This window comes from Photobacterium pectinilyticum (assembly GCF_024357955.1).
Lineage (GTDB): Bacteria > Pseudomonadota > Gammaproteobacteria > Enterobacterales > Vibrionaceae > Photobacterium > Photobacterium pectinilyticum.
In genome coordinates this window covers 1-81,134 of the sequence record NZ_JANEYT010000021.1, presented here as the reverse complement: position 1 = coordinate 81,134, position 81,134 = coordinate 1, and the positions used below count along the sequence as shown (strand labels likewise).

At 45.4% G+C, this 81,134-nt stretch carries 80 protein-coding genes, 3 tRNA genes and 5 pseudogenes; 31 read left to right on the top strand and 57 right to left on the bottom strand.

From position 1 onward, the window contains the following. Positions 1–78: 78 nt before the first annotated feature. A pseudogene (locus NHN17_RS11340) lies at positions 79–522 on the bottom strand (beta-eliminating lyase-related protein); the annotation flags it as partial. A gap of 540 nt (positions 523–1,062) precedes the next feature. Here NHN17_RS11340 and NHN17_RS11335 point away from each other — a divergent pair. Next, positions 1,063–1,482 (top strand): universal stress protein, encoded by a 420-nt coding sequence (locus NHN17_RS11335; protein ID WP_255042606.1) that lies wholly within the window; start codon positions 1,063–1,065, stop codon positions 1,480–1,482. A 73-nt stretch (positions 1,483–1,555) separates the two neighbouring features. Here the strand turns inward: NHN17_RS11335 and nifW are convergent, their stop codons facing one another. Beyond that, positions 1,556–1,831, bottom strand: coding sequence for a nitrogenase-stabilizing/protective NifW family protein (gene nifW, locus NHN17_RS11330; protein ID WP_255042605.1), 276 nt, complete (start codon positions 1,829–1,831; stop codon positions 1,556–1,558). 298 nt (positions 1,832–2,129) lie between these two features. Between nifW and NHN17_RS11325 the strand changes: the two genes are divergently transcribed. Next, the gene (locus tag NHN17_RS11325; protein WP_255042604.1) at positions 2,130–2,981 is read left to right on the top strand and encodes an enoyl-CoA hydratase/isomerase family protein; all 852 of its coding nucleotides are present in this window, start codon (positions 2,130–2,132) and stop codon (positions 2,979–2,981) included. 332 nt (positions 2,982–3,313) lie between these two features. Here the strand turns inward: NHN17_RS11325 and NHN17_RS11320 are convergent, their stop codons facing one another. Then, positions 3,314–4,576, bottom strand: a complete 1,263-nt coding sequence (locus NHN17_RS11320) for a RidA family protein (RefSeq protein WP_255042603.1) — start codon at positions 4,574–4,576, stop codon at positions 3,314–3,316. A 733-nt stretch (positions 4,577–5,309) separates the two neighbouring features. Between NHN17_RS11320 and NHN17_RS11315 the strand changes: the two genes are divergently transcribed. Beyond that, positions 5,310–5,882 carry a DUF2913 family protein gene (locus tag NHN17_RS11315; RefSeq protein ID WP_255042601.1) on the top strand — a complete coding sequence of 191 codons (573 nt, stop codon included), beginning with the start codon at positions 5,310–5,312 and terminating at the stop codon, positions 5,880–5,882. A gap of 93 nt (positions 5,883–5,975) precedes the next feature. Here the strand turns inward: NHN17_RS11315 and NHN17_RS11310 are convergent, their stop codons facing one another. After that, the gene (locus NHN17_RS11310) at positions 5,976–7,430 is read right to left on the bottom strand and encodes a glutathione synthase (RefSeq protein WP_255042600.1); all 1,455 of its coding nucleotides are present in this window, start codon (positions 7,428–7,430) and stop codon (positions 5,976–5,978) included. Positions 7,431–7,447: 17 nt separating this feature from the next. Continuing rightward, positions 7,448–7,573, bottom strand: a complete 126-nt coding sequence (locus NHN17_RS11305; protein ID WP_255042599.1) for a hypothetical protein — start codon at positions 7,571–7,573, stop codon at positions 7,448–7,450. Between the two features lie 271 nt (positions 7,574–7,844). Between NHN17_RS11305 and NHN17_RS11300 the strand changes: the two genes are divergently transcribed. Beyond that, positions 7,845–9,197, top strand: a complete 1,353-nt coding sequence (locus NHN17_RS11300; RefSeq protein ID WP_255042598.1) for a hypothetical protein — start codon at positions 7,845–7,847, stop codon at positions 9,195–9,197. A 55-nt stretch (positions 9,198–9,252) separates the two neighbouring features. Here NHN17_RS11300 and NHN17_RS11295 read toward each other — a convergent pair whose 3' ends face one another. Together NHN17_RS11295 and NHN17_RS11290 are read right to left on the bottom strand one after the other, a co-directional pair. Next, on the bottom strand, positions 9,253–9,666 hold the full coding sequence (locus NHN17_RS11295; protein ID WP_255042597.1) for a cupin domain-containing protein: 414 nt from the start codon (positions 9,664–9,666) through the stop codon (positions 9,253–9,255). A gap of 105 nt (positions 9,667–9,771) precedes the next feature. After that, positions 9,772–9,906, bottom strand: a complete 135-nt coding sequence (locus tag NHN17_RS11290) for a hypothetical protein (protein WP_255042596.1) — start codon at positions 9,904–9,906, stop codon at positions 9,772–9,774. A gap of 227 nt (positions 9,907–10,133) precedes the next feature. Here NHN17_RS11290 and NHN17_RS11285 point away from each other — a divergent pair, with 227 nt between their 5' ends. The 3 genes from NHN17_RS11285 (at position 10,134) to NHN17_RS11275 (ending at position 12,923) form a co-directional block, all read left to right on the top strand. Then, positions 10,134–10,499, top strand: a complete 366-nt coding sequence (locus NHN17_RS11285) for a GNAT family N-acetyltransferase (protein ID WP_309243484.1) — start codon at positions 10,134–10,136, stop codon at positions 10,497–10,499. A gap of 421 nt (positions 10,500–10,920) precedes the next feature. Next, on the top strand, positions 10,921–11,121 hold the full coding sequence (locus NHN17_RS11280; RefSeq protein WP_255042594.1) for a hypothetical protein: 201 nt from the start codon (positions 10,921–10,923) through the stop codon (positions 11,119–11,121). A gap of 488 nt (positions 11,122–11,609) precedes the next feature. Further along, entirely contained in the window at positions 11,610–12,923 is a 1,314-nt protein-coding gene (locus NHN17_RS11275; RefSeq protein WP_255042593.1) for a peptidoglycan DD-metalloendopeptidase family protein, read from the top strand. A 37-nt stretch (positions 12,924–12,960) separates the two neighbouring features. Here the strand turns inward: NHN17_RS11275 and NHN17_RS11270 are convergent, their stop codons facing one another. The 6 genes and pseudogenes from NHN17_RS11270 to NHN17_RS11245 all read right to left on the bottom strand — a co-directional run bounded on the left by NHN17_RS11270 (position 12,961) and on the right by NHN17_RS11245 (position 16,467). After that, positions 12,961–13,452 (bottom strand): GreA/GreB family elongation factor, encoded by a 492-nt coding sequence (locus NHN17_RS11270; protein ID WP_255042592.1) that lies wholly within the window; start codon positions 13,450–13,452, stop codon positions 12,961–12,963. 63 nt (positions 13,453–13,515) lie between these two features. Next, positions 13,516–13,656: pseudogene (locus NHN17_RS11265) on the bottom strand (AraC family transcriptional regulator); the annotation flags it as partial. Between the two features lie 205 nt (positions 13,657–13,861). Continuing rightward, positions 13,862–15,280 carry a DUF3943 domain-containing protein gene (locus NHN17_RS11260; RefSeq protein ID WP_255042591.1) on the bottom strand — a complete coding sequence of 473 codons (1,419 nt, stop codon included), beginning with the start codon at positions 15,278–15,280 and terminating at the stop codon, positions 13,862–13,864. Positions 15,281–15,702: 422 nt separating this feature from the next. Then, positions 15,703–15,921: a hypothetical protein gene (locus tag NHN17_RS11255; protein WP_255042589.1), complete on the bottom strand. Its 219-nt coding sequence runs from the start codon at positions 15,919–15,921 to the stop codon at positions 15,703–15,705. Between the two features lie 202 nt (positions 15,922–16,123). Further along, positions 16,124–16,237, bottom strand: a pseudogene (locus NHN17_RS11250) (2OG-Fe(II) oxygenase); the annotation flags it as partial. Positions 16,238–16,251: 14 nt separating this feature from the next. Further along, positions 16,252–16,467, bottom strand: a complete 216-nt coding sequence (locus NHN17_RS11245) for a TIGR02450 family Trp-rich protein (RefSeq protein ID WP_255042588.1) — start codon at positions 16,465–16,467, stop codon at positions 16,252–16,254. A gap of 197 nt (positions 16,468–16,664) precedes the next feature. Between NHN17_RS11245 and NHN17_RS11240 the strand changes: the two genes are divergently transcribed. From NHN17_RS11240 to NHN17_RS11225, 4 genes are all read left to right on the top strand, one after another. Beyond that, entirely contained in the window at positions 16,665–17,339 is a 675-nt protein-coding gene (locus NHN17_RS11240) for a spondin domain-containing protein (protein WP_255042587.1), read from the top strand. Between the two features lie 9 nt (positions 17,340–17,348). Continuing rightward, positions 17,349–18,053 (top strand): spondin domain-containing protein, encoded by a 705-nt coding sequence (locus tag NHN17_RS11235; RefSeq protein WP_255042586.1) that lies wholly within the window; start codon positions 17,349–17,351, stop codon positions 18,051–18,053. Positions 18,054–18,151: 98 nt separating this feature from the next. Next, positions 18,152–18,916: a response regulator transcription factor gene (locus NHN17_RS11230; protein ID WP_255042585.1), complete on the top strand. Its 765-nt coding sequence runs from the start codon at positions 18,152–18,154 to the stop codon at positions 18,914–18,916. 38 nt (positions 18,917–18,954) lie between these two features. Continuing rightward, on the top strand, positions 18,955–20,340 hold the full coding sequence (locus NHN17_RS11225; RefSeq protein WP_255042584.1) for a sensor histidine kinase: 1,386 nt from the start codon (positions 18,955–18,957) through the stop codon (positions 20,338–20,340). 69 nt (positions 20,341–20,409) lie between these two features. On the opposite strand, the gene NHN17_RS11220 is transcribed toward NHN17_RS11225, so the two are convergent. After that, positions 20,410–20,715 carry a DUF3303 domain-containing protein gene (locus NHN17_RS11220; RefSeq protein WP_255042583.1) on the bottom strand — a complete coding sequence of 102 codons (306 nt, stop codon included), beginning with the start codon at positions 20,713–20,715 and terminating at the stop codon, positions 20,410–20,412. Between the two features lie 134 nt (positions 20,716–20,849). Next, complete coding sequence (locus tag NHN17_RS11215; RefSeq protein WP_255042582.1) at positions 20,850–21,089, bottom strand: hypothetical protein; 240 nt, start codon at positions 21,087–21,089, stop codon at positions 20,850–20,852. Between the two features lie 177 nt (positions 21,090–21,266). On the opposite strand from NHN17_RS11215, the gene NHN17_RS11210 reads away from it, so the two are divergent. Continuing rightward, on the top strand, positions 21,267–22,421 hold the full coding sequence (locus NHN17_RS11210; protein ID WP_255042581.1) for a DUF4382 domain-containing protein: 1,155 nt from the start codon (positions 21,267–21,269) through the stop codon (positions 22,419–22,421). A gap of 89 nt (positions 22,422–22,510) precedes the next feature. Here NHN17_RS11210 and NHN17_RS11205 read toward each other — a convergent pair whose 3' ends face one another. The 10 genes and pseudogenes from NHN17_RS11205 to NHN17_RS11160 all read right to left on the bottom strand — a co-directional run bounded on the left by NHN17_RS11205 (position 22,511) and on the right by NHN17_RS11160 (position 29,987). After that, on the bottom strand, positions 22,511–22,762 hold the full coding sequence (locus NHN17_RS11205) for a hypothetical protein (protein WP_309243483.1): 252 nt from the start codon (positions 22,760–22,762) through the stop codon (positions 22,511–22,513). Positions 22,763–22,868: 106 nt separating this feature from the next. Further along, positions 22,869–23,081: pseudogene (locus NHN17_RS11200) on the bottom strand (nucleotidyltransferase family protein); the annotation flags it as partial. Between the two features lie 418 nt (positions 23,082–23,499). Then, positions 23,500–23,590, bottom strand: a tRNA-Ser gene (locus NHN17_RS11195). Between the two features lie 149 nt (positions 23,591–23,739). Continuing rightward, a complete protein-coding gene (locus tag NHN17_RS11190) occupies positions 23,740–24,258 on the bottom strand; it encodes a SixA phosphatase family protein (RefSeq protein WP_255042580.1) in 519 nt (172 codons plus the stop codon). Between the two features lie 197 nt (positions 24,259–24,455). Further along, positions 24,456–25,703 (bottom strand): ABC transporter substrate-binding protein, encoded by a 1,248-nt coding sequence (locus tag NHN17_RS11185; protein ID WP_255042579.1) that lies wholly within the window; start codon positions 25,701–25,703, stop codon positions 24,456–24,458. 3 nt (positions 25,704–25,706) lie between these two features. Then, positions 25,707–27,152, bottom strand: a complete 1,446-nt coding sequence (locus tag NHN17_RS11180; protein ID WP_255042578.1) for an ATP-binding protein — start codon at positions 27,150–27,152, stop codon at positions 25,707–25,709. A gap of 29 nt (positions 27,153–27,181) precedes the next feature. Continuing rightward, complete coding sequence (locus NHN17_RS11175) at positions 27,182–27,907, bottom strand: response regulator (RefSeq protein ID WP_255042577.1); 726 nt, start codon at positions 27,905–27,907, stop codon at positions 27,182–27,184. 225 nt (positions 27,908–28,132) lie between these two features. After that, entirely contained in the window at positions 28,133–28,339 is a 207-nt protein-coding gene (locus NHN17_RS11170) for a DUF3283 family protein (RefSeq protein WP_255042575.1), read from the bottom strand. Between the two features lie 159 nt (positions 28,340–28,498). Then, the gene (locus NHN17_RS11165) at positions 28,499–29,272 is read right to left on the bottom strand and encodes a hypothetical protein (protein ID WP_255042574.1); all 774 of its coding nucleotides are present in this window, start codon (positions 29,270–29,272) and stop codon (positions 28,499–28,501) included. A gap of 196 nt (positions 29,273–29,468) precedes the next feature. Further along, positions 29,469–29,987: a porin family protein gene (locus tag NHN17_RS11160; RefSeq protein WP_255042573.1), complete on the bottom strand. Its 519-nt coding sequence runs from the start codon at positions 29,985–29,987 to the stop codon at positions 29,469–29,471. A gap of 163 nt (positions 29,988–30,150) precedes the next feature. Between NHN17_RS11160 and NHN17_RS11155 the strand changes: the two genes are divergently transcribed. The 9 genes from NHN17_RS11155 (at position 30,151) to ahpF (ending at position 44,165) form a co-directional block, all read left to right on the top strand. After that, positions 30,151–31,461, top strand: a complete 1,311-nt coding sequence (locus NHN17_RS11155) for an amidohydrolase family protein (RefSeq protein WP_255042572.1) — start codon at positions 30,151–30,153, stop codon at positions 31,459–31,461. 437 nt (positions 31,462–31,898) lie between these two features. Further along, positions 31,899–32,069 carry a XapX domain-containing protein gene (locus NHN17_RS11150; protein ID WP_107351715.1) on the top strand — a complete coding sequence of 57 codons (171 nt, stop codon included), beginning with the start codon at positions 31,899–31,901 and terminating at the stop codon, positions 32,067–32,069. 64 nt (positions 32,070–32,133) lie between these two features. Beyond that, positions 32,134–32,844, top strand: a complete 711-nt coding sequence (deoD, locus tag NHN17_RS11145) for a purine-nucleoside phosphorylase (RefSeq protein ID WP_255042571.1) — start codon at positions 32,134–32,136, stop codon at positions 32,842–32,844. 363 nt (positions 32,845–33,207) lie between these two features. Then, positions 33,208–34,698 carry a lactate dehydrogenase gene (locus NHN17_RS11140; protein ID WP_255042570.1) on the top strand — a complete coding sequence of 497 codons (1,491 nt, stop codon included), beginning with the start codon at positions 33,208–33,210 and terminating at the stop codon, positions 34,696–34,698. Between the two features lie 141 nt (positions 34,699–34,839). Next, positions 34,840–37,701: an ATP-binding protein gene (locus NHN17_RS11135; RefSeq protein WP_255042569.1), complete on the top strand. Its 2,862-nt coding sequence runs from the start codon at positions 34,840–34,842 to the stop codon at positions 37,699–37,701. A 620-nt stretch (positions 37,702–38,321) separates the two neighbouring features. Continuing rightward, positions 38,322–39,272 carry a transaldolase gene (tal, locus tag NHN17_RS11130; protein WP_255042568.1) on the top strand — a complete coding sequence of 317 codons (951 nt, stop codon included), beginning with the start codon at positions 38,322–38,324 and terminating at the stop codon, positions 39,270–39,272. Positions 39,273–39,354: 82 nt separating this feature from the next. Next, entirely contained in the window at positions 39,355–41,346 is a 1,992-nt protein-coding gene (gene tkt, locus NHN17_RS11125; protein ID WP_255042567.1) for a transketolase, read from the top strand. A gap of 456 nt (positions 41,347–41,802) precedes the next feature. Further along, positions 41,803–42,360: an alkyl hydroperoxide reductase subunit C gene (ahpC, locus tag NHN17_RS11120; RefSeq protein ID WP_255042566.1), complete on the top strand. Its 558-nt coding sequence runs from the start codon at positions 41,803–41,805 to the stop codon at positions 42,358–42,360. 212 nt (positions 42,361–42,572) lie between these two features. Further along, the gene (ahpF, locus tag NHN17_RS11115; protein ID WP_255042565.1) at positions 42,573–44,165 is read left to right on the top strand and encodes an alkyl hydroperoxide reductase subunit F; all 1,593 of its coding nucleotides are present in this window, start codon (positions 42,573–42,575) and stop codon (positions 44,163–44,165) included. 216 nt (positions 44,166–44,381) lie between these two features. Here the strand turns inward: ahpF and NHN17_RS11110 are convergent. From NHN17_RS11110 to NHN17_RS11100, 3 genes are all read right to left on the bottom strand, one after another. Further along, a tRNA-Asp gene (locus NHN17_RS11110) sits at positions 44,382–44,458 on the bottom strand. A gap of 129 nt (positions 44,459–44,587) precedes the next feature. Further along, positions 44,588–44,678: transfer RNA gene (locus NHN17_RS11105), tRNA-Ser, on the bottom strand. A gap of 138 nt (positions 44,679–44,816) precedes the next feature. Beyond that, entirely contained in the window at positions 44,817–45,653 is an 837-nt protein-coding gene (locus NHN17_RS11100) for an enoyl-CoA hydratase/isomerase family protein (protein ID WP_255042608.1), read from the bottom strand. 390 nt (positions 45,654–46,043) lie between these two features. On the opposite strand from NHN17_RS11100, the gene NHN17_RS11095 reads away from it, so the two are divergent. The 5 genes from NHN17_RS11095 (at position 46,044) to NHN17_RS11075 (ending at position 50,072) form a co-directional block, all read left to right on the top strand. After that, complete coding sequence (locus NHN17_RS11095) at positions 46,044–46,235, top strand: hypothetical protein (RefSeq protein ID WP_255042564.1); 192 nt, start codon at positions 46,044–46,046, stop codon at positions 46,233–46,235. Between the two features lie 381 nt (positions 46,236–46,616). Then, positions 46,617–47,096, top strand: a complete 480-nt coding sequence (locus tag NHN17_RS11090) for a hypothetical protein (protein WP_255042563.1) — start codon at positions 46,617–46,619, stop codon at positions 47,094–47,096. Positions 47,097–47,113: 17 nt separating this feature from the next. Further along, positions 47,114–48,040, top strand: a complete 927-nt coding sequence (locus NHN17_RS11085) for a tripartite tricarboxylate transporter substrate binding protein (RefSeq protein ID WP_255042562.1) — start codon at positions 47,114–47,116, stop codon at positions 48,038–48,040. Between the two features lie 66 nt (positions 48,041–48,106). Continuing rightward, complete coding sequence (locus NHN17_RS11080) at positions 48,107–48,568, top strand: tripartite tricarboxylate transporter TctB family protein (protein WP_255042561.1); 462 nt, start codon at positions 48,107–48,109, stop codon at positions 48,566–48,568. 10 nt (positions 48,569–48,578) lie between these two features. Continuing rightward, entirely contained in the window at positions 48,579–50,072 is a 1,494-nt protein-coding gene (locus NHN17_RS11075; RefSeq protein WP_255042559.1) for a tripartite tricarboxylate transporter permease, read from the top strand. Positions 50,073–50,293: 221 nt separating this feature from the next. Here the strand turns inward: NHN17_RS11075 and NHN17_RS11070 are convergent, their stop codons facing one another. From NHN17_RS11070 to rsxA, 10 genes are all read right to left on the bottom strand, one after another. Then, positions 50,294–50,716 (bottom strand): MFS transporter, encoded by a 423-nt coding sequence (locus NHN17_RS11070; RefSeq protein ID WP_255042558.1) that lies wholly within the window; start codon positions 50,714–50,716, stop codon positions 50,294–50,296. After that, positions 50,707–51,093 carry an MFS transporter gene (locus NHN17_RS11065; RefSeq protein WP_255042557.1) on the bottom strand — a complete coding sequence of 129 codons (387 nt, stop codon included), beginning with the start codon at positions 51,091–51,093 and terminating at the stop codon, positions 50,707–50,709. The genes NHN17_RS11070 and NHN17_RS11065 overlap by 10 nt, the downstream gene beginning before the upstream one ends. A 337-nt stretch (positions 51,094–51,430) precedes the next feature. Beyond that, positions 51,431–51,958 (bottom strand): flavodoxin, encoded by a 528-nt coding sequence (locus tag NHN17_RS11060; protein WP_255042556.1) that lies wholly within the window; start codon positions 51,956–51,958, stop codon positions 51,431–51,433. Between the two features lie 137 nt (positions 51,959–52,095). Then, positions 52,096–52,350 carry an RnfH family protein gene (locus NHN17_RS11055; RefSeq protein WP_255042555.1) on the bottom strand — a complete coding sequence of 85 codons (255 nt, stop codon included), beginning with the start codon at positions 52,348–52,350 and terminating at the stop codon, positions 52,096–52,098. After that, on the bottom strand, positions 52,350–53,012 hold the full coding sequence (locus NHN17_RS11050) for an electron transport complex subunit E (RefSeq protein WP_255042554.1): 663 nt from the start codon (positions 53,010–53,012) through the stop codon (positions 52,350–52,352). The genes NHN17_RS11055 and NHN17_RS11050 overlap by 1 nt, the downstream gene beginning before the upstream one ends. Next, positions 52,999–53,601: an RnfABCDGE type electron transport complex subunit G gene (locus NHN17_RS11045; RefSeq protein WP_255042553.1), complete on the bottom strand. Its 603-nt coding sequence runs from the start codon at positions 53,599–53,601 to the stop codon at positions 52,999–53,001. The genes NHN17_RS11050 and NHN17_RS11045 overlap by 14 nt, the downstream gene beginning before the upstream one ends. Further along, on the bottom strand, positions 53,598–54,620 hold the full coding sequence (locus NHN17_RS11040) for an RnfABCDGE type electron transport complex subunit D (RefSeq protein ID WP_255042552.1): 1,023 nt from the start codon (positions 54,618–54,620) through the stop codon (positions 53,598–53,600). Before NHN17_RS11040 ends, NHN17_RS11045 begins: the two co-directional genes overlap by 4 nt. Beyond that, positions 54,617–56,080 (bottom strand): electron transport complex subunit RsxC, encoded by a 1,464-nt coding sequence (gene rsxC, locus NHN17_RS11035; protein ID WP_255042551.1) that lies wholly within the window; start codon positions 56,078–56,080, stop codon positions 54,617–54,619. Before rsxC ends, NHN17_RS11040 begins: the two co-directional genes overlap by 4 nt. Positions 56,081–56,089: 9 nt before the next feature. Then, on the bottom strand, positions 56,090–56,599 hold the full coding sequence (locus NHN17_RS11030) for an RnfABCDGE type electron transport complex subunit B (protein WP_255042550.1): 510 nt from the start codon (positions 56,597–56,599) through the stop codon (positions 56,090–56,092). A 13-nt stretch (positions 56,600–56,612) separates the two neighbouring features. Continuing rightward, complete coding sequence (gene rsxA, locus NHN17_RS11025; protein ID WP_255042549.1) at positions 56,613–57,188, bottom strand: electron transport complex subunit RsxA; 576 nt, start codon at positions 57,186–57,188, stop codon at positions 56,613–56,615. Between the two features lie 342 nt (positions 57,189–57,530). Here rsxA and nifL point away from each other — a divergent pair, with 342 nt between their 5' ends. The 5 genes from nifL (at position 57,531) to NHN17_RS11000 (ending at position 62,936) form a co-directional block, all read left to right on the top strand. Next, positions 57,531–59,042 (top strand): nitrogen fixation negative regulator NifL, encoded by a 1,512-nt coding sequence (gene nifL, locus NHN17_RS11020; RefSeq protein WP_255042548.1) that lies wholly within the window; start codon positions 57,531–57,533, stop codon positions 59,040–59,042. A gap of 1 nt (position 59,043) precedes the next feature. Continuing rightward, positions 59,044–60,615, top strand: coding sequence for a nif-specific transcriptional activator NifA (gene nifA / locus NHN17_RS11015; protein ID WP_255042547.1), 1,572 nt, complete (start codon positions 59,044–59,046; stop codon positions 60,613–60,615). Between the two features lie 165 nt (positions 60,616–60,780). Next, positions 60,781–62,031 (top strand): nitrogenase cofactor biosynthesis protein NifB, encoded by a 1,251-nt coding sequence (nifB, locus tag NHN17_RS11010; RefSeq protein WP_255042546.1) that lies wholly within the window; start codon positions 60,781–60,783, stop codon positions 62,029–62,031. Between the two features lies 1 nt (position 62,032). Further along, positions 62,033–62,296, top strand: a complete 264-nt coding sequence (locus tag NHN17_RS11005; protein ID WP_255042536.1) for a 4Fe-4S dicluster domain-containing protein — start codon at positions 62,033–62,035, stop codon at positions 62,294–62,296. A 79-nt stretch (positions 62,297–62,375) separates the two neighbouring features. Then, the gene (locus NHN17_RS11000) at positions 62,376–62,936 is read left to right on the top strand and encodes a nitrogen fixation protein NifQ (RefSeq protein ID WP_255042534.1); all 561 of its coding nucleotides are present in this window, start codon (positions 62,376–62,378) and stop codon (positions 62,934–62,936) included. 1 nt (position 62,937) lies between these two features. Here NHN17_RS11000 and modC read toward each other — a convergent pair whose 3' ends face one another. From modC to NHN17_RS10905, 19 genes and pseudogenes are all read right to left on the bottom strand, one after another. Then, complete coding sequence (gene modC / locus NHN17_RS10995; protein WP_255042531.1) at positions 62,938–64,182, bottom strand: molybdenum ABC transporter ATP-binding protein; 1,245 nt, start codon at positions 64,180–64,182, stop codon at positions 62,938–62,940. After that, positions 64,182–64,859, bottom strand: a complete 678-nt coding sequence (modB, locus tag NHN17_RS10990) for a molybdate ABC transporter permease subunit (RefSeq protein ID WP_255042529.1) — start codon at positions 64,857–64,859, stop codon at positions 64,182–64,184. The genes modC and modB overlap by 1 nt, the downstream gene beginning before the upstream one ends. A gap of 66 nt (positions 64,860–64,925) precedes the next feature. Beyond that, positions 64,926–65,669: a molybdate ABC transporter substrate-binding protein gene (gene modA, locus NHN17_RS10985; RefSeq protein WP_255042527.1), complete on the bottom strand. Its 744-nt coding sequence runs from the start codon at positions 65,667–65,669 to the stop codon at positions 64,926–64,928. A 97-nt stretch (positions 65,670–65,766) separates the two neighbouring features. After that, a complete protein-coding gene (locus NHN17_RS10980; RefSeq protein WP_255042526.1) occupies positions 65,767–66,612 on the bottom strand; it encodes a peptidylprolyl isomerase in 846 nt (281 codons plus the stop codon). A gap of 17 nt (positions 66,613–66,629) precedes the next feature. Then, on the bottom strand, positions 66,630–67,076 hold the full coding sequence (locus tag NHN17_RS10975) for a nitrogen fixation protein NifZ (protein WP_255042524.1): 447 nt from the start codon (positions 67,074–67,076) through the stop codon (positions 66,630–66,632). Continuing rightward, positions 67,069–67,389 carry a nitrogenase-stabilizing/protective protein NifW gene (locus tag NHN17_RS10970; RefSeq protein WP_255042523.1) on the bottom strand — a complete coding sequence of 107 codons (321 nt, stop codon included), beginning with the start codon at positions 67,387–67,389 and terminating at the stop codon, positions 67,069–67,071. Before NHN17_RS10970 ends, NHN17_RS10975 begins: the two co-directional genes overlap by 8 nt. 99 nt (positions 67,390–67,488) lie before the next feature. Further along, a pseudogene (gene nifV, locus NHN17_RS10965) lies at positions 67,489–68,652 on the bottom strand (homocitrate synthase); the annotation flags it as partial. A gap of 10 nt (positions 68,653–68,662) precedes the next feature. Next, the gene (gene nifS, locus NHN17_RS10960) at positions 68,663–69,871 is read right to left on the bottom strand and encodes a cysteine desulfurase NifS (protein ID WP_255042519.1); all 1,209 of its coding nucleotides are present in this window, start codon (positions 69,869–69,871) and stop codon (positions 68,663–68,665) included. Next, the gene (nifU, locus tag NHN17_RS10955) at positions 69,864–70,712 is read right to left on the bottom strand and encodes a Fe-S cluster assembly protein NifU (RefSeq protein WP_255042517.1); all 849 of its coding nucleotides are present in this window, start codon (positions 70,710–70,712) and stop codon (positions 69,864–69,866) included. The genes nifS and nifU overlap by 8 nt, the downstream gene beginning before the upstream one ends. A gap of 381 nt (positions 70,713–71,093) precedes the next feature. After that, a complete protein-coding gene (gene fdxB, locus NHN17_RS10950; RefSeq protein WP_255042516.1) occupies positions 71,094–71,354 on the bottom strand; it encodes a ferredoxin III, nif-specific in 261 nt (86 codons plus the stop codon). Between the two features lie 17 nt (positions 71,355–71,371). Then, a complete protein-coding gene (locus NHN17_RS10945; protein ID WP_255042515.1) occupies positions 71,372–71,833 on the bottom strand; it encodes a NifB/NifX family molybdenum-iron cluster-binding protein in 462 nt (153 codons plus the stop codon). Between the two features lie 73 nt (positions 71,834–71,906). Further along, positions 71,907–73,259 carry a nitrogenase iron-molybdenum cofactor biosynthesis protein NifN gene (nifN, locus tag NHN17_RS10940; RefSeq protein WP_255042513.1) on the bottom strand — a complete coding sequence of 451 codons (1,353 nt, stop codon included), beginning with the start codon at positions 73,257–73,259 and terminating at the stop codon, positions 71,907–71,909. Further along, positions 73,256–74,641, bottom strand: a complete 1,386-nt coding sequence (gene nifE / locus NHN17_RS10935) for a nitrogenase iron-molybdenum cofactor biosynthesis protein NifE (RefSeq protein ID WP_255042512.1) — start codon at positions 74,639–74,641, stop codon at positions 73,256–73,258. The genes nifN and nifE overlap by 4 nt, the downstream gene beginning before the upstream one ends. 93 nt (positions 74,642–74,734) lie before the next feature. Beyond that, complete coding sequence (locus tag NHN17_RS10930; RefSeq protein WP_255042510.1) at positions 74,735–75,394, bottom strand: NifB/NifX family molybdenum-iron cluster-binding protein; 660 nt, start codon at positions 75,392–75,394, stop codon at positions 74,735–74,737. Between the two features lie 52 nt (positions 75,395–75,446). Then, entirely contained in the window at positions 75,447–75,668 is a 222-nt protein-coding gene (gene nifT / locus NHN17_RS10925; RefSeq protein ID WP_255042509.1) for a putative nitrogen fixation protein NifT, read from the bottom strand. A 76-nt stretch (positions 75,669–75,744) separates the two neighbouring features. After that, positions 75,745–77,316, bottom strand: coding sequence for a nitrogenase molybdenum-iron protein subunit beta (gene nifK / locus NHN17_RS10920; protein WP_255042507.1), 1,572 nt, complete (start codon positions 77,314–77,316; stop codon positions 75,745–75,747). Between the two features lie 57 nt (positions 77,317–77,373). Then, positions 77,374–78,840 carry a nitrogenase molybdenum-iron protein alpha chain gene (nifD, locus tag NHN17_RS10915; protein ID WP_255042506.1) on the bottom strand — a complete coding sequence of 489 codons (1,467 nt, stop codon included), beginning with the start codon at positions 78,838–78,840 and terminating at the stop codon, positions 77,374–77,376. Between the two features lie 38 nt (positions 78,841–78,878). Next, positions 78,879–79,757, bottom strand: a complete 879-nt coding sequence (gene nifH / locus NHN17_RS10910; protein ID WP_255042505.1) for a nitrogenase iron protein — start codon at positions 79,755–79,757, stop codon at positions 78,879–78,881. A 378-nt stretch (positions 79,758–80,135) separates the two neighbouring features. Further along, a complete protein-coding gene (locus NHN17_RS10905; protein ID WP_255042501.1) occupies positions 80,136–80,477 on the bottom strand; it encodes a DUF4996 domain-containing protein in 342 nt (113 codons plus the stop codon). Positions 80,478–81,134 lie beyond the last annotated feature (657 nt).

The window sequence follows — 81,134 nt, the reverse complement described above, 5'->3', positions numbered from 1 at the left end:
ACCACTTATCTTGATAAGGTATTACTGGCTGGTTTTAAGGCGGCGAGTAAAAAATGAGCATTCATGCTCTCACCCTGGCAGGTTAACGGCTTTACCACCACTCATCTCAATATGACCGGCAGTGGTATCAAAATGGAAATTAGAAAGAAATACAGCCTCCGAGCCTCCCCTCACCTGTCGCATTCGTTCAACCAGGCAAGGGAACAGGATTTGCTCGGCACCACGCCCCTGATGAGCAGGCACGGTCAACTTGTACCGGAAGAAGTGTTCAACGGCCTGGCAGAGATTGTAATAGTTACGGCTACCGGCATAGGACTCATCCCCCAGCATTAACCCTGCCCACTGGTTGTCACTCATCGCCCCGGTTCCAGAGTCGGTTAGCAAATCGATATAGACATCCTCGCTGCGCAGCATAAACGGGTTATAGCCAGCCTCAACCAAAGCCTTGCGACGGTCCTCTTCATCCGTCATCCGAATACGTTCCACCATTTTGATGCGAAATGGTTCTGGGATCCTTTTCATCTCTTTTCTCCAATAGCCCCTCACAAGACACTTGCCCGTGACGGATAACAATTAACGCAACAGGAGCAAAAGCCACACTGCTGTATTTAGTTCAAATGGATTCAACATGGAGCGAGCCCAAGCAGAGACTAAACAAGGAAGTCGTTTGAAAGGCGGAAATCTTGGTTAAACCATGCCGACATCATTAAGGTGATGTCAGGTATCACCACAGCAAATTGGCAGGTCATATTTGCTTTCCTTCACATATATATCGGACAAAAGTATTGTTTATAACCATTATTGCCCATAACAACAGTGATTATAGACAATATAACAATCAGCGAAACGAAAGGCTTCAGTCCAAAATTATCTTTTGTATTCAGTCGAATAAACAGGCTTAAACTTCGGCATTATCATATTACATATCAATGAATTATATGACTTTTAGCTATTCTGAGACATCTTCGACACTATTTTTTTCTGTCTCGAACTATGCTGGGGATATAACCCAAAACACCTTACAGTTACTTGGGTAAATTTACTAAGCAGGAGGGCATAGTGATGAAATACAAACATATCCTAGTTGCACTTGAACTATCGGAAGAAACAAACGTGCTAATTGATAGGGCTGTTTTTCTAGCAAAGCTACTCAATGCAGACGTTTCTTTTGTCCACATTGACGGAACACATGGGGAAATCTATCCAGAGCTGATTGATATCAAGCTCTCTCCAGGTGAAAACCCTCTGGGTGAGCCCAAAATGGAGCAGCTCAGGGCCTTTGAAACCAATACCGACTACCCCATCAAGCACTTCATCATTGGCACCGGAGATCTAAGCAATAAGTTACAAAATATTATTCAGGACAACGGCGTAGAGCTGATCATTTGCGGCCATCACCATGACTTCTGGAGCAATATCATTTCTTACTCCAAGCACCTTATCAATAAATCCCCGGTTGATATTCTCGTTGTACCGATCTAAATCAGGCAACAAGAAAACAGCCGCCAAGTGCCGAATCAACCACGCTTTACCGATTCGGCACTTTTATACCAACCTATCGACGCTGGCAGGAGGTACATCCACGGCAAGCTGAGCGGCTATGCGGATCCAGCCTGCCCCGCTGTACCTTACAGTAGGCATTTTTCAGTGCCCGGCGGGCAGAAAACCAATCATCTGGCTTTGAAATCAATAAGTAACCATTAAAGCGTTTAACCAACGGAGTACGATATTCATTGATAAATTGGCTATCAAAGCCGATTTCAAAGTAATCGAGCGCCTGCTCAATCGAGGTGAAACTGGCTATTTTCTGAAGGATATCGTTCTGGCTCATCAAGGCTTCAACTGTCTAAACTATTCAAGGAACAAACTCACGCCAGTCTACGGTAACGCACGAACACAATCATTGATGTAACACGCCGTTTTCAGATTTGGCTCGATGTAGGCGCTGGTGATTATATAGAAAATCCATATTCTCTTTTCCGTTAACTCTAATTTACCTCCCGCCTCCTCTCTCCTAGTTTTTAATGTGTGCAACGCTTTTCTATCAGAAAAAACAGCAACGCATTGCTGATATTCATTCGATTCAGAGGCTTACTGCAAAAATAGATGCAGAGATGAGGAGTAACACGATGGAATATAAGAATTTCACGACGTTTTCGGTAAAGATCGATGATGGTGTCGCCTGGGTAACCATAGATTTTCCCCCTGTTAATGTTCAGGGCCAAGAGATGCTCGCCGATCTTAACAGTCTTGCATTACGGCTAGAGCGCGACCGTGAGGTCAAAGTGGTTGTTTTCCAGTCGGCCCATCCTGAAATTTGGGTCTGCCATTATGACACTAACCTGCTGCGCGATATGTCCAAAGACGCTGTCGCCCGTAACGAAGCCAAGCTCCTCGATTTACAAGCCGTACTAGAACGCATTAGTCGATTACCACAAGCGACTATCGCCAAACTTGAAGGATATGCCCGTGGTGGTGGCCATGAGTTTGCCTTGGCATGTGACATGCGCTTTGCCGCACGAGGCAAGTACAAGTTCATGCAGATGGAAGTGGCGATGGGGATTTTACCCTGTGGTGGTGGAGCATCCCGCATGGCGCGCCAAGCCGGATTAGGGCGAGCTTTGGAAATTATCTTAAGTGCCCGTGACTTTGATGCCGACGAAGCCGAAGCCTATGGCACCATCAATAAGGCGCTCGAGCCTGATGAAATAGGCGTGTACGTTGATACACTTGCCAGACGTATTGCCAAATTCCCTGCCGAATCGATTAATGCCTGTAAGCAAACTGTCTATGAGTCTATCGACAAACCAATTGATGACGCCCTAAAAGCGGAGGCTTATTGGTTGTACCAGGCCACCAGCAAGACTGCCGCCATCAAGCGCTTTACGTGGGCCGATGAGCAAGGTGCCCAGTTCGACCTTGAAAACCAGAGAAATTGGGAACAGTTGGTAATTAATATTCAGGATATCAACGAGGATTAAACCAATCTGGATAATTAGTTGATCAAGTATTTACACGGGAAAAATCGTTGTTATCAAGGCAGATATTGCTGTAACTAGTGGCTCTAATTACAAAATATCTAACGCAGAGAACAGCGATTTTAACCTGTAAGACGGATAAAATATTTATATAGGTTGGTATAAGCCCCTCAAAGCAATTACAGATGGCTGTGTTCATTCGCGATAAAAATAATGGGCAGGCCCTTATAATTTGAACGAAGTAAAAACGTTCAAAATATAAAAGCCTGCCCAGTCATTATCGTTCAATACCGCTCATAGCCATTTTATATAAACTAATCTGACTTCAATCGATATTATGCCTGTGGAAGCGTACCTTCACCGTTGGAAACAACCGCGTCGATTTGTACTAGCGCACCCATTTCAATTTGAGAGACACCCACAACAGTACGTGCTGGAAGATCGCCTTGGAAGAATGCTGTATACACTTCGTTTACCGCATCGATATCAGCAACATCTTTCAGTTGAATATTGATCTTAACGATATCGTCCATTACATGGTTAACACTTTCTACGATAGCTTTAATGTTATTCATGCACTGCTTAGCTTGCTCTTTAGCACCACCCGCTACGATTGCATTGGTTTTAACATCAACAGGTAGTTGAGCTGCAACATGGTTGTAGTGTGAGAAGGCCACGGTTTGTGTATGTAGTGCGCTACGTGGCGCAGCATCAGTATTGTTTGCACGAATCACGATGTTGTGACGATCTTCAACTTCTTGCGGAGGTGTACCGTCGCCGTGAGATACAGAAGCATCAATCTGTACCAATGCACCCATAGGTAGCGCATCAGCAGCAATAACTGAGCGTGCTGGTACATAAGCCACTGTACGAGCAATCGCTGAATCAGGGAAGAACGTTGAGTACACTTCGTTTACGGCATCAACATCAGCGAGATCGTTCAGGTACATGTTGATTTTAACGATGTCATCGAAAGGAACATCAATGCTTTCTAGAACGGCTTTCATGTTCTTTAGGCATTGAGCTGTTTGCTCTTTTACACCGCCTTCTACAAGCGTACCCGTTTTAGGGTCGATAGGTAGCTGAGCTGAGATGTTGTTATAGTGAGAGAAAGCAACCGTTTGGGTAGATAGCGCACATTGAGGTGCATTTTCAGTGTTACGAGAAAGCTTGATAAGTGCGCATGGGTCTTGTGGCGCAGTACCTTCGCCGTTAGAGATAAGCGCATCCATTTGAACCAATGCATCGCTCATCGGTAACGCTGAAACCTGAACTACGGTACGAGTAGGAAGAAGGTTGTCGAAGAAGGTTGCGTAAACTTCATCTACCGCTTCCATATCAGCAACATCTTTAAGGAATACATTAATTTTTACAACGTCATCCATTACATGGTTAATGCTTTCAACAATGGCTTTGATATTTGTTAAACACTGCTTTGCTTGATCTTTTACATCACCGACAATAATATCACCTGTTTTAGGGTCTACAGGTAACTGTGCAGAAAAGTTATTGTAATGAGAGAAAGCAACTGTTTGAGAAGATAGAGTGCTTTGAGGGGCGTTTTCTGTATTGCGTGAAACTTTAATGATGCCAGCCATGTCGACATTTTCCTTATATGTAGTCAGAGGTTTTAATCGATTTATTTGAATAACTTATCGAAGTGACAAAATAGTAAGTTAATTATTTCGATGTAAATGTGACACAAATCAAAATATCATTTCACTAGAGCACCACTACGCAGGGGATAAATAGTCACTTTACGAATAAATATCCGGAAACATGCTAATTCTGTGGCAGCATCAACATTTTTAATTACGAACAATTCGTTATTTTTGAATGTAATCTCAGTAAAAGAATAACAATGTTTATATATTTTTATCAGTTTTTGATAATTTGCTCACAGAAATTCGATAATGACAGCTTAAATCATATGACTTTCATCATTATAAAATGCATAAAAAACCTCACTGCATTTTCTTTCTTCGAATAATCAACATTTGTTGGTTTAAGGTTACAAACGAGTGGTTGATTATGGCTAAGTCACTTGTGTTCATCACCATTTCAGCATGCACTTAGACGTTATCTCAATTTGTTCAGCTCATATTGAAAGGCGCTCAGCTTTCACGCGCTCTCTTCGTCCTCCTATATCAAGTATTCATCCGATCTCGTTACCCGACACTCCATTCTACGTATCACACAAGCTTACGAGACAACTCAGGAAGGCAAGCAGATCCGCTCAAGAAAGAATTGAATGAGAGAAAATGTAAATAATTTTTTTTATTTTCGATATACTAGTCCAGATAATCTTGTAGAGATTTGGATAGTACGTTAATGAACCAAACCCAGCTGTTGCTCGATGTTAGTACCAATGCTTTATTGCACCTTGAATTTCAAAAACTGGACAAGCACCTTTCCTTAGCTGAAAGAAACAATATTTTAGTTAAGTACTTCAAACGTATCGCTAAATCCAATCGATATAGAACAATAAGAAAGTCAGCGAAACAATGGATTGCACACGGCCGCCACCCTGATGGCAACTTGGAATCCGTGCTGAATAATGAAGTAGAGCAACTCACACAGACATGCTCTACCGATTTGTATCGTTTTGTTGGGCTTATCGATAACGTCGAATCTAAGCTGAAAACCAAAGTTCAGTACTCGAAAGCTCACGATATTGACCTCAATGCCCGCTATGGCAACGTGTTGGTCTGTGTGGTAGATGAGGATTTGACCTCAAGCTTCGATGAAGACGGGCTGATGATAAAGTCCACCCAGGTTCTGTTCATCGGCGATACGCAAGACAAAAATGTCTTCTCTGAAACAATAGAGCAAGATGGCAATTTCCAATCGGTCATTGCATACGAAGACGACAATCACCTTCGAGTTGAGCTATTTAGAATGTAGCCGTTAATACCAACCTACATAAATGACGTCCAGCAAAAAATGAGAAAGGAGGCTTCGCAGCCTCCTTGTCTCTATCTACTGCCTGACGTTCGATTAGCCGACCAAGGTTAATGAATCGAGGATCCCCTTACCGCTATGGATCCCACCTTCGTTTTCACTTGCAGGCTTGCTGCGGATCAGATAACCAGCATAGCCATCAAGCTCGGTCATTGGTTCACCATTAAAGTAAGCCGTGAACAGGCCAATTTCGCTAACTAAATCACCCACCACCGTCTGCTCGACATCTCGTACGGCGATAGTGGGAGTTTCTCGCTCATGTGGGTACAAGCGCTGCATCAAGGCCCAGGCGTCATATTCTTCAGGTGAAATCTGACTCAATTTATCGCTAATATCCTCACCAAACACACAATGGCCACCACCTTCTCCTTGGTTCTTCAATACCCACTTATGCTTATTTGCTTGGGTATTAAACCATCCAATCGTATCAGTATTTACTGGCTTCATCTCCGCCAATACACTTTTTACTAACTGCGCTTCATCAAGGCTCAACCCCCAACGGGCATAATCCTCTGCTGGCATCATAGTTAGCAGCATCTGCATTGATTTACTGGTCGCTAGTTGCTGACTAATTGTCGCATTGACCGCCACGTTATGCTGCTCAATAAACAAACGAGTCTGGCTCAAAGTATGGCAACAAATAGATTCATTCAGCTCTGGCGCCCAGTAATCTGAATACTGATAACCCGCACGCAAGTAGACCACATCGATTGCACCGACGCCGTCGAGTATTAAACGCTGGTTATCTCCCGTCGACAGCTGAGTACTGAGTTGGTCGAAGGTACGACGAACGGTACGCAGCCCCAGCTTTTGCAATTCAACCTCAAGCAAATGTTGGTCATAGACGTTATCTTCATTTTTCTGTACCACCATCAAAAAGGTCGGTTTACCCTGAATATTAAACTCCTCCTGAATCCTTCTGGCTGATGTGGCAATCGCATAGGCAAGCTGTTCAAGCCCCTGGTTCTCTGCCGGTACCGCTGCACTATCTTCCAGCCAGTTTTGGTAGGTCTGCGGCCATTGGCTTTGCATAAAGGCATGGAACTCCGTAGCACGCTGGCCGAAAGGCCCCATACCCGCAGCAATACCATTAAATTCAATAACCTTCGCCCCGTGATGGCGATCATCCATAAAGTCGGTACGCATCAGCAATAGCGGTTGGCGCGCAGGGCTGTTATTGATATCACCATGAGCTTGCTGATGAAGTGCCATCAAGCAACCAAAAAACGGATCCGCCTTGGCCATATCACCCAATGAGGCTTGCAGGAAATCGTGATCTTCAGAGACATGGCTGATCAACTTGGTGATTAGTGGCGTCACCTTTCGTAGATGATCATACACCTCACGCTCCATGGTCATCGGCGCAATACTGAACGGGCAGTGCCGTGCCGTATTGTCAGCTTGTCTAAACGCCACACCGTGCATGATGGCCCACTCACAGGCGTCTTCAATGATCTGCTGCGACAGAAAACTATGCTTTTCGTTTGTCATCGTTTACTACTCTGCAATTAGACGGTCAGTGTCAGTTCGCCGTCGCTAATACGGTCAACAATCCGGCCGATAAGCCAAGATGGAACCAAGTATTGGCGGACATACATTTTTATGTAGCCCCGCAATTTCCAAATAACATTCATGTGTAATTAAACCGTGGTCTCCATAGAAAAGGGGTAACTACAGGAAGACGAACGAGACGGGAAAAAGACGAAAAAAATCAAGTAAAAATATCAAGGTAAGTTTAAATACCGATTAAATGTGATATTCAAGCATCACAATCAAAATAATCCAACTGAATATTGGAAATATAAAAACTTAAACTATAGAAAATATTATACACACTTTGTTACCAATCATTATGAAACAAGAAACCCTATTAACCACACATCAAATAAAAGTAAGGGAATAAAAGTGAAAAAAACAGCAATCGCGCTTTCAGTTCTGACAGCGATTACTCTCTCTGGTTGTGGTAGCTCAAGTGATGATAATCCGCCGCCACCGTCAGAAAACAGTCGCTCTATTACGGTTATAGATGGCTACTTAGGCCGCGCTGAAGTGTGTGTTGACCGAAACGCGAATAATGTTTGTGACAAAGACGAATTTCTTGGTATTACCAATGACGATGGTACATTCACAATCCCTGCGGTTGATTCAAATTACCCAGTCTTGACCCGCGCTATCGCAGGTTTTTCTTTAGACAGTGATCGTATTGGCTATGTGCGTAATACTTACGAGATGGTTGCAAATGCAGATTCTAGCGTTGTTACACCATTCACAACGCTGGCCAAATCAGCCAACATGACGGTTGAAGAATTGGCTAATGAACTAGACCTACCAACATCAGTCATTTCTGGTGATTATGTTTCAGCTAAACAAGGTGATAATGCTGAAGATGCAGTGGTTGCCCATGCTCTTGCTCGCAGCCTAGTAAACGAGCTACCTGCAAATGCAGCAGAATTAAATGGTGAGTCGTTAAAAGAAGCAGCGGCTGATATCAATAATGCAATCAGTAGCCACGTGAACGACAACGGCCATGATAGCCTAGATGACGTTGACTTTGTCATTGACAGCAGTGGTGATGTGGTGACCGAAGATGTAATCAGTGACCTACAGTCATATCTGATCGGTGACGAGACGGTTTGGAACATGGTGAGTCTAAACGGATCATACGCTCAAGATGAAGGGATTTTTGCTGTTGAGCTCGATGAAGACAAAATGTGTGTGACAGCTGATATGGGAGAGTTCTGCGCCCTATATTCTGTAGAAGGTAACGTTCTTAGCTTCGACGGTGAAAGTGACGAGTTCATCTACACCTCTTCTAATATTGCCTTTGCTGTACCAGCTGAAGGTGACCTGTCATTCTGGACAACTGATAATCTGATTGATGGCTCTTCTATGGAGTTTGCATCTACCGATTTCAGCGATAAGACATGGTTTATGGTCTTTGATGATGCAACTAACCAAATGCCAGTGCCGATTTTTGTAGAGTTCCAATTTAAGGAAAATGGTCGCATCACCTTCGTTGAAGATGGTGAAGATGATTTCTACGGCGATTGGGCTATCACTAGCGATGGCAACCTCCACATCACATTCGACGATGAAACAGTTGATGACATGCACCCTATGACGTACTCCTACGTTACAACTAATGGGCGCTTGATGATCGTTTCCAATTTGGATCACCATGCAAATGTATTCTCAATCTTTACCGAAGATAAAGCGCTTGCAGAAAACATCATCAAACAATGGGAAGCAACTAACTAGTCTAACTAGTTAAGTGCGATAGTGATGAGAAAGCGCGGTACAACAACCGCGCTTTTTACATAACATGCGCCTCAATCAACCTATCCAACTCCGGACAGGCATGCCAATCATCAGGCTGGGCAGCACCATGCTTCACCGTATGTAAATCCGTATTGGGATACACAAATACATTATGCGGCACACCGGGTTTCACGGTGATCACTTCATTCGCGGTGACCTTTCTTATCTCTAACTCACCCTTAATTAACTCGGCATAGAGAATCGAGCCAGACTGGACAATATAGGTCTCGAAAGTTGTTTGATGAAAATGGCTGTTTTGCCAACGTCCCTTTTCTTCATTCGGATAACGGGTACGGATGTAACCCGAACCATCACAGGATTTCATGCGAGAACGCGTTTCACCATTGTTCATGACTTCGGTGTTAACTTGAAGAATATCGTTGGCTGGAAGATCTACATTACTCATCATGTGGCTAGCCTAAGAGGGACATTCAGCTTGGTATGCCATACATATAAGAAGCCGCGATTAGAGAACCGCGGCTCGACAAAATTAAGAATTAGGTATGTGGTTAGGCTAGATATCTAGCCAATCATTAAAATCGACCCAAGATAAACCTCGGCTTTTCATCTGCTCGACGTAAATCTCATACTCGGCACATTGCGTATCTCGCTCGGTGTTGCGCCAGTTTTTGTCTTCTTTCAAACTCATAAATCCATCCTTGAATCCAAATGAAGGTTGAAGCACCTACGGTCAATTCAGACTATCACTATGAAACAGCATTGAAAACAAGAAGAATGGCTCCTTTGCCAACTTTTTCTACCGCTAATACACCACTTATCATCTTTTTTGTGATCTAACCTCTGTTTTATACTCGGCCGAACATTATCAACCTTAAACAAAGTCTTCTATACGTACTGTGATTTCAAACTGAAGAAATCATTCAACTCTTTAACCAAACCTTTGCGGATTCTGAAGGTACAGACGAAGGAAAAGTGATCGGACGTTTAGCCAGCGAGATATTTGCATCAACAGAAAACGATGACCTTTTCGTCTTTATCGCCATGGAAGAAGATAAAATTGTTGGTAGTATTCTGTTTACCCGCCTGACATTTGAATCAGACAAAACGGCCTTCTTGATGGCACCAGTTGCGGTAGCTACCCAAATCCAAGGCAAAGGTATCGGCCAAGCGCTGATCCAGTTTGGCCTCGACACACTGAAGCAACAAGATATCGAGCTGGCCTTTACGTATGGCGACCCAAACTTTTACAGCAATGAAGACAACTCAGACTATATAAACTGACACCTAACAATCAACATCACATTTATTTGCAATTAAATGTATTTACAACGGCGGCGTTTAGCGTTAGTTTGTCCGAGTCTGCTACTCAGACCGACAATGATTTTCGAAGTATACACCTCACTTCTCGCCAAAGTTAGATGCACCCCAAGAAGATTATCTCTATTACCATTCCGCTGCTGCGCTAAGTTGCAAGCGTTCCGCAGTGATGAGTCAGTGAGTTTGGTGATCTCCTGACGCCCAATAGTAAAGGTCAATGAGTAAACCGGATCAGCCAAGGCTGACAATCCGGCAAGGCAAGCGCTGTTTTCAGCATTTGTACTCAATTTGATAGCCACAAACTCAAAGCAAGTTCCCAATCACTAGCAAACAATGAATACGCTAGTCGGGACAGAATGCAGAGTTTGGGCACGAAGGAAAAAATATGATTTCACATACCGGCATTATCCGCAGCTACAACCCAACTAACCGCACTGGCCTTATCACTTGTGATCTAGGCGGCGACATTCGTTTCTGCGGCGTAAACATTGCCAGCCAAGGCCAACCCGCATCGGGCAGTTTGGTCGAGTTTATGATGGATGACTCGACCAGCAACCTACAGGCTGTAAAAATTCGATTTATTTAATTTTTCGAACCCTCAAAAACCAGCGCTCTAGCCAGAGCGCTGTCATCGATACTTCCAACCTCTCACCAGCTCACGTTTTAGCCACCTGTAAACCACTCTTCCCGCAAGCATTCTCGTTAGCCCAATGCGTTTAGATGCATTATCAACCAATAGTATTCATCAGCACACATATGTTATGTCAGGGCAATGTTAGGTATCGCTTTTTTCTGCTTTGACATCTACCTGCCATCCTAAGCCTCAAAAAATCAAATGTACTTCACAAAATGCATAACTTTTACGCAAGAAAACTGATTTTTTTAGGATCGAGGAACCTTTTTAACACACCCGATGTCTCTTTATGGCAGACTAGCGCCTATTAATGGATGCATAGTGATAAGCATTCCAAAATTCATGGTTATGGAACATGACAACAACGTTCCAGAGCCCGAGAGATAAAGAACCTTTATCCGTAATAAAAATCAGCAATAAAACGACGAGTTCTTTCTACCATGTCTACGCAAAACGCGACGCTTTCTCGAAAGTGGATGTCGACCAAATTTTTAGGGATAGCAGGCTTTTCGCTATTGACGATAGCAGCGCTGCTAACACAAACCACTACGACTCAACGCACGGTCCCACTCAACCTTGCGATCAATACAACCCAATGGTCTCCTAGCGAACAGACTGCTCAGCCAGTTTATGAGCCTCCTCGCTATGCGTATACCATTCAAAAAGGTGACACACTTAGCCAAATTTTCTCCCGGCTGAATATTCCTTTACGCTACATTCAAGAACTGCAAGAAGCCGATCTTAACCATTTGAAGATTGATACGCTGCAACCAGGCAATACCATGCGTTTTTGGGTTAACTCCGTCGAAGGGCGTCTTAATCGCTTGGAGTTGGAGTTTAACATTGCTCAAAAAGTCGCCTACCAACGTGTAGAAGATAATGGTTTTGAGATAGAGGAAATTGCAATTCCTGGCGACTGGGACGATATTATCGCCAGCGGTGAGATCCACGGCAGCTTCTCTGTCTCTGCGCAAAAGGCAGGGCTAAATTCAGCAGAGATCTATGAAATTACTAGCTTGCTAAAAGAGAAGCTTAACTTCTCACGCGATCTCCGTGCCGGGGATAACTTCGAAGTCGTGGTTTCTCGCCAGTCGGTCAACGATACTATTACCGGCCAGCACGAAGTTCGTGCTATCCGAATCCACAGCCGAGGTAGGTCTACCACCGCTTATCTTCACAGCGACGGTAACTTCTACGATTCCAAGGGCGAGAGCCTGCAGCGTGCCTTCCTGCGCTACCCTTATGAACCTAACCGCACTTACCGGGTTAGCTCTAGTTTCAACCCTCAGCGACGCCACCCTGTCACGGGGCGTATTTCGCCACATAACGGTGTCGATTTTGCCACTCCAACTGGCACACCAGTGATCGCAACTGGCGACGGGGTGGTTTCCCAAGTCGTCAACCACCCTTATGCCGGCAAATATGTCGTGATCCAGCACGGAACCAACTACCGTACCCGCTACCTGCATAACAGCAAGATCCTTGTCCGCAAAGGCCAGAAGGTTTCTCGCGGTCAGCGAATAGCGCTCGCAGGGGCCACCGGTCGGGTAACCGGACCGCATATCCACTATGAGTTCCTGATCAGAAACCGCGCGGTAAACCCAATGACAGCCAACATTCCAATGGCCTCGTCGGTACCGAGCAAAGAAAAAGGGCAGTTCAAGGAAACGGTCGCGCTATATGATGAGATGATGGACAACCCAAACCGCTCATTACTCAGTATGGCCGATACCAACCAAGAGCCTGAGGCATAAAAAACAAAACGGGGAAGTAAACTTCCCCGTTTTTGTATCAGTAGATAGCCTCAACTTCGTAAAATACGATTTTACCACCAAGGTGTACTTCCGCATCTTCTTCGACTGTCAAACCAAGCAATGCCTCTCCCAGTGGTGAAGTCGGTGTCACAACAACGACCTCATGCTTTTCTAGCGATACCTTGATCCCCCCCGCCGTTGGCCCAAAGAATATCCATTTTTCATTATCATTCTCGTCAAGGATATGAACTAAGCACCCTAAGACAATTTCATCGTTTGTCTCCGGCAGTGCAGCTTTCAGCTGCTCATAAGCATTGATATCAGCCAAGCACTCAGCCACTCGTTGTGACTGGCCATGGGCAAGGTAAGCGGCTTCGATAGCCAAGGTATCGTACTGGGTTTCCGCCACGCTCTGATCATCAGTCGCAGCACTGTGCGCCTGATCGGCGGCATGCAATGCACTTTGGTAGGCTTGCTGTAAATCGGCGAGAATAAGATCAATGATCTGGGGTTTTAAAGTGGCATTCATGTTGGCGTTGGTATCATACGGGCAAAATCAGAATTAGCCTGAAATAGTAACTCGAATTGGGGTTTATACCAAGTTCCTGCCATGCAGTGCGGGGTTATAACTCTTATGGCTAAGCTTGCGAAACTCGGTTGGCGTCATTTTCATATAGCGCTGAAAGGTTTCGTAAAAGCGGCTACTGGAATTAAATCCAACCGTCAGAGCGATAAAAAAGGCCATCAGAAGATGTGACGGCCAAAGATGCTAAATTGATACGAAATACCCATTTACCTAGCGAGTTTTTGGGTAGGTATACCCAAGTGACTGGGTATACATATCTTTGTTTTAAAGAACACCGATATTTATAACCATAAATATCGGCTTGGTAAAACAAGCAATTTTTATCACCAAGATAAAATAACTTCGCGCCGGATCACCACCGCTCACCGCGGCCAAAACGATATACCAACTGACTAGAGAACAGATCATCATTGGTCGATAACTTTCCGCTGTAAAAGTGCACCCAATCGGCCTGAAGCGCCCAATTGCTATCTAACTGATAATGCAACCCCAATCCACCATTGACCTGAAAAGTCGTGGTATCGCGATCTTTTTCCAGCAGTGTTTCACCAATGCCAGCATTAATATAAGGGCGAACATCATGTTCGGAAAGGAAATAATACTGGAAGTCAAAGCTGTAGTTTTCGTAGGTAATACTTTCACCCGTTAGCTTACTGTCAGTATCAATACGGGTATATTGCAAACGGGAAGACAGCGATGGTGTGTAATACAGACCCAGAGTGATCACCGGTGCCCAATTGTTCTCAATGCCCCACTCTTCATCCAGATCCAGATAACGTCCGCCAACAGAGATCCCGACAATCCCGTAGTCCACAGGATCACTGGTCGTGACGTTTCGGACCCGAGTATAGCTGCGCCGCATTGCCGGGCTGGTTTCCCCCTCTCCGAACTGGAAATTCAGATTAAAATTGAATTGAGTGTCCGTCTGGCCATTTGGCAAAGCAACGTCTTGGTAACCGATATAGCCGGTACCGGCTTTCACGACATCCCGCCCCATCAAATGGTTTACCCCACGGCCTAAGCTATCAACAGGGTCAAGCAAGAACAAAGCGGTGTCTCCCATCCATTCAGAATCCCAGACTTTACCGCCGCCCTGAATAATCTCTCGCTCTTTGTTAAAGGCCCATTCACCATACACCCACCCTAAAACTGGGGTTACCACAATGTCTTGTATGGCTGGGACTTCGGCAAAAGCCTCTACGCCGTACTCCCAATAGAAGGTCGACATCATGAAGGAATAGACAAAGGCATCCCACTGGCGGTATCCCGATTTACGCGCAATTTGATAGTACACGCCACCGAAATAGGGGTGACCAATATAGTTGATGTACCACACATCTCTATCCCATATCGGACCATCCCTTACGTTATCCCACCATTTTTCCAACAAGCGATCATCGCTGGTATCCCAGTTGGAGATATCTTCTGGCAACAAAGCGATAAAGCCCGCCACGCCCACGCCATACCAAAAAATAGATTTGGTTTGTGACCACAAACGGTCTGTGTCTTCACCGTTCTCTCCCGAAAACAGAGCAACATTATAAGGCGAATCATAGACACCAACATTTCGTGGCACTTGCTCCCAGGTGGTATTGGTATATGGAAAATTTGAATAGGTGGAGGTATAGCTTGATTGTTCAGTTTTGGTTGAAGTATTTGAAAGGAATGTGGGCTGCTGTTTTACTTGAGTATGCTCAGCATCATCATTAACGGCATCTGCCACAGCCATTGAGGATGCCAACGCTATTCCCACTGCCATTGATAACCGCATTTTAATCTCCCTTCAACACAACTGTCGGCTCAAGCATCAAAATTGTTATTTTTATTGGCCATTATTTTCAGGTACTTAAAAGCCATGCTATTGAGTATAGTGAATTAAAGTGGAAGAAAATAAATGCTTTTAACCATTTATCAAATCTCAGACCTGTCGCACAAATTTATAATCCCAGGTTCACACAGAAACTCATATCTTTACTTATCACGCTAGCAAGGTGAGTCACTACCGGCTGATCAAGCTGATAGCATCATTGCCTATGCTTTCGGTAACCGCATTGGCAGATACTGTCGGGGAAATATACAAAAAAACGGCAAAGCAAAGCGAATTTTGGCGTGAATATTACATGAATAAAAAAGCCATACTCAGATTATACTCCCGAGTATGACTAACCATTATATTTTAAGTATTATTAAGAATCAGTTATCAAGATAATGAAGCAGTTCAGCAGGTTGACACATATGCAATGCTATTTTTCGAAGATACTCAGCAACAATTTCATCTCCTCCGAGACAGCGCTGGATTAATGCAATAACAGACTCAACCTCAACACCATCATAAATTAATGATGCGATCCACTGATACTCAACGGAATTAACATCTGAGATTGTGTCCCTTCCAATAGATAATTTATCCATTATTCACCCTCAGACTTACGTTTTTCATACCCAACTCAAATAAAATGGGTAACACGATGCATAAAATACCAAAAAAGCATGAACACAGTTAGCAAAATTACAAAAAATTACAAAATTTCAATCACTTGATAGCAGGTATTCGCAACCACCTCTTCCACTTTGCTCATTACTGGGCAATATCTAAGGCGTTATTTTTCACACCATCTTCTTTGGACCAGCAATCGTTCATATAAATAACAGTCGTCAAACGTCGGTTTTCATTACCGCGAAAACAATCAAGATACTTCTGGTAGAAACCCCCTTTCTCGTATTTCGCTCTTGCTTCAACCCTCACTTCCACCCCATGAGCCAACGGCTACTGTCTTTTAATTCACGCCAATCGAGTTCAAACATTCGATGATTAATTACCGCTTGGATGAGGCAACTGACGACTTTTTGATTTTCGTCGTATTCGACGTCTATCACCATGAAATGCTTCTCTCGCCCTTCCACTTCCACTTTGGTCCATTTGCTGCCAAACAGCGATTTGGGGTGTACCCGATTCATGGCAATCTCCTATCAATATCTCATTTATACCCAAGCTACTTGGGTATATAAAACAATACGTAATCTAAACGAGGAAGGTTTACTGCTCAAGGTTCTAGGTTCTAAAACCATTGTGAGAAATTTGTGAGGTTTTTTGGAGAGTCCTGCAATATTTGTTCGCCATAGTGAAGGTAACTCACCAACACAGGGAAAGAACAATGAACAAGACACTCACAGCCCTCTCACTTGCGGCTGCCTTCATAAGCACAGGTCAAACCCAAGCAGCAGAAATTGATGTCACCATCACCAATGCGACCAAAAATATCTACTTTACTCCTTTATTGGTTGCGGCCCACAGCAGCGATATCTTCCTGTTTCGCAGCGGCGAAGCGGCTGGCTCTGAGGTTGAGCAGATGGCTGAAGGTGGAGATATCGGTCCGTTGTCATCCCTCGCCAGCAACGCTGGTGCAGTCGTTGTCTCAAATCCTGCTAGCGGCCCACTTAACCCCGGCGATTCAACCACCGCAAGCATGGATACCGGTGATGCCGACAGCCTTAGCATTACTGCCATGCTACTCCCGACCAATGATGGCTTTGTCGGGCTTGATAGCTGGCCAATCCCAACGACACCCGGCACCTATACCGTGCGTCTGAACGGTTACGATGCAGGTACCGAGGCCAATGATGAACTCGCCACCAGCATGCCTAACCCACCCTTCGTCAATCTAGGTACTGGGGGGAGTGGTGCCGAGACAACCGTGACGAATACCAGTGTTCATATCCACCCGGGTAACCTCGGCGATACTGACCCCACAGGTGGCATCAGTGATATCAGCAGTACAGCTTACCGCTGGCTCAACCCTGTTGCTGTTGTTACTGTTACCGTGAAGTAAGGAGGCAGCATGAAGAATTATCGCTTACTCTTACTCGCCGCCAGTGTCGCACTGTTGGCTGGTTGCCCGACTGATTCGGATGACGATGATCCCGTGCCACCGGAAGAGACACTCGCGACTTTCAGTGTTGAGGTTAAAAACACCTCGGCAAACCAGCCCCTGTCACCACTGGCTGTCATTGGTCATAGTAACGACTACCAGCTATTCACTATCGGTCAACCCGCGTCAGAAGCTCTCGAGATGCTCGCGGAAAGCGGAGATAACAGCACCCTACTTAGCGAACAAGCTGACGGTATTTCGGTACAAGCGGCAGGGAGCGGCGTGATCCTGCCAGCAGGCAGCGATTCTGTCACCGTTACAATAGATACCTCGACATCATCTTATCTCTCGGTGGCCAGCATGTTGGTCAATACCAATGATGCCTTTGTCGCTGAAACCGCGATGGACTTAGCCGACTTGGCGGTTGGCGATACCTTGCGCATCGCCATGCCAGCATGGGATTCAGGTACCGAGGCCAATGATGAAGCCGCCGAGACGATTCCGGGCCCAGCAGCGGGCGGTGAAGGATTCAATAGCGAACGCGATGATAACGACCGTGTTTCATTCCACCCAGGCGTGATCAGCAAAGATGATGGTTTAAGCACATCGATACTGGACGCAACACACCGGTTCCAGTCTCCCGCCGCCCAACTGATCATTACCCGTACCGAATAATGACAATGGTTTCGACAATTCTCATTATTGAGTGAAAGATATCAGTCGTAACCCGGTCATCTGAGGGAGCCAGCTCCTTCAGATGATTGGGTATCACAATGACGCTAGCAGAAAAACAGGTACCAGCCGCTATGATCCTCATCGTAGAAGATGACAATGATCTTGCTGATCTGATCAACATGCACCTGTCCTTCCAAGGGCACAACGTTGTTCGGGTAACGAGTCTACAACAGGCAAGGCAGGCGTTGACTAACCAGTCTTTTGAGCTTCTTGTGCTCGACCGTGGGCTGGAAGACGGTGATGGCCTGAGCTTGTGCCAAGCAATCAGACACCATCAGATAGGCAGCCAGCCATGGCTTCCCGTACTAGTACTGACGGCGAGAGATGCCGAAAAAGACAAAGTAGAAGGGTTAGAGTCCGGTGCGGATGACTACCTCACCAAACCTTTCAGTGTGCTGGAGTTCCAAGCCAGAGTCAGGGCTATGTTGCGCCGCCAGCACTTTAGCAAAGAGGCTGCGAATGATACGGATCCCACCACGCAAAAGCACAATGATAATCGAAGTCATGTCTTGAATTTTGGTGATTTAATCATCAACCCAACAACCCATAAGGTTGAACTCAAACAGGATGACATCTCCCTGACCGCAACCGAGTTTACCCTGCTGCATTTCCTCGCTAAAAAGCCGGGACGCGTGTACAGCAAAGATGAGTTACTCGAAGCGGTTTGGCAGACGCATTTTTCTGGTTACCACCACACAGTGTGTAGCACCATAAACCGGTTAAGAACCAAGCTCAACGCCAGCAACGAAGAGCACAAATACATCCATACCGTCTGGGGTGTAGGGTACAAATTTGAGGCCTGATAAAAGCTCTAAAAGCGCAATCCACTGGAGAAGCAGAAATGAATTTTAAAACCAAACTTGTTCTACTTACCGGTTGTTGGTTTTTGCTCTCCATTGTCGTTATTGGTGGCATGTTCAACTACCAACAAACCTATGTTGAACAGCGCACACAACAGAACCTGCACCGAGAATTAGCCGCGCACATGCGAGACGATAGCCCACTGATGGACGACAGTGACTACAATCCCAAGGCGCTGAAATCTATCTTCCATACCTTGATGCTGCTTGGCCCCGACTTTGAAATTTATTTCCTCGATAACGATGGCAACATTAAAAGCCATGCCGCACCGGAAGGGATCGCCATCAGCCAACAGGTAAACCTAAAACCGATTCGCGCTTTTCTCGCCGACAAGCCTTTTCCAATTTTGGGAGATGATCCACGTAACGCCATCCGCCAGAAAGTCTTTTCTGTCGCCCCCATTAAGGAGGGCAATACAACGAATGGGTATTTATACGTAGTCATTGGTAGCGAGCAGCGCGCCCTAGCCGCCAAGTTGAGCGACATGGATTCCCTCCAACAGTCACCTATTGTCTGGGTTACCTCTGCAGCATTAATACTGGTACTCGGCTTTAGCTTGACGGTATATAGACTCACTAAAACGACCTTACTCAACCCAATAAGGCAAGTCACACAAGACCTTAAGACACAAGCTGAAAATGGCTACCGTCTAAAGCCCGAAGCCATGCTCAATGTGGCAGAACTTAAGCCGATCGCCAAGCAAATGTACCTTATGGCACGTACTATTTCACAGCAATTCCTCCAGCTTGAGCAGCAAGAGCAGAAGCGTCGCGAATTACTGGTACAGCTTAGCCATGACCTCAAAACCCCGCTGGCCAGCGTACTGGGCTACCTTGAGACATGGCAAATTCAAGCCACCAAACCGGACCCATTAATCAACACCGCCCAGCGTAATGCCTTGAAGTTATCCGAACTATTAACCCAACAAATCAAAATCGCCCGTCAGCAGTCTGTGCTCAGCGAGCCAAAATTTGAAGCCTTAAAGCTCGGTCATATCCTTCAGGATGTCATAGATACCATGCAACCTGAGGCTAATAAGAAAAAGGTCGAGTTGACCCTGAACATTCCCAAGCAAGATGTCGTCTTCGGCGATAAACAGTTATTGCAACGGCTGTTTACCAACTTGTTTGATAACGCCATCAGGCACGCACCTTATGCAAGTACGGTACAACTGATGATCAATCCCGAGCCAATAGGACTGGGGATTTCCATGGAAAATGACATCGACCCGCAAGCACCCCAAGGCACGATGGGGCTCGGCACCAAAATCATCCAATCGATTCTGATGTTGCATCAAAGCCAGCTAAGAACCAAACAAGGACAACAGCATTTCGAGCAATCTTTCAGCCTTCCTCTTCCCACCTAGTCACCACTTCTCCTGAAGCGGAATGAGGAAGGCTTTTTTTAACGGCTTTCGCTATATACCAAGAAACGGTTAGGACGAAAGCCTCTCACCCATTTCGCGGGCCATTGCGTCGTCAACCACGGGCTGCACCGTAATATCCATTTCACTATTCCACTTCAGTGCATAGGCTGTGACGGCCTCTATACTGTCAGACTCTACGATGCACACCCCCGTTCCGCTGACTAAATCGTGCCAGCGACCAATCAACCTGATTTCCGGCCCCATCAGCGCCTTATCTTGTTCTTCAGTCAATTTGGAAAAGTGTGCCAGCACCGGATGCAGCCGACCTTGGTATAGCTGCCATGAGATCAGGAAAGTCATTGGATACCTCTTCAATCACGCATCAAACGTGTTGAGAGTATAGTCACAGATACCTCACTCACCTTGATGAGTAAGGTATCTGTTTTTGCAAAATGGGAATCAATTTCGGAAGGGGGGGATCTGATATTAAGTAAGGAGAATCATACCAATCAAAGAAAAACAAAGCGTTGGATATATTGGAAGAACCGAGTACGTTTCATACTACGAATTTTGTCGAGCGCTTCTTCTTCTTTGAGGTGCTCACTGCAGCAAAGAGAGTCAATTTTAGAGCGATCTGTTGTATTCAAACGGTAAATCTCACGCTCAATAATCATCAAGCACTCTGATTTGGTATAGCCCAAGGCTTGCAGCTCATGAACGGCTGGCATATCAATAATGGACAGTTTCATCTGTATCTCTCCTTTAACAGAGAATTTAGAAATACGCCGTTCTAACCAGCATATTTTATGCCGTAACACTTTCTCTTTGTTATGCCCCTCCCAACGCCTTATGCGCCTGACAGACCGTTGACATACTTTTCACTGTCTTTTTGTATAATCTGCCGAAAATATTTTGCAGGATACCCCATGAAAAGCAGCAACTTACTTTTACCGCTACTATTGAGCACGGCACTTGTCGGTTGTGGCTCTGATAGCGGCAACGACAACGGCACGACGCCAACCGATGCAACGCTCAACTTTGGTGTGATAAACCAACTTGACACACCGACGAGTGCAAATAAAAGCCTTGATGTGACAACTGATGACAGTGATACAAACTGCCATCACGATAAATGTCTGAGTGACATTGATGAAGCCGTTATCGCCTTTAATTATGTGTTCTTAAAGAAAGCGGGCAGTAACGGCAGTGACGAGGCAACCTGCGATCAAACTGGTGAATGTGAGGCGTACCACATCACCTTTAAACAAGAAACCAATGAGCTTCGCATGATCGATGTTATGAATGCCAATGGTGATAATGCCTACCCGCTGTTCCAAGACCTGAAGCTATCACCTGGCGACTATGAAATGTGCCTATATATCAATGGTGAAAAGGGTGCTAACACGCAAGTTGAGGTCGATTATGACTCTCACGTCCGTGATATTGACGGCAGCTACCTTCACCTGAGCACACCAAGTCAAGGTTCATGTGCCGGTGCCAAGCCGCCACAAAATGCCCGCCCTAGCGGACGTTTGGTCAGTCAACCATTCACGGTACATAAAGGTTACAACAACCTCGCGTTCTGGTTTAACTTGGAAGAGACACTGCAGTACAACAAAAACCATGACTGGCGCTTCCTCAGCAGTAAAGATTTCGAAATAGTCCATGTCGATGATATCGCTCCACGACTAGGCCATATCCGTGGCACTATTGATATTGATTCAATCCAAAGCCAGTGCCATGAGAACAACTATGACTCCGCCGACGCTGTTTACCTGTATCGTGGGGATACCACTAAAGAACAGATGCTCGGCTTCCATAACCCAAGGCTTGGCAGTGAAGGCGAACGCCGCCCGAAAGAATCTGCTCCGATCGCTGTCCCTCTGATTGAAGACCCATCAGGTTTGCAGGCTAAATTTAGCTTTAGTGACGTTTATGCAGGGGAATATGCGGTTGGCTACACCTGTACCGCGCAATACGATATTGAGGAAACAAACGGTTCAGGGTTTGAGGTCTACGACTCTCGCAACAACATCATCGTCGAGCCAGGGCGTATGACAAGCGTGACGTTTTCTTTTTAAGTAGCGGATACAACCTTCTTTATAACTAACCATTAATTCAATGAAAAGGCCGCATTGCGGCCTTTTTACTGTCCGGAGCCAACATCCCATTAACTAATATTGATCTCACCATTGCGGACCAATTTGCAAAACTGCGAGTAGTCGTGACTGTAGACACAAAATGCCTGCGGCAAGGTCGTCCCAGATAAGAAATTATCGAACGCTTTACGGGTATCGTCGGGTAAACCGGTAGGGTCAACGACTTTGAAAGGGACATCCGGTATCGAAAACTCTGCAAGCTCGGGTAACAGGGAGTCAAAATCAGTAGCCATAGAATCATCACCTTCAACAGTTGTGTTCATGATGCCTTCTGAGTATAGCCAATCTCCTATTTCCAATAGTTATGTTTTCTTACCGTGTATCTTTTCAATCAGATAATCGATGAACCTTTTTTGGGTACTGGCTAAAATCGTCTTCATAAGGATCGAAATAAACCACATCCAGATCATTAAGTGGTGTGGGCTCGCTATGACCATGCAGCTTATCCCACACCAAATTACGGACAAATCCTGCCGCTAAATAGCATTGCGGTAAGTTCAGCAGCCGAACGCATTCAAGTGCCTTCAACCTGGTTTCATCTTGTTTCAACCACTCAGGGAGCTGCTCATTAGCCCGTATCAATCACCATTTCCTTAAAAGATGTCCTGAAAAGATCCTTTAAACAATTTTGATCCCCACCGGCATCGCACGCTCTGGGGTCAGCAAAAACTGCGATCTTGTACTTTTTAGATACGTATATCGATTTAAGTTAACTAGAGACATAATGTTAACGATAGAGGCATATAAACCCACATCTCCAGCCAGAGTGCAACCATTTTATAACAACATAGTTGAATGCGCATTTATCCCCGTAAAGAGTCGTGTTTACTTCACCCTTAGTACCGCTACTTTATACCAATCTGGATAAATCTCTAACATAGAGAACAGCGATTTTACCAGCAAGACTGATCAAAGATTTATGTATGTTGGTATTAGAGGGTTTGAACCCTAGATTCCAAACGCAAAAAAGCCGCTGATTGCTCAGCGGCTTCTTCTAATGTGGCGGAGAGATAGGGATTTGAACCCTAGATACGCTACAAACGTATGCCGGTTTTCAAGACCGGTGCTTTCAACCACTCAGCCATCTCTCCGTTGTGCGGCGTATAATATAGAGGTTTACTTAAGCTGTAAACCCCATAAAAACCGTATGGTTATCATTTCCACAATACACCCCTAACAAGGCTACTTTATGTTCTCACCGTATTTCCAACAGGATGACGAGAACGTTAATGAGTACTTATCACTCACCAATATCCTTCTTCATGCTTTCAGGCCGCGCCCGCTTAGGGTAATCATAATAAAACATAGTCCCCTGCTCTTCGGCAATGGCTTGCCAGCAGTCGACCTCAAAGCCGAACACCACCACACCACAAGTGGGTATATTGTCTTCTTTGAAGCCGAACATTTGGGCCAGTACCGTAATAGCAGGGTTATGGCCCACCAGCATCAACCTGTCTACAACATCGGTGGTTTCACGAATGATATCCATGAGTTCAAACGCTGATTCAGTATAAATCGTTGAATTTGATTCAAGCTTAGGACGAGAAACCAGGCCTTCAGCAAACAGATAACCCGTTTGGGCAGCGCGCAGCGCCGAGCTGGTGACAATTAACTGTGGCCCCTGCTGCCAGCTATTCAGTCGATGGACCATCTTCGGAATATTTTTCAAGCCTCGATTATTAAGAGGCCGTTCGTGATCATCTAATGATGGGTCGTCCCATCGAGATTTCGCATGACGGACTAAAAACAATAATTTCATTGCTCTCCCCTTATCAGAACAGGCTGATCCCCTAGCCACTCCAGCTCGAAATCCGCCAAACTCATACAGCACGCACCTAGCTACATCCTAAATGCTTGGTATTAGTATATGAAATTCAACAAAGATGATTGTTTCGATTACAAAAAAGGCTGCCATTATGGCAACCCTACATGTGTATAGAGTAATTTAACTCACCGCTACATGGCTGATTTCACCGCCCGAGCCAAACGATCAGCGGCTTGTTTGGGATCAGCTGTTTTGGCATTGAAAAAGTTGCTGACCACATCAAAAATAGCGGCTTGGACATAACTGGTTGTCGCCAACCCCTGAGAAACACTCGGCACCAAGCCACCGGATTGGCTGCTTTGCTTGAACACCTCCAGTGAATCTTTGGCACACTGATCAAATTCAGCCAAGTCCATGTCCATCCTGACCGGAATTGAGCCTTTACTGAGGTTGAATGAAAACTGGAAATCCTTATCCAGTATTGCTCTGGCTAAATCCTTCTGCGCTTGACTGTTGGCTTCATCGGTTAACTTAAAGAAAGCAAAGCTATCGATATTGTAGGTAAATAATCCCTGCGTTCCCGGCGCAGCCATACACAGGTAATCTTGCCCCGGAATTTTTCCGTCGGCTTCGAACTCGCCTTTGGCCCAATCCCCCATGATTTGCATCGCGGCTTCACCACTGCTTACCATGGCCGTTGCCGAGTTCCAATCACGTCCCCGGTAACTCGTTCCGACATAATCACGCATACGGCGGAACTGGGTGAAGACATCCACCATGTTATCGCCACCAAGCACCGACATGTCGAGCTCAACAAACGCACGCTGATAATCAGCAGGGCCCAATACCGCCAAAGCAACCGCTTCAAATAAAGTCACGTTTTGCCAAGGCTGTCCACCATGAGCCAAGGGAACATACCCGGCTTTCTGGATTTTCTCAGCGGCAACAAAAAATTCATCAAGCGACTTAGGAACATCAACCCCGACTTTGGCAAACACCTTTGGGTTGGCCCATAGCCAGTTCACTCGGTGAATATTGACCGGCACAGCCACATAGTCACCGTCGTACATCATGATTTGACGGGCGACAGGCGGAAGGATCGTTGACCAATGATCGGCTGCGGCGACATCATTTAAGTCGGTCAGAAAACCCAATCTTCCCCACTCTTGAATATCATGGCCTTTGATTTGTGCTGCCGAAGGCGGATTGCCCGATACCGCGCGGGTTTTTAACACGGTCATTGCGCTTTCCCCACCGCCACCAGCAATGGCAAAATCCTTCCAGTGATTACCTTGGGCTTGGATTTTTTCTTTCAGCAAAGAGACGGATCGGGCTTCACCTCCAGAAGTCCACCAGTGCAAGACCTCTACTTCTCCAGCAGAAGCTGAACCACCGACAAGCATCAATAAACCCGATATCAAGGTGTGTTTCATGTTCATTGCTTAATCTTCTTTCAACAAACGGGGAATATAAACTTTCACTTCCAAACCGCCATCTACCGCATTATGAATAGCCATGTCGCCGCCATGAGCGTGAATGATATTACGGGCTATTCCTAACCCCAAGCCATGGCCTTCCTCATCTTTTGCGACACGCACGTAAGGTTCGAATACCGACTCAAGTGACTCTTTGGGAATCCCCGGACCTTTGTCTTTAATAATTAGGATCAACGAGTTTTTATCATCAACGATGATCAATCTTACCTCATTGCCATATTTCACCCCGTTATCAATCAGGTTGCTAAAGCAGCGCTTGAGAGCAAGCGGCTTACCCGTCAGCGGGGCGATTTTCATTTGTGGGATCACCACCCTCGTTTGATGATGATTATGGCGCTCGGCAATGCTATTAAGCAGCTCTCTGAGATCCACTTGGGCAAGGTTTTCATGCAAGTCAGTGTCTTTTACCGTTTGCAGTGCACCTTTGACCATCATCTCTAACTCATCAAGATCATGGTTAAATTTCTCGACCTTACTATCATCATCAATCAGCTCAGCACGCAACCTCAAGCGAGTGATCGGCGTTTTCAAATCATGTGAAATAGACGAAAACAAATGCTCACGGTCATCGATATAACGCTGCACCCGAGACTGCATCCGATTAAATGCTCGTGTCGCCGTTACCAGCTCCGTCGCCCCTTCTTCTTTTAGTGGCGGCTGATAAATATCAAAACTCATGGCATTCGCCGCATTCGCCAGCCGTTTCAATGGCTTGGTCTGGCGCCTGATCATCAAGAAAGTGAACACCAACAGCAATGCGGTCATGAACAGCATAAACACCAATTGCTGACCGGTTATGATTTTATCTTCCAAAGTCACATAAGGTGCCGGCAGCAGGGCTGCGATATACAGCCACTCATTTTTAGCCAACTCCAACTGCACCACCAAAATCGGTGGGTTAAAGGGTTCGAGGCTGAGAGTATAATGCGCCCAAGAGCGAGGAAGATCGCTGAGCAAAATATCATTTTTCAGGACGTGCAGGGTTTCTGGGCGAGAGAACTCCACCCGGATCACATCAAGTAGAGGAAGCTTCTCGCTGAGCACGTCCTCGAATGCGCCGACCGCCGTTTTCTTCATCAAAGATTCTGGGATGGGATCAATCAAGATCTCTTCCTGATTGAAGGATACAAAGAATCGCGTACCCCCCATATTGCGCAGCTGATCCAGCACAATATGACGGTATTCCAAAGGCAGGGATTGGAAGAAAGTCACGGTCGAGGCAAACATGTTGGCCATGCTGGCCGAAGCCGACTCCAAGCCTTCCAAATCACGCTGCTTCGATTGCCCATACCAAATACTGGTCGCGATAACCTGGGCAAGAAAGACCGCCAGCAGGGTAAACCAGAGTGTGCGGGCTAACAGGGACTTTGGCCACCACTTTCGAATATTCATAGATAAAACCACCAGCTGTGCGAGGGTATTTATTCCTCGTAGGTAACCTCGGCATTGAATGAGTAGCCGTTGCCACGGATTGTTTTGATCAACCGCTGCTGGGTACCCTTATCACCTAAACGCTGGCGCAAACGGCTCAACTGAACATCAATACTTCGTGCCGATGGCGTCGCTTCGCGACCACGTGTCGCAAAGGAAATCGTATCGCGGTCTAACACTTCGTTAGGGCGCATCAAAAACAGCATCAACAAGGCGAAGTCACTGCCGCTGAGCTCGTAATCTTTGTCTTTTTCCAAATCATATATACGCTGGGCAGCGGTATCCAAGCGCCAGTTGGCAAACCGGATCGCCTTGGGAACCGATGGCATCTGTTGCGCTTCGGTCGGCTTAACACGTCGCAATAGCGCTTTAATACGCGCCATCAGCTGTCGCGGGCTGAACGGTTTGGCGATATAGTCATCAGCCCCCAGCTCAAGCCCAATGATCTGATCCATTTCGTCTGAAACAGCGGTGAGCATGATAATAGGTACATCAGAGGTTTTTCGGATGTATTGGCACAGGGTAAAGCCGTCATCACCCGGCATCATCACATCCAGCAAGATCAAATCAGGAGTCCCCATTGCCAGGCGGCGTTTCATTTCCTCCCCTTCTGCAGCCGTTATTACCGTAAACCCTGCTTTGGTAAGGTATTCATCCAGCAATTCGCGAATTTCCTGGTCATCATCAACAACAAGAACCTTCTTGCTTGTGTTCATTACGTCTTCCTTTTGCCCGAGCAAGGGCTTTTCCCTAGCTCGTTTACACATTCTTCCGGGCAACTTCATGCCAAAAAGCAATATGCCAACGCCAAAATAATACCGTGCGCTAACATATCAAACTGAATCAAAAAAGGCGCGTACCGCGCCTTATAATCATGATCTGAATAAATAAAAATGACAAACATAGTAACCATTTGCCACTAGCGATGACACGATTGAAGCTTATGCGACACCCATTTTGATCTTGTATTTCGATACCGCTTGCTCAAAGAACTCTCGTTCGTCGTCATCAGCAATATTGCCAGTCACTTCGGCAAAAACCTCATAGCCTTTCTTGCCATTCTTTACCTGCCAAACGGAGTAAGAAGCTTGCTTATCCAGTTCCACCCGATTTTTTTCTGCTTCTGAAAGCAATGATAAATTATGCATGCTCTACATCCTATTCCGATCAATTCGGTGACGATTTTATCCCAAACCCCCGTTATTCCCAAGGTACTCTTAAGCGATCACCAGCGGAAAAGCCCGCATTTCTCCCCATAATAGTAAGGGGAAAAATGCAGGCTTAGCAAAACGATAGAAACTAAGGGATCAGAACCCGAGCAACCACTTAAAGGTGATAAAGAAACCAGCAACCACAGCCATCGTCAATGCGACACTGGCTACAGGACTAAGTGTTGCCGCGCACGGGTTGCTAATCGCATCGGCCAGGCTTGGCTCTTCAAAATCAGTCTTTTTCTGTGATTGAATCAGCTCATTCACATAGTGATCGATAGTATCAATAGACTCTTCTACCGAATCAATAACCTGGGCACCTAGCCAACGTTCTTGGCTTATCAATTGCTGGGACTCAATATGGCGCACCCCAGTAAAACGTCCGGTACGGCGATCAACGACCGATACCGCCATGTAACCCTGATCTTCGTTCCATACCCAGCAAGGCAAATAGTTACCTTCAATATTGACTTGGCTTGGGAATGGGAAACGTGCATTGCTGACCATATCGACCAACTTCTCTTTTGCATCACACAAGCCGTGCAGTTGCTGAAGGCATGTTTCTAACCAATACGGGAAATTATTGCGAAATGCACTCTGGCGAAGCGGAGCAAGGCGAGCGGCTCCCCTTACTACAAACTCGGTAATATGCTGACTAACATCACTTTGATTTGGCCAGCACTGCTGCGCAGATGAAGTGGGTAAAGTCAGGCGCTGACAAATAGTGCCTTTAGGAGAAACGAGTTTCAGTGCTTGCTGGCTACCTTCCATCGAAGGAAGATATTCGATATGCCAAGGCTTAGCGACTTTTCGCATAATGGCCCGGTACACCTGATCAACTGTGGATTGATAATGATCATAGTTGCTCATAGGGCACCTCCGGGGGTGTTTTCTGGACTAACCTCAGTATACCAAAAAACACCCTTCATTATGGTGATCAGAATCTTGTTTTGAATAGGAGGTAAATACCTCTGCAATGCCGATATCGACACAATTTCATCGGATAGAAAAACGACAGGAGGCAACCCGCACTGACAGCCCATACGAATGCGGATAACTGAGTATATTAAAGACCAGCGCTGACCCCAAATAGGATTGAATTATTGGTCACATCTCCCATATCACGATATTCATAATTCAATGAAAGGTCGACAAATGGCAGCATGGAAAAAACGACCCCAGCACCACCGGCAAACCCCCACCCATCTTCACTTTCTCTAGGCTGGCCTGGTTGACTGACATCATAATCGTAGTAATTGGTACCGAGTTTTCCGTACACACTGCCTATCACCAAGGGTAAGTCCGCCCGAAGCGTTAACGGGAATGAGGTGTAGTCAATTTCATTTTTTGCCACCTGGTTCGGCGCGTCTATGTCTACACTTCCTTGCACCACACCCGCATTAACACTAAAAATATCATTGATATGGTAGGCTCCATTAATACCATACTCAACACTGGTATCATCATTGCCCTGATACTCAACGCGAGCGCCCCCCACCGTCGCTCCGACGGAAATGCCCAGTAGATCTGCTGAAACAGGCGCTGCACAGAATAATAACGTCGCCACTAACCCTCGTCTTCTCATAGTTCCTATCCTTCGAAAATTCTAACCGCATCCTTATTATGCGTAGTTTGCATCACAGCAAATTACCAATTCTATTGTTGTTTTCCGTCTCGTAGCTCAACTCTGCCTATACTCATGAAACAGGTTTTCATTCACCATACTGTCCGGAGGGGTAGCCTATATCATGCGATATCTCTGCGTCTTGGTTTTGCTCGTCCTGAGTGGCTGTGACAGTACAGACGATACACCGGATGCCGATACCATCTATATCAACGGCACCATCCTTACCCTGTCAGCTCATACCGAGAAAGTCACTGCGATTTCATTCAAAAACGGTAAAGTACAAGCAATTGGTACCCGCATCGGTGTCATGCGCCACCAAGGTGATATTACAGAAGTCATCGATTTGGACGGCAATACCATGATCCCTGGTTTTTTTGCCGGCAACAGTGAGTTTTCCAAACACCTTGAACAAACAGCAGACATTGAACAAGCCCAGCTATCATTCGCCAGCCAAGGGATCACAACACTGGTCGATATCGGTATCAATAGCACTGAACTCGTGGCCTTGCTTCAGCATGCTAACGCTAACGAGCTACTGTTAGATATCATCGCAATTCCCAATGTCAGTGAAATAGAAGCCTTAGTCGATAATGATCAATTCACCTTTGGCTTGTACAACAACAAGCTAAAAGTAGCCGGCTTTTCACTGGCTCTTGACGGTGATGCATCAGACTACACTGCTTGGATGGCTTACCCTTACCAAGAAAACCCGGCCTTACCTAAACAGAATTGGCGTAGTGAACCACAGTTGCCTTTCAGCACCTTTTACAGCGTATTCCAATTAGTTGTCGAAAATGAGCTCCAACTCTTTATCCATGCCATGGGCGATGCCGCTATCGATGCCATTATCCAAGCTGGCTATGACCTAAAACTCAATGCCGAACAAAATCAACGCCATGTCGTTGTGATGTCTCGCTATATGCGCAATAACCAGTTGCAGCATTATACCAAGCTGGGATTGATCGGCTGCTTTGACACCAGCAACATTTATCAGCAGGGAGAGGATGATATCGAAAAGCTCGGTCTCAGGCGTGCCAATGGCCAGAGCCCGATTAAGCAAGCATTAGAGGATAGTTTACCCGCCAGCAACATTTGTTTCCCCGGTCCAATGGCTGCTGATACCGTTTTCTCATTGTGGTCTGCTGTCAATCGGGTGACAGCAGAAGGAGAGATCATCGGTAGTGGGCTGCGCCTAACCCCTCAGCAAGCCCTACAGGCGATGAGCACCCATGCAGCCTTCCAGTTTTTTGAAGATGGTAGTAAAGGTGAGCTGGTACCCGGAAAACAGGCCGATGCCGTGATCCTCTCTGCTAACCCGACAGCGATAGCTCCCGGGCTTATCAAAGACATCAAAGTTATCGAAACCATCAAACAAGGAAAGACTATCTTTCGCCGTTCCGCCATTGTCGACGACAGCAGCGACGCTCAGTAAGAATAATTGGCAATCCCTTTAACCGATATCACCTTTTATTTTTTTAGTGGGTATATTTGTTCCCACAATGGATATCAACACCAATGAAATCCATTACAGCATCACATTTTTACTCACATAGTTTCAGTGTTTTTCATTGATAGAAAACATCAACAAAAAACGAATTAAATACAAATATTTCAAACACTAAACTCAAAAACAAAATCCAACCACTAGATATCTATTACCATCTGCGCAAACGATACCCCTCACCTTTTCAACAGATTTAGTAATCAACACCTCATTTTTGATTAACGGCTCAATAAAGTGTGATCATGATCGCGAGATTACATCACATCCTTGCTTACACTTTAATCCATCAAAACGACACAGCGAGTCAAGGCGCCAAAAGAGCAGCCAACTACGTCGAAATACACAACAATATAGAGGGTAAACACATGAATGAGATTCTGCTTGCGGTTTTTGCAGGGTTAATTGTTGGTCTATTTTTCTCGGCCATTAAACTTCCACTGCCAGCGCCACCGGTGCTACCTGGCATTATGGGAATCGTCGGTGTTTACCTTGGTGGCGTCGCCTACCAAAGCATCGTTGAACGTTTTTTCTCTTAAACGCACATTTTTAAAAACGATACGGCGACAACATAACGTACAAACAACATTCCTGGAGTGAACTATGGCTACCCCACATATCAATGCTGAACTTGGTGATTTTGCAGAAACAGTCCTGATGCCAGGCGATCCACTGCGTGCAAAATTCATTGCAGAAAATTACCTAGAAGACGTTCAACTTGTTTGTGACGTTCGTAATATGTTCGGTTACACCGGTACTTATAAAGGCCAGCGTGTTTCTGTAATGGGCCACGGTATGGGTATTCCATCGTGCTCTATCTATGTTCACGAGTTAATCAAAGATTTCGGTGTTAAGAACATTATCCGCGTAGGTAGCTGTGGGGCTGTTCACGACGACGTTAAGCTGATGGATGTGATCATTGGTATGGGCGCGTCGACCGACTCTAAAGTTAACCGTATTCGCTTCAACGACCACGACTTTGCAGCCATTGCTGATTTCGGCCTACTGGAAACCGCCGTTAATGAAGCTCGCGCACAGAGCGTACCAGTACGTGTTGGTAACGTTTTCTCTGCCGATCTGTTCTACAGCCCAGAAGCCGACTTGTTCGACAAAATGGAAAAACTAGGCATGCTAGGCGTTGATATGGAAGCAGCGGGTATCTACGGTGTTGCCGCTGAGTTGGGCGCGAAAGCACTGACTATCCTGACAGTATCAGACCACATCAAGCGTGGAGAGAAACTAAGCTCAGAAGATCGCCAGAAGTCCTTTGCACAGATGATGAATGTTGCTCTGGAAACGGCCATTAAGCTATAACGAACCTACTGTGGTCGATGTAACCCCGATTCATCGGCCACACCTTAGTGTTCACATTCATACCAATACCATTTGCTCAGATGTTATCGGTATGACAGATAGTGAGAGTTATTAGTCTCTACAGCATTGTTTTGTTTGGCTATCAAGCAGCTCAACATTTTGTAAAATGTGGCGTCTTACACAATTTGAATGGCACTCGCGATGGAATGCCGGCGAAGATACCAAGACAAAGCTCGTTGTAGAAACTAATGGTACAGAGCTGGGGGGATACCTGCTCTGTACCACCCCCTTATGGGCTCTCCCCTGCCAACACATACACATAACGCGCTTGTTGCTTAAGCCCATGGATAAGGTTAGGCTGCCATGATGAATACACGCCGCATCGACAACGACGCATCGTTACTTCCCCAAATCTGTAACGGTCACCAACTTAATCATTGTAAAACCGTCAGCTGCATCCATTTTGGTTCTACCGACCCTCAACATTATGTCCTTCAGCGCAACAATCCGAACAAACCAATGTTGGTTTGCAAAGAGTGCGGAGCTTTCCCTCCTATCATCAATAACCATGACGTCGTGGAAGAAGCCTTACGCCTCAAGCAACAACAAAGCAGCGGCATGCCGGCTTGCAGCAACCCTGATTGTGAAAACCTTGGACTACCGGTACTGACCCACCGCCACCTTTATCACGCTTTTGGTTTTAGTGGTGATCGCCAGCGCTACCGTTGCAAATGCTGCCAAGCGACCTTTGTCGATCGTTGGTCGGGTTTTAATAGCAAAAACCTTATCCAGCAAAAATTGTTAGCCATGCTATTCACAGGCTATCCGGTCAGGGATATCTGCCGCCGCCTGAACATGAACCCCAAATCGTTCTACGATCAGCTATCGCATATTGCCAGCCGCTGTCGCCGCCAACTGGCTATGTTTGATGCTCGCTTGGTCAAACATGTACCACAGTTAGCACTCGCCTCGGATATCAGTGAACTGCAGCCTAATAGCGGGAACGGTGTGCTCTGGGTGGCCAGCAGTGAAGCTGAGTCCGGTTACGTATTGGCGCAAGACATCAATTACCAACCCGATGAGCACGAAGAGTGTAGCGAATGGCATGACCCTTACAGTAACGGGGCACGGTTTATGGCTCCTCCCCCGGTACAACTTGTTGAAGCTCCCAACACAATGCCACAGGGGTTACTTGCCCATATCGACGCGGTATACCGTCAAATCATGGCACGACCAAATTTCGAAGACCCGCTGTCGAGCAAGCCTCGGTTGAATTACCCCTCTAAAGGTTGTTTGATCCGGCCGCAATACACCGTGTATGCACATTATATGCACTTGCAACAAATGCTCGAACAAAATGAAGAACTTGCCATTTATATGCCGCAAGAAACCTTGCTTCGCTCGGCCTGTATCTCTATTTTTTGCGATCGTATCAAAGACAAAACCATACACCCAATTTATGTCGAGACCGATCCCGAATGGCAACATGGTCAACATGCGGGGCGAATTGATATTGTGCTAATGGGTTGGTGGCGGGACCGCTGGGCTTTCACCCGGAAAAACGACATCAGTAAAGGGATCTGCCATTTAGGCGGCGAAAAAGATAACGAAGGAAAATGGCTGGAGGTTGCTACCCACAGGACCATTACGCAATACCAGCAGCGCTTCCAAGATCAATTTGCCCAGTTCATTAATGAACCACGGCGTAAGCTGCGACCGGGTGGCCTGTTGCCCTTACTCGATATCTATCGCGCCTGGCACAATTTATGTCGCCAGGATAGAGACGGCATCACCCCGGCCCAACAAATGGGGTTGATTGCCACACCGTTGACCCTTGAGCAACTTCTTAGCTAATACCAATAATGATGGGGAGATCCAATTTCTCCCCTTCCTTTCCACGTACCTGTTGATAAATTCATGGAAGATATATCACACTCGTACCAACGTATGGGTGTATTGCCCAAGGGCACGCTGCAATGAAATGGAAGTTCACGGATGATACCCAATAAAATTAAGCCAATTATACTCGGAAGTATGCTGTTTATCGGCATTGTACCGGCCTTTATCTATAACTGGCTCAGCAGCGATAAACTGACAACGGTAGCAACCGAGCAAATCGCCAAAGGGCTAAGCAGCCGCACCGAATTAGCTGCGCACAACCTTGATGATATCCTCGCCCAGCGCTTGTTGAGCATCCGCAAACTCGCCAGCTCGCCTGTTTTCGAACTATCGAGCTTGGGACATAGAGAAGCTCACTCTCCAGAACAACGAACCTTTATCAGTAACTATCTCAAGGAGTTGTCTGAGGTTGATCCCAGCTTCAATCAAATTGACTTAATCGAAGCAAGTCAGCAATCATTAACAGCGGTTGCTAGCTCTGCCGATACGCTGCCAACAAACATTGAAACAACCCTGGAACAAGCCGGACTGGCAGACATCACCCAACAGCTCATCACGCTGAGCAGCGATAAAGCCAAACTGCTGATCTCGCCACCGCAATACCAAAACGATATTGCCTACCTGTATATCATCAGTACGGTGACCCACCAGCATCATGCCGATGAAACACACGAAATCTATCTGGTGATCCGCTACCAACTCGATGAGCTCAACGCGCAACTGACATTCCTGGGCGAGCGGATCAGCAATAGCGACTACATCATGCTAATCAATCACAACGCCGACATCATTCTTTCAGGCCGCCACCAAGGAATGAACCTAGCGATATTTGACGATTTCCAGGCATACATACGCCAACAGTTTCATCATACTCAGCGAAACCAACAACTCGATAGCCAGAATTCAAAAGACCTGCACAGCTTTAACAATCGCCAAGGGCAAGCGATGGTCACAACGCTTGCTCCGCTCAATATCCATCTCGAGGGGCAAGCAAACTGGTACCTCGCCTCCATCACTCCCGAGCACACGGTAACAGCCACCATCGACTACCTTCAACAGTATTTCCTGCTGACACTGCTGTTTACTGCCGGTATCGTCATCGTACTGTCTTTAATGCTAACCAAGCACATCACCGTTCCTATTGCGGCGCTGACCCGGTTGGCCGCCCAGTTCAAACTTGGCAATTACTCACGTAGCAATCAGTTCAAAGGCCCCTATGAATTCAAAGTCCTGCACGATGCATTGAATCAAGGTGCCGACAAAATCACCAGAGATACCAAACGCCTAAACCAAGCACGGCACAAGGCAGAATCTGCGGACAGAGCTAAATCGGCTTTTCTGGCTAATCTATCCCATGAGATCCGTACTCCGATGAACGGGATGCTGGGTTTATCACAGTTACTGCTAAAAACTGAGCTCAACAAGGAGCAAGAGCAACATATGCGCACCTTGCTCGAGTCAGGTAAACACATGATGACTCTGCTTAACGATATTTTGGATTTCTCCAAGATTGAGCAGGGGCAATTGAAGCTTGATCCCACCCACTTCTGCTTTACCGATCTGGTTGGGGCCATCGAGAGTACCTACTATTCGCTGGCGAAGGAAAAAGGCATCGAGTTCGATATCCAGTGTGACTTTGACCGCCGCCAATGGTTCTATGCCGATAAGGCGCGGATCCGGCAGATCCTTTTTAACCTCATCAGCAATGCGATTAAATTCACCGAAAAAGGCACGGTCTCAGTATCACTATCACTCACCACGGGGGAATCAAGTGGTGATCAATACCTCCACATTGCTATTAGCGATAGCGGTATTGGGATCCCTACCGAACGCATCAACCTAATATTCGACCCTTTTGCCCAAGCCGAGGCATCGACCAGCCGCCGTTTTGGCGGTACAGGGTTGGGATTGAGTATCGTCAAGCAGTTGGCGCAACTAATGCGCGGACAAGTGTCTGTTTCCAGCGAGCAAGGAGTAGGCTCGACTTTCCATGTCTCTGTCATATTACAACCGGGGCAATTCACTGCCGAAGAAAGCAATGATATTGCCTTTGACAGTCAAGCTTTTGCAGGGCTCAAGGTTCTGATCGTCGAGGATAATCACCTCAATGTGCTGATCATTGAAAGTTTTCTTAAGCAGAGGGGCTTTATTCCGTCCATTGCCGAAAACGGTGCCGAAGCATTGAAAATACTGGAAACCCAAGCCTTCGACCTGATTTTAATGGATAACCATATGCCCGTGATGGATGGTATCGAAGCGACCCAGCGAATCCGTCAGCTTCCCCCTCCTGCCAGTGAAACACCGATATTTGCCTGCACTGCCGATGTCTTTGCCGAAACCCAGCGCAATATGCTCAAGGCTGGGGTGGAATGCATGATCACCAAGCCGCTGGACGAACGAAAACTGGTTGACGCCCTGCAACGCTTCAAGCACAAAATTACCCGCATGGCATCGCTGCATGACCAATATGCAGTGCCAGTCATCGACACGACAGAAACCGATAATAATGTTGAAGCCTTAGCACAGGATATCTCACCGCTAGACAGCGAATTAATAGAATCGCCAAGCTCTGCAGATAACCTAGACCCTGCAGATTTCCACTATATCGACCTAATCCCATTATTGGATATGATGGATAATGACAGTGCCATAGCAGCCCAATTCCTAAAAATGTTTGCAACTGAACATGGGAGTGATATTGAGCAGTTAGAAGACGCTATAGAGCAAAAGGATTTTGAGCAAGCCATTTTGATCAGCCACTCACTTAAAGGTGTATCAGGCAGCATCAGTGCCACCCAGGTACAACAAAGCGCCACGCTCGTTGAAAAGCAGCTTAAGCAAAACCAATGGCCAAGCCAGCAAGACATCTCGGCACTGCGGTTAGCGCTGAGCGCAACCATCGACGAGATACATCAACAACTAGGCGATATTGAAGATTTCGGCGAATCGCTTTTTTAATGTGTAATTAATCACATCAAGACCTATAACCCAAGTGACGTCAAGACGCTTGGGTTTTACACACCTCGGCCTTCATTAATACCAATCTGGATAAGTCGCTGATCAAGTATTTGCACTGGAAAAATCGTTGTTATCAAGGCAGATATTGCAGTAACTAGTGGCTCTAATTACAAAATATCTAACGCAGAGAACAGCGGTTTTAACCAGCAAGGGTCCGTCGTTTTGCTTATGGACAACAGCTCATCACAGCTAGAGGAAAAAACTGTCCTTCGTTAAGTGAACGCCCCACAATTAACCATATGATCACCATACGGATCATATGCTCAGTCTGGAAATTCATGCTCACTTGCGATTATTGCCCTAAAAACTGACAAATACGGCCTAACAAGCGCAAATCGAGTAAAAATTGAGATCAAATCAGGGTTTAAGAAGATTTATGATTGACAAAATATGCCAAAACGCTAATTATCGAATAACCAATTGTTCTTAATCGATCCATCCGCTCACCAACATTATTTTTGGTCTGATAAGGAAAGGTTAAGAAGACGTACTTATGACTTTACTAGCCGGAATTTTAGCTAGCATTGAAACAAAGCCCAACGAGAATAAGGTCGATATTTATGAGCACTAAACTGGAACAACTGCGCGCGCTAACTACTGTTGTTGCTGATACCGGCGATATTGAAGCTATCAGTAAGTACAAGCCAGAAGATGCGACCACTAACCCATCTCTGATCCTTAAAGCGGCTCAAATTGCCGAATACGCTCCTCTTATCGAACAATCTATTGCTTACGCAAAAACACAGAGTGATAACAAAAAACAACAAATCCAAGACACCTGTGACATGCTAGCCGTTAGCATTGGTAAAGAGATCCTAAATGTGGTCCCTGGACGTATTTCTACCGAAGTTGATGCGCGTCTTTCTTACGACACTGAAGGCAGCATTAAAAAGGCACGTCAGCTAATCAAAATGTACAACGATGCCGGTATTACGAATGACCGCATCCTGATCAAACTAGCTTCTACCTGGGAAGGTATCCGCGCTGCAGAAGTACTGGAAAAAGAAGGTATCAACTGTAACCTGACTCTTCTATTCTCATTTGCCCAGGCGCGCGCTTGTGCCGAAGCCGGTGTTTACCTGATTTCTCCTTTTGTTGGCCGCATCATGGACTGGTACAAAGCCAAAGAAGGTCGTGACTTCGACGCTCAAGAAGATCCAGGTGTTATTTCTGTATCTAGCATCTACAACTACTACAAAGAGCACGGTTACAAGACTGTGGTTATGGGCGCAAGCTTCCGTAACATCGGCGAGATCCTAGAACTTGCTGGTTGTGACCGTCTAACTATCGCCCCTCAATTATTGGCTGAACTAGAAGCAGCTGAAGGTGAAGTGGTAGAGAAGCTAATCGACTCTAACGGCACTAAAGAACGTCCTGCAGCAATGACTCATGCTGAGTTCCTATGGGATCACAACCAAGATCCAATGGCTGTTGAGAAACTGGCAGAAGGTATCCGTAACTTCGCTGTCGATCAGGGCAAGCTTGAAACAATGATTGCAGAGCGTCTATAACCCTGCAGATATAATTTTAGAAAGCGGCCAATTGCCGCTTTCTTCCTTTTTCGATTAAAACAAATTCATAGTGGATACAAATATGGAACGTAAAGTGTTGGCAAATGCAATCCGTGCCCTGAGCATGGACGGTGTACAACAGGCAAACTCTGGTCACCCTGGAGCTCCTATGGGTATGGCTGATATTGCCGAAGTATTGTGGCGTGGCCACATGAACCACAATCCACAAAACCCTGAGTGGGCTGACCGCGACCGCTTCGTGCTGTCTAACGGCCACGGTTCAATGCTGATCTACTCACTGCTTCACCTTACAGGTTACGAGCTGTCAATTAACGATCTGAAAAACTTCCGTCAACTTCACTCAAAAACACCAGGCCACCCAGAATATGGTTATGCGCCAGGTATTGAAACAACAACTGGCCCACTAGGCCAAGGCATCACCAATGCTGTGGGTATGGCAATGGCAGAGAAAGCCATGGCTGCGCAGTTCAACCGTGACGGCCACGACATCGTCGACCACCACACATACGCCTTCATGGGCGACGGCTGTCTGATGGAAGGGATCTCTCACGAAGCGTGTTCTCTTGCTGGTACTCTAGGTCTAGGCAAGCTGATCGCCTTCTGGGATGACAACGGTATCTCTATCGACGGTCACGTTGAAGGTTGGTTCTCTGATGATACACCTAAGCGTTTCGAAGCATACGGCTGGCACGTAATACCAGCAGTAGATGGTCACGATTCAGAAGCAATCAATGCTGCAATTGAAGTGGCTAAAGCAGATCCTCGTCCAACGCTTATCTGTACTAAAACAGTGATCGGCTTTGGTTCTCCAAACAAATCAGGTACACACGACTGTCACGGTGCACCATTAGGCGCTGAAGAAATTGCAGCAACTCGTACACAACTAGGCTGGGAGCACGGTCCTTTTGAAATTCCGTCGGAAGTTTACTCAGAGTGGGATGCGAAAGAAGCAGGCGCAGCTAAGGAAGCAGCGTGGAACGAGAAACTTGCAGCTTATGAAGCAGCACACCCTGAGCTGGCAGCTGAATTCAAACGCCGCGTAAATGGCGATCTGCCTGCTGAGTGGGAAGAGAAGGCGAACGCTATCATCGCTGATCTGCAAGCCAACCCAGCTAACATTGCATCACGTAAAGCGTCTCAAAACGCGCTTGAAGCATTCGGCCAGATGCTACCTGAGTTCATGGGCGGCTCTGCTGACCTTGCACCTTCAAACCTAACAATGTGGTCTGGTTCAAAGTCGCTAGAAGCGAAAGACTTCTCAGGCAACTACATCCACTACGGTGTTCGTGAATTCGGTATGACCGCGATCATGAACGGTATCGCACTACACGGCGGTTTCGTACCTTACGGTGCAACCTTCCTGATGTTCATGGAATACGCGCGTAACGCAATGCGTATGGCCGCACTGATGAAAGTGCAGAACATCCAGGTATACACTCACGATTCTATCGGTCTGGGTGAAGATGGTCCGACTCACCAACCGGTTGAGCAAATTGCATCACTTCGTCTGACACCAAACATGAGCACATGGCGTCCATGTGATCAGGTTGAATCCGCGGTGGCTTGGAAACTGGCTATCGAACGTAAAGACGGCCCGACAGCGCTGATCTTCTCACGCCAGAACCTAGCCCAGCAGCCGCGTTCTGAAGCACAAGTGGCTGACATCGCTAAGGGTGGCTACATCCTGAAAGATTGTGAAGGTAAGCCAGAGCTTATCCTTATCGCCACCGGCTCTGAAGTTGAGCTAGCAGTAAGTGCTGCCGCTGAACTAACAGCTGAAGGTAAGAAAGTACGCGTAGTGTCTATGCCTGCTACAGATGCATTTGACAAGCAAGACGCAGCATATCGTGAAGCGGTACTGCCATCTGACGTCACTGCGCGTATTGCTATCGAAGCGGGTATTGCTGACTTCTGGTACAAATACGTTGGTTTCGACGGCCGTATCATCGGTATGACAAGCTTCGGCGAGTCTGCACCGGCAGGCGAGCTATTCAAGATGTTCGGCTTCACAACCGAGAACGTCGTTGAAACAGCTAAAGAGCTACTTGCGTAAGCAAAAATAGCCATTACCTTTCAAGCCAGGCATTTTGCCTGGCTTTTTTATATCTCGTCCTATGGTCCTCAGGCTTTTCTCTATCATCGCCAAAAAGCGTTCATAAGCCTCAAGCTATTAAAAATCGAGTTTACTTTTAATAGCTTCTTTCTATGACGGCTTGTTTTCTTATACCAATTTGGATAAGTCGTTGATCAAGTATTTGCACTGGAAAAATCGTTGTTATCAAGGCAGATATTTTGTAACTAGTGACTCTAATTACAAAATATCTAACGCAGAGAACAGCGGTTTTAACCTGCAAGACTGATCAGATATTTATGTCGGTTAGTATTAGATAGGTTTCACCTATCAAATCAATAGAAACGTCCGATTTCTAAATTTTTCGGTGGTATTGCATTATAACTCCATCGACGCAGGACAGCGTCAAACACGATAAATAAGAAAGAGAGTTAAAGCATGATCAATTCAGAAATCAAACCATTCCAGGCAACAGCATTCAAAAACGGCGAGTTCGTAGAAATCACAGAACAAGACGTAAAAGGTAAGTGGGCTGTATTCTTCTTCTACCCAGCAGATTTCACTTTTGTATGTCCAACAGAGCTTGTTGACCTGCAAGAAAAGTACGCAGAACTTCAGTCTCGTGGCGTAGAGGTTTACTCAGTATCAACTGACACGCACTTCTCTCACAAAGCGTGGCACGATACATCTGACAAGATCGGTACTATCGAGTACTTCATGGTAGGTGACCAAACTGGCACTATCACCAACAACTTCAACGTAATGCGTGAAGGTCAAGGCCTTGCAGACCGCGCGACTTTCCTCATCGACCCAGAAGGCGTTATCCAAGCGATGGAAATCACTGCTGAAGGTATTGGTCGTGACGCTGAAGACCTACTACGCAAGGTTAAAGCAGCACAATACGTAGCGGCTAACCCAGGTGAAGTTTGCCCAGCAAAATGGAAAGAGGGCGAAGAGACTCTAGCGCCATCTCTAGACCTTGTTGGTAAAATCTAAAATCAACTGAATAGCGGACACTATTCGGTTTGACAGGCACGCTTTGGCCTACCTCCTAAAGGGCTGGGCGTGCCGCCCCAAACAAGCTATCCGCAGCCAAAAACAATCCATCCCACAAAATGTTTGCCGACTTGCGCCCCCTTTTTATATTCCTTTAAAGCAAGAAGGTATTGGTCAATACCAAGAAACAGAATTTAAGAGTAGGCACGATTATGTTAGATCAAGCAATGAAGCAGCAGCTTAAAGCATACCTAGAAAACCTAAAAACCGATGTACAGCTAGTACTTAGCCTTGATGGCAGCGAAACCGCTAACAAGCTTCAGGCTTTAGCAGATGATATCGCGTCTCTAACAAACAAAATTATCGTCACCCGTGATGACAGCGCCAGTTCGCGCCAGCCAATCATGCAGGTGGTGAACCAAGAAAAAGGCACAGCAATTGGATTTGCCGGCCTGCCAATGGGACACGAGTTTACCTCTCTAGTGCTAGCACTGCTTCATAGTGGTGGTCACCCAATTAAACTCGAAGCGGAAACAATCGAACAAATCAAAGAACTTAACCAACCCTTGAACGTTGAGATCTTCATTTCACTGTCATGCCAGAACTGTCCAGAAGTCGTTCAAGCATTCAACATGATGTCTGCTATTAACCCGCTAATTAAAACAACCATGATTGACGGCGCAGCATTCCAAGACGAAGTAAAATCTCGCGACATCATGGCGGTGCCAAGCGTATTTATCAACGGTGAGTTATTTGGCCAAGGCCGTATGTCACTGGCTGAAATCCTAAATAAAGTCGATACAACTGCGGTAGAAAAGAAAGCGGCAAACCTAAACAAGCAAGAGCCGTTTGATGTTCTCGTTGTTGGTGGCGGTCCTGCAGGTTCTTCAGCGGCAATCTACGCAGCCCGTAAAGGCATTCGCACCGGTGTCGTGGCAGAGCGTTTTGGTGGCCAAGTGATGGATACCATGGCTATCGAGAACTTTATTTCAGTGAAAGCGACAACCGGCCCTAAGTTGGTCGCAAGCCTGGAAGAACACGTAAAAGAATACGGTGTCGAGATAATGACTGAGCAGCGCGCAGCCAATATCATCGACGCAGAAGAAACAACCGATGGTTATATCCATGTGGAACTAGAAAGCGGTGCAGTATTGAAAGCTCGTACTGTCATCACAAGTACAGGTGCGCGCTGGCGCGAGATGAATGTTCCTGGTGAGCAAGAATACCGTAATAAAGGTGTCGCTTACTGCCCACACTGCGATGGCCCATTGTTCAAAGGCAAGAAAACAGCCGTGATTGGTGGCGGTAACTCTGGCATCGAAGCGGCTATCGACCTAGCCGGTATCGTTGAGCACGTAACGGTTCTTGAATTTGCTGATACGCTACGAGCAGACCAAGTACTGATTGATAAAGCGAACGCAACGCCGAACATCGAAATCATCAAGATGGCACAGACAACCCAAGTTCTGGGTGATGGTAACCGAGTAACAGGTCTTGAGTACAAAGACCGTAATACCGATGAACTGAAGCAAATCGAACTCGCGGGTATATTTGTCCAAATCGGCCTTATGCCAAACAGCGAATGGTTGAAAGGGACTAACGTTGAGCTATCACCACGTGGTGAAATCGAGATTAACGCACACGGTGCAACATCTATGAAGGGTGTATTTGCAGCGGGTGATGTAACAACAGTCCCATACAAACAAATCATTATCGCGATGGGTGAAGGAGCCAAAGCAAGCTTAGGTGCTTTCGATTACTTAATCCGCAACCCAGCACCCGCTAAAGCGGCCGAGACAGCATAAGGAATTTATCTAGCCTTAAGCATTATCGTTCTTTTGTCGACATTACGACGCCACTTCTGAGCAATCAGAAGTGGCTTTTTTTGTTTGACGAGGCTTCGTTGTAGTGGCGGAGCGGCTGGGGTCGCACTCGACCGGGACTCATTCGACCGAAGGGCGAACGCTTAAATTCAACACATACAAAAAAGCCCCGTCATTTCTGACGAGGCTTCAATGTAGTGGCGGAGCGGACGGGACTCGAACCCGCGACCCCCGGCGTGACAGGCCGGTATTCTAACCAACTGAACTACCGCTCCAATTCTGTATGAAACTCGATGGTAACCATCCAATTTCTAGAATGTGGTGGAGACGCTCTGGGAATGGAGGATTTGAACCCTACTTCCCCAGAAGTCAAACAGCCAGTAAAAATACTGACTATTAAAATGTGGCGGAGAGATAGGGATTTGAACCCTAGATACGCTACAAACGTATGCCGGTTTTCAAGACCGGTGCTTTCAACCACTCAGCCATCTCTCCGTTATGCGGCGTATATTAATTCGCTTGAGATCCATTGTAAACCCCCAAACCATCCAACCGGTCACTTATTCAGCACTCAGTGCCAAATAATCACTTTTCGTTCACGCCCCTGGCTAGAACACCAGCAAATACTTTAGATTAGAGCCATAACTTCCACAAAGGCCTCGCCCCCCAAAGCAGCCAAAACACCATTGATGGCATAAACTTTTTCTTTCGCCATAAGAACTGTGCTTGGTGTTTAAGAAAAGCGGCTTTCAAAAAGGCATCGGCTAACTGCTGAGACTCATCGGCATTCACCTTCCGAAGCTCATCGATCTCACTTCCAGCTAAAAGCTCTCGTTGTTTCCCTTCTTCAAGCCATTGTCGAACAATATAATCGGCCCTCTCCATCAGCTCTGTTTGCGGAGCGACATCTTGAATTAAACCGATAGCTAGGGCTTGTTGAGCATCAGGTTTCCATCCCTCAGCCCCAAGCATTCGCTGAGCACTTTCTTCTCCAATCAAGCGAGGTAAATGCACACTGGAACAGCCTTCAGGAGTAACCCCTAATGCCGCAAAGGGCGTCGAAAATGTTGCATTATCAGCCGCAATGATGCCATTGGCGAGTGTCGCTGATGTGACGCTGGCACCGATTGCTGGGCCATTTACTGCAATCAACAATGGCTTAGTGCAACCAAGGAAAACATCGAACAACGCTTGGTTATTTTCAGCAATTAACTCTCGCAACTTACGCGGTGGCATTAACTTTAAGGTACCACTGAGGTTCACCCCGGCAGAATAATAGTTTCCCGCACCGGTTAAGATAACAGCTTTAACGCTATCCTCGCCGTTTGCCTTTTCAAAAACCTCTTTGAGGGCATTCATCATCGCCATGGTCCAGCCATTTAACTTGCCTGGACGATTCATAGTAATGGTCAAAACGCCCTGCTCCCGCCGGGTCATTAAATGGCCTGCAGATACCGGTGTTAAATTCATATCGTTCAAAATGGCGCCTCCCTTCAGTGATACTCATTTTAGTTATGTACCCAAATGAATAATCCGCTACTCCAGTCAACTTTTCTCTGTAACCCTCTACAACAATAGCTACCGATGTTTAACCTAGATCTAATCCTTATTCAAAGCCGTTTAGAAAGCCAGCAACTGCGGTATCGATCACGCTAATGCAAGACAGCAACAGCTAGGGTATAGATAAAAGTTAGAACAAAGAAACTAAGATTCATCACTGCCTACAATTAGCTTGATTCAGGGGTATATTGAGCCTTGATAAAGCCTAAATTGAAAAGTTTGCTGGCCTAACACCTTTACTCGGCAACCAATGATTTGAGCACAGTTAACTTTGCAATTTAGTATTGCGGAGTTAGGCAGATGGAAAAACTTAAATTAGCTAAGGAATTGTTTACCAGACCATTAACCCTTGATGAGTTATATATGCTGGATCAGCTCGAGCGACAATCAAAAGGGCAGGAAAAACTGTACATTGCCTCGTTATGGGATGCTGCCTACGCACTTGTTGACCCAGCAGTACTCCACCAAGCTCGTGAAGCTGGGCTACTATAGCCATTGTTTTTATGGTGGTTTTATTTATGGGGAAAGGTAAGCGATATTTCCCCAACCTCAACTCTCTTTTATTAAACAAAATTTAAATTCACTAAATTTTTTTTAATTTTTTATTTATCCCTACTCTTAATTAATGATTCCACCTTCATAATACATTGTTAAGTCACAATAATTTAATAATACAAATAAATCAACAAAGGCATAAAACCGCTAACGTGATTAATATCACCTTAATTCCGTCAAGAAACATTAATTTAGTGATCAAAATCATGAAGATATATTTTCAATAGTGATGAGTTTATCATTTTCAAAAAAGCGCCTTTGATTAGCATAAAATAATACAATAAGTTAAGCGTGTATCGAGAACATTAAGGTGTAAGGATGAACACGCATAAAAAAATTGCTCTAGATGCAATTGAACTCGTTAGGCCAGCCATTGAGCGCCTATTCTCAAGAACCAACCGACAAGAACTGCATATCGTTGTTATGGATCCCCGCATTAAGCCGTGGGAGGCCAGCTTTGAAGAAGCCATTTTAGTTGAAACCTCTATTGGCCAACCGGATACATGGACGATTCCTTTTGACCAACTTGCTCGTAAAAAAGCCCAGCAGGCTTGGCGTGATTCTCAGGCCAACATCAATCATCAAACGAGCCACCCATCATCATTGCGCGATGACGATGTGCTGTTTTACGGCTCCTTTGTCTACGGCAATGTCGTCGTGGCCTGCAGCGGCGTACAACAGTGGTATGACATGCTGATCAGTGGATGGATCGCCCTCGCCATTGAGCAACTGACTATCAACGACTACCAAACTCAAAAAATTGAAAATCCAACTCAAACTTACCGATGTGAAAAATAACAATAGGTATTAATAATATGAATAAATTACTAAAAGCAGTCATGGTTACCGCAGGTGTATTGGCTTCAGCAACAGCAATGGCTGCTGATTATCCAACAAAGAATATCCGCTTGGTTGTGCCTTTTGGTGCCGGTGGTGGTACAGATGCGGTGGGCCGTACGTTGGCCAATAGCGCCAAAGATGTTCTGGGCCAAAATATTGCCGTCATGAACCGTACCGGTGGTGCAGGTGCAGTAGGGATGAGCTTTGGTGCCCAGCAACGTGCCGATGGTTATACCCTGACTGTTGTTACACGTGAAATAGCCTCACTGCCACAAATGGGCTTAATGCGCCATACGGCTGATGATTTCAAGCTGATCCGCATGGTTAACCTAGACCCAGCCGTTGTTCTAGTTGCAGCCGATAGCCCGTACAACAGCATCAACGATTTGATTGAAGAAGCCAAAAAAGAGCCGGGTAAAGTGAAGTTTGCTTCAACCGCTGCGCCAAACTTCTACCTAATGGCACTTGAGAAAGACCAAGATATTAAACTAAACGCGATTCCTTATAACGGTGCGTCTGAAGCAATCCCAGCGGTTCTTGGCAACCACACTGATGTCACCATGGTGACACCAGGCGAGGCGATTGCCCAACTTCGTTCAGGCCAGCTAAAAGCCCTTGGTGTGATGTCCGATGAACGTATCTCGTTTATTAAAGACGTTCCAACACTGAAAGAGCAAGGTGTAGATGTCGTGACAGGTACATGGCGCGGTATCGGTGCACCTAAAGACACTCCTGACCACATTATTGAAAAACTGGGTGCAGCATTTGACGAAGCGATGGCTAGCGAAGAGTTCAAGTCATTCATGGCTACTGGCGCGATGACCATTCACAATCTCAACGCCGAAGAGTTTACTAAGTTTGTTTACGAAGATACTCAAGCCCTAGGCACGCTAATTAACTAATTTTGTAAGGAGCCAGCCCGTGCTGGCTCTATTTTTTTGTACTCGTTCACCACAAGGATGGATTCTATGCTGAATAGAAACTTTCTTTTCCCGTCCCTGATCATTTTATTAGGTGCCGCCTCCCTCTTTATTATTAGCCAATTCGACAAACCCATGTTTCAAGATGCCAGTGTCGATGCCGCTTTTTTTCCAACTGTGGTGGTCATCGCCATGATGGTTATCTCGACAGTATTAATTTTCCAACACTGGCAACAAACGAAACTCAAGAAAAACGCACAAATAGATCATGAAGAGCCACTTTTCTCTAAACTCTCTATTTTTGGTGTCACTTACCTGATTGGCTATGCTTTCTTAATTCACATTCTCGGCTATCTGTTTGCAAGCCTTATTGCCTTCACCCTGTATCTTATTTACTTCAAGGTGAAGAAACCTCTCTATTATGTGATTGCAGCCGTTTTTGTTTTTTCTGTTTATTACTTATTCGGCGAAGTGTTTGTAATCGCACTTCCTGATGGCATCATTTTGTAAGAGTCTGCTTATGTTAGAACATCTATTTTCAGGCCTTCTAACGGCCTTTAGCCCAAGCGTCTTTCCCGTCCTGGTCTTCGGCGTGCTGGGTGGTATTATCCTTGGTGCCCTACCTGGCTTAACAGCTACCATGGGGGTTGCTATCCTACTGCCTTTTACCTTCGGTATGGAGCCTACTGCAGCACTTGTTATGCTGATCGGTGTGTATATCGGTGGTATTTACGGCGGTTCAATAGCAGCTATTTTGCTCAAAACACCGGGAACACCAGCCTCAGCCGCGACTGTGCTTGACGGACATACTCTGGCAGCTAAAGGCCAGGCAGCTCGAGCCCTGAGTATTTCTGCAGTAGCGTCTTTTATCGGCGGGTTGATCAGTACCATTGTATTGATTGCCATTGCTCCGCTTTTGGCTGATTTTGCTCTTAAATTCAATGCCCCAGAATACTTCGCACTTGCTCTGTTCGGTTTAACCATTATTGCCAGTGTGTCATCGAAAAACATACTGAAAGGATTATTAGCCGGTAGCATTGGTTTGCTGATTTCCACCGTTGGCCTTGATCCAATCAGCAGTGTGCCGCGCTTTACCTTTGATGTGATGGACTTGTATAGCGGCATCAATGTCATTCCGGTTCTGATTGGCTTATTTGCTATCTCAGAAGGCCTCAACCAGCTTGAGAAATTACATACTCAGAAGAAAAGCGCACCACCTAAATTTGACCATAAGCTACTGAGTAAAAACGACCTAAAAACCATGCTGCCAACAGCGATCAAAAGTGGCTTGATGGGAACGTCTATTGGCTCAGTACCAGGAGCTGGTGCCGATATTTCGGCGTTCGTTTGCTACAACGAAGCCAAACGCTCAGCCAAGAACCCTGATGAATTTGGTAAAGGTTCGGTACATGGTTTAGCCGCTGCAGAAGCCGGTAATAACGGTGTTACTGGCGGTTCATTGGTCCCACTGCTTACACTGGGTGTTCCGGGGGATGCCGTTGCGGCAGTCTTACTTGGCGCTTTGATTGTACAAGGTTTGACACCAGGGCCATTACTGTTCAGCCAGAACCCTGAAGTGGTCTACGGTGTATTCAGCTCAATGTTGGTTGCCAACATTATCATGTTGCTCATCGGCCTACTGGGTATCCGCTTTTTCTGTCGGATCATTGAAGTACCGAAGATCATCATGATCCCTATTATCATCTTCTTGTCAGTAATAGGTGCCTACGCCATTAACAACTCGATGTTTGATGTGGGTATCGCAATTGGCTTTGGTTTATTCGGCTTTATCCTCAATAAGATGGAGATCCCTTCATCCCCAATCTTGTTGGCCATCATTCTCGGGCCGATGGCAGAGACAAACCTGAGGAAATCGCTATTGATGTTTGATGGCAGCTGGTCATTCTTGTATGAACGTCCTATTGCCCTTGCATTCATTGTGTTGGCTGTATTCTCGGTTTACTCGACGATGAAGCTCAAGAAGAAGCAGGAACAGAATGCTGTGACGCCTTAGTCATCTAATACCAATCTGGATAAGTAGTTGATCAAGTATTTGCACTGGAAAAATCGTTGTTATCAAGGCAGAGAACAGTGATTTTAACCTGCCAGACTGATCAAACATTTATGTAGGTTGGTATAACTAGAGCAGAAACAAAAAAAGCCGCTGGTTCTCCCCAGCGGCTTAGTCATTACACACGAAACAGTAAGGACTTATTCTGACAAAGTTAGAGTTATCTAATATCTCCATTTCCTACTGCTATAAGCATAAATAAGAATAACTGCATAACCCACAACAGGAACACAAAACGAGAGTAATAACCCAATCTTATCTGCAAAAAGAGCTTGGATAAGTGGAAGCGCCGCACCTCCAACACCACACATAATCAAGATGGCAGAAGCTTTTCCAGCCAAAGTCAGGCACCAAGCTCCAAAAAGTCCGGGAAACACAACAGCTACAACCACCAACCCGATAGCAACAACAGCATTTAGTTGAAGTATCTTGGTTGCGTTGATCTTCTTCAGGACAATGCTACCAAATAACCGGCCAAACAATGCCCCACCCCAATACAAGGACACAAAAACACCAGCGCTAGGTGACGCTAACGACAATACTTCACCACTGGTAAGATAGCTTATTAGGAAAGTACCTAAAGCCACCTCGCCCCCACATAGCAAAAAATAGCCACCACTCCATACAAAAACGTTCGATGTGATAACAAATCTTGCCAACAACTATCTGCTAGAGTGCTCTTTTCATCGGCTTGTTTAGGCAGTAAGCGAAGCGTCATCGCCAATAACAACGCCACGCCTCCAATCATCATGTAGGGTAACTGAACTGACCCCACAGCTTCTTCTACTCCCTTCACTAATGCAGCCATGAACACACCCATACCAAGTGCAGAGGCCAGTGTTGTCCCGACCGAATTTATCGATGAACAAAACGTTAACCTTGACGCCGCCGTTTCAACAGGTCCAAGCGAGACGGCGAAGGGGGTTGCAGCAACTTGTAGTGCTGCGACACCAGATGCCAGCACAAAAATTGCCAGCAAAAAAAGCGGATATGAAAACAATGAAGAGGCAGGGACAAAAAGAAAACATCCTACGGTTAACAGCCCCAAACTTAACTGAATAACATTAACATTATTACTTCATTTACTCTTCGTTTTATCATCCCTCCAAAATACCTTTATACCACCGTAAAGACTTAGCGAATTGGCCGTTTATATGTCATGTTCTTAATGAAGAAAACGCTCTCTAAATTAGTCCTCATTTAGACACACATAAAGAGCAGGAAGTCCTACTCTTTATTTTCAATAACACAAGATCAGTTAAACGACCATTCATGCATAAGAGAATAAACGATAATGAACGTTAAGCAGCAAACTCCGCTTTTATCTGTTCAACCCAATGCGCTACTCTCTCTTCAGTCAGGCTGCTCTGATTATCTTTATCGATCACAAGGCCAACAAATTTATCCTCAACAACGGCTGCGGACTCATTAAAATTATATCCATCAGTAGATGTTTCACCGATCAGCGTCGCGCCACACTCATCGACATAATCATAGAGCTCACCTAACCCATCAACAAACTCATTCGCATAGTTAACCTGATCGCCTAACCCAAACAGAGCCACGGTTTTCCCCGCTAAATCTAACTCATCATTAGCTTCAATAAACTCAGCCCAACTTTCAGACATACAGTCAGCTTCCAGCCCTGGTAACTGTCCCTCTCCCAAAGTAGGCGTTCCAAAAACTAAATAATCATACTTATCAAGATCTGCCGCTGTAACTCGATTAATATTCAATGGTTTTTCAGCATCTAGCGCTTGCGCTATCAACTTTGCGACCTTTCGGGTGCTGCCAGTATCCGTTCCAAAAAATACACCTATACTCGCCATAAACTACTCCTTGTAATACTCTAAGATAATGTCGTTACACAACAGGTATCTTTCAATTTTCAAGCCATAAGTTAACCATTTAAAAACAATCACTTACAAACACATCTTGAATTATTTAAGACAAATTGTCACAAAGCTTACAACTCATCGTCATCCGTTGGCTTCCATACAATTGGGCGATAGATTTCAATACGGTCGCCTTCCTCTATCACCGCATCCAGAGCCTTCATTTTGCCAAAAACCCCCACTTTCTGAACTGAAAGATCGATGTCAGGAAATAAATTTAAAATCCCTGATTGCTGGATCGCCATTAAAACCGTTGCTTCGTCTGCCAACGTTACTGGCAGCCATGCTTGACGTGAAGGTAATGCATATACAACGCTCACATTCATCACATAACCTCCACAGTTTGCTGACTTTTATCTTTTAATCGCTCTAAACTATTTTTTAAACCAAGAAGTAAGCCAATCGCAATGAATCCACCAGGTGGTAAAATTGCGAGTAAAAATCCGCGATAATTCGGAATAATGGTCTGTTCAATAAAATAGAATTTTTCACCAAGCATTAAGCTCGCATTTGAAAAGAGGGTACCGCTACCGATGACTTCTCTCACCCCACCTAAAACCACCAATACCCAACAAAAACCAAACCCCATCGCTAAGGCATCCACAGCACTCGGAATAACCTTATTTTTTGTAGCAAATGCTTCAACACGCCCCAGGATGGCGCAATTGGTCACGATCAAAGGAATAAATAACCCCAACACTTTATGCAATGGATAAAAGTAGGCATTAAGCAGTAGGTCAGTAGAAGTCACTAGCGTGGCAATAATCAGTACATTAACAGGAATTCGAATAGCTCTACTTACAATAGGTTTTGCAAGCGACGTTAAGATACTGGCAAATACCATGACAAACAGCGTCGCTATCCCAAGACCTAGACCATTTGTTGCAGTACTTGTTACCGCTAACAATGGGCATAGAGCAAGAGATTGGCTCAGAACAATATTATTATCCCACACCCCGCCTTTAATTATTTCCTTATAGCTTGTCATGATTAACCCCTTCCTCATATTCAAGTGCTTGCAACATATGATGAACACCATTCACAACAGCTCTGGGGGTAATCGTGGCGCCACTAAACTGGTCAAACTCTCCCCCTTCTTTTTTTACTTTCCAGCGTTCTGTATTCATTAATGAGCGTTGATTAAAAGAAAGGATCCAATCACTTTTAGAAAGTTCAATCTTGTCTCCTAAGCCTGGTGTTTCACTGTGTTGTAAAACGCGTACACCTTGAATTACGCCCTGTGAATCAGTGCCAACCATCAAGTCCATTTTGCCCCCATAGCCTATGGTCTGCCCGGTCACAACCCAATAGCCACCCTCAAATGAAAAGAGATCATAAGCAACACCATCAAACTCAAAGCGACGAGATTGAGGGCGGAATTCTTCTGATAACGTGACCAGCGGTAATACCTCACTGATCGTTTCACGTTGCTCTTGCGTCTTCAACGCATCAATAATCGGAGTAACATGTTGGCTTAAGCCAAGCAATAATGCCGTTGCAACGCCCATTGCAGCCCCCAAGACCAACGCTTGATTAGGCAATGCATCACGGTGAGAAAATAAGCTTTCTAGCCTCATACAGCCTCCTGACTACCAAAGGGTTTCGGTTGGCAAAGCTGCTCAATTATCGGACTCATGCAGTTCATCAGTAATACGGCAAAAGCGACGCCTTCTGGATAACTGCCAAAAGAACGAATTGCCCACACCAATAGCGCCGTCAGCCCACCATAGACCAACTGCCCTTTCTGTGTGGTGGGTGATGTGACTAAGTCAGTAATAATAAAGAATGCAGCCAGCAATGTTGCTCCTGAAAAAATATGTATTGAAGGTGGGGCAAAATGGAGAGCAGCGCCTCCAAACATCAGAGGAAACAAGTAATAAGTCACACAGGAGATAAGCAATAATATCGATAGGAAACTCACCGGAATAGCCCAGTGAATAATGCGACGATATATGAGAAACACACCGCCCAGTAGTAACAACACGCTAGATGTTTCACCGAAGCTCCCCGCATGGTGCCCTAATGCCATCGCTGGTGAAGGTATTAAGCCACTGCCATGATGACTTGCAAATTCCCCGAGTATCGTCGCTGACGTCATGCCATCAAAATGTAACCATGTCTGGATCATGTTGTCATCGACGACAACATCAGCTTGTGAAAAAGGGACACTCCAATCAGTCATCTCTAATGGAAAACAGATCAACAACATCACGCGCCCTAGCATCGCTGGATTAAAAAGGTTTTGTCCCAGCCCACCGTAACATTGCTTACCAATCACAATGGCAAATGCACCACCTACCGCACACAGAATCGGCGGGAAATGTGGTGGCAAGCTCATCGCCAATAGCCACCCTGTTAATAATGCAGAGCCATCTAAACAAGCCACAACACGTTTACGCATAATAAACAAACAGAGCGCTTCTGTTGCAATACATGCCAATCCGCACGCAATCAACGTCATTGCCGCTTGCATGCCGAACAGGTAAATACCAAATATGGTTGCAGGGAGCAGTGCCAAGATAACTTGATACATAAGGTGCGTACTCGACCGATCGTTATGAGTGAACGGCCCGCTATCTGGTTGGTAATTAATCATGAAACCTCCTTGTCACGACGTTGACGGCGACGCTTGGGTTTGGCCGCTTTGGCTGCTTTTTTCAGTTCTGCTTCCTTGGCCATACGAATAACCTTTGCATCACGTAATTGTCTAACGCGCTCCGTCTTGTCTTCTTGCATCTTACGACTGCGCAAAACACCTTTTGTGTGTTGAAAGAATTGAACGAGGGGAATGCTTGAAGGGCAAATATAACTGCATGCACCACAGCTCAGACAGTGATTAACCCCGCTGGACTCTGCCCCCTTAAAATCTGAGACGCGGCTAAATGAGGCTATTTTGAAGGGCATTAAACCCATTGGGCAGACACGAACACATTGACCACAACGTATACAAGATTGTCTCTCACGTTCGTTCATCTCTTCTGTTGTTAATGCAAGCAAACCACCAGCACTTTTATCTAACGGCACATCTGGAGAAGTCACTACGCTCCCCATCATCGGTCCTCCGAGAATAAGTCTTTCTGTTGAAGGGTGAAAACCGCCACAATACGCCAATAGCTCCCTGACAGTGGTACCAATAGGGACATCGACGTTCATCGGTGTTTCCACACCTAACCCAGAGACGGTAACCATTCGACTCACCAGCGGATGTTGATAACGAACGGCATGATAGACAGCCTTAGCGGTTGCCACATTATTGACCACAATGCCAATTTCAGTCGAAAGTTTGCCCAGTGGTACCGTTTGCCCTGTCACAGCCTTAATGAGGTGGCGCTCAGACCCCATTGGATAGAGGCTTGGTACAACCTCGACATTAATATTGTCTTCTTCACACAACGAACTTAAAAACTCAATCGCTTCTCGCTTATTGTCTTCTATACCGATGATGGCTTGCTCTGCACCTGTCGCTTTTAAAAGTAAGCGAATGCCGCCAATAACATCTGCCCCATACTCTTGCATTAAGCGGTCATCACACGTGAGGTATGGTTCACATTCACCACCATTAATAACAAGAGTATGTACTCCCGCTTTTCGAGCAAATTCTATTTTCTTCGCGGTAGGGAAACCGGCACCACCAAGACCCACAACACCGGCACCTCTAACCCGTTCAATAATCATTTCACTTGAAATACGGTTAACAGCTGTCGATGGATGATAGGTCCCCCATCCTCTATTACCGTCGGTCTCAATGACAATAGTGGGGCTGTGATGCATCCCCGGATGCGTAGTAATATGAGGTTTAATTTCCACGACAACACCATTAACGGATGAGTGAAGTGGCGCTGTCATATCATTCAATCCTGTCGCGATTAACTCCCCTTTTTTAACCACATCACCAACTGAAACTAAGGGGGTTAGTGGTGAGCCATTTCGCAACACTAATGATAAGTACACTTTTTTTGGCAAAAAATGACGTGAGCTCTTCTCACTTTTCGTGAGGTATTTATATGTCGGAGGATGTATCCCCCCTGCAAACGGGCGTCCAAATACTGTTAACATATATTCACCTTATGCCGCCATTGGTTTAGGCCAAATCCACATCGGTTGAGATTCCGTAAACGTAATACACTGTTGCGGGCAGACAGGTTCACATAACTTACATCCAGTGCAAATGTCAGAAAGAACGGTATGCATCTGTTTTGCACCGCCGACAATGGCGTCGAATGGACAGGCTTTAAAGCAACGCTGACATCCAGAGCATTGTGATTCATCAATAGCGGCATACAGTGGTAATGCAATATCATCAGTATTGACATCAACACCAAGTGCATTCGCAATGGCTTCAGATAGTCCCACGCCACCTGGCGGACAAGCTGTGATGGGCAATTTCCCCTTCACCATTGCCTCAGCGGCTTGCCGGCAACCAGCCTCTCCGCATTGACCACACTGCCCGCCAGGCATCATTCCTTCAATTTCATCAACAAGAGGGTCACCATCGACAGATAAAACTTTCGATGCCATACCCAAACTAAACCCTAGAAAAAGGCCTAATGTAATAAATATCAATACAGCAAACATCTTGCCTCCTCATTTAACTCGCCATTCCTGCAAAACCCATGAATGCCATTGACATCACCCCAGCAGTAATAAAAGCGATGGGTGAACCCTTTAATGCCGCAGGAACATTACTTAAACTAAGTTGCTGCCTTAGGCCTGAAAACAAAATGATTGAAACGGTAAACCCAACGGCTGAACCTAGCGAAAAAACAAGCGTACTGAAAAAATTTAACCCTTGCTGTGAAACAATTAACGCCACACCAAGCACAGCGCAGTTTGTTGTTATTAATGGCAGAAACACACCTAGAGATTTGTAAAGAGAAGGGGATGACTTTTGAATATACATTTCAGTAATTTGAACAACAGCGGCAATAACAACAATAAAAGCAATAATTCTCATTACAGTAAGTTCATTCGGCACTAATAGATACTTATCCAGTAACCAAGCCAGAATAGAAGCGACAGTAATAACAAACGTCGTCGCCAACCCCATACCTATAGAATTACTCACTTTACCTGACACCCCCATGAATGGGCATAACCCTAAAAACTGAGCCAGTACCACATTATTTACAAATGCCACATTAAAAAATAGCATCATATTATCCATATCAACTCCTCCACACCTATATGATGCGGTATTGCACATTCAGTGCCATTTCCTATCAAGTTGCACCAAGTTAGTGAGAAAACGCTTCAAAACCGCTAAAAACAGCAAGTTACGATAACTCCCCATTGATAACAAATCTCAATAAATAGATGAAAAATGTAATATCACGAACAATCCGTAATAAACAAACGCACTTTTTTGTCAGAGATCAAACAAAGTGAGATATTCAAGTATCAATGTCATTGATGTCACAAAACTGGAATATAAAATGCAATCATTACATTTATAGAGAGGAAAAAAACTGATAGATCACGTTATAAACGTTTTTTGATTGGAGCAGGTATGAGTATTACATTAAACAAAATAGACGACGTATTAGATATTAAAGAGTATCAAACCATTTTATCAACGATTCCTTCGGCTATCTCCATTACGGATAGCAATGGAAATATTGTTTATGTTAATCATTCATTTGAAACTATAACTGGATATAAGAGCAACCAACTCGTTGGTAAACCCTCATCTATTCTCTCCTATAAAAAGACACCCAAAAGTGTCTATTTTGATCTATGGAAGACAATTAATGACGGGCGTACATGGGAGGGAGAACTACTCAATAAGCGTGCAGATAACAGTATCTACATTGCTGAAATAAAAATAACCCCTCTTCCTAGTAACAATGGCTTTTTCTCTATTCATCAAGATGTCACTGATCGTAATCAAACAACCATTTCACACTCAAATCAAGAATCAACCTTAGAGACTATTTTCAATAGTCTTCCTATTCCAGCGGTAATTATTGGTAACAAGAAGCAAGTACTTGGTTCAAACCGTAAATACAATCAACTCTCGCTCCAATATCAGGCAACATTGCTAGAGACCATTTGCAAACAGATAAAAACCGTGACTGGGGTAAAGTCTCTCACTGATCTACCTTGCTCTCCGCATGCGCACCAACTAGAGGTTGACATGCCGATACTTCAAGGAGAAAGCCGTACTCTTGAGTGTATATTTAGTAAGCTATCCATTAGTGATACATCCGTAGAAAACTACTTTAACCACCATGCGCTACATCAAATCTGTATCGTCATTTATGACCGGACAAGAGAAAAAAAACTCCTTAATGATAAACGCTTAAATACGTTGAATTTAATGCTGTCTGAAAGCAAACATGTTCATAGTCTACAAGAAGTATTAATGGCTGCGATTCACCAGCTGCAAGGCCCGATGAACATGATTGATTCAGCGGTGAAAATACTAAAACAAACCAATCACAGCTGCAGCGGGCTCAATGCGATGAGTGAAGCTACGCAGGCTGGCTTTCAAGCACTAGATAATATACAGCTTGCTATTCCAGAGCGTCCCTATGAAGCGTTTCAATTAGTTAACATCAACCAACTCATTCATGATGCCGTCGAAGTGAATGCAAAAGCACTCCTAAATGACTCCATCAACTGTCATCTAGAATTCACGGGTACGTTGCGGCCCATTGAAGGAAAACCCGCTCGGCTTCTGCTCGCAATATGTCAAATTATCGAAAACGCCATCGATGCCATCAACCGATCTGGAAATAGTGAACGAACAATAACCATAACGACACTTCCTAGTCATCATGAGGTGATTATTCAAATTGCTGATAGTGGTAATGGTGTGCCAAAACACCTCACCACGAAGATCTTCGAGCCGTTTTATAGCCATAAACCCACACATCACGAAGGATCACGAGGCATTGGCTTAGCAATTGTTCAACAAGTGATTAATGATCATGCCGCCACACTCAATGTACACAAAAGCGCCGCATTAAATGGGGCATGCATAGAAATACTGCTTCCAATTTCGCATGGAGGGAAATGATATGACCATCACCGATACCTGGGTAAATTCAGGACAGAGTGTCATTGAAAGCAAGCTGTTAACTGCCATGTACAGCATATGTCGGGAATTAAATCGAGATTTAGACTATCAAATCACTCTCCCTGCAGTGTTAAAGATTCTGCACGAGCAATGTGCTTTATCCTATGGTCTTCTGGCTATCACCGACCCTAAAAAAGAGACAGTGCAGTTAAAATCAATCTACGCACCCGACCTTGCGAATATCGCTGACATCGACGCGGTAAGTTATCGCATTGGTGAAGGGATTATTGGTTCCGTGATGGAACAAGGAGGGGCGATAGTATTGCCTCAACTCGGTAAAGACTCTAGATTTAGTGATAAATTAGCTATCTACGACTACGATAAGCCTTTTATCAGTGTTCCCATCAAAGATATCAATAAATCAGTGATTGGCTCACTTTCAGCGCAACCTACCACCGATAATGTCCAACTGCTTCATAACCTCTGTGGCTTTCTTGAAATGATTGCCAATTTAATTACGACCCACATTCAGTTCTCTCGCCAAGTCACACAGCAACAGCAAGCCTTGGTTAAAGAAAGGGATGGTTTAAAACGAAAAGTGAGACAGAACTACAGCTTTAATAACCTCGTTGGCCATACAGGTGCAATGCGGAAGATATTTGAGCAGATCCGACTCATCTCTCGCTGGGATTCAACGATACTCATCCGTGGTGAATCTGGCACTGGTAAAGAATTGATCGCCAATGCTATTCACTATAACTCATCACGTTCAAATCGCTCATTCGTTAAACTTAACTGTGCTGCATTACCTGAAAACCTTCTTGAATCTGAACTTTTTGGGCACGAAAAAGGGGCATTTACCAGCGCGGTAAAACAACGAAAAGGCCGTTTTGAATTGGCGGATGGTGGGACACTATTTTTAGATGAAATAGGTGAAACCAGCCCCGCATTTCAATCTAAGTTATTACGTGTATTACAAGAGAGAACTTTTGAACGCGTAGGGGGTACTGAGCCAATCTCTGTCGATGTCAGAATACTGGCTGCAACACATCGAAATCTTGAAGAATTGGTTCAATCTGGCGAGTTCAGAGAGGATATTTATTATCGCCTGAATGTTATGCCTATCTATCTACCCGCGCTCAGAGAGCGTAAAGAAGATATCCCTGAACTTGCCCAATTCATACTCGAAAAATTTAGTAAGCAACAAAAGAGGCGCTTAAGCCTCACCGATTGCGCTATCCGTAAACTACTTGATTATGAATGGCCAGGTAACGTACGAGAATTAGAGAATACCATCGAGCGTGCTTGTATTTTGAGTGAAGAAGGTCAAATAAACCAAAGGCTAATCCAGTTTAGTCACCCAATGGCAAATCACGTTACTCCAGAAATCCCACTAGCCAATACCCCCTCCCCTCGGCCGTCAGATCAGGGAGAGGATGAACGATCCCGTGTTATTGCGGCATTAGAGCAAGCGGGATGGGTTAAGGCAAAAGCAGCGCGCCTTCTGAATATGACACCACGGCAGATAGCCTACCGGATTCAAACATTAAATATTGAAACCAAAGAACTTTAACCTTCGACGCTCAATGGATTGTCGTGTTTACAACAAACAGAGGATTTTGTTATGTAGCAGGATGAACAATAAAAACATAAGTCGTTGATTTTAAGCTGTAATAGTTAGGAATACTATTTGCAATATGAGTAATAAGAAGACATTTTATTGTTCAAGGAATGAATTATGCAGCCAACAGCAAGCGTCGGGCATTTGCTCAACGCAACAGTAAAGACCAAAATCGAAACACACCCGTGTTACTCAAAGCAGGCGCACCAATATGCACGCCTACATTTGCCTGTTGCACCTGCATGCAATATCCAGTGTAATTATTGCAACCGAAAATTTGATTGCAGTAACGAATCTCGCCCCGGCGTCGTTTCAAAATTACTGGATGTACCTCAAGCGATTAAACGTTTTACCAGCGTTAAATCAAAGCTCGCCAATTTAAGTGTGGTGGGAATCGCAGGCCCCGGAGATGCCCTAGCTAACCCCGACGCGACATTTCAAACTCTCAAAGAGATAAAGCGGATATCACCAGAGACTCAGCTCTGTATTTCTACCAATGGGCTCGCACTAGAAGAGCACGTAGATACATTAAAAAACCTCGGCGTAGAGCACCTCACAATTACCATTAATTGTATTGATCCCGAAATTGGTGCGCAGATATACCCATGGGTTTTTTATCACCACAAAAGGCTTCGCGGTATCCAAGCATCCGAGGTGCTAATTTCACGCCAACTTGCTGGTTTAAAAGCAGCATCTAAAGCGGGAATGCTCGTTAAAATCAATACCGTATTGATGCCCGGCATAAATGACGAACACATTGAGACTCTGGCTAAATCACTCAAAGCCAATGGCGCTCTACTCCATAACATCATGCCACTCATTGCTGAAAAAGAGCATGGGACTTTTTTTGGCATCAATGAGCACCCAGCTCCCACTGACAACGATATTCAACAGGCACAATCCGTTTCATCGGTTCATATGGCACAAATGACGCATTGTAAGCAATGCCGAGCCGATGCCGTGGGCTTACTCGATGATGATCAATCAAAGCTGTTCCAACAACCAGATAGGTATCGTATTGCGATTGCACATCAAGGCAATAACGTGATTGATACTCACTTTGGTCATGCCAATAGATTCCTTATATATGATATCCAGGCTCATCAAACGCTATTTGTCGAAGAGCGCACAACCGATAAATATTGTAACGGCCAACAACATTGTAGTGACAGTCCCCCATCAGCCATCGAGCTGTTAACGGATTGCAATGAACTATTTTGTATTCGTATCGGACGAGGGCCTGAAAAACAATTCTCTCAAGCTAACGTAAAAGTGAATACCTCATACGCTTTCCAACCTCTAGAGCAAGTGCTTGAAATGACCTCAGAGAGAATTGTAGAAGAAGATATTCAATTGCTAGGAGCTTAATATGAGTTTAACGATCACAGATAAATGCACCGGTTGTAATGCGTGCAAACTTGTCTGCCCCAATAATGCTATTTATCAAGGCAGTGAAGCTGTTCATTACGCGGTTCACCCTCAACGATGTAACGAATGCAGTGGACAATTTGAAGATCAGCAATGTGCCAGTATTTGTCCGATTGAAGAAGCGATTGTCGATCAATACGGAAAAACCTTAAACCCTAAAGGTTCACTGTCCCCTCCCCCAAACACGATGTTTATCACTATTTAATGCTTAAGCTGACTAGCAACATGGGTCAAGGAAGCGCATTAATACACACCAAATAGAAATGAACACACAAGGAATTGCATTGAATAAATTAACGCCTCCTCAACCCCACAAGGTGACGCTGTCACGATTATGGCGATCTATTTACACACGTTACTTGCAAGGTAAGAGTGCGCTGCCTCCAACGTTCGGTATCACGCAAGAAGCTTTCGAAAACATCGTACTTGATTTCGACCTTGAACAGGGGTCATTACTTAGCGAACAGCCTGTTTTAACAGAGCAAGCTAAATTGCGAGGAACATTACTTAAATCGAGAGAAGAAGAGTGGCTGACGCTGCATAGTCTATTCACTCCACATATAAATCCAAAGGAGTTACATGCAGAACACTTTTGTAAGGTATTAGCCGCTGCCTGTTTAGGGCAGCAGCACTTATGGAAAGATCTGGGTATGGACTGCCGCCAAGATCTTTCCACCTTAATCAGCATTTACCTTCCCACCCTACATACCATGAACATTAAAAATATGCGTTGGAAACGTTTTTTCTATCTACAACTGTGTCAAGCAGGTGGCGACTATGTATGCCGCGCACCAAGCTGTGAGGCGTGTAGTTCGAGGAGTGAATGTTTTATAGACGACGTTTAAATCACAGTACTGCAACCGCTTTAATTTGCGCCCATACATGCTGGCCAATGACCAAATTCAAACGACGCAAAGATGCCATGCTAATTTGGGCCAATATACATTCACCACTGGCTAATTGAAGTTTAAGCAGAACTTCAACAGCCTTTGATAATGAGTGATCAACCTGATGGTTATCGAAATGCCCCATCTCTTCTGAGCTGTTGATCGACACTAACCTTGCAGGAAGAAGGTTTATGATAGATGTATTCGTCGGTCTATCTAATGCAATACTGACATCCGTAGCAAGTACTCGACATCGGTATCTATCTCGATACTGAGCAAGTTCTTCTTTCTGCTCGGAATAACGGCTTTCGCTCTCACCGAGGGTTATCCAAATAGGTACAGCTGATCCCTGTTCTTGACCACACCAAAATTTAATCAGCCCATCGTTCGCACTTTCAGCATTAAGCACATTTAATAGAACACCGGCTGATTGACCAAATGCGTGTTGGTGCTGCGGTGACATCAACAGTGTTGCTGGATCACCTTTTGCAATCATCGAACCTTCTTTTAACAGAACAAGATGATCGGCAAGTCGAGTTAACTCTTCAACACTATGTGTAACATAGACAATGGGGATCTGTAAGTACTGGTGCAAGCGCTCTAAGTAAGGAAGGATTTCCCTTTTTATCTGACTATCAAGTGCTGAGAGTGGCTCGTCCATTAACAGTAAACGTGGTGAGGTAAGCAAAGCACGAGCAATGGCGACCCGTTGTTTTTCTCCACCCGACAATCCGTTTGGACGCCGTTCGAGTAAGTGACCAACATTCAGCAGATCAAGTAACTCATCAAGCTCAACTCGGTGTTCACTTTTAGGGATTCGTTTCATTCCAAATTTCAGGTTATCCCTGACAGATAAGTGGGGGAATAGAGCGGGCTCTTGGAAAATGTAACCGATACCTCTTTGATATACAGGTACAAAGTTATTTTTATCTTGCCAAACTTCTTTACCAAATGTTATGTCAGCCGAATCAAATCGATTCAACCCTGCAAGTGCTCGCAAACACGTTGTTTTGCCGCAGCCAGAAGGGCCAAACAGTACCGTTACCCCACGCATGGGTATGCGCAGATCAACATCTAATGTAAACCCTTTATAAGACTGTTCAATACGAATTCGCAAGTCATCCGCTGTGGCGTTTTGGCTAACACCTTGCTGCTTAACCCCTTCGACTAGGTGTGAAGTTAATGTATTACCATTTATCATCATTATGCGCTCTCCTGGCGTAGAAAAGCGCCATAACCTTGAATAGCGTGAATCATTAACAGTGCAAGTAAGGATATAATGACAAGCCCACCCGCCAACATATGTGCTTGCGCATATTCCATCGCCTCTACATGACTATAGATAGCAACAGAAAGTACACGCGTTTGTCCTGGGATATTCCCACCAACCATCAAAACCACGCCAAATTCACCCAATGTATGACAAAAGCCCATAATTGCAGCACTGAGTATGCCAGGCCATGCTAATGGTAATGCCACTTCAAGAAAGACCTTATAAGGTGGGCAACGTAATGTTGCAGCCGCTTCTAACGGTGCTTTGCCAATCGCTTTAAAGCTGTTTTCCAATGGCTGAACAACAAAGGGAAGTGAGTGCACTGTACACGCGATAACAATACCCATAAACGAAAAAGGCAAACGCGGTATCCCCATGGCGTTAAACAATGAGCCAAGTGGTCCATGAGGCCCCATTAAGACCAAAAGATAGAAACCTAATACGGTCGGTGGCAGCACCATCGGCATAGTACATACTGCAGAAATCAAGCCCTTCCAGCGTGACGCTGTTTGAGAAAGCCACCATGCTATTGGTGTTGCAATTAACAGCAATACCAGTGTCACCGTTAATGCTAAACGCAGTGTTAACGTAACGACAGTCCAATCCATGTTGACCTCCCAGTAAACATAAAACGTTTTCTACTCAATGACCCTAAATATCCAATGTTTCTGGTTTTAAGGCACTTCATAACCATAGTCAGCGATAAGTTGGCGCCCAGCTTCGGATTGTAGGTAGTCCATGAAAGCAACAGCAGATACTTTATTGGCAGCCGCTTTCATTAACACGGCATCTTGCAAAATTGGCTGGTAAGTTGATGTGGGGACTTTCCAAAAGGAGCCTTGCTTCGCTTTAATTTTGTCAATGACTTGCGAATAGGCAAGAAAGCCTAGTTGTGCATTACCGCTATCCACATACTGATAAGTCGCATTGAGCCCTTTCCCTACCACTTGCTTTGCTGTCACAACCTCACGAAGGCCAATGTGATCTAACGCTTCCATTGCTGCGGCACCGTACGGGGCGAGTTTAGGATCAGCGACAGCAATATAGGCATACTGCTGACTATCTAAAACAGCCCCCTCTTTATCAATCAGCCGAGGATCTGGCGACCAAAGAACAAGAATACCTTGCGCGTATGTTTTCGCCTCAAGTGATAAGCCTTCATCTGCCAGCGCTTTAGGTCTGGCTTGGTCAGCGGCTAAAAATATATCAAATGGCGCTCCGTTTTTAATTTGCGCATAAAGTTGCCCTGTGGAGCCGGTGCTTATTTCAATTTTTTCACCTGTTTCTTGTTCAAATTTTTCAGCAAGCTTTTGTGATGGTAAATAAAAGTTATTCGCTACCGCAACTAACACATCGGCATAAACAGGAAATACACTCGTTAACGTTAATAGCTGTACGAAAAAAATAATCTTTCTCATTGTTATAACCTTATGATTTGATTGATATAAATATCACAACGATAATATTGGCAGTATTAATTAAGACACCTAGGCATTTAGGCTTACAAATAATTCTCTATTCTAATCCTGCTAGCCACTGTTTTTGGCAGTAACGTTGCGCTCTCTCTTTATGCCATTGCATCAATTGGGGTTTGACTTCATCAAATGATGATATCTTGGCTGACTTTGTCTCTTGATACATAACCAGATGAAAACCTAACTCAGTTTCAATAGGTTGACTTATACGATTGGGTTCAAGGGCTTCAAGTACTTGCTCAATCTCTGGGTAGAGCTTCCCACTTTCACACCAACCAAGGGAGCCCTCATTGGCTGCTGATGGGCACTCTGAATGTTGCAGCGCTAAGTGACTAAAATTATCAAGCGTGGCAATACGATGAACTTTATCAATTTTATCGATTACTTCCTCTCTATTACTGCCATCATAATCCTCATTAACAGTAATAAGTATCTGATTGAGATTCCAAAGCTTATTTCTTGAAAATTTATCAATATTCTTATGATAATAATCATGCGCATGCTCAAGGTTTAACTCAGGTATATTTTGACTAACACTATCCAGTACTTTTGTTGCAAGTAACTCTAGATTCAGTACCCGTATTAATTTTTCATGAGTAAAATCATGCTTAGATAACAGCTCATTAAAATCAGTCTCACTCTCTTTAATCAGCGCTGCGATAGAATCCATTATTTCTGATTCACTCACTTGTAACGTCGCCGCTTCTGGAGAGCGAAGAATTTTAAACCGTAACTGCTGAATAGCTAAAGCCTCTTTACGAAGTGTTTTCTGCACATCGTCAGGTAAAAGTGATGCATTTTCTCCATATTTTGTGAGCGCCAAACGCATCACATCATATTGCAAACTATCTTCTATGCTGTTTAAATCTTCTACTATTTTCATCATTAAGCGATCCCTGCTTACTATGATAGTGATGAACTTAATGCTCGATCGGCGACATTGATCCAAAACTCATTAAGTGCAATCTTGTAATTCAAATCGCCTGTTGCTAAATCACGCTCATAATCAATAACCTGAACGTCATCACCTCGTCTGGCAATCATCTCCCCTTGCGCTCTGAGATCGAGAGTCAGTTGCACTGTTTGTCCTCTGTAATACTTGGTCGGACACCAAGCTAACTGAGCGCTAATAACCTCTTTATCTCGCACACCAATAGTCATATTTGCGTTTAAAAAATAGACTCGAAATATCACTTGGTCTTGTAGCCAGTATCCGACATGACGAACGATGCCAATCTCGCCTTCTCGCACCAATAAGTCACCTTTTGAATAACCAACATTGCTGCCATCACTACGAATATCTCGTACAACCCGTACTTCGTCACCGATAGAGAAGCGTATATCATTCATAAGCAACCTTAATTGGAATACTGCCAACCTCAGTACAATTGTCATCTTCAGGGTCATCACATTGGCTGCAACCTGCGCATTTTGACAGCAGCTCAAGGGGGTCGCCAGCATTCAAAAACTCTTGATAAGTATCGATTAAAGCAAGACGAAAACGTTCAAGGTTACTTTCTTGTTGATGAGCGATGATACACGCACCGACTCGTCGAAGAAGATCAATCCGACGAACCTTCAGCTCAGCAGTATCAAACGGGATTTCAAAATGATGAAAGATATCTTCCACCGACTCCAACTCTTCTAAAACATCAGAAATCATCGTATTTAGCCCTCCTTGCTCGATACTGATTATGATATTGCCAACGCCCTAAACCGGCTTGTCTCATAATTAGAGAGAATCGATTATCGTGACGAAATCAGCGCGTTCCACTATTCGCTTATTCTCTTCTGCCCAGCGGCGTAACAGCGCTTTAATCGGCAATAAAGACCGAGGAGAAAGCTCCATCCCCCACTGTTTTGACACCGTTTGAATGGCTTGGCAACCAGAATGCTTTCCCAATACCATTTCATGCTCACGCCCAACAAGGTGCGGCTTCAACCCTTGGTAGTTTTCCATGTTTTTTATAAGCCCATCGACATGAATACCCGACTCATGAGTGAATACAACATCACCAACAACGGGCTTATTCGCAGGGTTAGGGCGACGAGAATAATGAGCCACTTTTTGACAAAGTTCAGGCAATTTGGCGAGGTCAACGAAAGTCTTTCTGCTTTCATCTTGAACAGGACTCATCGTATTACCTTGCAGCGCGTTTAACGTAGCAACAACTTCTTCCAGAGGAGCATTTCCAGCACGCTCACCCAGTCCATTTAATGTCGTATTGACAGAGTAGGCCCCTGCCTGAATAGCCGCATAGGTATTCGCGGTAGCCATACCGAGATCATCATGAGCATGCATCTCTATTTGCAGATCTGAACGCTCAACAAGAAACTTTATCGCCTCATAGGTACTAAATGGATCAAGTATGCCGACAGTATCAGCAAAACGAAGCCGCTCTGCCCCCATTGTCTGCGCCATCTCCGCGATTTGAATTAATGTTTCTGGTGCCGCTCGAGATGCATCTTCCATTCCCACACAAACCCGAAAACCCATCTGAATAGCATCACGAATAACCGTCGTTGACTGTTCGAGAAGGGCCGGTAAAGAAACGCCAAGCTTACTCCCACGCTGTTGACTTGAAGCTGGCAACGAAAGATCGAGCCAATCAACAGTAAGGTGTCTACACGCACTAAGATCATTGGGATGCATTCGACACCACGCCATCGATTGAGTCGTCGTTAACAGCTGGGTAATCGCACGAATAACTTCCCGCTCTTTACCTCCCATCATCGGGATCCCCACCTCAATTTCATCGACCCCCGCGGCTTGTAATGACACAGCAATATCTAGCTTTTCATCCGCAGTAAAAGCAACACCTGGGCTCTGTTCACCATCTCTGAGTGTTGTGTCATTAATGACCACATGCCGATGTGTCGTGGTTCGAGCGGTTAACTTCTTTTCCTGTACAGCGAAATCTTTCATGGCGCTCCCCTTATCCATATTGAGGAACAAAGCTGCTCATATCGGCACTATTCGTTTCAGCATTCCAGTATGGCGATAAGTTTCTTAACTGAGCGACTATTTTTGGAAGCGCATCAATAACCCGGTTAATCTCCTCCTCTGTGGTGTAACGAGAAAGGGAAAAACGCAATGTGCCATGCGCTGCTGTCAATGGTACTCCCATCGCTTTCATAACATGTGATGGTTCTAATGCACCAGAGGTACATGCCGACCCTGACGAAGCGGCAATACCTAACTGGTCAAGCATGAGCAGTAACGCTTCACCTTCAATAAATTCAAAAGCGATATTGCAGGTGTTTGCCACTCGGCACTGCGGATCGCCAGTCACAAAACTGTGTGGGACAACAGCGAGTAAGGTTTGCTCTAAATGATCGCGAAGTACCTTTATCCGAGAGAGGTCATCAGCCAGAGATGATATTGCTAACTCTGCCGCTTTGCCTAATCCGATGATACCTGCGGTATTCTCTGTTCCTGCTCGGCGACCACGTTCTTGATGCCCGCCACGGAGTAAGGGTCTAAATCTGTTTCCCCTTTTCACATACAGGGCACCAACCCCCTTTGGTCCATGAAATTTATGCGCAGAGAGTGACAGCATATCAATCGATGTTTGAGCGATATTGATAGGGTGTTTACCCACGACTTGTACGGCATCGACATGAAATTGTGCCCCCACTTCTTTTACCCAAGACCCGACTGTTTCAATAGGAAAGAGTGTGCCCGTTTCGTTATTTGCCCACATCAAGCTGACGACAGCAACACGTTCTGTTAGCACACTTTTAAGTGTCGTCAGATCTAACGAACCTTTGCTATCCACAGCAATCCAGTGAACGCGATACCCTTGGCGTTCAAGGTGCTGACATAATGCCAACGTCGCTGGGTGCTCAATCACTGAAGTAACGATCTCTCGTCGCTCTGGATACGCCTCTAGTGCTGAATGGATTGCCGTCGCCGTGGCTTCCGTCGCCGAAGCGGTAAAAATCACTTCAGTTGCATACTCTGCACCCAATAACATCTGGACGCGTTCGCGTGCTTCCTCAATTTTTTTGCCTACTTGAGAGCCAAAGTGGTAAATCGACGATGGGTTGCCATAATGCTCTTCAAGATATGGGCGCATCTCACTGAAGACTTCTGGTGCAAGTCGTGTCGTCGCATTATTATCCAAATACGTTATATCAACCATATTTCACCTCCTTAGCTTGTGGAGCTTGCACTGGGAAAACGGTATAAGAGGCACCTAATGCCTCACAAATTCGGTGCTCTATATCAGCAATGGTCATTCCTGCCATTCCACAACCAGAGCAATTCCCACTCATCGCGATAAAGACCATGTCATCATCGAGCTCTACCAGCGATACATCACCGCCATCAGCTTGAATACCAGGTCTTACACTCGCTAATATTGATTCAATAGTCGCTATTTTTTCTGCACTACCATCTTGCTCGCTAAGTTCTTTCTCTTTAAGGCACTCCATTAATACATCTTCAATTTTTTCATGGCATGTAGAGCACCCGCCTCCCGCTTTGGTGTAGTGGATGACATCATCTATTGAAGTAAGATTATTCTGGCTAACGACTTTACGAATCAAGATATCGTCGATGCCAAAACAACAACAGATTAGCTCTCCTTCTTCATGATCATCATTGAAGACTTCCCCGCGATAATCAGCAATGGCAGCTTGTAAAGCTTCTACGCCCATAACTGAACAATGCATTTTTTCTGGTGGCAACCCATCTAAATAATCCGCTATATCACGGTTAGTCAGTGCTTGAGCTTGCGTTAACGTGCGTCCAATAATCATTTCCGTTAACACAGATGAAGACGCGATCGCACTCCCACAGCCAAATGTTTGGAAACCTGCGTCTTCAATCAATTCACTTTCTGGGTCGACCTTTAATGTTAAGCTAAGTGCATCACCACAACTTAATGATCCCACATCCCCCTTCGCATTCGCATCGGGTACAACTTTGGCATTTTGGGGTGAGAAGAAATGCTCTTTCACCTTGTCTGAATAATCCCACATAAAGCTCTCCCTGCATGACGTCTACGCTTCAATAAAATGGTTATAGTATGTGAATGCAAAGAGTGAGCCAGCGCACACAAAAAATTAAAACCATTAATAACAAACACTTAAGATCACAAAACAGAACGGAGTTATTAAAAAAATGGTCAGTACCCGACAAATTGTCACAAACAGAACAACGAATTAGACAGACTTAACCAATACAAGCCAACGCGTTAATGGATGAGCTAAATTAAGCAGAGCATAATCGGCTTGGTTTATATCAAAAAGGACGGAACAATGAATGTTTACGCAGATGGTGAAGGGAGACGAAGGAATGCAGTGATCAACAAGAATGCGTACCCTAAGCGTTAACATAACGCTTAGGGCTAAGATAGCCGACTAAAACTCATGGCAACGCTTGGTACAGACCCTTGAGCAGGCGCCGCAGCCGATGCAATCGTCACCATCGGCAATATTCATCACCATCATGACCTGATCATCTTCATCGTCATCGCACTCTCGCTCGACCAGGTCGAAGACATTACGTGAACAGACTTTATAACAGCGTCCACAGCCAATGCAGACATCTTGATTAACGTTACTAATAAACGTTGGCACCCAAGGCTTGCCGCCCCGTGTTTGCCCGACAACATTTGTCATGTGTTACTCCTTTTTATTTAATTCCAAGGTTCGTCCAATAACCTTTCTAGCGATGGTGGCTTCTCTCTTTTGGCTAATATTCTGGTCATCCAGAGCGGCCTATCTTCACGAAGTTGCGTTTGAAGCTCCTCTAACACGCTGCGTATTGGTTTTTGCTCAAATACAACAATCGGCATGATCTGTTTATCCATCAGCTTCAGCACAACCGCATTTCCGATAGCGTTGCAGATAACGGCGTTACAATCTGACAGCTCTGCTATTTTGGCCGGCAGTGCGCCATGAGATCGCTCGGCCTTAGGCACCGGAAACTCGGTAGCCCTTATTAGTTGGCATTCGCTGTCGCTGATGCCATAGATCAATAAAGCCTCTGTCTGCCCAAAATGCTGATCGACAAACTCTCGGCTCTGGGTGGCGACCGCCACCTTCAAATCAAAAACGCTCGGTTCAAGCACGGCTTCTAAACGTCTGGCGACTTCCATAACAAATCCTCATATCTTGCTCAATACAGATTCACACCCTGTCAAAAGAGCCCTATATCCTTTACTCTCGCTGCTAACTCGCAGACACCTCACTGGCATCAAATCGATAATCACTGTGGTGCAGCTCCACCTCATCACTATGATGACTCAGGAGCAGATTGGCCAAGGCAAACAGACGAGAGCGTGCCCCTTGATAGCCCCATTGCGCCACATCCATATTGCCAAGCTGATCGATGCATGGGTAACCGGCCCGCAACACCGGAATGGCTGGTTCGGTTATCTGCGCGGCATGCGTGCTACCGATAACGGCCTTGATACGGCCATCGAGGTGATTCAGCTCTGACAGCGAGCCAATGATGACCCTTTTGGCCTGTTTCAGTGCCTCATTCGCCCCTGTGGTAATAATGAGGCTGACCTCCGCTCCAATCTCATTTAACAGAGCCAGATAATTCGCCGCTAGGTCGGACTCGAGCGCTATCGCAATCTGCTCTCCAGAGAGCAAGAAATGACTATCGAGCCAGGCATCTTCGAGTCGCTGTCTATCACGCTTAATCCACGCTGGGACGGGATGTGCGGTCATTGTGTGAAGGTAGCCAATCAATTGATCGGTACTTTTCATTCCCATTTCCCATGAGAGATAAGGAATATCAAAGCGTTTTTGCAGCCACTTCGCTGTTGGAAGCAATGACTCCCCCATCACAATGGTCAATGCGCTAGCGGCAATATTGCGAATCGAGGCCACAGCTGTGCCGCCAGTGCTGGTTGCGCTGTAATCACCCTTGGCAAGGTGTCCATCAAGCGAGTCAGAGATATCGGGAATAACCAATGCGTCCAAACCAAAGGCTTCGATATAACGCTTGGCGTTTTCGATATCGGCGCTAGTGGCGGAGACGGAGCACAGCAGGGTGACCTGAGTGGGTGAACGAACAAGCCTTGCCTCTTCATCAACCTCAGTCGGCGCAAGCTGGCGCACCAACTGATCCACAACAGAGCTAAACCCGCTTTGCATGGTGCCGACAAAATCGGGCGTCGCAACCGGAATCACCACCGTTTGGCGGTATTGCGGGTATTGACGGTAAAAGGCTTGAATCACCCTAACCGTGTCACAACCTTGCATCTCGGTTAGCCCTGTGGTGGTGACAACAATGCAATCGGGCTGATGTTTTTGGCACAAGAGCGCCAAGGCTTCGAGTAGATTATCGTCGCCCCCCATGACCGCCGCCACCTGATCAATGGCGCTGTTTTGTATCGGCATCGGCTCTCTAAAGTGCTGAATTAAATAGACCTTTGAAAACGCACCGCAGCCTTGTGAGCCATGCATTAACGGAATGGCGTTGGCAACGCCCATTGCGGCCAGCGCAGCACCCGTGGCAGCACTGGTCTTTAGTGGCTGCTGAACCAATGGTTGGTTATCGTGTTTAATCATAGCTCTGCCTCCATCCATTGCGGCTGCTCGCTCAGATTGTCCCAGATAGGACACTCCAATGTACTCACCAAGACTTGCGCCAGTGTTAGCATGCCCTTATAGCCAGCATAGGCGTGTTCACGCTCTTGGTTGATATCAAGAAACGGCATTCTCGCCTTGAGCGCCGTATACATGTTCCTTCCCCCTGCTATCATCATGTCGGCATGATGTTGATACGCCGTATCCAGCAGGTTTCTTGCGCCGCCCTCATCGAGCATGTTGGCATCTTGCCCCATGATCTCAACGATGCGCGCCTTGTCGGCTTCCGTCGACTTTTTGGTGCCGGTGGCAATCACCTGCATGCCAAGCTCTTGCAGCGCAGCGACCACCGACCAAGACTTCACCCCACCGGTATATAGCAGGACTCGTTTGCCTTGCAGGCGCTCTCGATACGGCTGAAGCTGCTGACGTATGGCTTGCTCTTCACGCTCAATCACCGCCTCACAATGGGCAGTTAATTGCGGATCGTTTAGAAGAGCGGCAAATTGTCTTAAGGCCTGTGAGGTGTCTTCGATGCCATAAAAACTGCCCTCAAACCACGATATATTCCAGCGAGACTCCAGCTCTCTTGCGACATTTATCTGAGCGCGAGAGCAAACCACCATTGCCGCATCGGCGCAGTGCATGGTCTGGATCTCATGAAACTGTGTATCGCCCGCCAGACAACACAATACTCGTAAACCGAGCTCTTCAAAAAGAGGGGAAACATGCCAGAACTCGCCGGCAATGTTGTATTCGCCAATCAAGACGATATCGTGGACGTGACGGGTGGGATCGTGCTTCATCAAGGGTTTCGGCGGTGGCGTGGCGCTGCCGATAACCTTTTCAATCATTATCTTGCCAGCAATGCGGTTACCCAGATTCTTATTGCCATAAAACCCCGCCGCATCAATCGCGACCACAGGGATCCCCCAGCGCTGCTGGGCAATGTCACAGATGGCTTCGACATCGTTGCCCTCGAGCGCCGGCACACAGGTAACATAGACGAAAACTGCCGGTGGATTATGTGTATCAATCAGCTGCTTTATCGCATGAAGTAGCCGCTTTTCAGCGCGCCCCATGATGACATCTTGTTCATTCAGATCGGTGGTAAAGCCTAAGCGGAAAAGGTTTGGGCCGTATGCTCTGGTTCCGCGGTTATTCCAACTGTTGCCTGCACACCCTATCGGGCCGTGGATCAAGTGCCCCACATCGGCAACCGGTAATAAGCTGATTTGGGCACCATCAAATGTACATCCACCCGCCGTTGCACCTGGTACAGGGCGACTACAGCCGCTCTTCTCTTTTTTGTTATGCTCACAAGATGGTTCATCCTGTAATAATGCAATGTCTGATCGTTTCATAATCGCTCCCTGCGATATCAAAATAGCCATCTCAAAGTGAGTGAAAATCGCTACAACCCCGAGTTACATCGCGATGTATTTAGCCGTGAAGCGCTATTTTTTATTATTTGCGGCTTGTGCTAACCAAGGTGGTGGGCTGGCAGCTAGTCGCTCAGTCAGGCTTATCATTAATTTGGGTGCGAGATTCTCTTTCTTCACAGCCACAGGATGAACCCCGGCTCTTGTCACTTTCGCGGCTGCTGGTCCACCAATAGAAAGCGTGAACAACACGTCACAATCACGAACCAAATCAACCAAATCATTTGTTCTTTGCTCCCCTTTCGCAGACGTGTTCACCTTCCTGACTTCAGCGAGATAGCTTCGTTTAGCATCCACTTCATAAATGAGAAAACGTAAACAAGAGCCAAAGTGCCCATTCACTTCTTCTGAATGATTTGAGCTAACCGCAACGCGAATAAATGCATCTGTCATAGGTTGCGTTACGTCTGGAGTAGGAGCTTCCATATCTTGCTCCAATGGATTGTTCAAGGCTGCACATGCCTGCACAATCGCATTTTTTGTGATGTGTCGTTCATTGGCACTCACGATACTGCGCAAACGTCTCGGCGATAGTTGTGCGAGTTTTTCTTCACTAAGAGGCAACCCCAACGCAGCGATCAGCCCTTTTAACAATGCTTCAACACCGACTTCGGGAAGTGCCTTACCTGCAAGTGCAATTCGTAGTGCAAGTTGTTCGTTTAATACCGACTCCATTATTTATCTCCCTATTAGCAGTACTGGTTAAGCAGCTCCGCACCATTCTTCCTTAAGCGGCAACAAGCCTTTTGGCTCGAACGGTTCTTGGTAAACGCTCTGGTTTTTTCATTGGGTCGATGAAATAGACGGCACCATTTGCCAGTACTACCTCCCCTCCCCACTTTTCTAACTCGTCGAATTCGAAACTAACGACTAATTCTTCGAGATCTTTCTTTGGTAGATAAAGAGAAAGAGCCCCTTCCTCGGTATATTGAATCATTACATTAGCCATACTGTTTTCCTTAAAAAGGTAGAGGGAATGGATATCGGGAGCGATGTATGAATTCCATCCCCTCTACGTAAATCGATTAACGGACTAAATCAAAACCAAAGTCGGTCTTTCCGAGTTCAGATGTTTCTCGATCCAGTTTGGCTAATACTTCATTCACCAGTGTGGTAAGAATGGTCATCGCCCCTTCATAACCTAACGTGGTTTGTTGGTGCAGATGATGGCGATCAAAGATTGGGAAACCGATACGAACAAGAGGTACCTCGAACTCTTCTCCTTTTGCACGCGTATCGCGCTCGATGAACTTTCCGTATGAGTTACCAATCATCAGATCGGGCTTATCGGTAAACATTAACGAACGGAAATGCCATAAGTCTTTACCAACAAAGATTTGTGCATTCTCTGAATAGGGCGATTGTGCAATTAATGCCTCCATCTTTTTACGCCAACGTTTAGCCGCGTTATGACAGAGAATATGTTTTACCTCACAGCCAAATTCCGTGAGCAGTTTGGTCATACCAAGTAGGTAATCAGGGTCACCAAACAGAGAAACGGTCACGCCATGCAGCCAAGTGTGTGAGTCCGTCATCATGTCGACCAGACGACCACGCTCTTTTGCTATCGATTCAGGTATTGGCTGTCCAGTAATCTCCGATACCTTCATCAAGAAGTCATCGGTCCAATCTATCCCCATAGGAATATTGATAGCGGGTGCCTCTTGCTGCCACGTGTTCGTAATGAATTTCCGTGTTTTGACCATTTGATCGCCCTGTAACAGTAGCGTGGCTTTCGCCATTGGCGCTTCTTTTACTGAATCGATCGGTGTGCCACCTGCATACATGCGATACTCACCATCGGCTGGTGTATCTAACACCTCTGATGGGTCAGATAACAGGTTATATTCCACACCCATCTCTTCCATCATGCGTTTAATCACGCGGTAGTTACCCAAATAGGTATCAAAGCCTTGAACAATATTGACCTTATTGACGGTCGCCACTTTTGCGGTATCAAGATCAGAAAGGGTGAAGTAGCGCAACATGCCTTCAAGCATGGCATCCCAGCCCGTTAAATGGCTCCCAACAAAGCTCGGTGTATGGGCAAATGGGGTAGGAACTTCTGCAGGAAGATAACCGCCCTCTTTAGCATTACCAACAAAAGCATTGAGGTCATCCCCAATAACCTCGGCCATACAGGTGGTTGAGATTGCGATCACTTCAGGCTTGTATAAAGCGTAAGCATTTTGCAGACCGTGATAGATATTATCTTGTCCTCCAAATACGGCCGCATCTTCAGTCATTGAATCTGATACACAGGCAACAGGCTCTTTAAAGTGACGGTTAAAATAAGTTCTAAAATAGGCGACGCAGCCTTGTGAGCCATGAACATAAGGAAGTGTTTTTTCAAATCCTAGCGCACACAAAACACTACCCAATGGCTGACAAGCCTTAGCTGGATCGATGGTGATGTGTTTACGCTCAAAATTAAGCTTTTGATACTCTTCCGTTGTTGTCCATTCGAAGACTTCGTCAATCTTTGCTTGATCAACACGCTCTTCAAAATCCGCTTGCTTGTTAGCAAGCATCTCTTGATATTCTGGTTGTTTAAACAGCGAGTAGCCCGTTTTAATATCATCAGTTTGTTGTGGCATAACATCTCTCCTACCGTATTGCTCATACGCAAACTACGGCTCGGTTACTTATATGGCTTAGGCCGTTTCAGCTAACAACGTTGATTCTTCTTGTAGCCAAGGTGGGGTCATCTTGCTCCAGCACGGGTTGTTGATGGTGAGATCCATATCCCTTGCAAAAATAGCGAAACCGTCAACGCCGTGATACGGACCGGAATAATCCCAGCTGTGCATCTGACGGAATGGGAAACCCATTTTTTGGAATACGTACTTCTCTTTTACCCCTGACCCAACAAGGTCTGGATTGAGTTTTTTGACATAGGCTTCAAGCTCATAGGAGCTCGCATCATCAAACAATAATGTCGCCTCTTTTAACTCTGGGGTTGTTTTGACATAGTCATCGTTATGAGCGAACTCATACCCAGCGCCGACGATTTCCATGCCTAAGTCTTCATAGGCACCGATGATATGACGAGGACGCAAACCACCCACATAGAGCATCACCTTCTTACCCGTTAGGCGCGGACGATACTTATCAATAACGGCCTGCCACTGTTCGCGATAACGGGCAATGGTCTCTTCTGTTTTGGCTTTGATTGTGTCATCGAAGTACTCTGCTATCTTGCGCATCGACTCTTCAATCTTTGTCGGTCCAAACAGGTTGTATTCGACCCAAGGCACGCCGTGATGCTCCTCCATATGACGAACGATATAGTTCATCGAACGGTAACAGTGAACGAGGTTTAGCTTCGCCTTCGGTGTTTTTTCCATCTCTGGTAAGGTGCCATCACCCGACCACTGAGCGATCACTCGAAGCCCCATATCCTCAAGAATGATCCTTGATGACCATGCATCACCACCGATGTTGTAGTCGCCGATAATAGCCACATCATAAGGCGTGGTTTCAAACTCGATGTCATCTGACTTATCCAGCACATGATCTCGAATCGTATCGTTTGCGATGTGGTGACCTAAAGACTGAGACACCCCACGGAAACCCTCACAACGAACCGGAACAATCGTCTTGCCAATGTCTTCGCCTTTTATCTTCGATACCGCCTCGATATCATCCCCAATCAGCCCAACCGGACACTCAGACTGAACCGAGTAGCCCTTACTTAATGGGAACAACCCTTCTAACTCATCAATTGCGGCACTCAGTTTTTTATCACCACCAAATACGATATCTCGCTCTTGGAAATCGGTGGTAAAGTTCATGGTACCGAAGCTGTCCACACCTGTTGTACCGGTGTAGTAGTTACGGCGGCCAGCACGCGAGTATTGACCACAGCCAACGGGACCATGAGAGATATGGATCATATCTTTTACCGGCCCCCAAACGACCCCTTTTGACCCCGCATAAGCACAACCTCGTACCGTCATAACACCGGGTAGTGATTTGCGGTTAGAGGTAATACACTTGCTACTGGTGCCACTTGGGTCGTTTACCGAGACATGCTTAGCACGATCAGCCTTTGCCACCTCGGGAAATACATCAAGCACCTCATCAATGAGCGCTTGTGTTTCTGATTTATTCATCGACATCCCTGCCTCCTAATAAAAATTGATCTGTGTTTATCTTATTAAGCGGCTTCTTCTTCGGCAGTACGGCCAATAATAGAGGCATCTTCTTCATCGATAATACCGAACTCCATCAATAACTCTTCAAGCTCATCCATAGAGGCTGGCTCTGGAATAACAAACTTTTCATTATTAATGATTTTCTGTGCAAGGGTGCGATATTCGTCTGCTTGATTACATTTAGGATCGTATTCAATGACGGTCATACGACGAATTTCAGCACGCTGTACAATATTGTCACGAGGAATAAAGTGAATCATTTGCGTGCCAATTTTCTCAGCCAAGGCAATAATCAACTCATCTTCACGATCAGTATTTCGTGAATTACAAATTAAACCTGCAAGTCTGACACTACCAGTAGTAGCATATTTACAAATACCTTTAGATATATTATTTGCGGCATACATAGCCATCATTTCACCAGAAACAACAATATAGATTTCTTGCGCTTTATTTTCACGAATTGGCATGGCGAAACCACCACAAACCACATCCCCTAGTACATCGTAAAAGACAAAATCTAAATCTTCTTCGTATGCGCCTTCTTCTTCCAAGAAGTTGATTGCGGTAATAACCCCTCGACCAGCACAACCAACGCCTGGCTCAGGACCGCCTGACTCGACACATTTCACATTGCCATAGCCAACCTTTAATACATCCTCTAATTCAATATCTTCTACCGAGCCTTGCTCTGCCGCCGCTTCCATGATGGTATTTTGCGCTTTCGAGTGAAGGATTAAACGCGTAGAATCCGCTTTAGGGTCACAACCAATAATCATTACATTCTTACCCGCTTCAGCTAGCGCTGCGACTAAGTTTTGAGTTGTCGTTGATTTACCGATACCGCCTTTTCCATAAATTGCACATTGACGAATAGCCATAATATCTCTCCATTTAATAAACAATTCATTTGCCTCAATCTACAGTTAGCGAGAAACGTACCAACATATAAATATGAGCATAACTTATTGTTTATAAATAAATTTAAGTAAGATTAAGTGAATGATGGGTGACTTAGAAATACGACATTTGTTTGGTGTTGTCGTCTTTGTGACAAGGGGGTTTGTCGTGAATAGTGCTTTGATGCAAATCCTTGACCTCGATCTGCTTGCCTAACCTTACATGACATTGATACATACGGTTGTGCGACGATCTGAAGCATCGATGGGCTTTAGAGATTTACATTGATAGAAAGGTACTACTTATATGAAAGAAAGAGCTGATATTTCAGCTCGTTGAAGGATTTTATTTACTAACTATTACTTATATGGACGGCGGTAACCCTGTTCATCAAGATATTGTGTCGCCATAATAGGCTCGTCAGTCTGGAACATCGTTGCTCCCGTTTTATGCCACCAACCCCATACCTCATCTGCTAGCCCACCTTCAAATGCCATTTCATCGCCTCTTCCACCAGAACGAAGACCTGGGTTTGAGCCTTCATATAGTGTATTAATCCAAAGATGCGTATTATATTTATCACGAAGTACCATGGCTTCATCTGTAAAGAAGTAACCACCATCCTCAGTAATTGGGCTCGGGTATTGATACGCGTTACGAACCAGGGCGAGCGCATGAGTTGAATCAATGTTAAATCTCACACTTTCTTAACCATGAGATGCTTGGTCGAAGACGCTTTTTGCAGAGAGCTGTTTGAATTTTGAACTCAAGGATCGGTACTTACCTTCCTTCACTTTTGACGAGTTAACAAAGAAAGTGGTTAGTGTTTACAAAAAATCTACTCGTGCGGTTGCCCTGTATTAGCCCCCTGTCGAAATCGAGTTTGCCATAGTAGACCTTTAGAATCTTCCGCTTTTTTTAACTTGAGACAATTCTGCGTTTATTTACTTGATAAGTAGGATAATTATACCTTTAGACAAATTAAAGACACAATTCATAATTTGGATAATAGGGCATATTTATCAACTGTAACCATCCCCAAAATATGGGAAGAAGATAAAAACCATATTTTCCATAATTTACTAATGGTGGAATTTGATGACACTGGCTTTCTAGAGCGACTCCATGATAGAGACTCAATTAATAAATTACTATTATCTGATACACGTGTAATTAATATTGTAGGTGAAGGGGGGATTGAAGTCATCACTCATATCTTGGAAAGAGTGACTTTGGAATAGTCTGTTGAGTTCAGACAGCTCCCATCTATCTCGTTGTTCACTAAATAGCTGATCCTAATAGTGCTACATTTTGATAACTCCATGACCGCCTCCTGGAAATGGTGATACGTTGTCCAT

Excerpts from the sequence above, each read along its gene's own strand:
- NHN17_RS11335 (WP_255042606.1), top strand. The coding sequence starts at position 1,063 with ATGAAATACAAACATATCCTAGTTGCACTTGAACTATCGGAAGAAACA.
- nifW (WP_255042605.1), bottom strand. The coding sequence starts at position 1,831 with ATGAGCCAGAACGATATCCTTCAGAAAATAGCCAGTTTCACCTCGATT.
- NHN17_RS11325 (WP_255042604.1), top strand. The coding sequence starts at position 2,130 with ATGGAATATAAGAATTTCACGACGTTTTCGGTAAAGATCGATGATGGT.
- NHN17_RS11320 (WP_255042603.1), bottom strand. The coding sequence starts at position 4,576 with ATGGCTGGCATCATTAAAGTTTCACGCAATACAGAAAACGCCCCTCAA.
- NHN17_RS11315 (WP_255042601.1), top strand. The coding sequence starts at position 5,310 with ATGAACCAAACCCAGCTGTTGCTCGATGTTAGTACCAATGCTTTATTG.
- NHN17_RS11310 (WP_255042600.1), bottom strand. The coding sequence starts at position 7,430 with ATGACAAACGAAAAGCATAGTTTTCTGTCGCAGCAGATCATTGAAGAC.
- NHN17_RS11305 (WP_255042599.1), bottom strand. The coding sequence starts at position 7,573 with ATGAATGTTATTTGGAAATTGCGGGGCTACATAAAAATGTATGTCCGC.
- NHN17_RS11295 (WP_255042597.1), bottom strand. The coding sequence starts at position 9,666 with ATGATGAGTAATGTAGATCTTCCAGCCAACGATATTCTTCAAGTTAAC.
- NHN17_RS11290 (WP_255042596.1), bottom strand. The coding sequence starts at position 9,906 with ATGAGTTTGAAAGAAGACAAAAACTGGCGCAACACCGAGCGAGATACG.
- NHN17_RS11280 (WP_255042594.1), top strand. The coding sequence starts at position 10,921 with ATGATTTCACATACCGGCATTATCCGCAGCTACAACCCAACTAACCGC.
- NHN17_RS11275 (WP_255042593.1), top strand. The coding sequence starts at position 11,610 with ATGTCTACGCAAAACGCGACGCTTTCTCGAAAGTGGATGTCGACCAAA.
- NHN17_RS11270 (WP_255042592.1), bottom strand. The coding sequence starts at position 13,452 with ATGAATGCCACTTTAAAACCCCAGATCATTGATCTTATTCTCGCCGAT.
- NHN17_RS11260 (WP_255042591.1), bottom strand. The coding sequence starts at position 15,280 with ATGCGGTTATCAATGGCAGTGGGAATAGCGTTGGCATCCTCAATGGCT.
- NHN17_RS11255 (WP_255042589.1), bottom strand. The coding sequence starts at position 15,921 with ATGGATAAATTATCTATTGGAAGGGACACAATCTCAGATGTTAATTCC.
- NHN17_RS11245 (WP_255042588.1), bottom strand. The coding sequence starts at position 16,467 with ATGAATCGGGTACACCCCAAATCGCTGTTTGGCAGCAAATGGACCAAA.
- NHN17_RS11240 (WP_255042587.1), top strand. The coding sequence starts at position 16,665 with ATGAACAAGACACTCACAGCCCTCTCACTTGCGGCTGCCTTCATAAGC.
- NHN17_RS11235 (WP_255042586.1), top strand. The coding sequence starts at position 17,349 with ATGAAGAATTATCGCTTACTCTTACTCGCCGCCAGTGTCGCACTGTTG.
- NHN17_RS11230 (WP_255042585.1), top strand. The coding sequence starts at position 18,152 with ATGACGCTAGCAGAAAAACAGGTACCAGCCGCTATGATCCTCATCGTA.
- NHN17_RS11225 (WP_255042584.1), top strand. The coding sequence starts at position 18,955 with ATGAATTTTAAAACCAAACTTGTTCTACTTACCGGTTGTTGGTTTTTG.
- NHN17_RS11215 (WP_255042582.1), bottom strand. The coding sequence starts at position 21,089 with ATGAAACTGTCCATTATTGATATGCCAGCCGTTCATGAGCTGCAAGCC.
- NHN17_RS11210 (WP_255042581.1), top strand. The coding sequence starts at position 21,267 with ATGAAAAGCAGCAACTTACTTTTACCGCTACTATTGAGCACGGCACTT.
- NHN17_RS11205 (WP_309243483.1), bottom strand. The coding sequence starts at position 22,762 with ATGAACACAACTGTTGAAGGTGATGATTCTATGGCTACTGATTTTGAC.
- NHN17_RS11190 (WP_255042580.1), bottom strand. The coding sequence starts at position 24,258 with ATGAAATTATTGTTTTTAGTCCGTCATGCGAAATCTCGATGGGACGAC.
- NHN17_RS11185 (WP_255042579.1), bottom strand. The coding sequence starts at position 25,703 with ATGAACATGAAACACACCTTGATATCGGGTTTATTGATGCTTGTCGGT.
- NHN17_RS11180 (WP_255042578.1), bottom strand. The coding sequence starts at position 27,152 with ATGAATATTCGAAAGTGGTGGCCAAAGTCCCTGTTAGCCCGCACACTC.
- NHN17_RS11175 (WP_255042577.1), bottom strand. The coding sequence starts at position 27,907 with ATGAACACAAGCAAGAAGGTTCTTGTTGTTGATGATGACCAGGAAATT.
- NHN17_RS11170 (WP_255042575.1), bottom strand. The coding sequence starts at position 28,339 with ATGCATAATTTATCATTGCTTTCAGAAGCAGAAAAAAATCGGGTGGAA.
- NHN17_RS11165 (WP_255042574.1), bottom strand. The coding sequence starts at position 29,272 with ATGAGCAACTATGATCATTATCAATCCACAGTTGATCAGGTGTACCGG.
- NHN17_RS11160 (WP_255042573.1), bottom strand. The coding sequence starts at position 29,987 with ATGAGAAGACGAGGGTTAGTGGCGACGTTATTATTCTGTGCAGCGCCT.
- NHN17_RS11155 (WP_255042572.1), top strand. The coding sequence starts at position 30,151 with ATGCGATATCTCTGCGTCTTGGTTTTGCTCGTCCTGAGTGGCTGTGAC.
- NHN17_RS11150 (WP_107351715.1), top strand. The coding sequence starts at position 31,899 with ATGAATGAGATTCTGCTTGCGGTTTTTGCAGGGTTAATTGTTGGTCTA.
- deoD (WP_255042571.1), top strand. The coding sequence starts at position 32,134 with ATGGCTACCCCACATATCAATGCTGAACTTGGTGATTTTGCAGAAACA.
- NHN17_RS11140 (WP_255042570.1), top strand. The coding sequence starts at position 33,208 with ATGATGAATACACGCCGCATCGACAACGACGCATCGTTACTTCCCCAA.
- NHN17_RS11135 (WP_255042569.1), top strand. The coding sequence starts at position 34,840 with ATGATACCCAATAAAATTAAGCCAATTATACTCGGAAGTATGCTGTTT.
- tal (WP_255042568.1), top strand. The coding sequence starts at position 38,322 with ATGAGCACTAAACTGGAACAACTGCGCGCGCTAACTACTGTTGTTGCT.
- tkt (WP_255042567.1), top strand. The coding sequence starts at position 39,355 with ATGGAACGTAAAGTGTTGGCAAATGCAATCCGTGCCCTGAGCATGGAC.
- ahpC (WP_255042566.1), top strand. The coding sequence starts at position 41,803 with ATGATCAATTCAGAAATCAAACCATTCCAGGCAACAGCATTCAAAAAC.
- ahpF (WP_255042565.1), top strand. The coding sequence starts at position 42,573 with ATGTTAGATCAAGCAATGAAGCAGCAGCTTAAAGCATACCTAGAAAAC.
- NHN17_RS11100 (WP_255042608.1), bottom strand. The coding sequence starts at position 45,653 with ATGAATTTAACACCGGTATCTGCAGGCCATTTAATGACCCGGCGGGAG.
- NHN17_RS11095 (WP_255042564.1), top strand. The coding sequence starts at position 46,044 with ATGGAAAAACTTAAATTAGCTAAGGAATTGTTTACCAGACCATTAACC.
- NHN17_RS11090 (WP_255042563.1), top strand. The coding sequence starts at position 46,617 with ATGAACACGCATAAAAAAATTGCTCTAGATGCAATTGAACTCGTTAGG.
- NHN17_RS11085 (WP_255042562.1), top strand. The coding sequence starts at position 47,114 with ATGAATAAATTACTAAAAGCAGTCATGGTTACCGCAGGTGTATTGGCT.
- NHN17_RS11080 (WP_255042561.1), top strand. The coding sequence starts at position 48,107 with ATGCTGAATAGAAACTTTCTTTTCCCGTCCCTGATCATTTTATTAGGT.
- NHN17_RS11075 (WP_255042559.1), top strand. The coding sequence starts at position 48,579 with ATGTTAGAACATCTATTTTCAGGCCTTCTAACGGCCTTTAGCCCAAGC.
- NHN17_RS11060 (WP_255042556.1), bottom strand. The coding sequence starts at position 51,958 with ATGGCGAGTATAGGTGTATTTTTTGGAACGGATACTGGCAGCACCCGA.
- NHN17_RS11055 (WP_255042555.1), bottom strand. The coding sequence starts at position 52,350 with ATGAATGTGAGCGTTGTATATGCATTACCTTCACGTCAAGCATGGCTG.
- NHN17_RS11050 (WP_255042554.1), bottom strand. The coding sequence starts at position 53,012 with ATGACAAGCTATAAGGAAATAATTAAAGGCGGGGTGTGGGATAATAAT.
- NHN17_RS11045 (WP_255042553.1), bottom strand. The coding sequence starts at position 53,601 with ATGAGGCTAGAAAGCTTATTTTCTCACCGTGATGCATTGCCTAATCAA.
- NHN17_RS11040 (WP_255042552.1), bottom strand. The coding sequence starts at position 54,620 with ATGATTAATTACCAACCAGATAGCGGGCCGTTCACTCATAACGATCGG.
- rsxC (WP_255042551.1), bottom strand. The coding sequence starts at position 56,080 with ATGTTAACAGTATTTGGACGCCCGTTTGCAGGGGGGATACATCCTCCG.
- NHN17_RS11030 (WP_255042550.1), bottom strand. The coding sequence starts at position 56,599 with ATGTTTGCTGTATTGATATTTATTACATTAGGCCTTTTTCTAGGGTTT.
- rsxA (WP_255042549.1), bottom strand. The coding sequence starts at position 57,188 with ATGGATAATATGATGCTATTTTTTAATGTGGCATTTGTAAATAATGTG.
- nifL (WP_255042548.1), top strand. The coding sequence starts at position 57,531 with ATGAGTATTACATTAAACAAAATAGACGACGTATTAGATATTAAAGAG.
- nifA (WP_255042547.1), top strand. The coding sequence starts at position 59,044 with ATGACCATCACCGATACCTGGGTAAATTCAGGACAGAGTGTCATTGAA.
- nifB (WP_255042546.1), top strand. The coding sequence starts at position 60,781 with ATGCAGCCAACAGCAAGCGTCGGGCATTTGCTCAACGCAACAGTAAAG.
- NHN17_RS11005 (WP_255042536.1), top strand. The coding sequence starts at position 62,033 with ATGAGTTTAACGATCACAGATAAATGCACCGGTTGTAATGCGTGCAAA.
- modC (WP_255042531.1), bottom strand. The coding sequence starts at position 64,182 with ATGATGATAAATGGTAATACATTAACTTCACACCTAGTCGAAGGGGTT.
- modB (WP_255042529.1), bottom strand. The coding sequence starts at position 64,859 with ATGGATTGGACTGTCGTTACGTTAACACTGCGTTTAGCATTAACGGTG.
- modA (WP_255042527.1), bottom strand. The coding sequence starts at position 65,669 with ATGAGAAAGATTATTTTTTTCGTACAGCTATTAACGTTAACGAGTGTA.
- NHN17_RS10980 (WP_255042526.1), bottom strand. The coding sequence starts at position 66,612 with ATGATGAAAATAGTAGAAGATTTAAACAGCATAGAAGATAGTTTGCAA.
- NHN17_RS10975 (WP_255042524.1), bottom strand. The coding sequence starts at position 67,076 with ATGAATGATATACGCTTCTCTATCGGTGACGAAGTACGGGTTGTACGA.
- NHN17_RS10970 (WP_255042523.1), bottom strand. The coding sequence starts at position 67,389 with ATGATTTCTGATGTTTTAGAAGAGTTGGAGTCGGTGGAAGATATCTTT.
- nifS (WP_255042519.1), bottom strand. The coding sequence starts at position 69,871 with ATGGTTGATATAACGTATTTGGATAATAATGCGACGACACGACTTGCA.
- nifU (WP_255042517.1), bottom strand. The coding sequence starts at position 70,712 with ATGTGGGATTATTCAGACAAGGTGAAAGAGCATTTCTTCTCACCCCAA.
- fdxB (WP_255042516.1), bottom strand. The coding sequence starts at position 71,354 with ATGACAAATGTTGTCGGGCAAACACGGGGCGGCAAGCCTTGGGTGCCA.
- NHN17_RS10945 (WP_255042515.1), bottom strand. The coding sequence starts at position 71,833 with ATGGAAGTCGCCAGACGTTTAGAAGCCGTGCTTGAACCGAGCGTTTTT.
- nifN (WP_255042513.1), bottom strand. The coding sequence starts at position 73,259 with ATGATTAAACACGATAACCAACCATTGGTTCAGCAGCCACTAAAGACC.
- nifE (WP_255042512.1), bottom strand. The coding sequence starts at position 74,641 with ATGAAACGATCAGACATTGCATTATTACAGGATGAACCATCTTGTGAG.
- NHN17_RS10930 (WP_255042510.1), bottom strand. The coding sequence starts at position 75,394 with ATGGAGTCGGTATTAAACGAACAACTTGCACTACGAATTGCACTTGCA.
- nifT (WP_255042509.1), bottom strand. The coding sequence starts at position 75,668 with ATGGCTAATGTAATGATTCAATATACCGAGGAAGGGGCTCTTTCTCTT.
- nifK (WP_255042507.1), bottom strand. The coding sequence starts at position 77,316 with ATGCCACAACAAACTGATGATATTAAAACGGGCTACTCGCTGTTTAAA.
- nifD (WP_255042506.1), bottom strand. The coding sequence starts at position 78,840 with ATGTCGATGAATAAATCAGAAACACAAGCGCTCATTGATGAGGTGCTT.
- nifH (WP_255042505.1), bottom strand. The coding sequence starts at position 79,757 with ATGGCTATTCGTCAATGTGCAATTTATGGAAAAGGCGGTATCGGTAAA.